The organism is Streptomyces sp. NPDC021012 (genome assembly GCF_044333355.1).
Lineage (GTDB): Bacteria > Actinomycetota > Actinomycetes > Streptomycetales > Streptomycetaceae > Streptomyces.
Map to the genome: position 1 here is coordinate 184083 of NZ_JBIRQU010000003.1, position 112623 is coordinate 296705.

At 72.1% G+C, this 112623-nt stretch carries 106 protein-coding genes and 2 pseudogenes (1 of these 108 cut by a window edge); 78 read left to right on the forward strand and 30 right to left on the reverse strand.

Features of this window, described 5'->3' with window-relative positions:
* Positions 1-322: 322 nt before the first annotated feature.
* Both kdpF (ACH4TP_RS10615) and ACH4TP_RS10620 read left to right on the forward strand, forming a co-directional pair.
* On the forward strand, positions 323-412 hold the full coding sequence (gene kdpF / locus ACH4TP_RS10615; RefSeq protein WP_398437054.1) for a K(+)-transporting ATPase subunit F: 90 nt from the start codon (positions 323-325) through the stop codon (positions 410-412).
* Positions 409-2940: an ATP-binding protein gene (locus tag ACH4TP_RS10620; protein WP_398437056.1), complete on the forward strand. Its 2532-nt coding sequence runs from the start codon at positions 409-411 to the stop codon at positions 2938-2940. The genes kdpF (ACH4TP_RS10615) and ACH4TP_RS10620 overlap by 4 nt, the downstream gene beginning before the upstream one ends.
* Before the next feature lie 33 nt (positions 2941-2973).
* On the opposite strand, the gene ACH4TP_RS10625 is transcribed toward ACH4TP_RS10620, so the two are convergent.
* Positions 2974-3705 carry a MerR family transcriptional regulator gene (locus ACH4TP_RS10625; protein WP_398437059.1) on the reverse strand — a complete coding sequence of 244 codons (732 nt, stop codon included), beginning with the start codon at positions 3703-3705 and terminating at the stop codon, positions 2974-2976.
* 54 nt (positions 3706-3759) lie between these two features.
* Here ACH4TP_RS10625 and ACH4TP_RS10630 point away from each other — a divergent pair, with 54 nt between their 5' ends.
* The 8 genes from ACH4TP_RS10630 to ACH4TP_RS10665 all read left to right on the forward strand — a co-directional run bounded on the left by ACH4TP_RS10630 (position 3760) and on the right by ACH4TP_RS10665 (position 14879).
* Complete coding sequence (locus ACH4TP_RS10630) at positions 3760-4047, forward strand: hypothetical protein (RefSeq protein ID WP_362648738.1); 288 nt, start codon at positions 3760-3762, stop codon at positions 4045-4047.
* 232 nt (positions 4048-4279) lie between these two features.
* Positions 4280-4369, forward strand: a complete 90-nt coding sequence (gene kdpF / locus ACH4TP_RS10635; RefSeq protein WP_398437061.1) for a K(+)-transporting ATPase subunit F — start codon at positions 4280-4282, stop codon at positions 4367-4369.
* 8 nt (positions 4370-4377) lie between these two features.
* Positions 4378-6042: a potassium-transporting ATPase subunit KdpA gene (gene kdpA / locus ACH4TP_RS10640; RefSeq protein WP_398437063.1), complete on the forward strand. Its 1665-nt coding sequence runs from the start codon at positions 4378-4380 to the stop codon at positions 6040-6042.
* Positions 6039-8150 carry a potassium-transporting ATPase subunit KdpB gene (gene kdpB, locus ACH4TP_RS10645; protein WP_398437065.1) on the forward strand — a complete coding sequence of 704 codons (2112 nt, stop codon included), beginning with the start codon at positions 6039-6041 and terminating at the stop codon, positions 8148-8150. The genes kdpA and kdpB overlap by 4 nt, the downstream gene beginning before the upstream one ends.
* 5 nt (positions 8151-8155) lie before the next feature.
* The gene (locus ACH4TP_RS10650) at positions 8156-8839 is read left to right on the forward strand and encodes a potassium-transporting ATPase subunit C (protein ID WP_398437067.1); all 684 of its coding nucleotides are present in this window, start codon (positions 8156-8158) and stop codon (positions 8837-8839) included.
* Between the two features lie 104 nt (positions 8840-8943).
* Entirely contained in the window at positions 8944-9645 is a 702-nt protein-coding gene (locus tag ACH4TP_RS10655) for a response regulator (protein WP_398437068.1), read from the forward strand.
* Between the two features lie 65 nt (positions 9646-9710).
* Positions 9711-12254 carry an ATP-binding protein gene (locus tag ACH4TP_RS10660; RefSeq protein WP_398437069.1) on the forward strand — a complete coding sequence of 848 codons (2544 nt, stop codon included), beginning with the start codon at positions 9711-9713 and terminating at the stop codon, positions 12252-12254.
* An 81-nt stretch (positions 12255-12335) separates the two neighbouring features.
* Complete coding sequence (locus tag ACH4TP_RS10665; RefSeq protein WP_398437071.1) at positions 12336-14879, forward strand: DUF4118 domain-containing protein; 2544 nt, start codon at positions 12336-12338, stop codon at positions 14877-14879.
* A 117-nt stretch (positions 14880-14996) separates the two neighbouring features.
* Here ACH4TP_RS10665 and ACH4TP_RS10670 read toward each other — a convergent pair whose 3' ends face one another.
* Positions 14997-15380, reverse strand: a complete 384-nt coding sequence (locus tag ACH4TP_RS10670) for a hypothetical protein (protein ID WP_362648720.1) — start codon at positions 15378-15380, stop codon at positions 14997-14999.
* A 229-nt stretch (positions 15381-15609) separates the two neighbouring features.
* On the opposite strand from ACH4TP_RS10670, the gene ACH4TP_RS10675 reads away from it, so the two are divergent.
* From ACH4TP_RS10675 to ACH4TP_RS10690, 4 genes are all read left to right on the forward strand, one after another.
* Positions 15610-15996, forward strand: a complete 387-nt coding sequence (locus ACH4TP_RS10675) for a hypothetical protein (RefSeq protein WP_398437072.1) — start codon at positions 15610-15612, stop codon at positions 15994-15996.
* A gap of 379 nt (positions 15997-16375) precedes the next feature.
* Positions 16376-17713 carry a hypothetical protein gene (locus ACH4TP_RS10680; protein WP_398437074.1) on the forward strand — a complete coding sequence of 446 codons (1338 nt, stop codon included), beginning with the start codon at positions 16376-16378 and terminating at the stop codon, positions 17711-17713.
* Positions 17714-17818: 105 nt separating this feature from the next.
* Positions 17819-19732, forward strand: coding sequence for an NAD-binding protein (locus tag ACH4TP_RS10685; RefSeq protein ID WP_398437076.1), 1914 nt, complete (start codon positions 17819-17821; stop codon positions 19730-19732).
* A gap of 267 nt (positions 19733-19999) precedes the next feature.
* Positions 20000-21118 carry a methyltransferase gene (locus ACH4TP_RS10690; protein WP_398437831.1) on the forward strand — a complete coding sequence of 373 codons (1119 nt, stop codon included), beginning with the start codon at positions 20000-20002 and terminating at the stop codon, positions 21116-21118.
* 28 nt (positions 21119-21146) lie between these two features.
* On the opposite strand, the pseudogene ACH4TP_RS10695 reads toward ACH4TP_RS10690, so the two are convergent.
* The 3 genes and pseudogenes from ACH4TP_RS10695 to ACH4TP_RS10705 all read right to left on the reverse strand — a co-directional run bounded on the left by ACH4TP_RS10695 (position 21147) and on the right by ACH4TP_RS10705 (position 23421).
* Positions 21147-21717: pseudogene (locus tag ACH4TP_RS10695) on the reverse strand (ABC transporter permease).
* A pseudogene (locus ACH4TP_RS10700) lies at positions 21714-21989 on the reverse strand (ABC transporter); the annotation flags it as partial. The pseudogenes ACH4TP_RS10695 and ACH4TP_RS10700, both read right to left, overlap by 4 nt.
* Positions 21990-22308: 319 nt before the next feature.
* A complete protein-coding gene (locus ACH4TP_RS10705; RefSeq protein ID WP_398437077.1) occupies positions 22309-23421 on the reverse strand; it encodes a magnesium and cobalt transport protein CorA in 1113 nt (370 codons plus the stop codon).
* A 151-nt stretch (positions 23422-23572) separates the two neighbouring features.
* Here ACH4TP_RS10705 and ACH4TP_RS10710 point away from each other — a divergent pair, with 151 nt between their 5' ends.
* Entirely contained in the window at positions 23573-24685 is a 1113-nt protein-coding gene (locus tag ACH4TP_RS10710; RefSeq protein WP_389232806.1) for a winged helix DNA-binding domain-containing protein, read from the forward strand.
* Between the two features lie 15 nt (positions 24686-24700).
* Here the strand turns inward: ACH4TP_RS10710 and ACH4TP_RS10715 are convergent, their stop codons facing one another.
* Complete coding sequence (locus ACH4TP_RS10715; RefSeq protein WP_398437079.1) at positions 24701-25525, reverse strand: response regulator transcription factor; 825 nt, start codon at positions 25523-25525, stop codon at positions 24701-24703.
* A gap of 91 nt (positions 25526-25616) precedes the next feature.
* On the opposite strand from ACH4TP_RS10715, the gene ACH4TP_RS10720 reads away from it, so the two are divergent.
* Both ACH4TP_RS10720 and ACH4TP_RS10725 read left to right on the forward strand, forming a co-directional pair.
* Complete coding sequence (locus ACH4TP_RS10720; protein WP_398185379.1) at positions 25617-27302, forward strand: AMP-binding protein; 1686 nt, start codon at positions 25617-25619, stop codon at positions 27300-27302.
* Between the two features lie 37 nt (positions 27303-27339).
* Positions 27340-28935, forward strand: a complete 1596-nt coding sequence (locus ACH4TP_RS10725) for an AMP-binding protein (RefSeq protein WP_398437081.1) — start codon at positions 27340-27342, stop codon at positions 28933-28935.
* A 13-nt stretch (positions 28936-28948) separates the two neighbouring features.
* Here ACH4TP_RS10725 and ACH4TP_RS10730 read toward each other — a convergent pair whose 3' ends face one another.
* From ACH4TP_RS10730 to ACH4TP_RS10740, 3 genes are all read right to left on the reverse strand, one after another.
* Positions 28949-29464 (reverse strand): GNAT family N-acetyltransferase, encoded by a 516-nt coding sequence (locus ACH4TP_RS10730; protein WP_389232818.1) that lies wholly within the window; start codon positions 29462-29464, stop codon positions 28949-28951.
* A gap of 19 nt (positions 29465-29483) precedes the next feature.
* Complete coding sequence (locus ACH4TP_RS10735) at positions 29484-30305, reverse strand: TIGR04222 domain-containing membrane protein (protein ID WP_389232820.1); 822 nt, start codon at positions 30303-30305, stop codon at positions 29484-29486.
* A 133-nt stretch (positions 30306-30438) separates the two neighbouring features.
* Positions 30439-31398: a hypothetical protein gene (locus tag ACH4TP_RS10740; RefSeq protein WP_398437083.1), complete on the reverse strand. Its 960-nt coding sequence runs from the start codon at positions 31396-31398 to the stop codon at positions 30439-30441.
* A gap of 233 nt (positions 31399-31631) precedes the next feature.
* Between ACH4TP_RS10740 and gcl the strand changes: the two genes are divergently transcribed.
* Positions 31632-33419, forward strand: coding sequence for a glyoxylate carboligase (gene gcl / locus ACH4TP_RS10745; RefSeq protein ID WP_398185368.1), 1788 nt, complete (start codon positions 31632-31634; stop codon positions 33417-33419).
* 75 nt (positions 33420-33494) lie between these two features.
* On the opposite strand, the gene ACH4TP_RS10750 is transcribed toward gcl, so the two are convergent.
* Entirely contained in the window at positions 33495-34514 is a 1020-nt protein-coding gene (locus ACH4TP_RS10750) for an ArsR family transcriptional regulator (protein ID WP_398437084.1), read from the reverse strand.
* 58 nt (positions 34515-34572) lie between these two features.
* Here ACH4TP_RS10750 and ACH4TP_RS10755 point away from each other — a divergent pair, with 58 nt between their 5' ends.
* Positions 34573-35781, forward strand: coding sequence for an MFS transporter (locus tag ACH4TP_RS10755; protein WP_398185364.1), 1209 nt, complete (start codon positions 34573-34575; stop codon positions 35779-35781).
* Positions 35782-36199: 418 nt separating this feature from the next.
* Here the strand turns inward: ACH4TP_RS10755 and ACH4TP_RS10760 are convergent, their stop codons facing one another.
* The 3 genes from ACH4TP_RS10760 to ACH4TP_RS10770 all read right to left on the reverse strand — a co-directional run bounded on the left by ACH4TP_RS10760 (position 36200) and on the right by ACH4TP_RS10770 (position 39641).
* Complete coding sequence (locus ACH4TP_RS10760) at positions 36200-37654, reverse strand: catalase (protein WP_398437085.1); 1455 nt, start codon at positions 37652-37654, stop codon at positions 36200-36202.
* Between the two features lie 212 nt (positions 37655-37866).
* Complete coding sequence (locus tag ACH4TP_RS10765) at positions 37867-38760, reverse strand: 2-hydroxy-3-oxopropionate reductase (protein ID WP_389232837.1); 894 nt, start codon at positions 38758-38760, stop codon at positions 37867-37869.
* A 47-nt stretch (positions 38761-38807) separates the two neighbouring features.
* A complete protein-coding gene (locus tag ACH4TP_RS10770; protein WP_398185358.1) occupies positions 38808-39641 on the reverse strand; it encodes a TIM barrel protein in 834 nt (277 codons plus the stop codon).
* Positions 39642-39778: 137 nt separating this feature from the next.
* On the opposite strand from ACH4TP_RS10770, the gene ACH4TP_RS10775 reads away from it, so the two are divergent.
* The 9 genes from ACH4TP_RS10775 (at position 39779) to ACH4TP_RS10815 (ending at position 47991) form a co-directional block, all read left to right on the forward strand.
* Positions 39779-40033, forward strand: coding sequence for a hypothetical protein (locus ACH4TP_RS10775; protein ID WP_383791335.1), 255 nt, complete (start codon positions 39779-39781; stop codon positions 40031-40033).
* Between the two features lie 44 nt (positions 40034-40077).
* Positions 40078-40416: a helix-turn-helix domain-containing protein gene (locus tag ACH4TP_RS10780; protein WP_398437833.1), complete on the forward strand. Its 339-nt coding sequence runs from the start codon at positions 40078-40080 to the stop codon at positions 40414-40416.
* A gap of 156 nt (positions 40417-40572) precedes the next feature.
* Complete coding sequence (gene uraD / locus ACH4TP_RS10785) at positions 40573-41124, forward strand: 2-oxo-4-hydroxy-4-carboxy-5-ureidoimidazoline decarboxylase (RefSeq protein ID WP_389232844.1); 552 nt, start codon at positions 40573-40575, stop codon at positions 41122-41124.
* The gene (gene uraH, locus ACH4TP_RS10790) at positions 41121-41510 is read left to right on the forward strand and encodes a hydroxyisourate hydrolase (protein WP_389232848.1); all 390 of its coding nucleotides are present in this window, start codon (positions 41121-41123) and stop codon (positions 41508-41510) included. The genes uraD and uraH overlap by 4 nt, the downstream gene beginning before the upstream one ends.
* A 5-nt stretch (positions 41511-41515) precedes the next feature.
* On the forward strand, positions 41516-42439 hold the full coding sequence (pucL, locus tag ACH4TP_RS10795; protein WP_389232851.1) for a factor-independent urate hydroxylase: 924 nt from the start codon (positions 41516-41518) through the stop codon (positions 42437-42439).
* Positions 42440-42512: 73 nt separating this feature from the next.
* Positions 42513-43928, forward strand: coding sequence for a nucleobase:cation symporter-2 family protein (locus tag ACH4TP_RS10800; protein ID WP_398437088.1), 1416 nt, complete (start codon positions 42513-42515; stop codon positions 43926-43928).
* A 48-nt stretch (positions 43929-43976) separates the two neighbouring features.
* Complete coding sequence (locus ACH4TP_RS10805) at positions 43977-45365, forward strand: 8-oxoguanine deaminase (RefSeq protein WP_389232857.1); 1389 nt, start codon at positions 43977-43979, stop codon at positions 45363-45365.
* A gap of 296 nt (positions 45366-45661) precedes the next feature.
* Positions 45662-47110: a nucleobase:cation symporter-2 family protein gene (locus ACH4TP_RS10810; protein WP_389232860.1), complete on the forward strand. Its 1449-nt coding sequence runs from the start codon at positions 45662-45664 to the stop codon at positions 47108-47110.
* Positions 47111-47169: 59 nt separating this feature from the next.
* Complete coding sequence (locus tag ACH4TP_RS10815) at positions 47170-47991, forward strand: aspartate/glutamate racemase family protein (protein WP_398437091.1); 822 nt, start codon at positions 47170-47172, stop codon at positions 47989-47991.
* 16 nt (positions 47992-48007) lie between these two features.
* Here the strand turns inward: ACH4TP_RS10815 and ACH4TP_RS10820 are convergent, their stop codons facing one another.
* Entirely contained in the window at positions 48008-48586 is a 579-nt protein-coding gene (locus ACH4TP_RS10820; RefSeq protein WP_398437093.1) for a hypothetical protein, read from the reverse strand.
* A gap of 131 nt (positions 48587-48717) precedes the next feature.
* Here ACH4TP_RS10820 and ACH4TP_RS10825 point away from each other — a divergent pair, with 131 nt between their 5' ends.
* The 3 genes from ACH4TP_RS10825 (at position 48718) to ACH4TP_RS10835 (ending at position 52681) form a co-directional block, all read left to right on the forward strand.
* Positions 48718-49677, forward strand: a complete 960-nt coding sequence (locus ACH4TP_RS10825; protein ID WP_398437094.1) for a fibronectin type III domain-containing protein — start codon at positions 48718-48720, stop codon at positions 49675-49677.
* Between the two features lie 97 nt (positions 49678-49774).
* Entirely contained in the window at positions 49775-50842 is a 1068-nt protein-coding gene (locus ACH4TP_RS10830) for a hypothetical protein (RefSeq protein ID WP_398437096.1), read from the forward strand.
* Positions 50843-50893: 51 nt separating this feature from the next.
* On the forward strand, positions 50894-52681 hold the full coding sequence (locus tag ACH4TP_RS10835; RefSeq protein ID WP_398437098.1) for a hypothetical protein: 1788 nt from the start codon (positions 50894-50896) through the stop codon (positions 52679-52681).
* Positions 52682-52690: 9 nt separating this feature from the next.
* On the opposite strand, the gene ACH4TP_RS10840 is transcribed toward ACH4TP_RS10835, so the two are convergent.
* The 3 genes from ACH4TP_RS10840 to ACH4TP_RS10850 all read right to left on the reverse strand — a co-directional run bounded on the left by ACH4TP_RS10840 (position 52691) and on the right by ACH4TP_RS10850 (position 56550).
* Positions 52691-53836, reverse strand: a complete 1146-nt coding sequence (locus ACH4TP_RS10840) for a GDSL-type esterase/lipase family protein (RefSeq protein ID WP_398437099.1) — start codon at positions 53834-53836, stop codon at positions 52691-52693.
* A gap of 251 nt (positions 53837-54087) precedes the next feature.
* The gene (gene aceB / locus ACH4TP_RS10845) at positions 54088-55710 is read right to left on the reverse strand and encodes a malate synthase A (protein ID WP_398437101.1); all 1623 of its coding nucleotides are present in this window, start codon (positions 55708-55710) and stop codon (positions 54088-54090) included.
* A gap of 225 nt (positions 55711-55935) precedes the next feature.
* A complete protein-coding gene (locus ACH4TP_RS10850; RefSeq protein ID WP_398185290.1) occupies positions 55936-56550 on the reverse strand; it encodes an NTP transferase domain-containing protein in 615 nt (204 codons plus the stop codon).
* 196 nt (positions 56551-56746) lie between these two features.
* Between ACH4TP_RS10850 and ACH4TP_RS10855 the strand changes: the two genes are divergently transcribed.
* The 8 genes from ACH4TP_RS10855 to ACH4TP_RS10890 all read left to right on the forward strand — a co-directional run bounded on the left by ACH4TP_RS10855 (position 56747) and on the right by ACH4TP_RS10890 (position 63851).
* Entirely contained in the window at positions 56747-57064 is a 318-nt protein-coding gene (locus tag ACH4TP_RS10855; RefSeq protein ID WP_389232887.1) for a DUF5955 family protein, read from the forward strand.
* Between the two features lie 160 nt (positions 57065-57224).
* Positions 57225-59903, forward strand: coding sequence for a LuxR C-terminal-related transcriptional regulator (locus ACH4TP_RS10860; protein ID WP_398437102.1), 2679 nt, complete (start codon positions 57225-57227; stop codon positions 59901-59903).
* Between the two features lie 159 nt (positions 59904-60062).
* Positions 60063-61790: an MFS transporter gene (locus ACH4TP_RS10865; RefSeq protein WP_398437104.1), complete on the forward strand. Its 1728-nt coding sequence runs from the start codon at positions 60063-60065 to the stop codon at positions 61788-61790.
* Positions 61791-61893: 103 nt separating this feature from the next.
* Positions 61894-62091: a hypothetical protein gene (locus ACH4TP_RS10870; RefSeq protein ID WP_389232893.1), complete on the forward strand. Its 198-nt coding sequence runs from the start codon at positions 61894-61896 to the stop codon at positions 62089-62091.
* A 58-nt stretch (positions 62092-62149) separates the two neighbouring features.
* Complete coding sequence (locus tag ACH4TP_RS10875) at positions 62150-62611, forward strand: SHOCT domain-containing protein (RefSeq protein WP_362648057.1); 462 nt, start codon at positions 62150-62152, stop codon at positions 62609-62611.
* A gap of 28 nt (positions 62612-62639) precedes the next feature.
* Complete coding sequence (locus ACH4TP_RS10880) at positions 62640-63083, forward strand: hypothetical protein (RefSeq protein WP_389232899.1); 444 nt, start codon at positions 62640-62642, stop codon at positions 63081-63083.
* The gene (locus tag ACH4TP_RS10885; protein ID WP_398437106.1) at positions 63080-63511 is read left to right on the forward strand and encodes an amphi-Trp domain-containing protein; all 432 of its coding nucleotides are present in this window, start codon (positions 63080-63082) and stop codon (positions 63509-63511) included. The genes ACH4TP_RS10880 and ACH4TP_RS10885 overlap by 4 nt, the downstream gene beginning before the upstream one ends.
* A gap of 115 nt (positions 63512-63626) precedes the next feature.
* Positions 63627-63851: a hypothetical protein gene (locus ACH4TP_RS10890; protein WP_389232905.1), complete on the forward strand. Its 225-nt coding sequence runs from the start codon at positions 63627-63629 to the stop codon at positions 63849-63851.
* On the opposite strand, the gene ACH4TP_RS10895 is transcribed toward ACH4TP_RS10890, so the two are convergent.
* Both ACH4TP_RS10895 and ACH4TP_RS10900 read right to left on the reverse strand, forming a co-directional pair.
* Positions 63841-64467 carry a response regulator gene (locus tag ACH4TP_RS10895; RefSeq protein WP_389232908.1) on the reverse strand — a complete coding sequence of 209 codons (627 nt, stop codon included), beginning with the start codon at positions 64465-64467 and terminating at the stop codon, positions 63841-63843. The two genes, ACH4TP_RS10890 and ACH4TP_RS10895, sit on opposite strands and share 11 nt — an antisense overlap.
* Before the next feature lie 3 nt (positions 64468-64470).
* Complete coding sequence (locus ACH4TP_RS10900) at positions 64471-65631, reverse strand: histidine kinase (protein ID WP_389232911.1); 1161 nt, start codon at positions 65629-65631, stop codon at positions 64471-64473.
* A 112-nt stretch (positions 65632-65743) separates the two neighbouring features.
* Between ACH4TP_RS10900 and ACH4TP_RS10905 the strand changes: the two genes are divergently transcribed.
* A complete protein-coding gene (locus ACH4TP_RS10905) occupies positions 65744-66820 on the forward strand; it encodes an ABC transporter permease (RefSeq protein WP_398437108.1) in 1077 nt (358 codons plus the stop codon).
* On the forward strand, positions 66817-67497 hold the full coding sequence (locus ACH4TP_RS10910) for an ABC transporter ATP-binding protein (protein ID WP_398185269.1): 681 nt from the start codon (positions 66817-66819) through the stop codon (positions 67495-67497). The genes ACH4TP_RS10905 and ACH4TP_RS10910 overlap by 4 nt, the downstream gene beginning before the upstream one ends.
* A 103-nt stretch (positions 67498-67600) precedes the next feature.
* Here the strand turns inward: ACH4TP_RS10910 and ACH4TP_RS10915 are convergent, their stop codons facing one another.
* Positions 67601-68407, reverse strand: coding sequence for an IclR family transcriptional regulator (locus ACH4TP_RS10915; protein ID WP_389232919.1), 807 nt, complete (start codon positions 68405-68407; stop codon positions 67601-67603).
* A 328-nt stretch (positions 68408-68735) separates the two neighbouring features.
* Between ACH4TP_RS10915 and allB the strand changes: the two genes are divergently transcribed.
* Both allB and alc read left to right on the forward strand, forming a co-directional pair.
* A complete protein-coding gene (gene allB / locus ACH4TP_RS10920) occupies positions 68736-70070 on the forward strand; it encodes an allantoinase AllB (RefSeq protein ID WP_398191431.1) in 1335 nt (444 codons plus the stop codon).
* Between the two features lies 1 nt (position 70071).
* Positions 70072-71187 carry an allantoicase gene (gene alc, locus ACH4TP_RS10925; protein WP_389232924.1) on the forward strand — a complete coding sequence of 372 codons (1116 nt, stop codon included), beginning with the start codon at positions 70072-70074 and terminating at the stop codon, positions 71185-71187.
* 102 nt (positions 71188-71289) lie between these two features.
* On the opposite strand, the gene ACH4TP_RS10930 is transcribed toward alc, so the two are convergent.
* A complete protein-coding gene (locus ACH4TP_RS10930) occupies positions 71290-72030 on the reverse strand; it encodes an SDR family NAD(P)-dependent oxidoreductase (protein WP_398191425.1) in 741 nt (246 codons plus the stop codon).
* Between the two features lie 195 nt (positions 72031-72225).
* On the opposite strand from ACH4TP_RS10930, the gene ACH4TP_RS10935 reads away from it, so the two are divergent.
* Together ACH4TP_RS10935 and ACH4TP_RS10940 are read left to right on the forward strand one after the other, a co-directional pair.
* The gene (locus ACH4TP_RS10935; protein WP_389232928.1) at positions 72226-72834 is read left to right on the forward strand and encodes a dihydrofolate reductase family protein; all 609 of its coding nucleotides are present in this window, start codon (positions 72226-72228) and stop codon (positions 72832-72834) included.
* Positions 72835-72949: 115 nt separating this feature from the next.
* A complete protein-coding gene (locus tag ACH4TP_RS10940; protein WP_398437112.1) occupies positions 72950-73882 on the forward strand; it encodes a DMT family transporter in 933 nt (310 codons plus the stop codon).
* Between the two features lie 232 nt (positions 73883-74114).
* Here ACH4TP_RS10940 and ACH4TP_RS10945 read toward each other — a convergent pair whose 3' ends face one another.
* A complete protein-coding gene (locus tag ACH4TP_RS10945; RefSeq protein ID WP_398191419.1) occupies positions 74115-74336 on the reverse strand; it encodes a hypothetical protein in 222 nt (73 codons plus the stop codon).
* A gap of 146 nt (positions 74337-74482) precedes the next feature.
* Here ACH4TP_RS10945 and ACH4TP_RS10950 point away from each other — a divergent pair, with 146 nt between their 5' ends.
* The 4 genes from ACH4TP_RS10950 to ACH4TP_RS10965 all read left to right on the forward strand — a co-directional run bounded on the left by ACH4TP_RS10950 (position 74483) and on the right by ACH4TP_RS10965 (position 78092).
* Positions 74483-75694 (forward strand): sensor histidine kinase, encoded by a 1212-nt coding sequence (locus ACH4TP_RS10950; RefSeq protein WP_398437113.1) that lies wholly within the window; start codon positions 74483-74485, stop codon positions 75692-75694.
* A gap of 91 nt (positions 75695-75785) precedes the next feature.
* Positions 75786-76460, forward strand: a complete 675-nt coding sequence (locus ACH4TP_RS10955; protein ID WP_389232940.1) for a response regulator — start codon at positions 75786-75788, stop codon at positions 76458-76460.
* 17 nt (positions 76461-76477) lie between these two features.
* Positions 76478-77656 (forward strand): cytochrome P450, encoded by a 1179-nt coding sequence (locus tag ACH4TP_RS10960; RefSeq protein ID WP_398191413.1) that lies wholly within the window; start codon positions 76478-76480, stop codon positions 77654-77656.
* A gap of 4 nt (positions 77657-77660) precedes the next feature.
* On the forward strand, positions 77661-78092 hold the full coding sequence (locus tag ACH4TP_RS10965; RefSeq protein WP_398437114.1) for a PaaI family thioesterase: 432 nt from the start codon (positions 77661-77663) through the stop codon (positions 78090-78092).
* A 66-nt stretch (positions 78093-78158) separates the two neighbouring features.
* Here ACH4TP_RS10965 and ACH4TP_RS10970 read toward each other — a convergent pair whose 3' ends face one another.
* Complete coding sequence (locus ACH4TP_RS10970; protein ID WP_398191407.1) at positions 78159-79151, reverse strand: Gfo/Idh/MocA family oxidoreductase; 993 nt, start codon at positions 79149-79151, stop codon at positions 78159-78161.
* Between the two features lie 154 nt (positions 79152-79305).
* Between ACH4TP_RS10970 and ACH4TP_RS10975 the strand changes: the two genes are divergently transcribed.
* From ACH4TP_RS10975 to ACH4TP_RS11060, 18 genes are all read left to right on the forward strand, one after another.
* Positions 79306-80025, forward strand: coding sequence for a GntR family transcriptional regulator (locus ACH4TP_RS10975; RefSeq protein WP_398191436.1), 720 nt, complete (start codon positions 79306-79308; stop codon positions 80023-80025).
* Between the two features lie 88 nt (positions 80026-80113).
* Positions 80114-81133: a sugar ABC transporter substrate-binding protein gene (locus ACH4TP_RS10980; RefSeq protein ID WP_389232952.1), complete on the forward strand. Its 1020-nt coding sequence runs from the start codon at positions 80114-80116 to the stop codon at positions 81131-81133.
* A complete protein-coding gene (locus ACH4TP_RS10985) occupies positions 81130-82185 on the forward strand; it encodes an ABC transporter permease (protein ID WP_389232955.1) in 1056 nt (351 codons plus the stop codon). Before ACH4TP_RS10980 ends, ACH4TP_RS10985 begins: the two co-directional genes overlap by 4 nt.
* A complete protein-coding gene (locus ACH4TP_RS10990) occupies positions 82182-82976 on the forward strand; it encodes an ATP-binding cassette domain-containing protein (RefSeq protein WP_389232958.1) in 795 nt (264 codons plus the stop codon). Before ACH4TP_RS10985 ends, ACH4TP_RS10990 begins: the two co-directional genes overlap by 4 nt.
* A gap of 37 nt (positions 82977-83013) precedes the next feature.
* Positions 83014-84189: an ROK family glucokinase gene (locus ACH4TP_RS10995; RefSeq protein ID WP_389232961.1), complete on the forward strand. Its 1176-nt coding sequence runs from the start codon at positions 83014-83016 to the stop codon at positions 84187-84189.
* On the forward strand, positions 84186-84764 hold the full coding sequence (locus ACH4TP_RS11000) for a hypothetical protein (protein WP_398437116.1): 579 nt from the start codon (positions 84186-84188) through the stop codon (positions 84762-84764). Before ACH4TP_RS10995 ends, ACH4TP_RS11000 begins: the two co-directional genes overlap by 4 nt.
* A 237-nt stretch (positions 84765-85001) precedes the next feature.
* Positions 85002-85838 carry an SAM hydroxide adenosyltransferase gene (locus ACH4TP_RS11005; RefSeq protein ID WP_389232967.1) on the forward strand — a complete coding sequence of 279 codons (837 nt, stop codon included), beginning with the start codon at positions 85002-85004 and terminating at the stop codon, positions 85836-85838.
* 49 nt (positions 85839-85887) lie between these two features.
* Positions 85888-86769, forward strand: a complete 882-nt coding sequence (locus tag ACH4TP_RS11010) for an ABC transporter substrate-binding protein (RefSeq protein WP_398191395.1) — start codon at positions 85888-85890, stop codon at positions 86767-86769.
* 10 nt (positions 86770-86779) lie between these two features.
* Positions 86780-87670 carry an amino acid ABC transporter permease gene (locus ACH4TP_RS11015; RefSeq protein ID WP_398437119.1) on the forward strand — a complete coding sequence of 297 codons (891 nt, stop codon included), beginning with the start codon at positions 86780-86782 and terminating at the stop codon, positions 87668-87670.
* Entirely contained in the window at positions 87667-88413 is a 747-nt protein-coding gene (locus ACH4TP_RS11020) for an amino acid ABC transporter ATP-binding protein (protein ID WP_389232975.1), read from the forward strand. The genes ACH4TP_RS11015 and ACH4TP_RS11020 overlap by 4 nt, the downstream gene beginning before the upstream one ends.
* A 91-nt stretch (positions 88414-88504) precedes the next feature.
* Entirely contained in the window at positions 88505-89761 is a 1257-nt protein-coding gene (locus ACH4TP_RS11025; RefSeq protein ID WP_398437121.1) for an alpha/beta fold hydrolase, read from the forward strand.
* Between the two features lie 9 nt (positions 89762-89770).
* Positions 89771-90403 (forward strand): MBL fold metallo-hydrolase, encoded by a 633-nt coding sequence (locus tag ACH4TP_RS11030; protein WP_398191385.1) that lies wholly within the window; start codon positions 89771-89773, stop codon positions 90401-90403.
* Positions 90404-90442: 39 nt separating this feature from the next.
* The gene (locus tag ACH4TP_RS11035; RefSeq protein ID WP_398437123.1) at positions 90443-91222 is read left to right on the forward strand and encodes an exodeoxyribonuclease III; all 780 of its coding nucleotides are present in this window, start codon (positions 90443-90445) and stop codon (positions 91220-91222) included.
* A 68-nt stretch (positions 91223-91290) separates the two neighbouring features.
* Positions 91291-91734: a DUF6278 family protein gene (locus tag ACH4TP_RS11040; protein WP_389232987.1), complete on the forward strand. Its 444-nt coding sequence runs from the start codon at positions 91291-91293 to the stop codon at positions 91732-91734.
* Between the two features lie 151 nt (positions 91735-91885).
* Positions 91886-92632 carry an amino acid ABC transporter ATP-binding protein gene (locus ACH4TP_RS11045; protein WP_389232990.1) on the forward strand — a complete coding sequence of 249 codons (747 nt, stop codon included), beginning with the start codon at positions 91886-91888 and terminating at the stop codon, positions 92630-92632.
* 14 nt (positions 92633-92646) lie between these two features.
* A complete protein-coding gene (locus ACH4TP_RS11050) occupies positions 92647-93564 on the forward strand; it encodes a glutamate ABC transporter substrate-binding protein (RefSeq protein ID WP_398437125.1) in 918 nt (305 codons plus the stop codon).
* Between the two features lie 17 nt (positions 93565-93581).
* On the forward strand, positions 93582-94226 hold the full coding sequence (locus ACH4TP_RS11055) for an amino acid ABC transporter permease (protein WP_398191375.1): 645 nt from the start codon (positions 93582-93584) through the stop codon (positions 94224-94226).
* A complete protein-coding gene (locus ACH4TP_RS11060) occupies positions 94223-95080 on the forward strand; it encodes an amino acid ABC transporter permease (protein ID WP_398437128.1) in 858 nt (285 codons plus the stop codon). The genes ACH4TP_RS11055 and ACH4TP_RS11060 overlap by 4 nt, the downstream gene beginning before the upstream one ends.
* 46 nt (positions 95081-95126) lie before the next feature.
* On the opposite strand, the gene ACH4TP_RS11065 is transcribed toward ACH4TP_RS11060, so the two are convergent.
* A complete protein-coding gene (locus ACH4TP_RS11065; RefSeq protein WP_398437130.1) occupies positions 95127-96674 on the reverse strand; it encodes an alpha/beta fold hydrolase in 1548 nt (515 codons plus the stop codon).
* Between the two features lie 95 nt (positions 96675-96769).
* The gene (locus ACH4TP_RS11070; protein WP_398437131.1) at positions 96770-97978 is read right to left on the reverse strand and encodes a hypothetical protein; all 1209 of its coding nucleotides are present in this window, start codon (positions 97976-97978) and stop codon (positions 96770-96772) included.
* 160 nt (positions 97979-98138) lie between these two features.
* On the opposite strand from ACH4TP_RS11070, the gene ACH4TP_RS11075 reads away from it, so the two are divergent.
* Positions 98139-99395, forward strand: a complete 1257-nt coding sequence (locus ACH4TP_RS11075; RefSeq protein ID WP_398437133.1) for a cytochrome P450 — start codon at positions 98139-98141, stop codon at positions 99393-99395.
* Here ACH4TP_RS11075 and ACH4TP_RS11080 read toward each other — a convergent pair.
* Positions 99346-100077: a hypothetical protein gene (locus ACH4TP_RS11080; RefSeq protein ID WP_389233010.1), complete on the reverse strand. Its 732-nt coding sequence runs from the start codon at positions 100075-100077 to the stop codon at positions 99346-99348. The two genes, ACH4TP_RS11075 and ACH4TP_RS11080, sit on opposite strands and share 50 nt — an antisense overlap.
* 104 nt (positions 100078-100181) lie before the next feature.
* Between ACH4TP_RS11080 and ggt the strand changes: the two genes are divergently transcribed.
* On the forward strand, positions 100182-101978 hold the full coding sequence (ggt, locus tag ACH4TP_RS11085; protein WP_389233013.1) for a gamma-glutamyltransferase: 1797 nt from the start codon (positions 100182-100184) through the stop codon (positions 101976-101978).
* 4 nt (positions 101979-101982) lie between these two features.
* On the opposite strand, the gene map is transcribed toward ggt, so the two are convergent.
* The gene (map, locus tag ACH4TP_RS11090; protein ID WP_398437136.1) at positions 101983-102750 is read right to left on the reverse strand and encodes a type I methionyl aminopeptidase; all 768 of its coding nucleotides are present in this window, start codon (positions 102748-102750) and stop codon (positions 101983-101985) included.
* 52 nt (positions 102751-102802) lie between these two features.
* Between map and ACH4TP_RS11095 the strand changes: the two genes are divergently transcribed.
* A complete protein-coding gene (locus ACH4TP_RS11095; protein ID WP_389233019.1) occupies positions 102803-103057 on the forward strand; it encodes a helix-turn-helix domain-containing protein in 255 nt (84 codons plus the stop codon).
* A gap of 3 nt (positions 103058-103060) precedes the next feature.
* Here ACH4TP_RS11095 and ACH4TP_RS11100 read toward each other — a convergent pair whose 3' ends face one another.
* Positions 103061-103720, reverse strand: coding sequence for an NAD(P)-dependent oxidoreductase (locus tag ACH4TP_RS11100; protein ID WP_398437138.1), 660 nt, complete (start codon positions 103718-103720; stop codon positions 103061-103063).
* Positions 103721-103781: 61 nt separating this feature from the next.
* On the opposite strand from ACH4TP_RS11100, the gene ACH4TP_RS11105 reads away from it, so the two are divergent.
* From ACH4TP_RS11105 to ACH4TP_RS11140, 8 genes are all read left to right on the forward strand, one after another.
* Positions 103782-104171 (forward strand): winged helix-turn-helix transcriptional regulator, encoded by a 390-nt coding sequence (locus tag ACH4TP_RS11105; protein WP_398437140.1) that lies wholly within the window; start codon positions 103782-103784, stop codon positions 104169-104171.
* 9 nt (positions 104172-104180) lie between these two features.
* On the forward strand, positions 104181-104561 hold the full coding sequence (locus ACH4TP_RS11110; protein WP_398191348.1) for a PPOX class F420-dependent oxidoreductase: 381 nt from the start codon (positions 104181-104183) through the stop codon (positions 104559-104561).
* Positions 104562-104672: 111 nt separating this feature from the next.
* Positions 104673-106157: a UL36 very large tegument protein gene (locus tag ACH4TP_RS11115; protein WP_398437142.1), complete on the forward strand. Its 1485-nt coding sequence runs from the start codon at positions 104673-104675 to the stop codon at positions 106155-106157.
* 100 nt (positions 106158-106257) lie between these two features.
* On the forward strand, positions 106258-106494 hold the full coding sequence (locus ACH4TP_RS11120; RefSeq protein ID WP_398437144.1) for a hypothetical protein: 237 nt from the start codon (positions 106258-106260) through the stop codon (positions 106492-106494).
* A 228-nt stretch (positions 106495-106722) separates the two neighbouring features.
* Positions 106723-107565 carry a nitrilase-related carbon-nitrogen hydrolase gene (locus tag ACH4TP_RS11125; RefSeq protein ID WP_398191339.1) on the forward strand — a complete coding sequence of 281 codons (843 nt, stop codon included), beginning with the start codon at positions 106723-106725 and terminating at the stop codon, positions 107563-107565.
* Positions 107562-108842 carry an aspartate aminotransferase family protein gene (locus ACH4TP_RS11130; protein ID WP_389233040.1) on the forward strand — a complete coding sequence of 427 codons (1281 nt, stop codon included), beginning with the start codon at positions 107562-107564 and terminating at the stop codon, positions 108840-108842. The genes ACH4TP_RS11125 and ACH4TP_RS11130 overlap by 4 nt, the downstream gene beginning before the upstream one ends.
* 47 nt (positions 108843-108889) lie before the next feature.
* The gene (hydA, locus tag ACH4TP_RS11135; RefSeq protein WP_398437146.1) at positions 108890-110281 is read left to right on the forward strand and encodes a dihydropyrimidinase; all 1392 of its coding nucleotides are present in this window, start codon (positions 108890-108892) and stop codon (positions 110279-110281) included.
* A 10-nt stretch (positions 110282-110291) separates the two neighbouring features.
* On the forward strand, positions 110292-111320 hold the full coding sequence (locus ACH4TP_RS11140) for a TIGR03842 family LLM class F420-dependent oxidoreductase (RefSeq protein WP_398437148.1): 1029 nt from the start codon (positions 110292-110294) through the stop codon (positions 111318-111320).
* A 9-nt stretch (positions 111321-111329) separates the two neighbouring features.
* Here the strand turns inward: ACH4TP_RS11140 and ACH4TP_RS11145 are convergent, their stop codons facing one another.
* Together ACH4TP_RS11145 and ACH4TP_RS11150 are read right to left on the reverse strand one after the other, a co-directional pair.
* Positions 111330-112145, reverse strand: a complete 816-nt coding sequence (locus ACH4TP_RS11145) for an alpha/beta hydrolase (RefSeq protein WP_398437149.1) — start codon at positions 112143-112145, stop codon at positions 111330-111332.
* A gap of 94 nt (positions 112146-112239) precedes the next feature.
* On the reverse strand, positions 112240-112623 hold the final stretch of the coding sequence (locus tag ACH4TP_RS11150; protein ID WP_398437151.1) for an RNA polymerase sigma-70 factor. It continues 495 nt past the right edge of the window; only the last 384 of its 879 coding nucleotides appear in the window; the start codon falls outside the window, past its right edge; the stop codon is at positions 112240-112242.

Genomic DNA, 112623 nt, shown 5'->3' on the forward strand with positions numbered 1-112623 from the left:
GGCGGGGGCCCCCCCCCGCCGGCCCCGGGGGGGGGGGGGGGGGGGGGCCCGCCCGGGGGCGGGGGGGGGGGGCGGGGGGCCCCCCCCCCCCCCCCCCCCCCCCCACCCCGGCCCGTTCTCGTTTCCTTCGCCTCGTCGTGCCGGGCCGTGTACGACGCCCGTACGGATCGCGTCAAGGGCCTGTCAGCATCGCCGCCCGGCGTGCCAGAGAGCCGTCAAAGTGGCTGCGCGGGACCCGGCGGGAGGCGTCTCCTCCGAGAGTGCGCGCCACACGCGTACAACTCCCGGGAAACGCAGGGCAGTCGAAGGGGAAGTCTGGAACATGAGCGTCGAGAACGTCGTCGGTCTGATCATCGCGGTCGCACTGGTCGGCTACCTGGTGGCCGCCTTCGTCAAACCCGAGAAGTTTTGAACGCCCACCACCCCGCAGGGGCGCCCCGTGGTCGCCACGGCAGGCTCAAGGTCTACCTCGGGGCCGCCCGGGGAGCGGGCAAGACCTGCCGGATGCTCGACGAGGGCCGCCGCAGGGCGGCGCGGGGTACGGACGTGGTCGCCGGGCTCGTGGAGTGCCACGGGCGGCCGTACACCGAGACCATGCTCGACGGTCTCGAACGGATCCCGCCCCAGGGCCGGGAGCTCGACCTGGACGCGGTGCTGCGCCGCCGCCCCGAGGTCGTCCTCGTCGACGACCTCGCCCACGCCAACGCCCCCGGCTGCCGCAACGAACGGCGCTGGCAGGACGTGGCCGAACTCCTCGCGGCCGGCATGGACGTCGTCACCACACTGGACATCCAGCACCTGGAATCGCTCAGCGACGTCGTCGAGCGGATCACGGAAGTCCCCGGCGGCGAGACCGTCCCCGACACGGTCGTGCGCGGCGCGGACCAGATCGAGCTCGTCGACATGGCGCCCGAGGCGCTGCGCCGCCGGATGGCCCACGGCGACATCCTCCCGCCCGGCGAGGTCGACGCGGCGCTCGCCCGCTACTACCGCATCGGTAACCTCACCGCTCTGCGTGAACTCGCCCTGCTGTGGCTGGCCGACCGCGTGGACGACGCCTTGCTCGCCTACCGGTCGGAACACCGCATCGGCGGAGTCTGGGAGACCCGCGAGCGGGTCGTCGTGGCGCTCACCGGCGGCCCCGAGGGGGAGACCCTGATCCGCCGGGCCGCCCGGATCGCCGCCCGAGCCGCCCACGGCGAACTCCTCGCCGTGTACGTGGCGCGCAGCGACGCCCTCACCTCGGGCTCCTCGCCCGCCGCCCTCGGCCGCCAGCGCCGGCTCGTCGAAGACCTGGGCGGCAGCTACCACACGGTCGTCGGCGAGGACGTGCCCACGGCCCTGATCGACTTCGCCCGAGCGGAGAACGCCACCCAGCTCGTCGTCGGCACCAGCCGGCGCGGGCGGCTGGAACGATTCCTCACCGGGCGCGGCATCGGCGAGACGACCGTGGCGCTCTCCGGAGACATCGACGTCCACATGGTCACTCACGAACGGGCCGGGCGGGGCCGTCTGCTGCCTTCCCGGCGGAGCACGCTGCCGACGTCCCGGCTCGTCGCCGGGCCGGTCGCCGGCCTGGTCCTCCCCGTCCTGCTGACCCTGTTCCTCGACCGCGCCCGCGGCACGCTCAACCTCACCAGCGAGGCGCTGCTCTTCCTCCTCACCGTGGTCGGCGTCGCGTGCATCGGCGGTGTCGCCTCCGCGCTCGTCGCCGCCCTCACGGCCTCCCTGCTGCTCAACTACTGGTTCATACCGCCCGTCGGCCAGTTCAGCTTCCAGGACCCCGACAACGTCCTCGCCCTCGTCGTCTTCGCCGTCGTCGCGGGTGTCGTCGCCGCGGCCGTCGACCGATCCCTACGGCTTTCCCGCAGGGCCGCCCGCGCCACCGCTGAGGCCGAGACCCTGTCCTCGCTCGCGGGCTCCATCGTCCGGGGTGAGGAAGCCCTCTCGGCCCTGCTCGGCCGCGCCAAGGAGGCCTTCGGGATGGCGTCGGCCGAGCTCATGGACTCGGCCGAACTCGCCGCCGCCCGGGAGGCGGGACCGGAGGACGGCATGGACACCACCGGCGTCGCCGTAGGAGACGACCTGCACCTCGTCCTGCGCGGCCGGCCCCTGTCGTCCTCCGACCGGCGCGTCCTCGCCGCCTTCGCCGCCCACGTCATCGCCGCCACCGAACGCGACCGGCTCGCCGAAGTCGCCGCCGAGGTGGAACCCGTACGGGCCGCGGACCGCATGCGCACCGCGCTCCTCGCCGCCGTCAGCCACGACCTGCGGACGCCGCTCGCCAGCGGCTGGGCCGCCGTCGCCTCCCTGCGCAGCCCTGACGTCGACTTCACCGCGGACGAACGGCGGGAACTCCTCGACACCGCCGACACCTCCATGGCCCGACTGGCCCACCTCATCGACAACCTCCTCGACATGAGCCGCCTCCAGGCGGGCGCCCTCTCCCTCTCCCTACGGCCCACCGCCCTGGAGGAGGTCATCCCCCCGGCGCTCGATACTCTGCCGCCCGGCTCCCGGCCCCCGACGGTCGGCAGCCTGGAGGACACCCCCGAGGTCCTCACCGACCCGCCCCTCCTCGAACGGGTCCTCGCCAACCTGGTCGCCAACGCCACCCGCTTCGCCCCGCCCGAGCACCCCGCCCTGATCACCGCCAGCACCCTGGCGGGCCGGGTGGAACTCCGCATCGTCGACCGCGGTCCCGGCCTCCCCGCAGACGCCCATGAACGGGCCTTCGAGCCCTTCCAACGCCTCGGCGACACCGACAACACCACCGGCCTCGGCCTCGGCCTCGCGCTCTCCCGGGGCCTGACGGAGGCCATGGGTGGCATCCTCACCCCCGAGGACACCCCGGGCGGCGGCCTGACCATGGTCCTCAGCCTGCCCTGCGCACACGTGGCGCCGACTGGCGCCGAGGGAGCCACGAAGGCGGCCAGGTGAGCGAGCCGCCCCGGGTGGTTCCGTCCCGCCGGTTCATTCGTTCAGGCGGGTGCGGATCAGTGTGTCGAGACGCCGCCACGCCGGCGACTCGGCGTTGACCGTGCCCTGGATGAGGGCGGGGATCTCGGAGGCCGTGTCCAGATCGGGCAACGCGTCGCGTCCGTAGCGTGCCCGGGTCTCCTCGACGATCCGACGGGCGAGATCGACGAGGCGGGGATCGTCGGGATCGAGGTCGTGCGCATGGTCGTAGTCGAGGAAGAGCTGCCGCCGCGCGGGGCCGGACACGATCTCGTTCTGGTCCTCGAAGAGCGTCATCGCCTGGTCCGGGTGGGTGGCGAACACAAGGATCCACAGGTCTCGTTGCAGGTCCACCCAGCGGGAGGTGAATCCCCAGCTGGTCAGCCGCTCCAGAAAGGCGACGACCTCGGTGGGCAAGGGTGACAGTTCCCCGGCCGCGAGCCGTCGCAAGCGCACCTGATTCGCCCGCAGGTCACGGATGCGGGCGGTGAGCTCGTCGTCGATCTCACGCAGCGCCTGCCGGAAGTCCTCATCTGCCGCCGCTCTGAGGTCCCGGATACGGGCCAAGGGGACTCCGCCTTCCGCGAGCGCGCGGATCTTGATCAGCTCGATGGCGTCCGCAGCGCTGTACCGTCGGTAACCGGACGCGTCGCGGCCGGGCTCGGGGAGCAGCCCTTTGTCGTGATAGACGCGAATCGTCTTCGTCGACACTCCGACGTACCTGGCCAGCTGCCCGATGGTGATCACGCAGCCATCGTCCCATTTGACCTTTCCCCAGGGGCAAGGTTGGACCCTGGCGTCATGACGAACACGAACATCGATCGGGAAACCCTGCGGGCGCTGGCCGACGAGGGCAACGAGACGGCTCTGGACCGGCTCGCCGACCTCGCCGATGCCGACGGCGACCTGGAGGAGCTGAGCGAGCTGCTGGACGAGGGATCCATGCGGGCCGGGCGACTGCTCACACGACGCGCGGCCGCGGCGGGCGATCTGCGCGAGCTGCAACGGATCTCGGACGCCGGGTACGACGGTGCCGGGGACGAGCTGAACCTTCTGCTGAAGGACCCGGCCGGCGAGGCGGCGGACTGATTCAGGCGGGGGCGCGTACGGGATGTGTAAAGACGGCCGCCTTACACGTTAGGAGGACGTCAACGGCGACCGGGTCGTGGCTGAAATGCGCTTTCCTCACTCACGGGTCCGACGGACCGCTCATCTCATCCACACACATTCGGGAGCTCACGATGGCCGACCTGGCCTTCGTCGTCACCACGGTCGCGGTCTTCGCGCTGGTGGCTTTCGTCGCCAAGGGGGTGGCGAAGCTGTGACTGTCGAGAACATCGTCGGTCTGGTGGTCGCCACCGGCCTGCTGGCCTATCTCGTCCTCGCCCTCGTCAAGCCTGAGAGGTTCTGAGTACGGATATGAGTCCCGTCCTGGCTGGAATCCTCCAGCTCCTCGCCCTCGTCGTCGCTCTCGGTCTCTCGTACCGGCCCCTGGGCGACTACATGGCCAAGGTGTACTCCTCGGAGAAGCACCTGCGGCCCGAGAAGTGGATCTACAAGGCGATCGGCGCGAACCCGAACGTCGAGATGCGCTGGCCCGCCTACCTGCGCGGCGTCCTCGCCTTCTCCGCCGTGAGCGTCCTCTTCCTCTATCTGCTGCAGCGCCTCCAGGGCTCCCTGCCCGGCTCCCTCGGCTTCGTGTCGATCGACCCGGACCAGGCCTTCAACACGGCGGCGTCGTTTGTCGCCAACACGAACTGGCAGTCGTACTACGGCGAGCAGGCCATGGGCCACGTCGTGCAGACCGGCGGCCTGGCCGTGCAGAACTTCGTCTCGGCCGCCGTCGGCATCGCCGTCGCGGTGGCCCTCGTCCGCGGCTTCGCCCGCTCCCGTACCGGTGAGCTGGGCAACTTCTGGGCCGACCTGGTCCGCGGCACCGTGCGCATCCTGCTGCCGATCTCCGTGATCGGCGCCCTGGTCCTGGTCGCCACCGGCGCGATCCAGAACTTCTCCGGCATCCACGAGGTCGGCCAGTTCACCGGCGGCTCCCAGCAGTGGAACGGCGGCGCGGTCGCCTCGCAGGAGGTCATCAAGGAGCTGGGCACGAACGGCGGCGGCTACTTCAACGCCAACTCCGCCCACCCCTTCGAGAACCCCAACGGCCTCTCCAACCTCTTCGAGATCTACCTGATCCTCGTCATCCCCTTCGCGCTGACCCGCACCTTCGGCCGCATGGTCGGCTCGATCAGGCAGGGCTACGCGATCCTGGCGACGATGGCCACCATCTGGCTCGTTTTCACGGGCCTGATGATGTGGACCGAGTTCGCGGGCAAGGGCCCGGCCTTCGAGATCGCCGGCGGTGCGATGGAGGGCAAGGAGACCCGGTTCGGCATCGGCGCGTCGGCGATCTTCTCGGTCGCCACCACGCTGACCTCGACGGGCGCGGTGAACTCCTTCCACTCGTCGAACACCGGCTTCGGTGGCGGCATCAACCTGCTCGGCATGCAGCTCGGCGAGATCGCGCCCGGCGGTGTCGGCTCCGGCCTCTACGGCATGCTGATCATGGCGATCATCGCCGTGTTCATCGCCGGTCTGATGGTCGGGCGCACCCCCGAGTACCTGGGCAAGAAGATCGGCACCCGCGAGATCAAGTTCGCCGCGCTCTACATCCTGATCACCCCGGCGCTCGTGCTCTGCTTCACCGCGGCCTCGTTCGTCCTGGACACCCCGTCGCACTCGATGACCAACTCCGGCGCGCACGGCTTCTCCGAGATCCTCTACGCCTACACCTCCGGCGCCAACAACAACGGCTCCGCGTTCGCCGGCCTGAACGCCGACACTCAGTGGTTCAACACGACGATCGGCATCGCGATGCTGCTCGGCCGGTTCCTCCCGATGGTGTTCGTCCTGGCCCTGGCAGGCTCGCTCGCCGAGCAGAAGCCCGTACCGGAGACCGCGGGCACCCTGCGTACCGAGAAGCCGCTGTTCACCGGTCTCCTGGTCGGCACGATCCTGATCGTCACCGGTCTCACCTACTTCCCGGCCCTGGCCCTTGGCCCGCTCGCCGAAGGACTCGCAGCATGAGCACCCTCACTCCCACCCGGGCACCCCACCCGGACGTACCTACGGGGCACAAGCCCGAGACCGGACGTGTCGGCAGCGGCCTTTTCGATCCGAAGCAGCTGGTCAAGTCGTTCCCGGACGCGGTCCGCAAGCTCGACCCGCGGGTGATGGTCAAGTCGCCGGTCATGTTCGTGGTCCTGGTCGGCTCGGTGGTCACCACCGCGCTCGCGATCAAGAACCCGGGCGACTGGTTCGGCTGGGCGATCACCGCCTGGCTGTGGCTGACCACGATCTTCGCCAACCTGGCGGAGGCCGTCGCCGAGGGCCGGGGCAAGGCGCAGGCCGACACCCTGCGCAAGGCCAAGACCGACACCGTCGCCCGCCGTCTCCTCCAGGACGGCAAGGGCGAGGAGGAGGTCCCCGGCACCGAGCTCAAGATCGGTGACCTGGTGGTCTGCGAGGCCGGGGACGTCATCCCCGGCGACGGTGACGTCGTCGAGGGTGTCGCGAGCGTCGATGAGTCGGCTATCACCGGCGAGTCCGCCCCCGTCATCCGCGAGTCCGGAGGCGACCGCTGCGCGGTCACCGGCGGCACCAAGGTGCTCTCCGACCGGGTCGTCATCAAGATCACGACGAAGCCCGGCGAGACGTTCATCGACCGGATGATCAACCTGGTCGAGGGCGCCGCCCGGCAGAAGACCCCCAACGAGATCGCCCTCAACATCCTGCTGGCGTCCCTCACCATCGTCTTCCTGCTCGCCGTCGTCACCCTCAAGCCGTTCGCGATCTATGCCGGCGCCGACAAGCAGACCTCGATGATCGTGCTGACGGCCCTGCTGGTGTGTCTGATCCCGACGACGATCGGCGCACTGCTCTCCGCGATCGGCATCGCCGGCATGGACCGGCTCGTCCAGCGCAACGTCCTGGCGATGTCCGGGCGGGCGGTCGAGGCCGCCGGTGACGTGTCCACGCTGCTGCTGGACAAGACCGGCACGATCACGCTGGGCAACCGGCAGGCGTCGGAGTTCGTGCCCGTGAAGGGGACGACCGAGGCCGAGGTCGCCGACGCCGCCCAGCTGTCTTCGCTCGCCGACGAAACGCCCGAGGGTCGCTCGATCGTCGTCCTCGCCAAGGAGAGGTACGGGCTGCGCGAGCGCCACCAGGGCGAGCTCGCCGACGCCACGTGGATCGAGTTCACCGCCCAGACCCGCATGTCGGGTGTCGACGTCGACGGGCGCAAGGTCCGCAAGGGCGCGACCGGTTCGGTCGTGGCCTGGGTGAAGGAACGCGGTGGCGAGGTCGCGAAGGATGCACAGGAACTCACCGACGCCATTTCCCAGGCTGGTGGCACGCCGCTGCTCGTGGCTGTGGAGGACGACAAGGGCGCGCGCGTTCTCGGTGTCATCCACCTGAAGGACGTCGTCAAGGAGGGCATGCGCGAGCGCTTCGACGAGCTGCGCCGCATGGGCATCAAGACGGTCATGATCACCGGCGACAACCCGCTGACCGCCAAGGCCATCGCCGAGGAGGCCGGGGTCGACGACTTCCTCGCCGAGGCCACCCCCGAGGACAAGATGGCCCTCATCAAACGCGAGCAGGCCGGCGGCAAGCTGGTCGCGATGACCGGCGACGGCACCAACGACGCCCCCGCCCTGGCCCAGGCCGATGTCGGCGTGGCGATGAACACCGGCACGTCGGCCGCGAAGGAGGCCGGCAACATGGTCGACCTCGACTCCAACCCGACCAAGCTCATCGAGATCGTCGAGATCGGCAAGCAGCTCCTCATCACCCGGGGCGCGTTGACGACCTTCTCGATCGCCAACGACGTGGCCAAGTACTTCGCGATCATCCCCGCGATGTTCGCCGTCGCCTACCCGTCGCTCGACAAGCTGAACATCATGGGCCTGGCCTCCCCCGAGTCCGCGATCCTGTCCGCCGTCATCTTCAACGCGCTGATCATCGTCGCCCTGGTCCCGCTCGCCCTCAAGGGCGTGCGCTACCGGCCCTCCAGCGCCGACTCGATGCTCCGCCGCAACCTCGGCCTCTACGGCCTGGGCGGCCTGATCGCCCCGTTCATCGGCATCAAGATCATCGACCTGCTCATCTCCCTCATCCCCGGAATCGGCTGACGACCATGAACAACTCCGTAGGAAACGCAGGACGGTTGCTCTGGGCCGGACTCCGCGCCCTTCTCGTCCTCACGGTCGTGTGCGGTGTGCTCTACCCGCTCGCAGTCACCGGCATCGCCCAGGTGGTCTTCCCCGGCAAGGCGAACGGTTCCGAGATCAAGGACGCCGGCGGCAAGGTCGTCGGCTCCGAACTCATCGGCCAGGCCTACAACCTGCCCAAGAAGAACCCGGACGACGCGGAGGAGGCGGTGGTCCCGGACCTGAAGTGGTTCCAGCCCCGTCCCTCCAACGGCCTGGGAAGCAACAGCGTCAACACCCAGTACTCGATCATCCTGTCCGGCGCCACCAACCGCTCCGGCGACAACGCGGACCTGATCAAGTGGGTCACCGATGCCAAGGCCGCTGTCGTCAAGGACAACTCCACCGCCGACTACACGGTGAAGCCGTCCGACGTGCCGGCCGACGCGGTCACGTCCTCCGGCTCCGGCCTGGACCCGCACATCTCGCCCGAGTACGCGAAGCTCCAGGTCCACCGGGTCGCCGAGAAGAACGGCCTGGAAGTCAAGCAGGTCGAGAAGCTCGTCGCCGACCACACCGACGACCGCATCCTCGGCTTCATCGGCGAGCCCCGCGTCAACGTCCTCCAGCTCAACATCGCGCTGAAGAGCCTCGTGGCGGCCAAGGGCTGATGGCCTTACGCCCGACGCATGGGAGCCGGCAGTCCGGGAACGTCCCGGCTGCCGGCTCCCGACGCGCATCCGATGCCATGCTCACGACGAAAGGCAGTACGCCGATGACCCGGGTCCTGGTCGTCGAGGACGACGCGCAGCTCGCGCGTGCACTGACGATCAACCTCAAAGCGCGCAAATACGACGTGGACGCGGCCTACGACGCCGCCACCGCGCTCCGGCTCGCCGCCGCCGAGCAACCGGACGTGATCATTCTGGACCTCGGGCTGCCGGACATGGACGGCGTCGACGTCATCCGGGCGCTGCGCGGCTGGAACCGGGCTCCGGTGCTCGTCCTCTCCGCTCGCAGTGGATCCGAGGACAAGATCCGCGCGCTGGACGCGGGCGCGGACGACTACATGACCAAGCCGTTCAGTATGGATGAACTCCTCGCACGGCTGAGGGCGGCCACCCGCCGGATCGAGGAGTCGCCCGCGCACGCGCGGCCGAGTACTGGAGCGGCGGCCGCCGTGGTCACGACCGACGATTTCACGGTCGATCTCGTGGGGAAGAAGGTCCGGCGCGGCGATCGCGACGTCCGGCTCACCCCGACCGAGTGGCACCTGTTGGAAATCCTCATCTGCAACCCCGGGGTCCTCGTCAGCCAGCAGCGCCTCCTCAAGGAGGTGTGGGGGCCGAGTTACAGCACCAAGACCAACTACCTGAGGGTCTACATGGCGCAGCTACGCCGCAAACTGGAGGCGGATCCGTCACACCCCCGCTATCTGATCACCGAGCCCGGTATGGGTTACCGCTTCGAGGCGTGACGCCTCGCCCGCACACGTGTACACGCACTGCCCGACATCGACGAGAAACGACACCAGACGACACCATGGGACGCGGAAAGCTTCGTATCTACCTCGGCGCGGCACCGGGCGTCGGCAAGACGTACTCGATGCTCTCGGAGGCCCACCGGCGGGTGGAGCGTGGTACCGACTGCGTCGTCGCCTTCGTCGAGCACCACAGCCGGCCGCGTACGGAGGTGATGCTGCACGGCCTGGAGATGATGCCGCGTGCGGAGATCGCGTACCGGGACACGGTGTTCACCGAGATGGACGTGGACGCGGTCCTTGCCCGGAAGCCCGCCGTCGCGCTCGTGGACGAACTGGCCCACACCAACATCCCCGGGTCGCGGAACGCCAAGCGGTGGCAGGACGTCGAGGAACTGCTCGCGGCCGGCATCGACGTCGTCTCCACGGTCAACATCCAGCACCTGGAGTCGCTCGGCGACGTCGTCGAGTCGATCACGGGGGTGCGGCAGCGGGAGACGGTCCCGGACGAGGTGGTGCGCCGCGCGGACCAGATAGAGCTGGTCGACATGTCGCCGCAGGCGCTGCGGCGACGCATGGCGCACGGCAACGTCTACAAGCCGGACAAGGTCGACGCGGCCCTGTCCAACTACTTCCGGCCGGGCAACCTCACCGCCCTGCGGGAGCTGGCGCTGCTGTGGACGGCCGACCGGGTCGACGAGTACCTCCAGGAGTACCGCACCGAACACCGGGTCTCGAAGATCTGGGGCTCCCGGGAGCGGATCGTCGTGGGCCTCACCGGCGGCCCCGAAGGACGCACCCTGATAAGGCGCGCCGTCCGGCTCGCGGAGAAGGGTGCGGGCGGCGAGGTCCTCGCCGTCTACATTTCCCGCAGCGACGGGCTCACTGCCGCCTCGCCGAAGGAACTCGCCGTCCAGCGCACCCTCGTCGAAGACCTGGGCGGCACCTTCCACCACATCGTCGGCGATGACATCCCGGCCGGGCTCCTGGAGTTCGCCCGCGGGGTCAACGCCACCCAGATCGTCCTCGGAGTCAGCCGCCGCCGCTCGTGGCAGTACGCCTTCAGCCCCGGTGTCAGCGCCACGGTCGCGCGCGAGTCGGGGCCCGACCTCGACGTCCACATCGTCACCCACGACGAGGCGGCCAAGGGCCGCGGACTGCCCGCACCGCGCCGCGCGAAACTGGGCCGTTCCCGCACCATCTGGGGCTGGCTCGTCGGCCTCGCCGGACCGGTGCTGCTCACCCTGCTGCTCAGTGGCGCCCTCCCTGACGTGGGCCTCGCGAACGACGTCCTGCTCTTCCTCACCCTCACCGTGGCCGCCGCGCTGCTCGGCGGGCTGCGCCCCGCCCTCGCCTCCGCCGCCTTCGGATCGCTGCTGCTCAACTACTACTTCACTCCTCCGATCCACGAACTCACGATCGCGGACCCGAAGAACGTGGTGGCGCTGGTGATCTTCGTGGGTGTGGCGATATCCGTCGCCTCCGTGGTCGACCTGGCCGCCCGCCGTACCCACCAGGCCGCCCGCCTGCGGGCGGAGGCGGAGACGCTCTCCTTCCTCGCGGGCAGTGTGCTGCGCGGCGAGACCGGCCTGGAGGCCCTGCTCGAACGGCTCCGGGAGACCTTCGCCATGGAGTCGGTCGTACTCCTGGAGCGGCACGAGGACACCGAGCCGTGGACGTGCGTCGCCGCCGTCGGCCCCGGCCGTCCGGTCGGCCGTCCCGAGGACGCCGATGTCGACATGCCGGTCGGCGACCACCTGGCGCTCGCCCTGACCGGTCGCGTCCTGCCCGGCGAGGACCGGCGGGTGCTCGGCGCGTTCGCCGCCCAGGCGGCGGTCGTGCTCGACCGGCAGCGTCTCGTCGACGAGGCGGAGGAGGCCCGCAGGATCGCCGAGGGCAACAAGATCCGCACGTCCCTGCTCGCCGCCGTCAGTCACGACCTGCGCACCCCGCTGGCAGGCATCAAGGCCTCCGTCTCCTCCCTCCGTTCGGACGACGTGGAGTGGTCGGAGGAGGACCGTGCCGTACTGCTCGAAGGCATCGAGGAGGGCGCCGACCGCCTGGACCACCTCGTCGGCAACCTCCTGGACGTCTCGCGCCTGGAGACCGGAACCGTGACCGCCGTACTCCGGCAGACCGACCTCGACGAGGTCGTCCCGATGGCGCTCGTGGGCGTGCCCGACGACGGCGTCGAGCTCGACATCCCCGAGACGCTGCCCATGGTCGTCGTCGACCGCGGCCTGCTGGAGCGGGCCGTCGCCAACATCGTCGAGAACGCGGTGAAGTACAGCCCCGCCGGCACTCCGGTCCTCGTCGCCGCCAGCGCGATCGCCGACCGCGTCGAACTCCGCGTCGTGGACCGTGGACCGGGCGTTCCCGACGAGGCCAAGGACCGCATCTTCGGCGCCTTCCAGCGTTACGGCGACGCCCCGCGCGGTGCGGGCGTCGGTCTGGGCCTCGCGGTGGCCCGAGGCTTCGTCGAGGCCATGGGCGGCACGGTCACGGCGGAGGACACACCCGGCGGCGGCCTCACCATGACCATCAGCCTCCGCATGGAGGACGGCGCCCCGCCCTTCCATCCCGACGCGACGACCGAGACGACATGACCGTGTGCCGGAGCGCGACTGGGGCCGGGCGCGCATGATGGAGGGAGGGCGCGTGGGCGCGGCGTACCGGTAGGAGCCCCGATGGCGCGAGGACGGTTGCGGATCTACCTCGGGGCGGCCCCAGGGGTCGGCAAGACCTACGCCATGCTCGAAGAAGGTCAGCGGCTGCGCGCCGGCGGCGCGGATGTCGTCGCCGGATTCGTCGAGCCGCACGGGCGACGGCCCACTGCCGCGATGGCCGAGGGTCTTGAGACGATTCCCCGGCGCACCATGATCCACCGTGGGGCGGCCTTCACCGAGATGGATCTGGACGCGGTGCTCGCCCGGCGCCCGCAGGTCGCCCTGGTCGACGAGCTGGCGCACACGAACGTACCGGGCTCGCGACACACCAAGCGCTGGCAGGACGTCGAGGAACTGCTGGAGGCAGGGACGGACGTCGTCACCACCCTCAACGTCCAGCACCTGGAATCCCTGGGCGATGTGGTCCGGCAGATCACCGGCGTCCCGCAGCGCGAGACCCTGCCCGACGAGGTCGCGCGCCGCGCTGACCAGATCGAGCTGGTCGACCTACCGCCAGAGCTCCTGCGCCGCCGGATGCTGCACGGCGAGATCTATCCCTCCGACCGCGTCGAGGCTGCCCTGACCCACTACTTCCGGGTCGGCAACCTCACGGCCCTGCGGGAACTCGCCCTGCTGTGGCTCGCCGACCGCGTGGAGGAAGGACTGCAGCGCTACCGCGCCGAGCACGGCATCACCGCTCCCTGGGAGACCCGCGAACGCATCATGGTGGCCCTGACCGGCGGCCCGGAGGGCGAGACCCTGATCCGTCGCGCGGCCCGGGTCACCGCCCGTACACCTGGTAGTGAGCTGCTGGCCCTGCACGTCGTGCCGAGCGACGGACTCGTCCATGCCGATCCGGCCGCTCTCGCCGCCCAGCGTGCCCTGGTGGAGTCATTGGGCGGCAGCTACCACCAGACGACCGGCGACGACCTCCCGGAGACTCTGCTGCAGTTCGCGGAGGCCGAGAACGTCACCCAGATCGTGCTGGGCGCCAGCCGGCGCGGACGGCTCTCCACCTTCCTGTACGGAAGCGTGGGACACCGGACGATCCGGCGCTCAGGCCCGATCGACGTGCTCGTCGTCACCCACGAGGAGGCCGCCGGGCCGTCCTCGCCCCTGCGGTTGCCGCACCCGACGCGCGCCACCGGACCACGGCGCTTCTGGGGCGCGATGCTGCTCGCCGCGATCGTGCTGCCGGCACTCACCGCGTCGCTGGCCGCTCTGCGCGGCCAGGTGGACCTCGCCTTCGTCCTCGTGCTCTACCTCCTGACCGTCGTCGTGATCGCCCTCATCGGTGGGCTGGTACCCGCCCTGCTCTCCGCACTGGCCGCGGGGCTGCTCGCCGACTACTACTTCACCGCGCCCCTGCACTCGCTGGACGTGCACCGCACCTCCGACGTCCTCGCCCTGCTGGTCTTCGTCGTCACGGCCCTCGTGGTCGGTTCGGCCTCGGGAACGGCCGCGCACCGCACGTACGAGGCGGTCCGTGCGAGATCCGAGGCACGCGCTCTGAGCAGGCTGGCCACCGCCCTCATGCGCGGTGAGGACCTGCCGGCTCTTCTCGAACAGGTCAGGGAGGACTTCGGCCTGGATGCGGTCAGCCTGCTGAAGGAGGACACCGAGCACCCGGCCGAGCCGCGCTGGTCCGTCGTAGCCGCCGCCGGAGAGAACCCGCCGGAACGCCCGTACGACGCGGATGTCGAAGCGCCCGTCGACAGCCCCGCCTCGGACGGACTGACGCTGGCGGCGCGCGGTCGCACCCTGAGCAGCGACGACCAACTCGTACTCCGCGCATGCGCCGCGCAGTTGGTCATGGCATACGCGCACGGCCGGCTGGCCGCCGCGGCGGCCGAGACCGGCCTTCGCGCCGAAGCCGAACACACGCGGGCCTCGCTGCTCCTTGCCGCGAGCAGGGATCTGCGGGCCCCGTTGCGTGCCGCGGAAGAGGCGTTGCAGCGTCTCTCCGCTCATCCCGCGACATCGAACGCGCCACCGAACGCCCGGCAGCCGGCCGAGAAGGACGGCCGACTGCTGGAAACCGCCCGAGTATCGGTGCGTCGTGCCGCCCAGCTCGTCACAGATCTCGACGACCTCAGCCGCCTGCGCGCCGAGTCCCTCGACCTCTACCTGCGCCCGGTCGACCTCGACGAGGTGCTGACCGCGGTCCTGGACACCCTCGGCCCCGGCAGCGAGAGGATCCGCTGCACCGTGCCGGAACACATGCCGGACGCCCTCGCCGACGCGGCAGTGCTCACCCGTGTACTCTCCGCGCTGACGGCGGAAGCTCTGCGCCGGACTCCGCCCGAAGAGCCCGCCCACCTGACAGCCGAGGTTCGGCCCGGCCGGCTGGCGATCCGCGTCGGGGACGGGATCGCCGGCGGGGCCGGCGGCGCGGCGCCGGGGACGACCGCTGTCCGCCCCGAGGACAGCGTGATCCTGCGGCTGTCCCGCGACGTGACCGAGGCCATGGGCGGCACCCTCGATTCCGTGGCGTCAGGGCCTGGATTCGCGATGATGCTCACGCTCCCGACGGCGCCTCCCCGCACGGTGCGGCCGTTGGCGTAGTTGCTCGTCGGAGCGTGATCGCGGGCCGAGCCCGGGGAGGTGGGCGGGCGTCCGGCGGTAGGGCCTGAGGGTGCGGTGGCGAGTGGATCGGCTCGGCCGGGTGTGCCGCCCGAGCGGTCACGAAGGTGTGTCACCCGCGTCCGACGGATCAGCCGTACCGCCCGCTTCGGGGCCGCGCCGGCGGGAGGGCTGAGCCGTGTCGCCTTGCAGGGTGAGCCACAGTCCAAGGGGCACCGCGCCCAGCAGAACCGTCGCACCGACAGCTGTGGCCACGACCGGGTACCTGTTGTTCCAGTCCTCGGCCTTCTCCTCGTACGTGTAACGCACCGCCTCGGAGCCCGCGCGCATCACGCAGCTGTCACCTGGGCCCATCTTGCGGTCCATGCAGTGGACGCTGGTGCCGTCGCGCAGGTCGATCACGCCTTTCCAGAGCGTGACCGCCCCGAAAAGGAGCACGAGGAGTGTCAGTCCGCAGCCCAGGTCGCGAGTGGATTTGTCCATGGGAGAAGCCTGAACACCGGCGGGAGCCGCCCGCTCCGATCCGGCGGAATCCTGCCGCCGCCCTGACGTCAGGACAGGACGGTGGTGGCCTTCACATCCCTGTGCTCGTCAGGGAGCCGTCAATTCCGCGGGACCCGGGCGAATCGGCAGCTCCGCGCTCCTAGATTCCTTCTTGACCATCGGCGGACCGAGGCAGCGACGATCGGGTTGCCCGGCGAGAGGATTGCGCATGAGCGGCGTAGCCAACACGGGGGCCGGAGACACCGGTGGACTCCCGAGGCTGTCGATCTTTGGCGGTCGCCATGAACTGGCGGTGCGCGGGTTGACCGTCCGGCCGGATTCCTTCACCATCCGATACACGATCACGCCGCCCCTGCCGAGCGGCGAGGCGCCGTCCGTCCTGCTGGTGTTCGAGGCGAAAGACGACCTCGGTCAGGAATACGTCGACTGGGGCGGTGCCTATGGGCCCGGTGAGGACGGCACCTACACCGACGGAAGCGTTACCGGGCAGCCGGCCCTCGCCGCCGGAGTGCGCGCCCTGCACGCACGGATCACGTTTCTGCGTGACGGCGAAGAGTACCCGTACGACCTGGTCCTGCCCGTCCCACTCGCTTGACGGCCTGGCCATCCCGGCCGTCAACAACGCGTGAAAACAGACGCGATGAGCGTCAGGGCCACGTCAATGAAGCCGGTCCATATCCGAAAACGATCGGACACTGATCGGCACGGGGGACGGGCGACCGTCCGTGGCGTGGGTTGGAGGGTGCGTGGCCATCACCACCGGACAGACGCGAACTTCGGGCGTGGGGGCCCGGACAGGCGTGGAGCACGCGCCGCGGGCGGTCGTTCCCCGAGGGGGACCGCCCGGGCCGGGCGAGGGGCCGGGGCCCGGCGGTCCCCACCGTCTGTGGCGGCGGACCGTCGCCGCGGCGGAATCGTTCCGGCGCCGATACTGGGACACTCTGCCCGCGCGGTTACGTCTCCTGCGCACGACGGTGCTCCTGCTCACCGCAGCCTGCGCCACCCTGCTCGTGGTCGCCGCGCTCGCCGCATCCCGCACCTGGGACAGCGCGGCCGAGCGCCACGCCCCGCAGACGGTGAGTGCCGCCGGGCTCAACCTCGCCCTCAACGACATGGACGCGCAGGCCGCCAACATCCTGCTGTCCAGCGGGGAAGCGGGCAGAGGACGCATGGGTGTTCCGTACGCGAAGGCCACCGAGTTCTACGGGCAGGCACGGCACACCATCAGCGGGGAACTGCGCACGCTCGCCGTCGCGGCAGAAGGTGACACGAAGGACGAGCGGGCCGTGGAGACCCTCACCGAGGACTTCGCCCGCTACCAGGAGCTCCTTGGCCGTGCGTTGGAGAACGGCGGCCGTGCCGGCGGCAAAGTGGACGCGCTCGCCGACTACCGTGCCGCGACCGATCTCCTCGCCGCACGCCTGCTGCCGGAGGCCCGTGGACTGGTCGAGGCCAACGACCACGCCTTCGACGCCACGTACGCCGCCGAACGCTCCGACCTGGCCACCCAGTCCACGGTCCTCGCGGCTCTCGGCCTGGCAGTGTCGGCCGTGCTCGTGCTGCTGCAGTGGTACCTCGCCCGGCGCTTCCGCCGCCTCCTGAATCCGGCCCTGCTGGCCGCAACGATCTGTGGCCTCACCGCCGTCGTCCTCGGCCTGCAGCTGCTCACCGCCTCCGCTGAGCAGTTCAGGGTCGCCCGGCGGGACGCCTTCGACTCGGTCGTCGCCCTTTCCCGTGCCCGCGCCCTCGCCTACGACGCGAACGCCGACGAAAGCCGTTACCTCCTCGACCCGTCCCGGCGCCCCGCCTACGAGCGGAGCTTCCTCGCCAAGTCGCAGCAGTTGTACGGAGTCGAGGGTGCGACTCTCTCCTCGTACGACGCGAAGCTCGGTGAGACCTGGGCGCGTTACCGCGCCGACCACGAGGACCGGGTCTTCACCGGCGAGTTCCGCCGCGAGCTGGACAACATCACCTTCACGGGCGAGCGGGAGGCTGCCGAGCGGACGGTCGAGGCCTATGCCGTCTACCAGCGCGACGACCGTACGATCCGGTCCCTGCTGGCCCAGGGCAAGGAGCGCGAGGCGATGGCCTTCTGCATCAGCTGGGAACCGGAGAAGTCCAACGCCCACTTCGGCGTCTGGATGAAGGCGCTGGACGACGTGACCGACATCAACCGGGCCGCGTTCGACAGTGCGGTACGGGACGGACGGGACACGGCCACTGGCCTGTTGCCCTGGGGGATGGGGGCGCTCCTGGCCGCGGGCGTCCTCACCGTTCTCGGCCTGCGCCCCCGCCTGGCCGAGTTCAGCTGACCGGACGCCCGCCCGAACCCACATTCGTGATCCATACGAAACCTTGACGCCGAACTCACGTACGACAGGGAACTCGGCGCACCGCGTTCGGCAATCTTGGTTCGTGTGACGTCAACCATCCATCTGCGCCTGCCACTTGGGCAGCGTTCCCAGCACATGGTGATCTGCGGGGACGACGGTCTGGCCCACCGTCTCGCCGTCGAGCTCGACGCGGTCTGCGGCGAGACGGTGACCGTGGTCCTGCCCTCGCGGCGCGGCGCGTACGGGGCGGAGATCGCCGACCTGCACCGCGACCCCCGCTCGCCGGTCGAGCTGCTGGTATCGGCGAGGCCGGACGAGCAGACCCTGCGTGCGGCCGGGGTCGAGCGGGCAGCCGCCCTCGCGCTGACGTACGGCGACGACCAGGTCAACATGACCGCCGCGCTCCTCGCGCGCAGCCTGAATCCGTCCATACGCCTGGTCATCCGCATGTACAACCGCGAGCGCGGGCGGCATCTGGAACGGCTCCTCGACCGGGCCGCCGAGGTCGGAGGGCAGGCGGACGATGCCACTCTGGACGCCTCCACCACCGTGCTCTCCGACACCGACACCGCTGTTCCGGAGCTCGTCTCGGCCGCGGCCGTCGGACAGGGCCACACGCTCCAGGTCGAGGGCAAGGTCTTCCGAGGCGTCGTACGACCGGCGGGGGCTCCTGGCAGGCCGACCGATCTGGCGACCCTGGCCGTGCTGTCCGGGGCGCATCAGGACGACCCGGCGAGCGAGGACAGCGCGGAGACGCCGGGAGAGGAGGGCACCCAGCTGCTGCCGGACACCCGCACCGCGTACCACCGCCAGTTCACGCACGGCCGGCTCATGCTCGAAGAGGTCACCCACCACCACGATCCCGAGACCCCGAGGACCTCCCGCGGCTACCGGGACCTGCTGCTCGGCCATCTGACCCATCTGCCGTGGAAGGTCTTCGTCTCGAAGCAGGTGACCGCGGTCTTCGGAGCGCTGGCCGCCATCGTCGTCCTCCTCTCCGTCGCGACCGCGCTCGTCCTGGACGGTCCGCTGTGGAAGGCCGTGTACCTGCCGCTGCTCGACATCTTCACCATGGGGGACCCGGCGACCGACGAGGAGCCGGCCCGACGGGTCCTCCAGCTCGTCGCTGGTTTCGTCGGCCTCGCGATTCTTCCGCTGGTCGTGGCCGCCACCATGAACGCCACCGAGGCCTTCCGTACCGGCTCCGCGAACCACCCGCCGTCCCGGGATCTGAGCGACCACATCGTGCTGGTCGGACTCGGCAAGATCGGTACGAGGGTCCTGGCCCGGCTCGGCACCACCGACCACAAGATCGTGGCCATCGAGCGGGATCCGCACGCCCGTGGCGTCCAGCTCGCCCGCGAGCTCGGGATACCGCTCCTCCTTGAGGACGCCACCGCGCCCGGAGTGCTCGACCAGGCCCGCGTCGGGCAGAGCAAGTCCCTGCTCGTCCTCACCCGGGAGGACGGCGAGAACCTGGACATCGTCATGGCCGCCCGGGAGATCAACCCAGGTGTCAGGGTGGTGATGCGGCTGTACGACGACGACTTCGCGGCCACCGTCTCGCGGACCATGCGCGCCTCGTACCCGAACGCCCTGACCCGCAGCCGTAGTGTCTCCGCGCTGGCCGCAGCCTCCTTCGCCGCGGCGATGATGGGGCGGCACGTCCTGGGGGTGATGCCGGTCGAGCGCGGCTCGCTGCTCTTCACGGTGGTCGACGTCGCCGGCCACCCGGAGCTGGAAGGCCGCTCGATCCACGACGCGTTCCGCGAGAACGAATGGCGCGTCCTGGCCGTCGGCGCCGCGGGCGCCAGGTTCTCCCCGTCCTCGATGGACACACTGGCGGGGCTGCGGCTCGACCGGCAGGGCCTCGACTGGCGCCCGCCGCACGGACGCGTCCTGCGCGCGGGGGACCGGGTGGTCCTCGCGACGACCCGACGGGGGCTGGACTTCCTGATGACGGGAGTGCAGCCGCACCCTCCGGGGCGAAGACCCTGAGCGTCGTGGGCGGGGGGACCGGCAGGTCGGCGGTTCCCCTCGGCGGCAGCAGGATCAGGAACAGGGGGAGGGGTAGAACCGTCCACAGGCCGGAGCAGGTGCCGCCCAGCGCATCCCATGCTCGCGCCTGCCGCCGTATGCAGGGCGTAAGGCAGTGGCCGACGGGTGTCAGGAAGGCGTGAATGTTCCCTTCCGAAACGCTCAGAGCGCTCGGTCGTGTCGAAGATCGTTCCTCATGAGAAATGAGGTTCGGTGACGGCACAGGTCATGGCGTGGACGATGGAGGGTCGCCTGGAGAGCACGGCCCACTGGTACTCGGCCAACGGCACCCCGCCCCCGCAGCAGATCGTCAGCGTCGCCGACAGCATCAGTGTCGCCGCGGCGCACCGCCTGATGGCCGAGGGCACTGCCCTGCTCTGGACCGGTGACTACCCGTCCGCGCGCCGGCTCCTGGCAGCCGTCGGCCGTCGTGCCGAGCGCGCGTCCTCGCCCCGGGCTCAGAGCCCGGCCGAGGCCTTCCGCCTCCACCGCCGCGAACAAGCCCGCCGCGCACGACTGCTGGGCATGCTGCTCATCCCGTACGACGACGGCTGGACGGTCGCCCTGCGCCGAGCGCCCCGGGTGCAGGAGGCGTGCCTCCACGCGCACGGTCCGAGCGCGGGGGCCGGCATGGGCTCGTTGCGGGAGCTGCTCGGAGTGATCGGCGCGCACGAGTGGCGTACGAAGGGCGTCGAGATCCCCGCGCTGCGAGGCGACCGCATCCACCCGCACTACGGGGTCTTCTCGCCCGTGCGGGGCGAGTACGTCGACCTGGTGGCCGAGGCCGAACTCCCGAAGGGATACACGGCTTTCGACATCGGCACCGGAACGGGCGTGCTCGCCGCTGTTCTCGCCCGCCGGGGCATGCGCCATGTCGTCGCCACCGACCAGGACGTACGCGCCGTGCACTGCGCCCGCGACAACGTCGCCCGCCTCGGCCTGGCGACCAGGATCGCCGTGCGTCATGCGGACCTCTTCCCGGCGGGCCGAGCGCACCTGATCGTCTGCAACCCGCCGTGGCTCCCGGCGCACCCCCGCACGCCCCTCGACCAGGCGGTGTACGACCCCGACGGCCGGATGCTGAACCGCTTTCTGACCGGACTGCCGAACCACCTGGAGCCGGGCGGTGAAGGCTGGCTGATCCTGTCGGACCTGGCCGAACGGCTCGGACTGCGAGGCCGGACCGAACTCGAGGACGCCATCGCGGCCGCCGGACTGCGTGTCCTGTCCCGCACGGTCACGAAGCCGCGCCACCCCCGCGCGACGGACCCGTCGGACCCGCTGTACCGAGCCCGCTCGGCCGAGACCACCTCACTGTGGCGCCTCGGGACGGCTGGGACGCGTTGAGGGAGAGAGGCCGGCGTGGTCGCCTCGGTTACTTCGGGTCGCGGTTGAACTGCGCCGTCGACCAGCGGTAGCCGAGCGCGACGAGAGCCACGCACCAGGCGATCGCGATCCAGCCGTTGTTGCCGATCTCGGTGCCGAGGAGGAGGCCTCGAAGGGTTTCGACGGCGGGGGTGAAGGGCTGGTACTCGGCGATCGGCTGGAACCAGCCGGGCATGGTCTCGGCAGGGATGAGGGCGCTGGAGATGAGGGGGGAGGAGGATGAGCGGCATGGCCATGTTGCTGGCCGCCTCGGGGTTCGGGCCGGCCGGGCCCATACCGACCGCGATCCAGGTCAGCGCCAGGGCGAAGAGCGCGATGAGCCCGAATGCCGCCAGCCATTCGAGGACGGTTGCGTCCGCGGAGCGGAAACCGATGGCCACGCCGACGGCGCCGCCGATGCCCGCGCTCATCACGTCGCCGAAGACGTAGACGAAGAGCAGCAGCATCATGATCGGCGTGAGCAGCAGGTTGAGGGTGCCTGACGGGTAGCGTCGCGCGTGAAGCAGGTTGCGGCGCAGCATCGTGTTCGAGTCGCGTACGGCGAGGGAGAGGGAGCTCATCGGGCGGTCTCCTTGTGCTGGCTGGGGGCGTTGTCCGAGCCGGTCAGGGCGAAGAACACGTCGTCGAGGTCGGGGGTGCGGACGGTCAGTTCGTCCGCCTCGATGCCGGCGGAGTCGAGCCAGTCGAGAATGGAGCGAAGTTCGCGCTGACTGCCGTCGCTGGGCAGCTGCAGGGCCAGGGTCTCGTCGCGGGCCGCGCCGGTGAGGGCGGCGGCAGTGCGGTAGGCGCCGGGGTCGGTGAAGCGCAGCCGCACGTGGCCGCCAGGGATCAGGGGGTGCGGCAGGCGCCGTCCGCTGTTACTCGCTGTGACGTGGGGCGATATCGGCGAGTCGTGTCGAGGCCGGTCGACTGGACGGCGGGCGGCCTGACGGCGCTGATGTGAGGTGCGGTTGGCGGCTCCGGTTCTCCCCAGATTCTCCCCAGCGTCTTTCGAGCCTCGAAAGGCCAGGTCAGAGGCCCTTTGAGAAGTGGGGCGAGGAGATCACCCGCATCACTTCTCCCCAGGGACTCCCCAGTGCCCCATATGGCCGTTTCGTGCGGCAGATGCAGGAGCAAACCGTGCGCGCTGAGTGTGCGGGGCCGGCCGCTTTCTATAGCCAGTCCCGCCGCTTGAAGACCACGTACAAACTGACACATACCGCCCCCATCAGGCCGATGGCGAAGGGGTATCCGAAGCGCCAGCTCAACTCGGGCATGAAGTCGAAGTTCATGCCATAGATGGTTCCCACGAGTGTGGGAGCAAAGAGGATGGCGGCCCAGGAAGAGATCCGCTTGATCTCCTCGTTCTGTTCGAAACCCGCTTCCGCCAGGGCGCGCATCTCGGCGTTCTGTTGTTGGGTGACCAGGGTCGCGTTGACCGTGAGGATCTCGGTCAGGGCCTGGCGGAAGCCGTCGACGCGTTCGCTGGTGTGGGTGACGTGGTCGGCGACGTCGCGGAGGTAGCGCTGGAGTTCCTCGTCGGTGCCGTATTTGGCGAAGCCGGCCATGAGGGCGTGGAGCATGCCGACCAGGGGGCGGGTGGCGCGCTGGAACTCGACCATTTCGCGGGAGAGTTCGTAGATGCGGCGGGAGACGGCGGGGTCGCCGCCGAAGACTTCGGTCTCGATCTCGTCGATGTCGTTCTGGACGCCCGCGACCACGGGGGCGTAGCCGTCGACGACCGCGTCGAGGATCGCGTACAGGACGGCTTCGGGGCCGAGGGCCAGGAGGTCCGGGTTCTCCTCCATGCGGCGGCGGACGGCGGAGAGGTCGGGGGCGGCGCCGTGCCGGACCGTGATGAGGAAGTCCGGGCCGACGAAGACGTGGAGCTCGCCGAAGTCGACCTCCTCCGGGGCGTCCAGGTAGCGGGCGGCCCGCAGGACGACGAAGAGGGTGTCGCCGTACCGTTCCAGCTTGGGGCGCTGGTGGGCCTCCATCGCGTCCTCGACGGCCAGCTCGTGCAGGTCGAACTCGGCGGCCAGGGAGTGGAGTTCCTCCTCGGTGGGCCGCTGGAGGCCGATCCATGCCATGCCGTCGGGGTGTTCGCGCAGCTGCCGGAAGGTGTCCGCGAGGGTGGTGGGGGAGGAGACCCGGAGGCCGTCGCGGTAGAGCGCCGAGTGCACCACGCTCGGCTCCGGGGCGGGCTGCCGCGAGGAGGGGGACGAGGGCGTGGGCGGTTGGTCGGGGCGGCGGCGCCAGGCCGCGTGGGGGCGGCGGTCGGACATCGTCGTGCGCCTCCTTCGTCGGGCTCCACGGGCTCCTCGGCTGTGGGACCAGAGCAGGATATATGGGGTGAATCGCTGCCGTCCGAATCCCGATGCCGTCGGGTTCGCCTTGCGGACCGTAGCTGTCCGCAAGGCTCGGTAGCGTGCGGTCATGGCCCTCAAGACGACCCACCCCGTGCTCGGCCCCCGCGCCCTGAACCGCGCCACCCTCGACCGGCAGCTGCTCCTGCGTCCCGCCCCGCTCGGCGTCGAGGAGGCCGTCGCGCACCTCGTCGGCCTCCAGGCCCAGAACACCAAGCCCCCGTACTACGCGCTCGCCGCCCGCCTCGACGGGTTCCGGCCCGAGCGGCTGTCCGCGCTCATGGAGTCCCGCGCCGTCGCCCGGATCGTCTCGCTCCGGTCCACCGTCCACACCCACACCGCCCGCGACGCCGTCGGCCTGCGCAGGCTCGTCCAGGCCGGGGCCGTCGACCGGGAGCTGAAGATGTTCCGCAAGGGGCTCGACGGCGTCGACCTCGACCGGCTCACCGACCTGGCCACCGCGTACGTCGAGGAGCGGCCCCGCACCCCCAAGGAGCTGCGGGAGCACCTGCTCCGGGAGTGGCCCGACGCCGACCCGCAGGCGCTCACCATCGCCGCCCGCTGCCTGCTGCTGATGGTGCAGGTCACCCCGCGCGGCCTGTGGGGGCGCAGCGGGCAGGTCGCGCTCACGACCGTCCGTACGTGGTTCGACGGGGTCGAGGACCGGGCCGCCGACCTCGACGAGACCGTGCGGCGCTACCTCGGCGCCTTCGGGCCCGCCTCCGTCAAGGACATGCAGCTCTGGTGCGGTCTCACCCGCCTCCGCCCGGCCTTCGAGCGGCTGCGGCCGGAGCTCCTCGTCTTCCGGGACGAGCAGGGCACCGAGCTCTTCGACCTCCCCGACGCGCCCCGCCCCGAGGAGGACACCCCCGCGCCGCCCCGCTTCCTCCCCGAGTTCGACAACCTGCTGCTCTCGCATGCCGACCGCACCCGCGTCGTCCCCGCCGAGTACCGCTCCCGCACCTGGACCGGCAACCAGGCGCACCGCGTCTTCCTCCTCGACGGCTTCCTCGCCGGCCTCTGGCGCCTCGACGAGGCCAAGGACCGCACCACCCTCACCATCGAGCCCTTCGCGCACGTCACGCGGGCGGACCGGGCCGCGCTCACGGCCGAGGCGGAGCGCACCCTCCGGCTCATGACGCCTTCCGGCACCCCGTACGACATCGTGCACGCGGACTCCTGATCCGAAGGGAAGGCCCTACGGCAGCACCCCCGCCCTCCGGGCCGTCACCACCGCCTCCAGGCGGGTGTGGGCGCCCAGCTTGCGCATCGCCGAGCGGAGGTAGCCCTTCACGGTCTCGGGGCGCAGGCCGAGGCGGTCGGCGGCCGTCGCGTTCGTCGCGCCGGAGGCGACCGCCGCGAGGACGTCCGTCTCGCGCGGGGTGAGGGAGACGCCGAGGACGGCGGGCCCGGCGCCGGAGGCCGATTCGAGGCGGCCGCAGACGGTGAGGAGGCGCTCCCGGAGCTCGGGGTCGAGGACCTTCGGGGCCAGTTCGCGCAGCTCCCCGTAGGCCTGCCGCACCTCCTCCCAGGACGGGCCGGGCGGCGGGGGAGCGAGCAGCTGCCGCACCTCGTCCCGTACCGCGAGGGCCTGCTCGACGTCACGGGCCGCCGCCATCGCCGCGTCGAAGACCCGCTCGCCGATCGGGAGGGACTCCCGCAGCGCCCCGTACAGCACCCCGCGCACCTTGCGCCGTACGACGACGGGGACGGCGATCACCGCGCGCAGGCCCTCCGCCGAGACCGGCACGTCGTACTCGTGGGTGATGTGCCGCGACGCCAGGTAGTCCGTCGCCGCGCACGGCCGCGCCAGCGCCAGGCACTTCCCGCCCAGGCCCGAGCCCGCCGAGATCGCCAGCCCGCGCAGCGCGGGCGTCACGGCCCCGCTCAGCTCCGCGATCCGCATCGTGCGGCCCGCGGCCCCCTCCTGGAGCAGTCCGCCGAAGACGACGGGCAGCCCGCTGGCGCGCCTCAGCCGCAGCAGCGCCGTACGCAGCTCCACCGCTTCCACCATCTCGGGCACGGGACCACTCCTTCACCCCCGAACGGGGGTAGTGAGACCTGGGTCACCGATTACACGATGTCCGGGACAGGTCCCGCAACGAGGAGGACACATGACGGCCACGAGCGCGACCGGCGCGACGGAGAGGTTCCGGGCCGCCCGGGACTTCCTGCTGGAGCACCGGGAGGACTACGGGACGGCCTACGAGGGCTTCTCCTGGCCCCGCCCCGACCGTTTCAACTGGGCGCTCGAATGGTTCGACGTCATCGCGGAGGGCAACGACCGGACCGCGCTCCACATCGTCGAGGAGGACGGCTCCGAGACGCGGGTGAGCTTCGCCGAGATGTCCGCCCGCTCCAACAGGGTGGCGAACTGGCTCCGCGCCCAGGGCGTCCGCGCCGGCGACCGGATCATCCTGATGCTCGGCAACCAGGTCGAACTGTGGGAGACCGTGCTGGCCGCGATGAAGCTGCGCGCCGTCCTCATCCCCGCCACCCCGCTCCTCGGCCCCGCCGACCTGCGCGACCGCGTCGACCGGGGCCGCGCCCGGCACGTCATCGTGCGCGCCGAGGACACCGCCAAGTTCGACGACGTCCCCGGGGAGTACACCCGGATCTCGGTCGGCGGCGACGGCGTCGACTGGCTGGGGTACGAGCTCGCCGACCAGGAGTCGGACGTCTTCGAGCCCGACGGCGTCACCCTCGCCGACGACACCCTGATGCTGTACTTCACCTCCGGTACCACCGCCCGCCCCAAGCTCGTCGAGCACACCCACACCTCGTACCCCGTCGGCCACCTCTCGACGATGTACTGGATCGGCCTCAAGCCCGGCGACGTCCACCTCAACATCTCCTCGCCCGGCTGGGCCAAGCACGCCTGGTCCAACCTCTTCGCCCCGTGGAACGCCGAGGCGACCGTCTTCATCCACAACTACACCCGCTTCGACCCCGCCCGCCTCATGGACGAGATGCAGCGCAACGGCGTCACCAGCTTCTGCGCCCCGCCGACCGTCTGGCGGATGCTGATCCAGGCCGACCTCGGCCAGCTGAAGACCCCGCCGCGCGAGGTCGTCGCCGCCGGCGAACCGCTCAACCCCGAGGTCATCGAGTCCGTGCGGCGCGCCTGGGGCGTCACCATCCGGGACGGCTTCGGCCAGACCGAGACCGCCGTCCAGGTCTCCAACAGCCCCGGCCAGCGGCTCAAGGAAGGCTCCATGGGCCGCCCCAGCCCCGGCTTCAAGGTCACCCTCGTCGACCCGGTCAGCGGCACGCCGGACGTCGAGGAGGGCGAGATCTGCCTCGACCTCTCCGCCCACCCGGTGGGCCTGATGACCGGCTACCACGGCGACCCCGAGCGCACGGCGGAGGCGATGGCCGACGGCTACTACCGCACCGGCGACATCGGCTCCCGCGACGCGGACGGCTACATCACGTACATCGGGCGCGCCGACGACGTCTTCAAGGCGAGCGACTACAAGATCAGCCCCTTCGAGCTGGAGAGCGCCCTCCTGGAGCACGAGGCCGTCGCCGAGGCGGCCGTCGTCCCCGCCCCCGACCCGCTGCGCCTCGCCGTCCCCAAGGCGTACATCGTCCTGGCCGCGGGCTGGGAGCCGACCGCGGAGACCGCGAAGGCCCTCTTCGCCCACTCGCGCGCGGTCCTCGCCCCGTACAAGCGCGTCCGCCGCATCGAGTTCGCCGACCTGCCCAAGACCGTCTCCGGCAAGATCCGGCGCGTCGAGCTGCGCCGGCTGACGGCGGAGGGCGGCGGCAAGGAGTACGCGGAAGGGGACCTCGCGTGACCGCCGTGAATCTCCCGTACGCGGAAGGGGACCTCGCATGAGCACGGTGAACCTGGCCTATGCGCACGGCGTCTCGGAGACGCCGCTCCTCGGCGACACCATCGCCGACAACCTCGACCGGGCCGTCGCCGCCTGGCCCGAACGCGAGGCCCTCGTCGACGTCCCCACCGGACGCCGGTGGACGTACGCGGAGTTCGGCGCGGACGTCGACCGGCTGGCCGGCTCCCTGCTCGGCAGCGGGGTCCGCAAGGGCGACCGGGTCGGCGTCTGGGCGGTGAACTGCGCCGAGTGGGTGCTCGTCCAGTACGCCACCGCCCGCATCGGCGCGATCATGGTGAACATCAACCCGGCGTACCGCGCGCACGAGTTGGAGTACGTCCTCAAGCAGGCCGGCATCTCGCTCCTGTTCGCCTCGCTCACGCACAAGACGAGCGACTACCGGGCCATGGTCGAGCAAGTCCGCGCCGGATGCCCGGAGTTGCGCGAGGCCGTCTACTTCGGCGACCCGAGCTGGGACGAGCTGCTGGCCCGGACGCCCGGGGAGCTGCGCCCGGAGCCGCTGTCCTGCGACGAGCCCGTCAACATCCAGTACACCTCGGGGACGACGGGCTTCCCGAAGGGCGCCACGCTCTCCCACCACAACATCCTCAACAACGGTTATTTCGTGGGCGAGATGATCGCCTACAGCGAGCAGGACCGCATCTGTGTCCCGGTGCCCTTCTACCACTGCTTCGGCATGGTCATGGGCAACCTCGCGGCCACCTCGCACGGCGCCTGCATGGTCATCCCGGCCGCCTCCTTCGACCCGGCGGCCACCCTCCGGGCGGTCCAGGAGGAGCGCTGCACCTCGCTGTACGGGGTGCCGACGATGTTCATCGCCGAGCTGAACCTCCCCGACTTCGCCGCGTACGACCTCTCCACGCTCCGCACCGGGATCATGGCGGGCTCGCCCTGCCCGGTCGAGGTGATGAAGCGGGTCGTCGCCGAGATGAACATGGCGGAGGTGTCGATCTGCTACGGCATGACCGAGACCTCGCCCGTCTCCACCCAGACCCGCCGCGACGACGACCTGGAGCGCCGCACCGGCACGGTCGGCCGGGTCATGCCGCACGTCGAGGTGAAGGTCGTCGACCCGGCGACCGGTCTGACGGTCGAGCGCGGGGAGGCGGGGGAGCTGTGCACGCGCGGCTACGGCGTGATGCTCGGCTACTGGGACGAGCCGGAGAAGACCGCCGAGGCGATCGACCCCGGCCGCTGGATGCACACCGGGGACCTCGCGGTCATGCGGGACGACGGTTACGTGCAGATCGTCGGCCGCATCAAGGACATGATCATCCGGGGCGGGGAGAACGTGTACCCGCGCGAGATCGAGGAGTTCCTCTACGGGCACCCCAAGATCGCGGACGTGCAGGTCGTCGGCGTGCCCGACGAGCGGTACGGCGAGGAGATCCTGGCCTGCGTGATCCCGCGCGACCCCGCCGCCCCGCCCACCCTGGACGAGATCACGGCCTTCTGCCGGGACCGGCTGGCCCACTACAAGATCCCGCGCAGGGTGGAGATCCTCACCGAGTTCCCTATGACGGTGAGCGGCAAGGTGCGGAAGGTGGAGCTGCGGCAGACGTACGGCTCCTAGACGGCCTCCGCTCCTAGACCACCTCCCGGCGCATGCAGACGCGGGGCCAGGCCGACAGGCCGTGGGCCGCCTCGGCGCGGCTGATCTCGCGCAGCCCCTCGGTGAGCGCCGGGTCGGAGTCGGCGAGCGGCCGGAAGCCGAGCCGCGTGTAGTACGGCGCGTTCCACGGCACCTCGGTGAAGGTCGTCAGCGTCAGGGCCGCCAGGCCCTGCTCCCTGGCGGCCGCCTCCAGGTGCTCGATCAGCGCCCGGCCGACGCCCCGGCGGGCGGCGTCCGGGTGCACCGACACCTGCTCGATGTGGGCGGCGCCGTCGACGGTGTCCATCAGCAGGTACGCGACCGGGCGGTCGGCGGCGTCCACCGCCACCCACGCCCGACCCGCGCTGCGGTAGGTCTCCAGGACGTCCAGGGGCAGCGGGTCGTCGTCGGCGATCGCCGCCATGCCGAGAGAACGGAACGGCTCGCCCGCCGCCCGTTCGATGTCCTGGAGCAGCGGGAGTTCGGCCGGAGCGGCCGCTCTGATGCGCATACGACAGTATGGCGCGGCCTCAGCACGGGGCGCCGTCCGGACCGGGACCGGCCTCCGGCGGCGGCCGGTTCCGGCCGTCGTCGCAGTCGCTCCGCCGGGGGTCCTCGTCCTCGCGGGGGCGGTCGAACAGCCCGCCCTCCTGCGAGAAACGGGGCAGGAACAGGGCCAGGGCGGGATCGCCGTACAGCGCCACGTACAGCTGGACGAGCCACCCGTCCGTCACCTCGCGCCGGTGGGCCGGCAGCGGGTACCGCTCCCGCAGGGCGGACAGCAGCCGCCGCGCCGCCCTCGTCGTGTCCGGCAGCCGCAGCAGCGCCACCGCGAGGAGGACCGGCGGCAGCCCGGCCGCGAGCGCCCCGGCGAGGCCCGACCCGGAAGCCCCGGTCGCGAGCGGCCCCGCCGCCACGGTCGGCGGCACGCACCCGAGGAGCACCCGGGCCGCCCACAGCCGCGCGACCGGCCGGAGCAGTCCGGCCCCGCGCAGCTCGCCGCGCAGCGCGTCCACCGCCCGCCGCGCCTCGGGACGCAGGGCCAGGGTCCGCAGCGCGAGCGCCCGGTGCAGCGCCCCGTGCACGCCGAGCTGTACGGGGTCACGCGTGCGGCCCGGTCCGCCATTGGCCCGAATCGTATGTTTGCGGCCCGCCGCGACCGCCCCGCGCTGGTGCAGCGCCACCAGGGCCACGGTGACCGCCGCCCGCCGCCCGCCGCGCAGCAGCGCGAGGGCCTGAGGCGGGGGCACGGCCTCGGTCCGGCTCCTCCCGCTGCGGGTTCTCAGGAGGGCGGCGGCGAGCAGCAGCTCTCCCCAGGCCGCTCCGATGAACCACCACGTCCCCGTCGGCATGACGCCCACCCCCCGAGGGTGTTGTGCCCGGGGGAGCGTGATCGTCACGCGTGAATGGCCGATTTCGGATGCCGAGGAGTTGTGTGCGGCCGCCGGTCGGCTTGCCGGTGCGGCTCCTGGTCGGCCTCCGGGGTCAGGCGCCGCCCGCCGCCAGGTCGTCCGCCGCGCCGTTGACCGGCTGCGGGGTGCCCGTCAGGTCGAGGACGAAGAGCGGCAGGCCGACCTCGGCGGCACGCGAGCGGGCCTCCGGGGTGTAGCCGGCGAGCGAGAAGAACACGCTCGCGCCGGAGGCGTTCAGCCCGTTGAGCCAGAGGCACTCGACGGCCCGCAGCCCGGTGGGCCGGGTGCTCGGGTCGACCTGGGCGACCAGACCGGGCGCCCGCAGGTCCACGCCCGACGAAGGGAGCTCCTCGGGCTGCACGACGTCCCTGAAGCCGAGCCACCGCAGATACCCGGCCGCCGCCGCGACCGCGTCCCGCGCGGTCCGGATCGTCACGGGCCGGAAGGCCCCGCGCAGCGGCTCCGGACGCGGGGCCTCGGGCGGCGGCGGGACGCGCGCGGGGTACCGCTCGGCGAAGGTGCGGGGACCCGCCGCGCCGGGCTCCTCGGCCCCGCGCCCGGCCGCACCTGCCCCGCCCCGCGCCCTCGGGCTCGGCCCGAACCACGGGGAACCGGACTCGACGGGTCGGGGGACGGGGGACGGGGACGGCGGGGTCGGCGGAAGCGGCCGGCTCGGCGGAAGCGGGGACGGCGGGAGCGGCGACGGCGCCTCGGCTTCCCGCGCCGGTACGGAGTCTCCACCGCCTCCGGACGCCGGTCCCGGCTCCGTCCCCTCCGCTCGTACGGGTACCCGCAGCACCGTCCCGCACGGGCAGCCCAGCTCCGGGTGGGGCCAGTCGGTGTCGCGGTCGCAGGCCCCGCAGCGGACGGTGACCCATGAGTCGGCCCAGTTGCGGCGTCTGATCGGCTCCGCGACCGAGTCCGCCACGACCGCCGGCGCGACCGGGTTTCCGCAGACGCAGGGGAAGGCGGGCGGCGCGTACGCCTGCGTGCGCAGGCATTCCGGACAGCTCACCGGTACCGACTCAGCCACAGCCCAACCCCCTGTCGTTCCGGCCCATCGTCCCCCCATCCGAGGGCCCGGGGGAGGGGGTTCGGCCAGTTCCGTGATCCCGGCGGGCGGACTTCTCTTGACGGCTCTCCGGAGCCCGACCTACATTGCTTCCGTATAGCAGAACAGCATTTCCGCATTACGGAAACAGGTGGTCGGGCCTCCCGAGACGAGGCGCCCGCCTGGATCCGCCCGGCCGAAGCAGGAGCACTCCCATGCCTCGTATGACCGCCGCCGCAGCGGCCGTTGAGATCCTCAAGCGCGAAGGCGTCACCCAGGCGTTCGGCGTCCCCGGCGCGGCGATCAACCCCTTCTACCGCGAGCTCAAGAACGTCGGCGGCGTCAACCACACGCTCGCCCGCCACGTCGAGGGCGCGTCCCACATGGCCGAGGGCTACACCCGTGCCCAGGCCGGGAACATCGGCGTCTGCATCGGTACGTCCGGCCCCGCCGGCACCGACATGATCACCGGCCTGTACTCGGCCATCGCGGACTCCATCCCGATCCTCTGCATCACCGGCCAGGCCCCGGTCTCGAAGCTCCACAAGGAGGACTTCCAGGCCGTCGACATCGCCACGATCGCCAAGCCGGTCACCAAGGCCGCGACGACCGTCCTGGAGGCCGCGCAGGTCCCCGGCGTCTTCCAGCAGGCCTTCCACCTGATGCGCTCCGGCCGTCCCGGCCCGGTCCTCATCGACCTGCCGATCGACGTCCAGCTGACCGAGATCGAGTTCGACCCGGAGACCTACGAGCCGCTGCCGGTCTACAAGCCGTCCGCGACCCGCGCCCAGGCCGAGAAGGCCCTGAGCTTCCTCCTGGAGGCCGAGCGCCCGCTGATCGTCGCCGGCGGCGGCATCATCAACGCCGACGCCTCCGACCTCCTCGTCGAGTTCGCCGAGCTGACCAGCATCCCGGTCATCTCCACCCTCATGGGCTGGGGCACCATCCCGGACGACCACGAGCTCGCCGCCGGCATGGTCGGCGTCCAGACCGCGCACCGCTACGGCAACGCGACCTTCCTGGAGTCCGACACGGTCATCGGCATCGGCAACCGCTGGGCCAACCGCCACACGGGCTACAACCTGGAGGCGTACACCAAGGGCCGGAAGTTCGTCCACGTCGACATCGAGCCCACCCAGCTCGGCAAGATCTTCGCCCCCGACTACGGCGTCGCCTCCGACGCCAAGGTCGCCCTGGAGCTCTTCGTCGAGATCGCCAAGGAGTGGAAGGCCGCGGGCAAGCTCCCGGACTTCTCCGCCTGGGCCGCCTCCGCGCAGGAGCGCAAGGCCACCCTCCAGCGCCGCACGCACTTCGACAACATCCCGATGAAGCCGCAGCGCGTCTACGAGGAGATGAACAAGGCCTTCGGCCCGGAGACCCGCTACGTCACCACCATCGGTCTCTCCCAGATCGCGGCCGCGCAGTTCCTGCACGTCTACAAGCCGCGCCACTGGATCAACTGCGGCCAGGCCGGCCCGCTCGGCTGGACCATCCCGGCCGCCATCGGCGCCGCCACCGCGCAGCCGGACGTCCCGGTCGTCGCGCTCTCCGGCGACTACGACTTCCAGTTCATGATCGAGGAGCTGGCGGTCGCCGCCCAGCACAAGGTCCCCTACGTCCACGTCCTCGTGAACAACGCCTACCTCGGTCTGATCCGCCAGGCGCAGGGCGGCCTCGGCATCAACTTCGAGGTCAACCTCGAGTTCGAGAACATCAACACCCCGGAGATCGGCGTCTACGGTGTCGACCACGTCAAGGTCGCCGAGGGCCTGGGCGTCAAGGCGATCCGCGTCACCGACCCGGACAAGCTCGGCGAGGCGCTGGAGGAGGCCAAGAAGCTGGCCGTCGAGTTCCAGGTCCCGGTCGTCGTCGAGGCCATCCTGGAGCGCATCACCAACATCGCCATGAGCAAGACGGTCGACATGAGCGACGTCACCGAGTTCGAGGACCTGGCCACCGAGCCCGGCCACGCGCCGACCGCGATCAAGGCCCTGAAGGTCTGATCCCTGAGGGTCTGATCCCTGAAGGTCGGACCTCTGAAGGTCTGACCCCTGAAGGTCTGACCCCTGAAGGTCCGATCACGGAGCCGTGAGAAGGCCCCCGCCCCGAGGAGCACCGGGGCGGGGGCCTTCCTGCGCCGCCACGAGCACCGCGCCCGCCTCCGTCCACTCGTACAGCACCGAGCGCCCCGCCCGGCCCCGCCGTACGAGCCCGGCGTCGAGCAGCACCTTCAGGTGCCGCCCCACCGAGCCGAGCCCCTGCCCGGTCAGGGCCACCAACTGGCTTGTGGACAAAGGCGATCCGAGTCGTACGAGCACCCCGGCGCGGGCCGTCCCGAGCAGCGCCCCCAAGGCCTCCGGCACCGCCGGACCGGCCGCGTCCGCCAGGGCTCCCGCGCAGGCGTAGACGATCGCGTACCGCTCGTCCCCCTCCCACGACACCCAGCCGGTCGCCGGCGTCACCGGCACGAACAGCAGCCGCCCCCGATCCACCGAACGCGGTGGATATTCACGGGTGTTGACCTGGAGCCGTCCGTCACCGAGCCAGCGCATCTTCCCCGGGCACAGCTCGTCGAGCGCCGCCGCCCAGCCGCCCCGGCTCAGCATCGCCGTCCGCGCCACCACGTCGGCCTCCAGGATCCGCCGCCGCCGCGCCCACTCCGGCAGCACGGTCTCCCGCCACACCCAGCCGAGCACGCCCGCGAGCCGCTCCGGCAGGTCCCGCGCCGAGCGCAGCGGCTCCGGCACCGGGCCGCCGACAGCCACCGCCAACTGCTCCACGGCGTCAGCGGGTTCGGTGGCCCGGACCGCATCGACCTCCTCCTCGAAACTCCGCTCGCGGTCGCCCAACGGGGTCGGGGTGAGGAAGTCCGCGTTCCAGGTGGGCCCGATCGCCGCCCGCACGAGCAGCGCGTCCAGCGGCTCGGCCGCGAGCCGCTCCCGGTAGGCGGGCAGGTGCCGGCCGAGCCAGGCCCGCTCGCCAGGGTGCGCCGCCTTCCCAGCGTGCAGCGTCTTGAGCGAGGCGACCGTCTCGGCGAGCGGCGAGAGCGCGAACGAGCTCCCCGCCAGGGTGTCCGTGCCGATCTGCCACCAGCCCATGTTTCGCCTCCCCGCGAAACAGTACCGGCGGCCCGCCGCGCACTCGGACACTCCCCGCATGTCCCGCTACCGCGCGCTCTTCCGCACCCCGGAGTTCACCCCGCTCTTCCTCACCGGGGCCGCCCACACCGCCGCCCAGACCGTCGCCGGGCTCGGTCTCGCCACGCTCGTCTTCCGCGTGACCGGGTCCCCGTTCCTCTCCGCCCTGGCCCTCTTCGGCCCCTCGCTCGCCCAGCTCCTCGGCGCGACCACGCTGCTCTCCGCCGCCGACCGGCTGCCGCCGCGCGCCGCGCTCTCCGGCATCGCCCTCTTCTTCGCGCTCGGCACCGCCGTCCTGGCGATCCCCGCCCTGCCGACCTGGGCGGTCTTCGTGATCCTCCTCGCCGAGGGGCTCGCGGCCTCGCTGGGCGGCGGGGTGCGGTACGGGCTCCTCAACGAGGTCCTCCCACGCGAGGAGTACCTCCTCGGCCGCTCCGTGACGAACATGGCCACCGGCGCCTGCCAGATCGGCGGCTTCGCCACCGGCGGCCTCCTCGTCGCCCTGCTCTCGCCCCGCGGCACGGTCCTCGCCGGCGCGGGCCTCTACCTCGCCGCCGCCCTGGTGGCCCGCCTCGGCCTCGGGGCGCGCCCGCCCCGCGCCGCCGGGCGGCCCTCGGTCGCCGAGACCTGGCGCACCAACGGACGCCTCCTGACCGTTCCCGCCCGCCGCCGCGCCTACCTCGCGCTCTGGGTACCGAACGGCCTGATCGTCGGCTGCGAGTCGCTCTTCGTGCCGTACGACCCCGAGCGCGCCGGGCTCCTCTTCGCCTGCGGCGCGCTGGGGATGCTGGCCGGGGACACCGCCATCGGCCGCTTCGTACCGGCACGGCTGCGCGAGCGGATCCGCTTCCCGCTCCAGGCGCTCCTCGCGGCCCCGTTCCTGCTCTTCGCCCTGGACCCGGTGCTTCCCCTGGCGCTCCTCCTCGTGACCGTGTCGGCCGTCGGCTACGGGGCGAGCCTGCTGCACCAGGAGAAGCTGATGACCCTGGTCCCGGAGGAGCTCAGCGGCCACGCCCTCGGCCTGCACACCTCGGGGATGCTCGCGCTCCAGGGCGTGAGCGCGGCCCTGGCCGGCACCCTCGCGCAGTACACCTCGCCGCGCACCGGCATGGCGCTGCTCGCCCTGGCCTCGCTCATGGTGACGTTCCTGCTGGCCCGTGCGGAAGCAAAAGAAGAAGAGCGCGGAACCAGGGACCGTAAACCTGGTTCCGCGCTCTCCCGCTTGTGACCGCCCGACGGCACGAGGCTGGCGCGACAGGACGTTCGCGCCGCCGGGCGGAGTCTTGGGATGTGCCCGCCTCCGGGGCCGGCGGACGGAGTCCGACGCAGCCGTCCGAAGCCTGCGAAGCAGTGCGAGGGCGGCGTCGAGAACGGGTCGTTCGCGCCGCCGGGATGAGTCTTGGGGATCCCCCTGACGAAGGGGGGGCGTTGGGACCGCGGCGGTGCCGACGGGCGCCGTGGCGGTTCCCCTTCCTTCAGGTCAAGAAGGGGGCCAGGCGTCCTTACCACCGCACTGGCTCGGAGCCGCCGCGGTCCTCACGCTTGTCCGGTTCGCCGACCACCCCTCATCCGGGCCGGCGATCCGGACCACGTACAGCACTGACCTCCCGTCAGGTGCCGTACGCAGTCTGGGTGTTGCCGCGCGATCAGTCGCGCAGGGCCTCGACGGCCTCGCGGACGCGCTTGCCGTAGTCGGCGTCGGCGGCGGCGAAGTGCGCGAGGTTCTTCTCGATGACGTCCTCGCGGGAGACCTGGGACAGACCGCCGGCGATGTTGGCGACCAGGCGCTTCTTCTCGTCCTCGGACATCAGGCGGTAGAGCTCGCCGGCCTGGAAGAAGTCGTCGTCCTTGGTGTGCGCGGGCGCCTCGTGGGTGCCGGTCCAGCCGTGGATGGCGAGCGGCGCGGAGAGCGCGGCGTCGGTCTGGGCCGGGCCCTGGTACGAGTTGGGCTCGTAGTTCTTGTCGTAACGCGAGCCGTTGCGGGTCGCCATGGCGCCGTCACGGCCGTAGTTCTCGGCCACGGTCGCCTTGGGGGCGTTCACCGGGAGCTGGGTGTGGTTGACGCCGAGGCGGTAGCGGTGGGCGTCCGCGTAGGCGAAGAGACGGCCCTGGAGCATCTTGTCCGGCGAAGGACCGATGCCCGGCACGAAGTTGTTCGGGGAGAACGCGGCCTGCTCGACCTCGGCGAAGACGTTGTCCGGGTTGCGGTCGAGGACCAGGCGGCCCACGCGCTGCAGCGGGTAGTCGCTGTGCGGCCACACCTTGGTGAGGTCGAACGGGTTGAAGCGGTAGTCGGCTGCCTCGGCGGCCGGCATGACCTGGACGTACAGGGTCCAGCTCGGGTTCACACCGCGCTCGATGGCCTGGAGCAGGTCGGTCTGGTGCGAGTTGGCGTCCTTGCCGACGAGCTCGGCGGCCTGCTCGGAGGAGAGGGAGCGGATGCCCTGGTTCGTCTTGAAGTGGTACTTGACGAAGAAGGCCTCGCCCGCCTCGTTGGTCCACTGGTAGGTGTGGGAGCCGTAGCCGTTCATGTGACGGTACGAGGCCGGGATGCCGCGGTCGCCCATGAGCCAGGTGATCTGGTGGGTGGCCTCGGGGGCGTGCGCCCAGAAGTCCCAGACGTTGTCCGGCTCCTGCTTGCCCGTGAAGGGGTCGCGCTTCTGCGAGTGGATGAAGTCGGGGAACTTGATCGGGTCCTTGATGAAGAACACCGGGGTGTTGTTGCCGACGAGGTCGTAGTTGCCCTCTTCGGTGTAGAACTTCAGGGCGAAGCCGCGGGGGTCGCGGACCGCGTCCGCGCCGCCGAGCGAGTCGGCCACGGTGGAGAAGCGGATGAAGGTCTCGGTCTTCTTGCCGACCTCACCGAGGAAGTTCGCCTTGGTGTACGCGGTGACGTCGTCGGTCACCTCGAAGTAGCCGTACGCGCCGGAACCGCGGGCGTGCACCACGCGCTCCGGGATCCGCTCACGGTTGAAGCGCGCGAGCTTCTCCAGCAGGTGCTGGTCCTGGAGGAGGAGAGGGCCACCGACGCCGGCGGTGGCGGAGTTCTGGTTGTCGGCGACGGGGGCGCCGGACTCGGTCGTAAGCACGCGCTTCGACATCGTGACCTTCCGTACGGGAGCTCTGCTGACGGTGCGAGGAGCGTAAATTCGGCTCGAACAGCACGTCAACAGTTTGTTGAAAATGAAGTGTGGTGTTCCGGTCGGCGGCGACGCCTGGGCGCGACAGGACAGGTTGTCAGCGCCGCCGCCGACCGGAAATCAGTGGCCCCGGGAAGGGGCTAGGGCCTGGCCCGGAAGACAGGCCCTAGTGGTCAGACCTGCTGGCCGGAGAGGCGCTCGACGGCGCGCAGCAGGGCCGAGTGGTCCAGGCCGCCGTCACCCTGCGCGCGCAGCGAGGCGACGAGCTGGGCGACGACCGCGCCGACCGGGAGGGCCGCACCGACGTTGCGGGCGGCGTCGGTGACGATGCCCATGTCCTTGTGGTGCAGGTCGATCCGGAAGCCGGGCTTGAAGTCCCGGTTCAGGAAGTTGTCCTTCTTGCGGGTCAGCACGGTCGAGCCGGCCAGACCGCCGTTGAGGACGTCGAGGGCGGCGTTGAGGTCCACGCCCGACTTCTCCAGGAAGACGACGGCCTCGGCGCAGGCCTGGATGTTGACCGCGACGATCAGCTGGTTGGCGGCCTTCACCGTCTGGCCGGAGCCGTGCGGGCCGCAGAGCACGATGGTCTTGCCGAGGGCCTCCAGGATCGGGAGGGCCTCGTCGAAGTCGGCCTGCTCACCGCCGACCATGATGGAGAGCACGGCCTCGATGGCGCCGGCCTCGCCGCCGGAGACGGGCGCGTCGATGACGCGGATGCCCTTCTCCTTGGCGTTCTTGGCGAGGTCGACCGAGGTCTGCGGGGTGATCGAGGACATGTCCACGATCAGCGCGCCCTGCTTGGCGTTCTCCAGGATGCCCTCGGGGCCGTAGGAGATGGCCTCGACCTGCGGGGAGGCGGGCACCATCGTGATGATGACGTCGGCGTCCTCGACGGCCTCGGCGATCGAGCCGGCCGCGGTGCCGCCGGCCTTGGCCAGGCGGTCCAGCTTGTCCTGCTCCAGGGTGAAGCCGGTGACCGAGTAGCCGGCCTTCAGGAGGTTCTCGGACATGGGGGAGCCCATGATGCCGAGGCCGATCCAAGCGATCTTGGGGAGGTTGCTGCTCATGGTGAGGGTGCCTCTCAAAACAAGGTGGTACGGGGAGGGGGCCTGCGTCAGCGGGCGGGGCGGGCCTCGGCCGGCAGCCATTCGAAGGAGGCGGCGGCGTCGGCGGCCTTGTACTCCAGGCCGACCCAGCCGTCGTAACCGGCCTTCTTCAGCTCGTCGAGCAGCTGCTCCAGGGGGAGCTCGCCGGTGCCCGGCGCGCCGCGGCCCGGCTTGTCCGCGATCTGGACGTGGCCGGTCTTGTCGGCGTACTGCGCGATGACCTGGCTGACGTCCTCGCCGTTCATGGCCAGGTGGTAGATGTCGAGGAGGAACTTGGCGTTGCCGAGGCCGGTGGCCGCGTTCACCTTGTCCACGACCTCGATCGCGGAGGGGGCGCTCACCAGCGGGTAGAGCGGCGACTCCGGCTTGTTGAGGGTCTCGACGAGGAGGATCGCGCCGATGCGGTCGGCCGCGCGGGCGGCCAGCACCAGGTTCTCCAGGGCGAGGGCGTCCTGGATCTGCGGGTCCACGCCCTCGACGCGGTTGCCGTAGAGCGCGTTGAGCGCCTTGCAGCCGACGGAGGCGGCGAAGTCGGCGGCCACCTCGATGTTGGCGCGGAAGCGGTCCGACTCCTCCCCGGGCACGGAGAGGGCTCCGCGGTCCGGGCCGGGGAGCTGCCCGGCGTAGAAGTTCAGGCCCACCAGCTGGGTGCCGGCGTCCTCAAGGGCCTTCTTGAGGGCGTCGAGCTCGCTCTGCTCGGGGGTGGCGGTGTCGATCCAGGGCCACCACAGCTCGACCGCGGTGAAGCCCGCCGCGGCGGCGGCCGCGGGGCGCTCCAGGAGCGGGAGTTCCGTGAAGAGGATCGACAGGTTCACATCGAAGCGCTGGTCCGTGTATCCCATGAGGGGCGGCGCTCCTTCCGTATTGCGGAAGTAAGTTTCTGTCTGACGGAATGTTGCAAGGCGGGCGACGCACTTGTCAAGAGGTCCCCGCAGGTCCGGGGCTCCCATGGGGCGGGATCGGGCCGTAGCGTGGGGCCATGGAGCGTTTGAGAGTGGAGTTCACGACCGAGCCGTTCGACCTCGACGAGGCGCCGGCGCACGCGGTCGTGGCCCGTGAGGTCATCCAGTCGGCCGAGCTGGACGCGGTCGACGTCGGCCCCTTCGGCAACACGGCGGAGGGTGGCGCCGACGCGGTGCTGACCGCCGTCGACGCCCTGCTGCGCAAGTCGCTCGCGGCCGGTGCCACGCGCGTCTCGCTCCAGGTCAATGTGATCGGGGAGGGCGGGAAGTGAGCGAGCACCCCTTGGTCGCGGCCGTGAAGCCCCTGGTGGACGCCATGGGCGCCGAGCTGCTGGTCCCCGCGCAGGCGGAGAGCGACGACGTCGTCCTGTCCTGGGAGGGCGAGGACGTGCTCGCCGTGCGCCTGCCGCAGCTCTCGGACTCCCTGGACCGCATCCTCGCGGCGATGGAGCGGCGGCACGGGATGCCGCTGGCCGAACTGGACCGCAAGGCGAAGCAGGAGGTGGTCCGGCTCCTGGAGGCGCGGGGTGCCTTCTCCGTGCGCCACGGAGTGGAGACGGTGGCGGGCGCCCTCGGCGTCAGCCGCTTCACCGTGTACAACTACCTGAACAGGGAGACCGCCCTGAACAGGGAAAAGGCCGCCAAGAGCGAGTAGTTGATCATGTGGTGCCCTCAAGCCGTCGTCCAGATGTCGGGACGACGGCTTTTGTGTGGCCGAGTTTTCAACAAAGTGTTGACGTTGTGTTGCGGAGGGCGTTAGCTATCCGCAGCCCGTTCGACGCACAGCGAAAAACAGCCACGGAGGCTTCCCGTGACTTCAGGTACGACACCGGGTCTGACCCGGTTCAACACCTCCTCGGACAGCGAGGCCGTCGCCGCGCTCCACGAGGTGTGTTCCAGTTCGGCGTGGGGGAGCAAGGTCCTCGCCCAGCGCCCGTTCTCCACCGCCGAAGCCCTCTTCCTCGCCAGTGACGCCGCCATGGCCGAGCTGGCCGCCGAGGACCTGGCCGAGGCGATGGCGGGGCACCCGCCGATCGGTCGACCGAAGGAAGGGGACCCGACCTCCTCCCGCGAACAGAGCGGGATGGCCGGCGCCTCCGCGGAGCTCAAGGCCGAGATGCTCGAACTCAACCTGGCCTACCAGGACAAGTTCGGCCATGTCTTCCTCATCTGCGCCACCGGCAGGACCGGCGAGCAGATGCGCGACGCGGTCCGGGAGCGGATCGGCAACTCGCCCGAGACGGAGCGGGAGATCGTCCGCACCGAACTGGGCAAGATCAACCGCATCCGGCTGAACCGTCTCGTGGAGACCCCCGAGTCCCCCGAGACCTCCGAGACCCCCGAGGAAGCGAGCTCCCGATGAGCACCGACACCACCGCCTCGGTGTCCACCCACATCCTGGACACCAGCATCGGCCGCCCGGCCGAGGGCGTGACCATCACGCTCGCGGCCCGCAGCGGCTCCGACGCGGAGTGGGTCGTGCTCGGCGGCTCCGCCACCGACGCGGACGGGCGCTGCAAGGACCTGCCGGCGCTGCCGGAAGAAACCACCCACGTGCGTCTCGACTTCGAGACCGAGACGTACTTCGCCAAGAAGCAAGCCGAGGCGCAGCAGGACGCCCCCCGCGTAAGGGACAGCGGTGCGTTCTTCCCGGAGGTGGCGATCACGTTCGCCGTCAAGCCGGGCGAGCACTACCACGTACCGCTGCTGCTCAACCCGTTCGGCTACTCCGTTTACCGAGGGAGCTAGCAGACATGCCCACGATTCTCGGCCAGAACCAGTACGGCAAAGCAGAGAACCGCGTCGTCAAGATCACGCGGGACGGCGCCACCCACCACATCAAGGACCTGAACGTCTCCGTCGCCCTCTCCGGCGACCTCGACGACGTCCACCTCACCGGCTCGAACGCCCACTGCCTCCCCACCGACACGACGAAGAACACCGTCTTCGCGTTCGCCAAGGAGTACGGCATCGAGTCCGCCGAGCAGTTCGGCATCCACCTCGCCCGCCACTTCGTGACGAGCCAGGAGCCGATCAAGCGGGCGCGCATCCGGATCGAGGAGTACGCCTGGGAGCGCATCGCCTCCTCCGACGCCAACTCCAAGTTCATCGGCGCCGACGAGGTCAACCACTCCTTCGCCCGCAAGGGCCAGGAGACCCGCGTCTCCCAGATCACCTACGACGGCGAGAAGTGGGAGGTCATCTCCGGCCTCAAGGACCTCGTCGTCATGAACTCCACCAACTCGGAGTTCTGGGGCTACATCAAGGACAAGTACACCACCCTCCAGGAGGCGTACGACCGCATCCTGGCCACCCAGGTGTCCGGCCGCTGGCGGTTCAACTGGACCGACGACGAGCAGCGCATGCCCAACTGGGAGCGGTCCTACGAGCAGACCAGGAAGCACATGCTCGAGGCCTTCTCGGAGACGTACTCGTACTCCCTGCAGCAGACGCTATACCAGATGGCCACGCGCATCATCAACCACCGCTCGGAGATCGACGAAGTCCGCTTCTCGCTCCCGAACAAGCACCACTTCCTGGTGGACCTCGAGCCCTTCGGCCTGAAGAACGACAACGAGGTCTACTACGCCGCCGACCGCATGTACGGCCTCATCGAGGCCACCGTCCTCCGCGACGGAGCCACGGCGCTCATCCCGGTCGACATGACCAACCTCTAAGCGGCATCCGCGTCACCGGCCCCGTCCGCCCGCAGTCGGGCGGGGCCGGTGGACCGGACCGGAGGGAACAACAATGGCTCAGCCTGCAAAGGGGCCGGCATCCGCCGAAGGCCCGTGTTCCACCCCGTCCACCACCACCTCGGCCACGGCCGAGTGCCACCCGGTGGACGAGAAACTCCCCGCCTCGCGGCTCGTCCCCGCGGCACTCCAGCACATCGCCGCCATGTACGCGGGCGTCGTCACCCCTCCGCTCATCATCGGCCAGGCCGTCGGTCTCGACGCCGCCGGAATGACCCGGCTCATCGCGGCCAGCCTGCTCATCGCCGGCTGCGCGACCCTCCTGCAGACCCTCGGCATCGGGCGCTTCGCCGGCAACCGGCTCCCGTTCGTCAACGCCGCCTCGTCCGCCGGCATCGCCCCGATGCTCGCCATCGCCGAGACCAGCGCCCCCGGACACCAACTCCCCGCCATCTACGGCGCGGTGATGGTCGCCGGAGTCTTCTGCCTCGCCGTCGGTCCCTTCTTCGGCAGGCTGCTGCGCTTCTTCCCGCCGCTCGTCACCGGCGTCGTGATCACCCTCATCGGTGTCACCCTGATGCCCGTGCCCGTCGGCTGGGCCCAGGGCGGCGACAAGACCGCCGCCGACTTCGGCTCCATGAAGTACCTGGCACTCGCCGCCTTCACCCTCGTCGTCATCCTGCTCTTCCAGCGCTTCGGCAAGGGCTTCGTCAAGCAGATCGCCCTGCTCCTCGGCCTGCTCCTCGGCACCCTCGCCGCGATCCCCCTCGGGATGGCCGACTTCAGCGCCCTGCGCGAGGCACCCGTCGCGGCCCTGCCCGCCCCCTTCGCCTTCGGCGCCCCCGAGTTCCAGCCCGCCGCGATCCTCTCCCTGTGCATCGTGATGCTGGTCCTCATGACCGAGTCCAGCGCCGGCATGCTCGCCCTCGGCGAGATCTGCGAGCGCCGCAGCGACGGGAAGACCATCACCCGCGGCCTGCGCACCGACGGCATCGCCACCCTGCTCGGCCCCGTCTTCGGCGGCTTCCCGACCTCCGCCTTCGCGCAGAACGTCGGCGTCGTCTCGCTGACCCGGGTCCGCTCCCGGTACGTGGTCGCCGCCGCCGGCGGAGCCCTGCTCGTCCTCGGCGCCTTCCCCGTCCTCGGCGCGGTCGTCTCCATGGTCCCGATGCCCGTCCTCGGCGGCGCCGGCATCGTCCTCTTCGGCTCGATCGCGGTCAGCGGCATCCGTACCCTCTCCGAGGCCGGACTCGACGACAGCTCCAACATCATCCTGGTGGCCGTCGCGCTCGGAGCGGGCATCATCCCGCTCGCCGCGCCCACCTTCTACGCCGGCTTCCCGGCCTGGGCCCAGACGGTGCTCGGCTCCGGCATCAGCGCGGGCGCGCTCGTCGCCGTCCTGCTGAACCTCTTCTTCCACCATCTCGGCACCCGGAGCCGTCACGCGGCTCCGGCACTCAAATCCTCCTAGGGTCCTGCCGTGCCCGAACCATCCCCGAGGAATGAAGGAAGCACCGCCATGGCAGCACCTTCGGCAACCCAGCGCATCGTCATCGAGAACGCGGCGATCGCGACCGTCGACGCGAACGACACCGAGTACGCCTCCGGGTACCTCGTCGTCGCCGACAACAGGATCGAGTCCCTCGGCGCCGGCAAGGCGCCCGAGGGCCTGGAGAACGTGGTCCGCAGGATCGACGCCACCGGTCACCTGGTGACGCCCGGCCTGATCAACACCCACCACCACTTCTACCAGTGGATCACCCGAGGTCTGGCCACCGACCACAACCTCTTCAACTGGCTGGTCGCGCTCTACCCGACGTGGTCGCGGATCGACGAGTCGATGGTCCGCGTCGCCGCCCAGGGCTCCCTGGCGATGATGGCCCGCGGCGGTGTCACCACGGCCATGGACCACCACTACGTGTACCCGCAGGGCTCCGGCGACCTCTCCGGCGCCATCATCGGCGCGGCCGCCGACATGGGCGTCCGCTTCACGCTGGCCCGCGGCTCCATGGACCGCAGCGAGAAGGACGGCGGCCTGCCGCCGGACTTCGCCGTCGAGACCACCGAGGGCGCGCTCGCCGCGACCGAGGAGACGGTCCGCAAGTACCACGACGCCTCCTTCGACGCGATGACCCAGGTCGCCGTCGCCCCCTGTTCGCCCTTCTCCATCTCCACCGAGCTGCTCCGCGAGGGCGCCGCGCTCGGCCGCCGCCTCGGCGTCCGCATGCACACCCACGGCTCGGAGACCGTGGAGGAGGAGAAGTTCTGCCACGAGCTCTTCGGCATGGGCCCGACGGACTACTTCGAGTCCACCGGCTTCCTCGGCGAGGACGTGTGGATGGCGCACTGCGTCCACATGAACGACTCCGACATCGAGGCCTTCGCCCGCACCAAGACCGGTGTCGCGCACTGCCCGTCCTCCAACGCGCGCCTCGCCGCCGGCATCGCCCGCGTACCGGACATGCTCAAGGCGGGCGTCCCCGTCGGCCTCGGCGTCGACGGCACCGCATCCAACGAGTCCGGCGAGCTCCACACCGAGCTGCGCAACGCGCTCCTCATCAACCGGCTCGGCGCCCACCGCGAGGCCGCGCTCAACGCCCGCCAGGCCCTGCGCCTCGGCACCTACGGCGGCGCCCAGGTCCTCGGCCGCGCCGACAACATCGGCTCCCTCGAGGCCGGCAAGCTCGCCGACTTCGTCCTCTGGAAGATCGACGGCCTCGGCCACTCCTCGATCGCCGACCCGGTCACCGCCATCGTCTTCGGCGCGGCGGCCCCGGTCACGGCCTCCTTCGTCAACGGCAAGCAGATCGTCGAGAACAACCGACTGCTGTTCGCCGACGAGGAGCAGATCGCGCGTGACGCGCGCGCGGAGGCGCAGCGCCTGGCCCGCATCACGGCCGGCAGCTGACCCTCCCCATGGAGTCCGACCGAGGGGGACGGCCCTCGGTCGGTCGCCGCGGACCCGAGCGGGGTCCGCGGCAGCCCGACCGGGTGGTGCCGTACGCAGAAGACGTACGGCACCACCCGGGACGGTGAACCCCGCCCGGCACCCCCACACCGGGCATCCGTTGCCCGCCCCGCGCCCCCTCCGCGCGGCCCCGCCCCACCCCGCACCGAGCCGCACCTCCTGCACTTCGCACCGCATCGCACCACCTCCCTGAACCCCTCGTCGCCGCCGACGTGTAACCGACCGGAGGAACCGCCGTGGCCGCCCAGCCCCAGGTTCGCAATGCAACCGACGCAGGCTCCGCTCCCGAAGACCTTGAGAAGCACCCGGTCGACGAGACGCTGCCCCCTCTCAAGATGCTCACCAGCGGCCTCCAGCACGTGGCCGCCATGTACGCGGGCGTCGTCGCCCCGCCCCTGATCGTCGGAGCGGCCGTCGGCCTCTCCGGTACCGAGCTCACCTTCCTCACCGGCGCGAGCCTCTTCACCGCCGGACTCGCCACCTTCCTCCAGACGCTCGGGATCTGGAAGATCGGCGCCAGGCTGCCGTTCGTCAACGGCGTCACCTTCGCCGGTGTCGCGCCGATGCTGGCGATCGTCAACACCACCGAGAACAAGGCGGACGCGCTGCCCGTGATCTTCGGCGCGATCATCGTCGCCGGACTCCTCGGCTTCGCCGCCGCCCCCTTCTTCTCCCGGCTCGTGCGGTTCTTCCCGCCGGTCGTCACCGGCTCCGTGATCACCCTCATCGGCGTCTCCCTCCTCCCGGTCGCGTTCGGTTGGGCCCAGGGGCCCAACCCCAAGGCCGAGGACTACGGTTCGACCACGTACCTCTCGCTCGCCGGCATCACGCTCGTCGTGGTCCTGCTGCTCCGCCGCTTCACCCGCGGCTTCCTCAAGCAGGTCGCGGTCCTGGTCGGCCTCGTCCTCGGCACGCTCATCGCCATACCGTTCGGGGTCACCGACTTCTCCCCGGTGAAGGAGGCCGACCTCGTCGGCTTCCCGACCCCCTTCCACTTCGGTGCCCCGCAGTTCGCCCTCGCCGCGATCGTCTCCATGTGCGTGGTCATGCTGGTCTCCATGACCGAGTCGACCGCCGACATGCTGGCGCTCGGCGAGATCGTCGAGCGGCCCGCCGACGCGAGGACCATCGCGGCCGGACTGCGCGCCGACACCCTCGGCTCCGCGCTCAGCCCGCTCTTCAACGGCTTCATGTGCAGCGCCTTCGCGCAGAACATCGGCCTGGTCGCCATGACCAGGATCCGCAGCCGCTTCGTCGTCGCCTGCGGCGGTGGCTTCCTGGTCCTCTTCGGCCTCTCGCCGGTCGCCGCCTCGCTCATCTCGGTCGTGCCCCGGCCGGTCCTCGGCGGCGCGGGCGTCGTCCTCTTCGGCTCGGTCGCCGCCAGCGGCATCCAGACCCTGGTCAAGGCCGGCCTGGAGAAGGACAACAACGTGCTGATCGTGGCCGTCTCGCTGGCCATCGGCATCATCCCGATCACCAAGCCGGAGTTCTACCACGCCTTCCCGGAGACGGCGAAGATCATCCTGGACTCCGGCATCTCCACCGGCTGCGTGGCCGCCGTCCTGCTCAACTTCGTCTTCAACCACCTGGGCCGGGGCCGCGACGCCGACGAGGTCACCGCGCCCATGGAGCCGGGCGGGGAGATCTCCGGCACCGCCGACGCGAAGGCGGCGCACGCCCACTGAACCCGCTCCCCGTCCCACCGCCCGCCCCGGTCCCCGCGCACGCCGCGGGGCCCGGGGCCGTGGCGCATGCCGACCGCGGGCGGCCGGGGGCCGTGGTGCTGATCAACCCCAACACCTCCACCGCCACGACCGCGATGATGACCGCCATCGCCCGCCGCGCCCTGGGTCCCGCCCTCCCCGTCCGCGGCGTGACCGCCGCCCACGGCCCGCTCATGCTCACCGACCCGGACGCCCTGCGCGCCGCCGCCCCCGAGGTCCTCACCGCCGGCCTCCACGCCATGGCCCAGGGCGACTGCGCCGCCCTCCTCGTCGCCGCCTTCGGCGACCCGGGCCTGACCGCACTGCGGGAGGCGACGGCCGCCACCAGTGCGACGAGCACGACGAGCGCGACCGACGCGACGGCAGCGCTCCGGGCGAGGAGAGCGGCCGGGGCGAGGAGAGCGGCCGAGGCGACGGCGGCCGCGGCGGCCGGGGCGGCGGAGACGCCTCCCGCGGCCGGCATTCCCGTCGTCGGCATCGGCGAGGCCGCGCTCCTGGAGGCGGCCGCCGACGGAACGCCCTTCGGCATCGCGACCACCACCCCGCTCCTCGCGGAGGCCATCGCCGAGCGCGTCACGGCCCTGGGCCTCGCGGACCGGTACACCGGCCTCCGGCTCACCGAGGGCGCCCCCGAACGCCTCTCCGCCGACCCGGCGCTCCTCCTCGACCAGCTGGAGCGCGCCGTCCGCGCCTGTGCCGAACGGGACGGGGCGCGCGCCGTCGTCATCGGCGGCGGCCCGCTCGGCGAGGCGGCCGAGGAACTCCAGGCCCGCTGCGCGGTCCGGGTCGTCGCCCCGATCCCGGCGGCCTGCCGCGCGATCGTCCGCCTGCTGACGGCCTGACGGTCGGCGGCGGTGCTCATCGCTCCACCGCGATCCGCCGCCGGCACTCCCGGGCCAGCGCGGGGTAGGCGGCGGCGATCGCCTCGTACATCCGCCGCCGCAGCAGCCGCTCGGCCTCGCCCCGGCCGGTCTCCCCGTACAGCCCGTCGAGCAGCGACTCGTACCGCGCGAGGGCGTGCCGCAGATAGCTCACCTGCCACCGCACCAGGGAGGCGGCGGGGTCCGGCCCGGGACTGCGGGCCCCCAGCAGGTGCCGGTGCCGCACCGCCCGCCGCTCCAGCTCGGGTCCGGGCAGCAGGGGCACCTCGATCGGCTCCGCGCGGATCGCGGTCAGGACGGCGGCCCGCCGCAGCTCGGCGTGCTCCCCGGGGGCCGCGGCCCGGGCCCGGCGGAGCGCGGCCGCCTCGCCGAACTCGGCCGTCCGCTCCACCGCCTCCACCCGCGCCAGGAGATAGAGCCGCACCGGCGCGAGGGACCAGCGGCGCGGATCGCGCCCCTGCACGTCGGGCATGCCGAGCAGGTCCCGCACCATCGCGTCGGTCCAGCCGCGCCGGCGCACCCCGGCGAGCGTCACATAGGTCGTACGGTCCGTCATGATTCCCCCAGGTTCGACTACGGAGCGTGACGATTCCAGTGAAGCGCACCCCACTGACAACGCCCCCTTGCCGGACCTCCGCCCCCTGTGCGATATAGGTCTGGACCTTTTCGACGGACGGAGGCCGGCCCGTGCAACGCACGCTCACCGCAAGCCTGTTGACCGCGCTCGCACTCACCCTCACCGCCTGCGCCGGCCCCGCCGCCCCCGCGCCGGAGGACACCCGCGCCCCCACCGCCCCCACCGGGGTCACCGCCACCGCGGGCAGCGCGAGCACCGTCCACGTCATGTGGAGCGCGGCCACCGACGACCGCGCCGTCACCGGATACGCCGTCTACCGCGAGGGGCGCGAGGTCAAGGACCTCCCCGCCACCACCCTGATGACCGACGTCGTCGGCCTCACCCCCGCGACCCGCCACCGCTTCACCGTCCGTGCCCGCGACGCCGCCGGCAACGTCTCGGCCCCCAGCGCCACCGTCACCGCGACCACCCTCCCCGCCGCCGCCGAGGACCGCACACCCCCCACCGCCCCGACCGCGCTGCGCGCCACCGCCGACGGCAACCGCGCCGCCACCCTCCACTGGTCCCCGGCCCGCGACGACACCCGCGTCACCGCGTACGACGTCTACCAGGCCGACACCCGCATCCACACCGTCCCCGGCACCGCCACCACCGCCCACCTCACCGGCCTGCGCCCCGGCACCGCCTACGCGTTCACCGTCCGCGCCCGCGACGCCGCCGAGAACTCCTCCCCGGACAGCACCCCGGCCGACCTCACCACCTCCCCGTCCCCCGGCGCCCCACCGAACACCGCCCCCACCGCCCTCACCGCCACGGCCACCCAGGGCGAGATCACCCTCACCTGGACCCCACCGAAGACGGGCGCCCCCGTCACCCACCACGAACTCCACCTCAACGGCCGCTTCGCCACCACCATCGTCTGGGGCACCACCCCACCCCCCGGCCGCGCCACCTACACCTTCGCCGTCCAGGACCCCCCTGGCACCCGCTACACCCTCACCCTCCGCGCCCAACTCCCGGACGGCACCTGGGGCGACTTCTCGGCACCGAGGACGGTGGTGGTCCGCTGAACCGCCCTCCGCGTGGCCGGAACCGCACCCTTTCGCCGGACGTGACGGTCCCTCACCCTGCGATCAGGGGATGCGACAGAGCGCTGGGGGGACGCCGATGTCCGAGCCGATCTACGTACCCGCACTGCCCGCCCGGTGGAGCGCGCTCACGGCGTACGGCCTGCTGACGCCGGACGTACGCACGCGCGTGGCGCCCCTCTGGACCGTCCCGCCCCGGGTCGGCGGCGAGCGGACCCCCGGCCGCCCACCGCTCCACCCCCTCGACCCCGACCCGGCCGCACTCGCCCGCCACACGTACGAGGCCTTCGGCCTGATCGCGCGGGTGCAGCGCGATCACCCCGCCTGGGTCGACACCTGCCATGTCGAGCGCGAGCCCGGATTCCCCGGCTCCGGCGCGGCCGGGCCGCCGCTGCGGCCCGTGACCGGCGTCGAGCGCGACCCCCGGCAGCAGGTGGCCTGCGCCGAGGCGGCCCGATCCGGTGGCACCGGTCTCGGCGTCCGGCTACGCCCGACCGGGCCCCCTGACGAGCGGTCGGCGGAAGCCCTCTGCCGTCTCCTCGAACGGATCGCCTTCGCACGGTGTCCGGTGGACCTCCTCGTCGACCTGGGCGAGGTCGACGAGGAACAGGACGCGCACCACACGGCGCTCCACACCCTGAACCTCCTCGGCCCCCTGCACCCCTGGCGCACCGTCGTCCTCCTCGCCGGCGCCTTCCCCCGCACCCACCCCGAGGCGTACGGAGCACCCCTGGCCGAGACGTACCGGACCGACCGTCACCTTCCCGACCTGCTCCGCCACGCCGGACACGGTCCGCGACCCGCCTACGGCGACTACGGGGCGCACGACGCGGCGAGCGCGGACCGCGTCTCCGACACGGGCGACGACCCGTTCCGCGGAGCCCTGCGCTACACCACCGCGCTCACCTTCCTCGTCGGCGAGGTACCGGCGGAGACCGACCACCACCTGACGGTCCGGGCGCTCGCCCGGGAGATCGTCGCCGCCCCCGACTTCAGGGGAGCGGAGTACAGCGAGGGAGACCGCTGGCTCCAGGTCTGCGCCGACGGCACGGGCCCGCCCGGCACCGGCCACCCCGATTCCTGGATCCTCGCCGGCCACGTCCAGCACCTGACCCACGTCGCCCGCGAACTGCGCCGACACTCCTGACCCGTCGCTCTTGCCCGCCGGAACCGGCCCCCCGGAATTACCCTGGGAAGCGTGGCCGGGACCGTTCTCACCAACACCGGGCTCGACAGCTTCCTCGACGGAGCGACCGAGCGTCGTGACCCCGCGTTCGCGCGGGCCGCGGAAGCGGTCCTGGGGCTGCTCGCGCTGCGCGGGGCGGACCGGGCGACGGGGCTGCCGGAGCCGACGCCGGGGCTCGTGCGGCAGCTGTTGGTCGAGGATCTGCCGACCTTCGTGTACGCGCCGCCGGGGGAGCTCGCCGCTTATCCGGCCGTGCTCGGGGAGCTCGCGGCGCGGTTCGACGGAGGGCGGCAGGAGCGGATCGCCGTGGTGGTCGCGGAGTCCGCGCCCGATTTCGAACGGGCCATGAACGACCCCGGCAACCTCACCTGGCACCGCTGGTACGCCTCGCTCCTGCGCACGGTCGGCGCCGACCTCGACGACCCCGAGGACGTACGGCGCAGGCTCGCCGCCCTCGACGGCGCACCGCTTCCCGACGGCGTGCACCGCGCCCACCTCATGGGCCGGACGGCACTCGCGGACGTCCTGCTCGCGGAGGCGCTCACGCACGCGTACGTACGGGACGCCGAGACGCCCCCCGCCTCGGGGCCGCTGCTCACCGACCACGCCGTCGCGACCGGCATCGGGCAGCTCGCCGCCGCCCTCCAGGACCGCTGGACCGCCGCCGGGCTCGCCGAGCAGCTCGCCGGACCGTACGCGCGGTTCGCGCCGGGACCCGAGGCCTTCCCGCACCTCGTCCTCGCCGACGCCCTCCTCGACGAGCACCTCGACTACTACGGGGACCCCGCCGCCCCCGCGCCCCCGCCGCCCGCGATCGAGACCGGGCCGGTCGAGGAGGACGCCGACGCCCTCATCGCCGCCGTCGAGGAGCTCGCGGAGGAGGAGTTCGAGCCCTACGGGGGCGAGGCGCCGCACCTGCTGTACGCGGTCTACCAGCGCGGCTGCTCCGCCGAGTCCGTCGCCCGCAAGGCCGCCGAGTACGAGGACTGGGCCGTCGACCCGGACCTGGAGGACCTGCCCGTACCCGTGCCGGACGCGGCACCCGACGCGTACGCCGTCCCGCCCGTGGCGGAGCTCGGGCGCCTCCTCGGCACGGCCGAGCCGACCGAGGAGGACCGGGACCGGCTCGAAGGACCGGCCCGCGACCTCGCCGCGGTCCTCGACCACCTCGCCGCCACCGGGCTGGTCTTCCGCGCCGGAGACGCCTTCGGACTCACCCCGCGCGGCGCGGGCGTCGTCCGCTACCTGCTCGGAGTGCGCGGGGTCGCCGCCCCCGACGCCGCCGAGGCCCTCGCCTGGACCGCGTCGGACGTGGTCGCCGCCGCCGGAGGCTGGTCGGCGTCCGTCGCCGCGCGCGTACTCGCCGACTGGCTCCACGCGCGCGCGGACACCGCCGACGCCTGGTCCCGGCTGCTCGCCGCCCTCGGCACCGTCCACGCCGGCACCGAAGAGGCGGCCGCCACCCGAGGCCTCTTCGCCGTCCTGGACACCGCCGGAGCGCCGCCCGAGGCCCTGCGCGGCGCCCTCCGCGACCCGGTCATCGGCGCGTACGCCCTCGACGCCCTGCGGGACAGGGGCGAGGAGGCGGACCCGATCCAGGTGCGGACCTCGGCCCGGGCCCTGCACGTCCTGGACGCGCTGCCCGCCAAGAAGGGGCCCCTGGAGTCCCGCCGCGCCGCCTTCGACACGGCGGCGGCCTCCTGGCCCGGCGGTTCCGCCGCCCTGGTCCGCGCGATGGCCGCCGCGGACCGGCACGAGACCGAGCGGGTCCTCCGCCCGCTCGGCATCGCCCTCCCGTGACCGTGACCGCTACCCCGCCGTGAGGTACATCCCCGACGGCCCCGCCCCCGCCGTGTTCCGGCAGCTCTGGTTCCCCGTCGGGCGGGCGTAGACCAGGGCCAGGCAGCGGCCGAAGCCCTGCTGGCCGTAGGCGTTGGGGTGCATCGACTCCTGGACGAGGCCCTGCGTGCTCTGGCTGTCGATCCAGCGCGCCCACTCGCTCGTCGTCGCCGACGGCGGCACGGTCGCCGTCACCTGCCTGCTGGCCTTCGCGCAGACCTCGCGGCCCTGGAGCGCGTCCCGCAGGTCCAGGAACTGCACGCCCTTGGCCGTGGCGACTGCCTTGAGGCGGTCGGCGATCTGCGGGACCAGGGAGTCGCGGGCCCAGTCGGAGTCGAGGTTCCAGAAGGGGCAGCCACCGGTGTTCGTACGGGCCCAGCCGCTCTCCGCGTACCGGTTCTCGGCGGCGCGCGGGATGGGGGAGGGGTACGACTGGAGCACGATCCGGTAGTCGGAGGCGGCGTACCCGGCGGTGGTCATGACCGCCCGGATCTCGTCCACGGACCGGCCGACGTCGGCCATCACGCCGTCGATCTTCGCGTCGACCTCGGCCTGCTGGTCGTCGTGGCAGTACGAGTACCAGACGATGTAGTCGGTCGCGCAGGTCGAGATGATGTCGGCGAAGCCGAGGTCGTTGCCGCCGATGGACAGCGCGATCAGCTTGACGTCGTTCGCGGCGGCCACCGCCGCCAGCTGGTCGGCCTGGGGCGCCTCGCCCTTGTAGGCCTCGCCGCCCTGGGAGGCGCGGAAGACGTTCTTCGTGGTCGCCCCGGAGCAGGCGAGGTTGATCAGGGAGGAGGCGATGGACCCGGCGCTCCTCACCTCGGAGACGTCCGAGCGGTGGCAGCCGCCCGCCGTGGTGCCGTACACCCGGGACGGGTCGTACGCACTGCCGGTCCAGGCCCGGTCGGTGCCGTTGCGGCTGCCGGAGTTGGTCAGGCTGTTGCCCTGCCAGCGGCCGGCCTCGCCGGAGATGTAGCTGTCGCCCATGGCGACGACGGCGGTGGGGCCGGAGCCGGGGGAGGCGTGGGCGACGGGGGCGGTGAGGGAGGCGAGCCCGGCGGCGGTACACAGTGCCAGGAGTGCGCGCAGCGCACGGTGGGGGGTCGAAGGCATGGCTGTGCTCCTGCGGTATGCGGTACGCAGTGACGTGGGGGACAGCCGCCGGCCGGTGGCATGGCGGAATCTCGCACGGCGTGGCTTATTACCGCTAGGTAGCTGCATATCTCGGTTCCGTCACGTCACCTGTGCGGCGATCGGGAACGGACAGGGCTCCGCCCCCGGCGCCGTGCGGCACCGGGGGCGGAGCCCTGGTCAGGTCGCTGTCGGCGGCTGTGCGGGCAGCCGAGTCAGCCGTACGGGTCGGGTCAGCCGACCAGCTGCTCGTAGGCGGGAAGCGTCAGGAAGTCCGCGTAGTCCGCATCGAGGGAGACGTGCAGGAGCAGGTCGTGGGCCTGCTGCCACTTGCCGGCCGCGAAGGCCTCCTCGCCGATCTCGGCGCGGATCGCGGCGAGCTCCTCGGCGGCGACCTTGCGGGCCAGCTCCGGAGTGGCCGTCTCGCCGTTCTCGAAGACGACGCCGGCGTTGATCCACTGCCAGATCTGCGAGCGCGAGATCTCGGCGGTGGCCGCGTCCTCCATCAGGTTGAAGATGGCGACGGCGCCGAGGCCGCGCAGCCACGCCTCGATGTAGCGGATGCCGACCTGGACGGCGTTGCGCAGGCCGTCGTACGTCGGCTTCGCGTCGAGCGAGTCGATGGCGATGAGGTCGCCGGGCGCGACGGAGACGTCCTCGCGGAGGCGGTCCTTCTGGTTCGGCTTGTCGCCGAGGACGGCGTCGAAGGAGGCCATCGCGATGGGGACCAGGTCGGGGTGGGCGACCCAGGAGCCGTCGAAGCCGTCGCCGGCCTCGCGGTCCTTGTCGGCCTTGACCTTCTCGAAGGCGACCTTGTTGACCTCGGCGTCCTTGCGGGACGGGATGAAGGCCGCCATGCCGCCGATCGCGTGCGCGCCGCGCTTGTGGCAGGTGCGGACGAGGAGTTCGGTGTACGCGCGCATGAACGGGGCCGTCATCGTGACCGCGTTGCGGTCCGGAAGGACGAACTTGGCCCCGCCGTCACGGAAGTTCTTGACGATGGAGAAGAGGTAGTCCCAGCGGCCCGCGTTCAGTCCTGCGGCGTGGTCGCGGAGCTCGTAGAGGATCTCCTCCATCTCGTACGCGGCCGTGATGGTCTCGATGAGGACCGTGGCGCGGACGGTGCCCTGCGGGATGCCGACGTAGTCCTGCGCGAAGACGAAGATGTCGTTCCAGAGGCGGGCCTCCAGGTGCGACTCCGTCTTCGGGAGGTAGAAGTACGGGCCCTTGCCGAGGTCGATCAGACGCTGGGCGTTGTGGAAGAAGTACAGGCCGAAGTCGACGAGCGCGCCGGGCACCGGGCGTCCGTCGAAGGTGAGGTGACGCTCCTCCAGGTGCCAGCCGCGCGGCCGCATGACGACGGTGGCGAGCTGGTCGGCCGGCTTCAGCGCGTACGACTTGCCCGACCTCGGGTCGGTGAAGTCGATGTTCCGGGTGTACGCGTCGATCAGGTTGACCTGGCCGAGGACGACGTTCTCCCAGGTCGGCGCGGAGGCGTCCTCGAAGTCCGCCAGCCAGACCTTCGCGCCGGAGTTGAGCGCGTTGATCGTCATCTTGCGGTCGGTCGGGCCGGTGATCTCGACACGGCGGTCGTTCAGGGCCGCCGGGGCCGGCGCGACCTTCCAGGAGTCGTCGGCGCGGATCGCGGCCGTCTCCGGCAGGAAGTCCAGGGTGGACGTGCGGGCGATCTCGGCGCGACGCTCCGCCCGACGGGCGAGGAGCTCGTCCCGGCGCGGGGTGAACCGCCGGTGCAGTTCGGCGACGAAGGCCAGGGCGGCCTCGGTGAGCACCTCCTCCTGACGCGGGAGGGGCTCGGCATCGACGACGGCCAGGGGCGACGGCGCTGGTGCGGACATGAACTGTCACTTCCTTCAGCGGACTTCACGGGCGGTGCGAGGCGGCCGCCGGGCGTCACGGGACGGCACGGAGTGCCGCAGGCGCCGAGATACGGCCGCTAGCGCCTCTGAACTAGCAGGGGCTTCTGAACAGTGGATACTAGTTTCCTCATAGTGGAAGTTCAATGGTTTGTTGATGTCGAGATTCTCCGGATCGACAGAACATGGCGCTCGGTGCCAGCCCGTTCACTCCAGGTGGGACAGGTCCGCCTCCGTGTCGATGTCGTAGGGCTCGGCCACATCCGAGCAGTCCACCAGCGTGATCGCATCCCGGTGTGCCGCCAGATAGTCCCGCGCGCCCCGGTCGCCCACCGCGCCCTCGGCGATCTCCGGCCAGCGGTCCGCGCCGAAGAGCACCGGGTGGCCGCGCTTGCCCTCGTACGAGGCTGCCGCCAGCGCGTTCCGGGAGTCGTACGCCGCGCGGACCCGGGACACGGCCTCCGGGCCGATGCCCGGCTGGTCGACGAGGAGGACGAGTGCCGCGTCCACACCGCGCGGGTCGGCGGCCAGCGAGGCGAGCCCGGCCCGGAGGGAGGAGCCCATGCCCTCCGCCCACTCCGGGTTGTCCACCAGGACGCACCCGGGCAGCTCCGCCCGCTCCCGTACGGCGTCGGCCGACGCCCCGAGCACCACGTGCACCACCTCGCACCCGGCGCCGCGCAGCACCCCCACCGCGTACTCGACCAGCGGCCGCCCCCGGTGCGGGAGGAGCGCCTTGGGGCGTCCCCCGAGCCGCCTGCCGCCCCCGGCGGCGAGGAGGAGTCCGGCGACGACGGGGCTTCGGTCATGTGTCGTTGTCATGGGGACTGCATACCTCATGGGGCGGAATCACACGGTCGCCTGAATTCCGTCCACCAAGGGTGGCGCGGTGGGGTGGCGAAGGAGTTAACTGGCCCGCGAATCACGGCGCCCGACCGCCGTCCGGGGGGCCGGCTCGGGGTGTCCGGAGTGTTCGTCGTACGGAGTTCTGCGCACGGTGTCGTGCGGGGGGAGAACCATGTTGCGAAGCGTGGGGCAGAGGCGAGTGACCGGCGAGGGCGTGGACCCCAGGGTGGCCGAACTGCGATCCGCCGTATCCCGGCTCCGGCGTGAACTGGCGGCGCACCGCGTCGAGTTCGCCGACCGGGAGATCGCCGAGGACGAGCTCGCCGCCCTCGACGCCATGGCGCTCAGCGGTGACCCCGAGGTACGGCGGCTGCGCCGCTCCCTGCTGCTCGTCGCGGGCTCCGTCGGCTCCGTCAGCGCCCTCGCCGAGGGACTCGCCGGGGTCCGGCGCGCGGTCGAACTCTTCGGTCCCCCGCGGCCCGGGCAGTAGACCGGCGGCCGGCCTCCGGCCGGTCCCCGGAGGCCCCTCCGGAGCGGGACCTTCGGGTACCCGGGAGGGGTTTACAGGGCTCTGTGCGATGGCCGAACCGGAGAGAAAGCTTCCATCCTGAAGGCAGGCCCGTTTCGGCGGGCCCGACCGGAAGGTGGTGGTGGACGTGGAGGCCACGGGCGACGATTTGCCGCGGGGCGCCCCGGTTCCCGGCGGTCCCGACCCGCTGGGAGACCCGTACCTGCGGACACGATTCGCCCTGCCGAGCCGCCCCGGCACGTTCCTGCGCCGCGACCGGCTGGTCGAGCACCTCGAACAGGCCCTGCTGACCCCGCTGACCGTGGTCAACGGCAGTGCGGGGGCCGGCAAGACCCTCCTGGTCGCCGACTGGGCCGCGAACCTGGGGCGGCCGGTCGCCTGGCTCGCGCTCGACGCGGCGGTCGAGGGTCCGGGGATGTTCTGGGCCCATCTGCTCCAGTCCCTGAACGCCGCCGGGGCACCGGTGCCCACCGCAGTCGGCTTCCCCATCGACGCGACACGAGCCCCCCACACGCTCCTGAGCCGACTCGCCTGGGGACTCGCCGGGCGCGACCGGCCCGTCACCGTGGTGATCGACGAGTTCGAGCGGATGACCGACCCCGAGGTCGGACGGCAGCTGGAGTTCGTCCTGCGGCACGCGGGGCAGGGACTGCGCCTCGTCCTCGTCAGCCGTACCGAGCCCCTCCTCCCGCTCCACCGCTACCGCCTCGCCGGCGAGATGACCGAGATCCGGGACGCCGAGCTGGCCTTCACCACCGAGGAGGCGGTCGACCTCCTCGAACTGCACGGCCTGTCACTGTCCGCCCCGGTGGCCCGGGCACTGGTGGAGCGCACCCGGGGATGGGCGGCCGGCCTCCGGCTGAGCGCCCTGGCCGCGCGGTCGACCCCGGATCCCGAGCGCTATCTGAAGGAGTTCGAGGCAGGGCGCAGCACGATCGCCGACTTCCTGCTGGCCGAGGTGCTGGAACGGCAGACACCGGAGACGCAGGACCTGCTGCTGCGGATCAGCGTGCTGGACCGCTTCTGCCCCGACCTGGCGGACGAGCTGACCCGGCGGCGTGACGCCGCGACGATCCTGGCCGCACTGCACCGCGCCAACGCCTTCGTCGAGGACTTCGGGCAGGGCTGGTACCGGCTCCACCCGTTGTTCCGGGAGATCCTCCGGACCCATCTGCGCCAACGCGCCCCCGGCGTCGAGCCGGAGCTGCACCGGCGTGCCGCGCACTGGCTGCGGCGCTTCGGCACGCTCCCCGAGATGCTGGCGCACGGCGCCGCCGCCCAGGACTGGACGTACATGGCCCGGGCCCTGGTCGAGGACCTGGCGATCGGACAGCTCTTCACCGGCCTCGGCTTCGCGGAGCCGGCGGACTGGTTCGCCGGGACGGAGGGAGAGGCGGCCGACCCGTCCCTGAACCTCGTCCGCGCCGCATGCGAACTGTCCCGCCCGGCTCTCGACGGCGGCCTGGCGCACCTGCGCCGCGCGGCGGAGCAGCTGGCGGCCGACGACCGGGGCTCCCCGGCGGCCCTGCTGAGCTGCGCCCTGCTCGAGGCGCTCGCCGGACGGCTGGCCGGCTCGGCGCACCAGGCGGAGCGCGCCGCCCGGACGGCCCAGCGGCTGATGCCGCAGCTGCCCTCCCGGCTGCTGGACGGGCACCCGGAACTCGCGGCCCTCCTGCTGACCCACGTGGGCTCCGCGCGGCTGTGGGCCGGACACCACGACGAGGCCCGGGCCGCCCTCACCGCGGTGACCCGCGGTCCCCGTACGGCGTCCACGCTCCTCCCGAGGATGGAGGCGCTGGAACACCTGGCGCTCGTCGACCACCTCGACGCCAGGCCGAGCGCGGCGGAGCGCAAGGTCTTCGCGATGACGGCCGAGGCCGAGCGGTACGGCCTCGCCCAGCCGTCGGGTTCCGGGCTCGGACAGCTGGTGCTCGCCGCGGTCGCCCTCGACCGGGACGAGCTGGACCGCGCCGAGGCCCTCCTCGCCCGGACGTCCGACCGGCCGCCGGTGGACCCGGTGACGGCCGCCGTCAGGCGGGCCGTGACGGCCGGCGTGCTCCTGGACCGGGGCCGTACGCGGGAGGCGCTGGCCGTCGCGGCCCGGCCCGTCCCCGCCGCCGAGGCATCGCCCTGGGCGCAGGGCCGTGCCGCCCTGGTCGCCTCGGAAGCCCATCTGGCCGAGGGCCGCCCGGACGCGGCCGTCGAAGTCCTCCGCCAGCTCGCCGGTGAGCTGCCGGAGTGCACCGTCGGCGCGGCGCGGGCCCACCTCGCCGCCGGCGACCCCGGCACGGCCCTCCGCCTGCTCGACGGCCTCGCGGCCCACGGGAGCGCCGGTCCGGGGGTGTCCGTACCGGCCGCGTTGGTACGGGCGCGGGCGTCGGTACTGGAGGGGGACACGGCCACCGCCCGCAGGATGGTCGCCCAGGCCCTCGCCGAGGGGCGCCGCGAGGGGCTCAGGCGCGCCTTCCGGGTCGCCGGACCCTGGATCGCTCCCTTCCTGGCCGAGCCCCCGCTGCGGGCGTCGGCCGCCGGATGGCTCGTACCCGGATCCGAGTCGTACGACGGGACGGAGCGGGGCGGACCCGGAACCGGGCCGGGCGCGCCGGTGGAGCAGCTCAGCGGACGGGAGCGCGAGGTCCTGGAGCGGCTCGCCCGGGCGATGTCGACCGAGGACATCGCCGCCGACCTGTTCGTGTCCGTGAACACGGTGAAGACCCACCTCAAGAGCGCCTACCGGAAGCTGTCGGTGCACCGGCGCAACGACGCCGTCCGCCGCGCCCGCGAGCTGCGGCTGCTGTGACCTGGCGCCGGGCACCGGAGGACGCACCCGTCCCGCGGCCCTTCCTCACCCGCCCCGGGTGAGGCGGCCGGTGACCGTTTCGGATGTGATGGCGGCGAGGGTGGGCTCGACCTTCCGCTGCCGCCGACACCGGCGGCCAGGCCCGGCGAGGTGGCGACCGTGAAGAAGTGGCGCGCTCTGATCGTGCTGGGGACGGCCCAGTTCCTGATGGTGCTCGATACCTCCGTCATGAACGTGTCCATCAGCCAGCTGGTCGAGGACTTCGACACCGAGGTGACCGCCATCCAGGCCGTCATCACCCTGTACGCCCTGGTCATGGCCGCCTTCATGATCATCGGAGGCAGAATCGGTGACATCCTGGGCCGTCGCCGCGTCTTCCTGATCGGCATGACCGTCTACGGCCTCGGATCGGCCCTGACCGCCGTGGCGCCCCGTCTGTGGGTCCTGGCCCTGGGGTGGTCGGTCATCGAGGGGCTCGGCGCCGCCCTGGTGCTCCCGTCCATGGCGGCCCTCGTCGCCGAGTCCTACCGGGGCCGCGACCGCTCCGTGGCGTACGGCGTCGTGGGCGGCCTGGCCGGTGCCGGCATCGCGGTCGGCCCGCTGCTCGGCGGCTGGGTGACGACGTACCTCACCTGGCGCCTGGTCTTCGCGGGCGAGGTCGTGGTGGTGCTTGCCGTCCTGCTCGCGCGGCGGGCGATCCCGGAACCGGCCCCGGTGAGCCGGCGTCCCGGCCTGGACGTCGTCGGCGCCGTCCTTTCGGCGGTCGGCCTGGGCCTCGGCGTGCTCGGCGTGCTGCAGAGCGGCACCTGGGGATGGGTGGAGCCGCGCAACCCGCCCTTCACCGTCTTCGGCTTCGCCCCCACGCTGTTCGTGGTCGGGGCCGGGGTGGTGGTCCTGTTCCTCTTCCGGGTCTGGGAGGAGCGGCGGGAGGCCGCCGGCGCCGACCCCCTGGTCCATCTGGCCCTGTTCCACAGGCCCACCCTGCGTTCGGGGCTGATGACCCTGCTGAGCCAGAACCTCATCCTGCTGGGGCTGTTCTTCACCATCCCGCTCTATCTGCAGGTGGTGCAGGGACTCGACGCCTTCGAGACGGGACTGCGGCTGCTGCCGGTCTCCGTCACCATGCTCGCGGCCTCCCTGGGCGCGGCGAAACTCGGACGCAAGCTGGGTCCGCGGCGGATCGTGCGGACGGCCCTCGTCCTGCTCCTCGCCGCCATCGCCTGGCTCCTCGGCACCATCGACCCCGTCATCGACGACGCCCAGTTCTTCTCGGCCATGGCCCTCCTCGGCCTGGGCATGGGGCTGCTCGCCTCGCAGCTCGGCAACGTCGTCCAGTCCAGCGTCGGGGAGCGGGAGCGCAGCGAGGTCGGCGGCCTGCAGTTCACCGCCCAGAACCTGGGGTCCGCGCTGGGCACGGCCCTCATCGGATCCCTGCTGATCGGGGCCCTGGCCCAGGCCTTCACCACCCAGGTGGAGGACGACCCGAGGCTCTCGGAGGAGGCGCTCCGGCAGACGAGCGTCGCCCTGGAGGCCGGGATCAGCTTCGTCCCCGCCGACGAGGTCCGTGCGGCGGCGGAGGACGCGGGACTTCCGCCCCAGGAGGTGGACGCCGTCACCGACTCGTACGCCTCGGCTCAGCTGGCCGGCCTCAAGGCGGCCATCCTCGCGACCGGGGGCATCACCCTGGCGAGCTTCCTGGTGACGCGCGGCCTCCCCGGTGCGGGCGGGGCCACCGGTGCGGAAGGGGCCACGGGCGCAAACGGGACCGCTGGTACGGGTGGGGACACCGGTACGGGCGGGGCCGCGGCGGACGGCCCCGCGGGTGCGGGCCGCCGCCGGGACACCGAGGGGCCCGCGCCGTCGGAGCCCGGTTCCGAGGGCCCCTGAGTCACCCGCGCAGGGTGAGGCAGCCGGAGACGCGAAGACGGACCATCGCATCAGGGCCCGACCGGCCCTGTGACAGCCACCCCCACCACGGGAGGGGCAGATCATGCAGTACGAGATCCGGATCGACGGCCTCATGTCGGAGGCCCTGATCGGATCCTTCCCCGAGCTGGAGCACGTGATGATCTCCGGCCAGACGGTGCTGTACGGCCCTCTCGTGGACGAGGCCCACCTCTACGGCCTGCTGGCCCGCTTCCAGTCCCTCGGACTGCACGTGGTGGAACTGCGGCGGCTGCCGGAATGACCGAGACGGACCCCGGCGGAAGCCCGGCGGGAGAAGGAACCGGAAACGGAGCCGAGACATGGACACACAGATGTACCTCGCCTACGACTATCCGCTGCTGAGCATGTTCTGGACCATGCTGTGGTTCTTCCTGTGGATCCTGTGGTTCATCCTGCTCTTCCGGATCATCGGCGACATCTTCCGCGACGACGCCCTGGGCGGCTGGGGCAAGGCCGGCTGGATGGCGTTCGTCATCCTGCTGCCGTTCCTCGGCGTGCTCGTCTACGTGATCGCCCGCGGCAAGAGCATGGGCCGCCGCGAGATCGACCACGCCCGCGAGAAGCAGCAGGCCTTCGACGCCTACGTCCGCGAGACCGCCGGCGGCGGCAGCAGGCCCAGCCGGGCCGAGGAACTCCATCGGCTCGCCGACCTCCGTACCCGGGGCGACATCAGCGAGGAGGAGTTCCAGCGGGCCAAGGCCCTCGTCCTGAACGACGACCGTCCGTCCACGTCCGCCGGCACCACCACGGCCCCTCGGTGAGACGGGCCGGGGAGAAGGAGAGACCGAGATGAACGCCACGCACACCGCTCACGCCTCGTCGGCGAAATACGCCTGGGCCGGGGGCCTGCGGGTCTTCGCCGCCGTCATGCTCTCCCTCGCGGGACTGTTCGGCATCTTCCGCGGGATCATGGCCATCGCCGAGGACGAGGTCTTCGTCACCACGCCCAACTACGTCTTCAAGTTCGACCTCACCGGTTGGGGCTGGGTCCATCTGGGCCTGGGCATCGTCGCCCTGCTGGTCAGCTTCGGACTCTTCACGGCGGCCGCTTGGGCGCGGTACACCGGCGTCGGCATCGCGGCGCTCGTGATCATCGCCAACTTCCTCTCACTGCCGTACTACCCGTGGTGGTCCGTCATCATGATCGTGATGTCCGGGGTCGTCATCTGGGCCCTGTGCGTCGACCGGGGTGAGGACGTCGTCGGCCGTCCCGCTGACGGGAGGCTGCCGTGAAGGACCTCAAGTTCGAGCAGAAGAGCTCCCTGACCCGTACCGAGGCCGCCGACCAGCTGGAGGCGCTCGCCGACGCGCTCAGGGCGGGTGAGGAGGCCGAGATCCCGCTGGGGCCCGGCGTACTGAGCCTGCGGGTGCCGGAAGAACTCCGCAGCGAGGTGGAGTTCGAGGTCGGCGACGGCGAGATCGAGCTGGAGATCGAGCTGAAGTGGCGGACGGGCCGCGGCTCGCGCGACACGACCGCCCCCGAGGGGAAGGCCGACGGGGCGGAGGCGCCCGAACCGGAGCCCGAGCCGAAGACCAGACCCGGGACGAAGAGGGCCGAGGCGAAGAAGACCGAGGCGGGGAAGAAGGCCGAGGCCCCCGTCCGGAGACGGAAGGCCACGCCACCGGCCAAGTCCAGACGCACCACCCCGAGGGCCGCGTGAGCCGGTCCCCGCTCGGGGTCGGGGTTCTCGTTTCACCCGCTTGACCTGGCTGCCGTGCCGGTGCGGCCGGGCACGAGTTGGGTGGGAACCCCGACTCCCGAGAACGGTGACCGCCATGTACGAGATGCACATCGCGCCCGACGACTCCAACGGACTCCTGGTCTGGCACGTGATCGCCAAACAGGCGGCCAACAGCCTCTGTGGTCAGGCCGTCGACCGTGGCGCGGACGGGATGCGGACGGACCGGCACTGTCTGTCGTGCATGCGGTCCTTCCAGGAGCTGATGGCCGCGCGGGCCGACTCGCCGGCCCAGGGCCGGCCCGACGGCCTCACCGTCTGATCAGCCGGCGGGCCGTCGCCGTCGCCACCGCCGCCGTGCGCGAGTCCACGCCCAGCTTCGCGAAGATGTGGACCAGGTGGGACTTCACCGTCGCCTGGCTGAGGAACAGCGCCTTGCTGATCTGCTGGTTCGACAGGCCCTCGCCCACCAGCTGGAGGACCTCCAGCTCGCGCTTGGTCAGGGCCTCCGCGGGGGTCCGCATCCGGTCCATCAGCCGGTGCGCCACCGCCGGGGCGAGCGCCGACTGCCCGGCCGCCGCCGTCCGGACCGCCGCCGCCAGCTCCTCCGGCGGTGCGTCCTTCAGGAGGTAGCCGGAGGCTCCCGCCTCCACCGCCGCCAGGATGTCCGCGTCCGTGTCGTACGTCGTCAGGACCAGCACCTTCGGCCCGCCCGGGGCCGCGGTGATCGCCGCCGTCGCCTCCGAGCCGTGCATCCCCGGGCCGAACTGCAGGTCCATCAGGACCACGTCGACGTCCCCGGCGGCGGCCAGCTCCACCGCGCGCTCGGCCGTGGCCGCCTCCGCGACCACGGCGAAGTCCGGCTCGGTGTCGAGGACCGCGCGCAGGCCCGCCCGTACCACCGGGTGGTCGTCGGCGAGGAGGAGTCGGATGGTCATGCTTCAGGCTCCAGTGGGGAGGGGGAGGGAGACGGCGACGGCGGTGCCCTGGCCGGGCGCCGCCTCGACGGTGAACGTGCCGCCCAGCGACTCCGCCCGCGAGCGCATCGCCGGAAGCCCGAAACCACCGTCGGAGGAGGGACGCACGGAGACGGGGTCGAAGCCCCGGCCGTCGTCGACCACGTCCAGGGTCACCGACGCGTCCATGAAGGAGAGGGTGATCTCGGCCCGCGAGGCCGAGGCGTGCCGCACCGTGTTCGCCAGCGCCGACTGCGCGATCCGCAGCAGCGCCACCTCGTACGGGGTCGGCAGCTCGACCGGCGTGCCGCTCACCGAGAAGCGGACCCGGGGCCCCGGCCCCCCGCCCGGCTCGCACAGGCGCTCCAGGGCCCCCGCGAGGGAGCCGTGCTCCAGGTCCGGCGGCGTGAGCGCCCGGACGAAGCGCCGGGCCTCCGCCAGGTTGTCCTGCGCCGCCTCGCGCGCCCGGCCGATGTGGCCCGCGGCGGGGGAGTCCGGCGGAAGCTGCCGCTCGGCCGCCCGCAGCAGCAGCTGGATCGAGGACAGGCCCTGCGCGAGCGTGTCGTGGATCTCCCGGGCGAGCCGCTCCCGCTCGGCGAGCGTCCCCGCATGCCGCTCCGCCGCCGCCAGCTCCGCCCGTGTCTCGATCAGCTCCTCGATGAGCCGGCGCCGCCGCTCGCTCTCCCGGTACAGGGCCTGGTAGCCGAGGACGGTCGCCACCGCGACCGCCGCGCCGAGCAGCGGCCCGATGAAGACCCCCGGGTTGAGCGGGGCGCCGTGTCCCACGTACGAGAGGATCGCCGCGCCCGCCGTGAGGGCCACGACCGGCAGCGACCAGCGGGTGGGCAGCAGGTGCAGCTGGAGGAAGTACAGGGGGAAGGCCAGCCAGAGCGCCTCCGGGGTGAGCCAGAGCAGCCCGAGCCAGGACGCTCCGAGGACCCCCAGCCACACCGCGGCGGCGCGCTGCGAGCTCCGCACGGACGGCAGGTACGAGCCCGCCGCGTAGACCGCGCCCATGACCACCGACATCACCGTCCCGGCGGTCGAGTCCGCCCGTACCGCCGCCAGGACGAGCAGGCCCGCCATGAGGAGGTGCAGGCAGAGGCGCAGGGCGCGCAGGGCGGGGGTGAGGGAACGCGGATCCATGGTGCCCCCAGCGTAGGCGGGACGAGACAATCCGGGCTCAACCAAAAGTTTGATAGCGGAGCAATCCGTGGCGCGATGCCCGCGGGGCACCTCGCGGACCACTCTGGTCAGCATGTTCGTGGCATGGAGAGACCTGAGATTCGCCAAGGGGCGTTTCACCCTCATGGGCACCGTGATCGTGCTGATCACCCTGCTCGTGGGACTGCTGTCCGGGCTGACCGCCGGACTCGCGCGAGAGAACATCTCCGCGATCACCGGTCTGCCCGCCGACCGGCTGGCCTTCGCGGCCCCGCCGTCGGGGCAGTCGGCCTCCTTCACCAATTCGACGGTGACGGAGGAGCAGTGGAGCGGGTGGGCGAAGCGGCCCGGTGTGACGGAGGCCGACCCGCTCGGCATCCGTACCCTCAACGCCGTCGCCGGGGAGCACACCGCCGCGGTCTCCGCCTTCGGTACGGAGCCGGGCGCGGGTCTCGCGCCCGGGAAGGTCGGCGCGGGGAAGGCCGTCCTGTCCGAGTCGGCCGCGGAGGAGCTGGCCGTGGGCGCCGGCGACACCGTCCGCCTCGGCCCGCTGGAGGTCACCGTCGCGGCGGTCTCCGGCGACGCCTCGTACAGCCACACCCCCGTGGTGTGGACCTCGCTCGACGACTGGCAGAAGGTCGGCCGCAACGGCACCGCCCCGGAGGAGGAGGCCACCGTCATCGCGCTGAGCGGCGACGGCGTCGACTGGGCGGCCGGCGACAAGGCCGCCGGCACCGAGGCCCGCACCCTCGACGGCGCGCTGACCGCCATAGGGTCCTACCAGTCCGAGAACGGCTCGCTCCAGCTGATGCGCGGCTTCCTCTTCGCCATCTCCGCGCTGGTCATAGGGGCCTTCTTCACCGTCTGGACCATCCAGCGCAGCGGTGACGTCGCCGTCCTCAAGGCGCTCGGCGCCTCCACGCCGTACCTCCTCAAGGACGCCCTCGGGCAGGCCGTCCTCATGCTCACCGCCGGCACCCTGCTCGGCACCGCGCTCGCGGTCGGCCTCGGCGCCCTCATCAGCGGCGGGAACGTGCCCTTCGTCCTCGAACCGCTCACGGTCCTCGGTCCGGCCGCCGTGATCGTCGTCCTCGGTGTCCTCGGCGCCGCCCTGTCCATCCGGCGGATCACCGCCGTCGACCCCCTCACCGCCCTCGGGAGCGCCCGATGAGCCTCGTCCTCGACGCCGTCACCCTGACCTACCCCGACGGCGACGGCCGGCTCACCGCCCTCGACGCCGTCTCCCTCACCGTCCCCGCCGGTACGCTCACGGCCGTCGTCGGCCCGTCCGGCTCCGGCAAGTCCAGCCTGCTCGCCGTCGCCGCGACCCTGGTGACCCCGGACGAGGGCCGGGTCGTCGTCGCCGGTACGGAGACGGGGAGCCTCACCGCCGCCGCCAAGGCGGAGCTGCGCCGCGAGCACATCGGGATCGTCTTCCAGCAGCCGAACCTGCTGCCCTCGCTGAGCGCGGTGGAGCAGCTCCAGGTGATGGCCCATCTGTCCGGGCGCGGGCCGAAGGAGGTCCAGGGCCGGGCCATGGAACTGCTCGGCGCGGTGGGCCTGGCGGACCAGGCGCACCGGCGGCCGCACCAGCTGTCGGGCGGTCAGCGGCAGCGGGTCAACATCGCGCGGGCGCTGATGAACGAGCCGTCCGTCCTCCTCGTCGACGAGCCGACGAGCGCCCTCGACCACGAGCGGGGCGCGGCGGTCATGGACCTCCTCGCCACGCTGACGGCCGAGCGGGGCACAGCGACGGTGCTCGTCACCCACGACCGCACCCACCTGGCCCGCACGGACCACACGGTGACGGTGCAGGACGGGCGTCTGACGGAGTCGGTCGACGCCTGAACCGCCCGGTGCGCCCGGTCCGTCGGACGGACCGGGCGCACCGGGAGCGGGTCCGCGGGGTCGGACCTCGACCACATGGCCGAGGTCCGACCCCGCGTCGGTCTCAGCCCTGGTTGTTGCCCGCCGTGTTCGCCAGGGCCGCCGACAGTTCGCGGGCCACTTCCTGGAGGATCGGGACGATCTTCTCCGTGGCGGCCTCGGTGACGCGGCCCGCCGGGCCCGAGATGGAGATGGCCGCGGCGGTGGGGGAGTCGGGGACGGAGACCGCGAGGCAGCGGACTCCTATCTCCTGCTCGTTGTCGTCGACGGCGTACCCGGTCTCGCGGACCGCGACGAGCGCGTCGAGGAAGCCGTCCGGGGTGGTGATGGTCTTCTCGGTCGCGGCCGGCATGCCGGTGCGGGCGAGCAGCGCGCGCACCTCCTCCGCCGGGGTGTGCGCGAGGAGTGCCTTGCCGACGCCGGTGGAGTGCGGCAGGACCCGGCGGCCGACCTCGGTGAACATGCGCATCGAGTGCTTGGACGGCACCTGGGCGACGTACACGATCTCGTCGCCGTCGAGCAGGGCCATGTTCGCCGTCTCGCCGGTCTCCTCGACGAGCCGCGCCAGGTAGGGGCGGGCCCAGGTGCCGAGGAGGCGGGAGGCGGACTCGCCGAGCCGGATGAGCCGGGGGCCGAGCGCGTACCGGCGGTTGGGCTGCTGGCGCACGTAGCCGCAGGCGACGAGGGTGCGCATCAGGCGGTGGATGGTGGGGAGCGGGAGTCCGCTGCTGGCGGAGAGCTCGCTCAGCCCGACCTCGCCCCCGGCGTCGGCCATCCGCTCCAGGAGGTCGAAGGCGCGCTCAAGGGACTGGACGCCCCCGCTCGCGGCGGGCTTGGCGGCGTCGGTGGTGCTGGCGCTGGACGTCGGCACGTCAACGGTCCTTTCGGGGCAGGCGGGCAAGGCAGCAGCCTACCGGGCCGTCGGCCGGGGCACACGGCCCCGGTCCTGGCGTCAGCGCCGGTCAGGGGGTGTTTGTCCGGTGTCGGTGACGGCCCGGAGCGGTCCGGGCCCGGCTCGCATGTGCGGAGCTACGTTCTACTGTACGGAATCGCGATTCCACTTTGTGGAAACCTCTAAGTCGGGTTCTCCGGCGGCCGATGCTGGAAGTCTGCCCTTGACGACCCGTCGCCGGGAAGTGAAGACTCCTTTTCAACAGTTCGTTGAAATTCCCGTTGAAGTGCTGGAAGAAGGGGTACGGGTGGACGTCAACCTGGTCCTGCGTTCGACACGCGTCATCACCCCCGAGGGGACGCGCCCGGCGTCGATCGCCGTCTCCGGTGGGACGATCGCGGCCGTGCTGCCGTACGACGCGGAGGTACCGGCCGGTGCCCGCCTGGAGGACGTCGGCGACGACGTCGTGCTGCCCGGCCTCGTCGACACCCACGTGCACGTGAACGACCCGGGCCGCACCGAGTGGGAGGGCTTCTGGACCGCCACCCGCGCGGCCGCCGCCGGCGGCATCACCACGCTGCTCGACATGCCGCTGAACTCGCTGCCGCCGACCACCACGGTGGACAACCTGCGGGTCAAGCAGGACGTCGCCCGCACCAAGGCGCACATCGACGTCGGCTTCTGGGGCGGCGCGCTGCCCGACAACGTCAAGGACCTGCGCCCCCTCCACGACGCCGGCGTCTACGGCTTCAAGTGCTTCCTGTCGCCCTCCGGAGTGGAGGAGTTCCCCGAGCTCGACCAGGAGCAGCTGGCGAACTCGCTCGCCGAGATCTCCGGCTTCGACGGCCTGATGATCGTGCACGCCGAGGACCCGCACCACCTCGCCGCCGCGCCCCAGCGCTCGGGCGGCGCCTACGCCGACTTCCTCGCCTCCCGCCCCCGGGACGCCGAGAACACGGCCATCGAGAACCTGGTCAACCAGGCCCGCCGGCTCAACGCCCGCGTCCACGTCCTGCACCTGTCCTCCTCGGACGCGCTGCCGCTGATCGCGGCCGCCAAAGCCGAGGGCGTGAAGATCACCGTCGAGTCCTGCCCGCACTTCCTCACCCTCACGGCCGAGGAGATCCCGGACGGCGCCACCGAGTTCAAGTGCTGCCCGCCCATCCGCGAGGCCTCGAACCAGGACGCGCTGTGGCAGGGGCTCGCGGACGGCACGATCGACTGCATCGTCTCCGACCACTCCCCGTCCACCGCCGACCTGAAGACCCCGGACTTCGCCTCCGCCTGGGGCGGCATCTCCTCCCTCCAGCTCGGCCTGCCCGCCATCTGGACCGAGGCCCGCCGCCGCGGCCACAGCCTGGAGGACGTGGTCCGCTGGATGTCCCAGGGCCCCGCCCGGCTGGCCGGACTCACCCGCAAGGGCGCCATCGAGGCCGGCCGCGACGCCGACTTCGCCGTCCTCGCCCCCGACGCCACCTTCACCGTCGACCCGGCCGAGCTCCAGCACCGCAACCGGATCACCGCCTACGCCGGCAAGACCCTCCACGGCGTCGTCACCGCCACCTGGCTGCGCGGCGAGAAGATCGCCGACCGCGGCACCCTCGCCGAGCCCTCCGGCCGCCTCCTCGAAAGGAACAACTGACGTGTCGTCCATACCCAGCTTCACCGGTGACGCCAGCCCCTACGGCGGCGGCGACCCGTACGCCGACTACCGGACGGCCGACTTCCCCTTCACCCAGTACGCGGACCTCGCCGACCGGCGCCTCGGCGCGGGCGTCGTCGCGGCCAACGACGAGTTCTTCGCCGAGCGCGAGAACCTGCTGAAGCCCGAGGCCGCCGAGTTCGACCCCGAGCACTTCGGCCACAAGGGCAAGATCATGGACGGCTGGGAGACCCGCCGCCGCCGCGGCGTCTCCGCCCAGCAGCCGCACCCCACCGAGGACGACCACGACTGGGCCCTCGTACGCCTCGGCGCGCCCGGCGTCGTCCGCGGCATCGTCGTCGACACCGCCCACTTCCGCGGCAACTACCCGCAGGCCGTCTCCGTCGAGGCGACCTCCGTGGCCGGCTCGCCCTCGCCCGAGGAGCTCCTCGCCGACGACGTGAAGTGGACGACGCTCGTCCCGCGCACCGCCGTCGGCGGCCACGCCGCCAACGGCTTCGCCGTCGACGTGGAGCAGCGCTTCACGCACCTGCGCGTCAACCAGCACCCCGACGGCGGCATCGCCCGCCTCCGCGTCTACGGCGAGGTCGCCCCCGACCCCGCGTGGCTCGGCGTCCTCGGCACCTTCGACCTCGCGGCCCTGGAGAACGGCGGCCAGGTCGAGGACGCCTCGGACCGCTTCTACTCCCCGGCCACCAACACCATCCAGCCGGGCCGCTCCCGCAAGATGGACGACGGCTGGGAGACCCGCCGCCGCCGCGACAAGGGCAACGACTGGATCCGCTACGCCCTGGTCGCCGAGTCCGAGATCCGCGCCGTCGAGATCGACACCGCCTACCTCAAGGGCAACAGCGCCGGCTGGGCCGCCCTCTCCGTCGCCGCCGAGGGCTCGGAGGACTGGACCGAGATCCTGCCCCGGACCCGCCTCCAGCCCGACACCAACCACCGGTTCGTCCTCGACACCCCGGCGGTCGGCTCCCGCGTCCGCATCGACATCTACCCGGACGGCGGCATCTCCCGCCTCCGCCTCTTCGGCTCCCTCACGGAGGCCGGTACGGCGCGGCTGACCGCCCGCCACCAGGAGCTCGGCGGCTGACCGGCTCCCCCTGAACTGGGCGGGTACGACACCCCGCCCGGCCCGCGAGGGCGCACCGACCCGACAGCACCGGTGCGCCCTCGCGCCTCCCTTTCTACTGGGTCACGCGGCGTGCCCGCCGTCCACCGAGAACTCGGCGCCCGTCACGTAGCGTCCGCCGGGGCCCGCGAGGAAGGCGACCATCGACGCCACCTCGTCCGGGGTGCCGAAGCGGCCGAGCGCCGTCATGGCGGCCTGCCCCGGGGCGTACGGCCCGTCCGCCGGGTTCATGTCGGTGTCGACGGGACCGGGGTGGACGATGTTCGCCGTGATGCCGCGCCCGCCCAGCTCCCGCGCGAGCGCCTTCGTCAGCCCGATCAGGGCCGCCTTGCTCATCGTGTAGAGCGTTCCGCCGGGGCCCGGCACCCGCTGGGTCATGCAGGTGCCGATCGTGACGATCCGCCCGCCCTCGGAGAAGCGCGCGGCGGCCGCCTGCGAGGCGAGGAAGGCCGCCCTGACGTTCACCGCGAGGACCCGGTCCACCTCCGCGAGGGAGAGCGACTCCAGCGGACCGAGGACGCCCGCGCCGACGTTGTTCACCAGGACGTCGAGGCGCCCGAGGGCGTCCGCCGCCCACTCCACGGCGCCCGCCGCGTCCCCGGCGTCGGCCGCGTCCGCCCGCAGGGGCAGCGCCTTGCGGCCGGCCGCCTCGATCCGCGCGGCGACCTCCTTGGCCCGCGCCTCGTCCTGGACCCAGGTGAAGGCCACGTCGGCGCCCTCCCGGGCCAGCCGCACCGCCGTCGCCGCGCCGATCCCCCGGCTGCCGCCCGTGACCAGGACCGCCGTGCCGTTCATCGTGGACATTCCGAAACCTCCGTGAGAAGCGTCAAGTGGTTGCGGGTTCAATGAAAGTCGGCGGGGCGCCCCGACGCTGGCGGCAATCGGACACCGACCCGATCACCGATCCACCGGTTCGCCGGTTCACCGATGAGTTCCGCCCGGCGGCGCGGTCAGAGCTTCCGAGACACGATGGTCCGGAGAGAAGAAAGGGCATCCGCCATGGCCACGCTCAGCCTCACCCAGTTCCTCACCCTCGACGGCGTCATCCAGGCGCCCGGCGGCCCCGAGGAGGACCCCAGCGAGGGCTTCGAGCACGGCGGCTGGTCCGCGCCGTACGACGACGAGGACTTCGGGCAGCGCGTCACCGAGATCTTCGCCCGCCCGACCGCCTTCCTCCTCGGCCGCCGCACCTACGACATCTTCGCGGGCTACTGGCCCCAGCACGACGCCCCCGACAACCCCGTCGCCTCCAAGCTCAACCACCTCCCCAAGTACGTCGCCACCACCACCCTCACCTCGGCGGACTGGGAGAACACCACCCTGCTCCGCGGTGACGTCGTCAAGGAGGTCACCGCCCTCAAGGAGCGCCTCGACGGCGAGATCCAGATGCACGGCAGCGCCGGCCTCGCCCGGACCCTCCTCGACCACGACCTCATCGACACCCTCCACCTCCAGGTCTTCCCCGTGGTCCTCGGCACCGGCCGCCGCCTCTTCTCCGACGGGGTCCGCCCCACCGCCTTCCGCCTCACCGACGCGCGCGTCACCAGCACGGGCGTCACCCTCCACACGTACGAACTGGCCGGCCGCCCCACGTACGGCAGCTTCTGAACCGGCGGCCGAGGAAAGGTGTAGCCGCCACGGGCCCGTCCCGGTACGGTGATCGCTCCGAGTGCGAGCCGTCGAAGTCTCCACCCCGCCCCTACCGTTGGAGAACCGGCCCGCGATGTCAGCCTCGTCGATCGCCGCACCCGTATCCCTCGGCGCCCCGCGCCGGGCCTGGCTCACCGACCTGCCCGTCCTGCTCGTCGCCGTCGTCTGGGGCGCCAGCTATCTCGCGGCCAAGGGCATCACCACCGGCCACACCGTCATCGCGGTCCTCGTGCTGCGGTTCGCCGTGGTCCTGCCCGTCCTCGTCGCCGCCGGGTGGCGCAGGCTCCGGGCCCTCGGCGCCGCCCAGTGGCGCGGTGCCGCGACCCTCGGGCTGATCCTCGGCGGGATCTTCCTCCTGGAGACGTACGGCGTCGTCCAGACCTCCGCCACCAACGCGGGCCTGATCATCAGCCTCACCATGATCTTCACCCCGCTCGCCGAGGCCGCCGTCACCCGCGTCGCCCCTCCCCGCGCCTTCCTCGCCGCCGCCGCGCTCTCCGTCGCCGGTGTCGTGCTGCTGACCCAGGGCGGCGGGTTCACCGCCCCCTCCCTCGGCGATCTGCTCATGCTGTTCGCCGCCCTCGCCCGTACCGTCCACGTCCTCGCCATGTCCCGGATCAAGGCGGTCCGGTCGGCCGACTCGCTCTCCCTCACCACCGTCCAGCTCGGCTCCGCCGTCGCCGTGTTCGCCGTCATCGCCGCCTTCCCCGGCACCGGCGCCACGCCCTGGGCCGCGGCCCTCGACTTCGGCCCGCGCGAGTGGGCCGGGCTGCTCTTCCTCTCCGTCTTCTGCACGCTCTTCGCCTTCTTCGTGCAGATGTGGGCCGTCCGCCGCACCTCGCCGTCCCGGGTCAGCCTCCTCCTCGGCACGGAGCCGCTCTGGGCCGCCGCCGCGGGCATCGCCCTCGCCGGCGACCGCCCCGGCACCCTCGGCATCGCGGGCGCCGCGCTGGTCCTCGCGGGGACGAGCTGGGGCCGCCGCGCCACGGACCGGGACGCCGGGTAGGGACGGGCCTCGGGAGGAACCGGGCCCGGGTAGGGGCGGTCTTGGAGGGACGGCCTCGGAGGGACGGGCTCCGGTAGGGACGGGCTCCGGTAGGGACGGGCCCTGGTAGGGACGGGCCCTGGTAGGGACGGGCCCTGGTAGGGACGGGCCCCGGTAGGAACGGGCCCCGGTAGGAACGGGCCCCGGTAGGCCCGTCCGGCAGGGACGTCCGGCAGGTCCTCGCCCCGCCACCTCAGTCCTGCGCTATTCGGCCGGCCCCGATCACGAGGACCAGTCCGAAGACCGCGACGACGATGTTCGCGAACAGCTCCCGGCCCTCCAGGAACCCCACGTTCTCCGTGAGGAACCGGGTCAGGCCCATGAAGGGGAACCAGCCGCCGGTCAGCTCGCGGATCACCCCGGCGACGCCGGCCACGAGCAGCAGTCCCCCGATGCCCTCAAGAATCTTCTTCATGAGCCGATCATGAACGGGCCGGCCGCCCCGTCGCGTCCGCCGCCCGTCCATGCCGGCCGATACCAAAGTATCGACCCGCGCGACTCCCGTAGCGCGACCGCCCGCACGGCCGCTGGACCGCCCCCGGCCTGCGTACATTTGCGGACATGACTCGTACGGACCGGCAGCGCTGGCTGTTCCCCTCCCACCTGGTCGCACCGGCCGGGAACGGGGCGGCCCGACCCCGCCGTACCGTCCGCGACTGGATCGTGGACACCTCGCTCTTCCTCCTCGCCGCCTTCGTGGGGCTCCTCGCCGCCGACGCCAGCGCGCAGTACACCAGCGGGACCGTCTCCCTCCTCGACCAGCTGGCCGGCGCCGCCGCCTGCTGCGCCCTCTGGCTGCGCCGGCGGTGGCCCGTGGGACTCGCCGTCGGCCTCTGCCTGGTGAGTGCCGTCGCCCCGGTCGCCGCGGGCGCCGTCCTCGCGAGCCTGTTCAGCGTCGCGGTTCGCCGTCCCTTCCGTGAGGTCGCCTGGATCGGGGCGCTCGCCCTCGCGGCCTCCGTCACCCAGGTCTTCGTCCGCCCCGACCCCACCATCAACGTCGGCCTCGCCCTCGCCATCGGCTTCGTCTTCATCCTCCTCGTCACCGCCTGGGGCATGCTCGTCCGCTCCCGGCGCCAGCTCGTCGAGGCCCTGAGGGAACGGGCCCGCCGCGCCGAGGCCGAGGCCGAACTGCGCGCCGCCCAGGCCCAGCGGCTCGCCCGCGAGGCCATCGCCCGCGAGATGCACGACGTCCTCGCCCACCGGCTCACCCTGCTCAGCGTGCACGCCGGAGCCCTGGAGTTCCGGCCGGACGCCCCGCCCGAGCAGATCGCCCGGGCGGCCGGAGTCATCCGCGACAGCGCCCACGAAGCCCTCCAGGACCTCCGCGAGATCATCGGCGTCCTGCGCGCGCCCGGCGAGAACGGCGACGGCGACCGGCCCCAGCCCACCCTCGTCACCCTCGACGCGCTCGTCGACGAGTCCCGCGAGGCCGGTGCGGACGTCGTCCTCGACTCCACCGTCGACGACCCGGCCGCCGTGCCCGCCGCCACCGGCCGCACCGTCTACCGCATCGCGCAGGAGGGCCTCACCAACGCCCGCAAGCACGCCCCCGGCACCACGGTCACCGTCACCGTCCGGGGCCGCCCCGGCGAAGGCCTCACCGTCGACATCCACAACCCGGCCCCCGCCGGACCCGTCCCGCACGTCCCCGGCTCCGGCCAGGGCCTCATCGGCCTCACCGAACGCGCCGCCCTCGCCGGCGGCCGGATGGAACACGGCCCGACCCCCGACGGCGGATTCGCCCTGCACGCCTGGCTGCCGTGGCCGGCATGACCGCCCGGCCGATCCCGCCATGCCCGCGTCCGCCCGTGGCCGACATGACCGCCCGGCCGGTCGTGTCGCATGCGCGGCTACCGTGGCCCCCATGACCATCCGGCTGCTGATCGTCGACGACGACCCCCTGGTCCGCGCGGGCCTCACCCTCATGCTCGGCGGTGCCGACGACCTGGAGATCGTCGGTGAGGGAGCCGACGGACGCGAGGTGCCCGAGCTCGTCGCCCGGCATGCCCCGGACGTCGTCCTCATGGACATCCGGATGCCCCAGGTGGACGGCCTCACGGCCACCGAGCGCCTCCGCGCCCTCCCCGGCGCCCCCGAGGTCGTCGTCCTGACCACCTTCCACGCCGATGAGCAGGTGCTGCGCGCCCTGCGGGCCGGTGCCGCCGGGTTCGTCCTCAAGGACACCCCGCCCGCCGAGATCGTCGCCGCCGTCCGCCGGGTCGCCGCGGGCGACCCCGTCCTCTCCCCGGCCGTCACCCGCCAGCTCATGACCCACGTCGTGGAGCGGCAGCCGGAGCAGCCGCGCCGGACGACGGCCGCCGCCCGCCTCGCCGAACTCGCCGACCGGGAGCGGGAGGTGGCCGTCGCCGTCGGTCACGGCCGGTCCAACGCCGAGATCGCCGCCGAGCTGTACATGGGCGTCCCCACGGTCAAGACCCACGTCTCCCGGATCCTCGCCAAGCTCGGCCTCAACAACCGTGTCCAGATCGCGCTGCTCGTCCATGACGCGGGCCTCGTCGACGCGGACGAGAACGACTAGTCGGATAGTCTGCTTCGATGTCCGTCATCGAACTGGGGGAGTACGGCGCGGACTTCACCGCGAACCCGTACCCCTACTACGCGAAACTCCGTGAAGCAGGTCCCGTCCACGAGGTGCGGCTGCCCGACGGCTTCCAGTTCTGGCTGGTCGTCGGCCACGAGGAGGCGCGAGCGGCGCTCGCCGATCCGCGGCTCGCCAAGTCCCCGTCCGTCATCGGCGTACGGCCGCCGGAGGAGGAGGTCATCGGCGTCCACCTCCTCTCGGCGGACGGCACCGACCACACCCGGCTCCGCCGCCTGGTCACGGCCGAGTTCACCGGCCGCCGGGTCGAGAGCCTGCGCCCCCGCATCGAGCGGCTCACCCACGAGCTCGCCGACGCCATGGAACCGGCCGGCCGCGCCGACCTCGTCGACGCCTACGCGTTCCCGCTGCCGATCACCGTCATCTGCGAGCTCCTCGGCGTCCCCGCCGAGGACCGCGACACCTTCCGCGGCTGGTCGAACGAGCTCGTCACCCCGACCGGCGAGCGGGGCATCCTCGACGCCCTGGAGGGCTTCGGCGGCTACCTCGACGGGCTCATCGAGGACAAGCGGGCCGCGGGACCCGCCGACGACCTGCTCTCCGGTCTGATCGCCGCCCGCGCCGAGGACGGCGACCGGCTCTCCGGGCCCGAACTCCGCGCCATGGCCTACCTGCTGCTCATCGCCGGCCACGAGACCACCGTCAACCTGATCTCCAACACCGTCCGCAACCTGCTCGCCCACCCCGAGCAGCTCGCCGCCCTGCGCGCGGACCCGGACCTCCTCGACGGGACGATCGAGGAGTCCCTGCGGTACGACGGTCCGGTGGAGACCGCCACCTTCCGCGTCACCCGGGAGGCCGTGACCATCGGCGACACCGTGATCCCGGCGGGGCAGAGCGTCATCGTGGGGATCGGCGCGTCCGACCGGGACCCGGTCCGCTTCCCCGGACCCGACCGCTTCGACATCCGCCGCGAGACCAAGGGCCACCTCGCCTTCGGCCACGGCATCCACTACTGCCTGGGCGCCCCGCTCGCCCGCCTGGAGGGAAGGATCGCCCTCCGGACGCTCCTGGACCGCTTCCCCGGCCTCGAACTCGACGCGGAGGCCGGTTCGTTGGAATGGCTGCCCGGCATGCTCATGCGCGGGACCCGTCGTCTCCCCGTCCGGTGGTGAACCCTTGAGCGACCAGACCCCCGCCCTCGACCTCGACCTCGACCTCGCCCGGAAGGTCCTCGACGCGCAGCCGTTCAGCCGGCTCGTCGGCGCCCGCCTCACCGAATTCGGCGCGGGCCGGGCGGTCCTGGAGGTGGACCACCGCGACGAGCTGAGACAGCAGAACGGCTTCCTGCACGGCGGCGTGCTCTCGTACGCGGCGGACAACGCGATCACCTTCGCCGCGGGCGCCGAGCTCGGCGCGGCCGTGCTGACGGCCGGGTTCTCCATCCAGTACGTCCGGCCCGCCACGGGCGGCGTGCTGCGCGCCCGGGCGGAGGTGGTCCACGCCGGGCGGCGTCAGGCGGTGGTCCGCTGCGACCTGTCGACCGTCGACGAGCAGGGCACCGAGACACTGTGCGCGGTCGCCCAGGGCACGGTGCTCTCAGCCGGCTGAACAGGGCACGGCGCCCTCAGCCGGCTGGACCGGCCCCGGTGAGCCGCACCGGCCGCCGCCCCGGCATCAGTGCGGGACCGGAACCGGCCGCCGCTCCCGTCGCGAGCGCTCGCAGGCCTCGGCGATGCGGAGCGCCGCGAGGGCCTCCCGGCCGTCGCAGGGGTTGGGGGTCTCGCCGCGGACCAGGCGTACGAAGGCGTCGAGCTCCGCCTCGTACGCGGGGGCGAACCGCTCCAGGAAGCCCGGCCAGGGCTTGCCCGGGGCGGGAGGGCCCTGGGGCTCCACCGAGGCGAGCGGGGAGCGGTCGTCCAGGCCCACCGCGATCTGGTCCCGCTCGCCCGCCAGCTCCATCCGGACGTCGTACCCGGCGCCGTTGCACCGGGTCGCGGTCGCCGTCACCAGCGTGCCGTCGTCCAGGGTGAGGAGCGCGGCGGCCGAGGACACGTCCCCCGCCTCCCGGAACATCACCGGGCCCGCGTCCGAGCCCGTCGCGTACACCTCGACGACCTCCCGCCCGGTCACCCAGCGGACGATGTCGAAGTCGTGCACGAGACAGTCGCGGAAGAGACCGCCGGAGAGCGGCAGGTACGCGGCGGGCGGCGGCTCCGGGTCGGAGGTCACGGCCCGCACGGTGTGCAGCCGACCGAGCCGCCCCGACCGCACCGCCTCGCGCGCCGCCCGGTAGCCCGCGTCGAAGCGGCGCATGAACCCCAGCTGGAGCACCGTGCCCGCCTCCTCCACCGCGTCGAGCGCGGCGAGGGTCCCCGGCACGTCCAGGGCGATCGGCTTCTCGCAGAAGGCCGGCAGCCCCGCCCCGGCGGCGCGGGCGATCAGCTCCGCGTGCGCGGCCGTCGCCGAGGCGATCACCACGGCGTCCAGGGCGTGCCCGAGCAGCGCGTCCACGTCCGGCGCCGCCTCCGCGCCGAGCGCCCCCGCGACCCCGGCCGCCCGAACCGGGTCCGCGTCCGCCACCACCAGCGACTCGACCTCCGGGTGCCGGGCCAGCACACCCGCGTGGAAGCTCCCGATCCGTCCCGTACCGATCAGTCCGATGCGCATGGCCCCACCGTGGAGGCGGGCGACCCGACTGTCAAGGATTTGTCAGGACATCCGGACGTCACGACTTCCCGTCATCAAGCTTCCTGTCCTCAGCACCCCGGGCTACGCTCCCCCCGTGCCCAAGCAGTCCGGCTCCCCCCTGCCCCCGCTCTCCGTGGACCGCACGAGTCCGGTCCCGCTCTACTTCCAGCTCGCCCAGCAGCTGGAGAGCGCCGTGGAGAACGGGACGCTCGCCCCGGGCACCCTCCTCGGCAACGAGATCGACCTCGCCACCCGTCTGGGCCTCTCCCGGCCCACCGTCCGCCAGGCCATCCAGACCCTCGTCGACAAGGGCCTCCTGGTCCGCCGCCGGGGCGTCGGCACCCAGGTCGTGCACCGCAGGGTCCGCCGCCCGATGGAGCTCAGCAGCCTGTACGACGACCTCGCCGCCGCCGGGCAGCGCCCCGCCACCCGCGTCCTCGTCAACCGCCTCGAACCCGCCGCGGGACCGGTCGCCGCCGCCCTCGGCGTACCGGAGGGCACCGAGGTGCGCTACCTCGAACGGCTCCGTACCGCGCACGGCGAACCCATGGCGTACCTGCGCAACCACCTGCCCACGGGGCTCGTCGCGCCCGACACCGGGCAGCTGGAGACCACCGGCCTCTACCGCGTGCTCCGCTCCGCCGGGCTCACCCTGCACAGCGCCCGGCAGGTCGTCGGCGCCCGCGCCGCGACCGCCGGGGAGGCCGCGCTGCTCGACGAACCGGAGGGCGCCCCGCTGCTCACCATGGAGCGCGTCACCTTCGACGACACCGGGCGCGCCGTCGAGTACGGCTCCCATCTCTACCGGGCCGCCCGCTACTCCTTCGAGTTCCAGCTGATGGTCCGTCCGTAGCCACTCCAGGGGCCCCCTCACCAGTGCCAAGACCCGCATGACCGATACTGCAATGCACGCAGAAGGACACAAAGGAGGGCACGGTCCCGTGACCAGGCTTCGGACAGGAGGGGCACGCGCCGCAGTCGGCGCCGTGCTCGCCCTCGCACTCACCGCGGCGCTCGCCGGGTGCAGCAGCACCGGCGGAAAGCGGGCGGAGGACGCCCGCAAGGCCGCCGAGGCCCAGGGCAGGGCGGCCGTCGACACCCCCCGGTGGACCTTCGCCATGGTGACCCACTCCGGTGACGGCGACACCTTCTGGGACATCGTCCAGAAGGGCGCCAAGCAGGCCGCCGCCAAGGACAACATCAACTTCCTGTACGCCCACAACGACGAGGCCCAGCAGCAGGCGCAGCTGATCGACTCGTACGTCGCCAAGGGCGTCGACGGACTCATCGTCACCCTCGCCAAGCCCGACGCCATGAAGGCCGCCGTCGAGAAGGCCGTCAAGGCCGGCATCCCGGTGATCACCGTGAACTCGGGCGCCGAGCAGTCCAAGGCCTACGGGGCGCTCACCCACATCGGCCAGGACGAGACCGTCGCCGGCGAGGCCGTCGGCGAGGAGCTCGACAAGCGCGGCAGGAAGAAGGCCCTCTGCGTCCTGCACGAGCAGGGCAACGTCGGCCACGAGCAGCGCTGCGCCGGAGTGAAGAAGACCTTCGACGGCGAGCTGGTGAACCTGTACGTCGACGGCACCAACATGCCCGACGTCAAGGCCTCCATCGAGGCCAAGCTCCAGTCCGACAAGGACGTCGACGCCGTCGTCACCCTCGGCGCCCCCTTCGCCGACACCGCCGTCCAGGCCGCGAAGAGCGCCGGCAGCAAGGCCGAGGTCGACACCTTCGACCTCAACGCCAAGGTCGCGACCGCCCTGGAGGCCGGCACCCTCGGCTTCGCCGTCGACCAGCAGCCCTACCTCCAGGGGTACGAGGCCGTCGACCTGCTCTGGCTCTACCGATACAACGCCGACGTCCTCGGCGGCGGCAAGCCGGTCCTGACCGGCCCCCAGATCATCACCAAGGACCAGGCCGCCGCGCTGAAGCAGTACGCGGATCGGGGCACCCGATGAGCTCCACCGCCCCGACCTCGGACGGCGTCGACCACGTCGACGAACGACTCCTGCGCACCACCCCGCTGAAGAAGCTGCTCGCCCGCCCCGAGCTCGGCTCGGTCGTCGGCGCGATCGCCGTCTTCGCCTTCTTCGCGGTGGTCGCCGACAGCTTCCTCAAGCCCTCCAGCCTCGGCACCGTCCTCTACGCGGCCTCCACCATCGGCATCATGGCCGTGCCCGTGGCCCTGCTGATGATCGGCGGCGAGTTCGACCTCTCCGCCGGCGTCCTGGTCACCAGCTCCGCGCTGGTCTCCTCGATGTTCAGCTACCAGATGACGGCGAACGTCTGGGTCGGCGTCGGCGTCTCGCTGCTCGTCACCCTGGCGATCGGCGCCTTCAACGGCTTCATGCTGACCCGCACCAAGCTGCCCAGCTTCATCATCACGCTCGGCACCTTCCTCATGCTGACCGGCCTGAACCTGGGCCTCACCAAGCTGATCAGCGGCACCGTCTCCACCAAGACCATCGCCGACATGGAGGGCTTCCCCTCCGCCCGGAAGCTCTTCGCCTCCGAGGCGACGATCGGCGGCGTCGAGTTCAAGGTCACCATCCTGTGGTGGTTCGCCCTCGTCGCCCTCGCCACCTGGATCCTGCTCCGCACCCGCTTCGGCAACTGGATCTTCGCGGTCGGCGGCGGAGCCGACGCGGCCCGCGCGGTCGGCGTGCCCGTCTACCGCACGAAGATCGGCCTCTACATGGGCGTGGCCTTCTGCGCCTGGATCTCCGGCCAGCACCTGCTGTTCTCCTTCGACGTCGTCCAGTCGGGCGAAGGCGTCGGCAACGAGCTGATCTACATCATCGCGGCCGTCATCGGCGGCTGCCTGATCACCGGCGGATACGGCTCGGCCATCGGCTCGGCGGTCGGCGCCCTCATCTTCGGCATGACCAGCAAGGGCATCGTGTACGCCGAGTGGAACCCCGACTGGTTCAAGTTCTTCCTGGGGGCGATGCTCCTCCTGGCGACCCTGCTGAACGCCTGGATCCGCAAGCGCGTGGAGGCGACCAAGTGACGACCGACACCGCTCCGCTGGTGGAGCTGACCGAGGTCAGCAAGTACTACGGCAACATCCGCGCCCTCGAAGGGGTCTCCCTGGAGGTCCGCGCGGGCGAGATCTCCTGCGTCCTCGGCGACAACGGCGCCGGCAAGTCCACCCTCATCAAGATCGTCGCCGGTCTCCACCGGCACGACGCCGGAACCTTCCGCATCGAGGGCGAGGAGGTCACCCTCGCCAACCCGCGCGACGCCCTCGACCGGGGCATCGCCACCGTCTACCAGGACCTCGCCGTCGTCCCCCTCATGCCGGTCTGGCGGAACTTCTTCCTCGGCTCCGAGCCCACGAAGGGCAAGGGCCCCTTCAAGCGCCTCGACGTCGAGCAGATGCGGACGACGACCAGGGAGGCCCTGCTCCGCATGGGCATCGACCTCCGGGACGTCGACCAGCCCATCGGCACCCTCTCCGGCGGCGAGCGCCAGTGCGTGGCCATCGCCCGCGCCGTCCACTTCGGCGCCAAGGTCCTCGTCCTCGACGAGCCGACCGCCGCGCTCGGCGTCAAGCAGTCCGGCGTCGTCCTGAAGTACGTCGCCGCCGCCCGTGACGAGGGCCTCGGCGTGGTCCTCATCACGCACAACCCGCACCACGCCTACCTCGTCGGCGACCGTTTCGTCCTCCTCAAGCGGGGCGCGATGGCGGCGAGCCACACCAAGGACTCCGTCACCCTCGACGAGTTGACCCGGCAGATGGCGGGCGGCAGCGAGCTGGAGGACCTGCGCCACGAGCTGGAGCGGCCGACCGGCGCATGACGGCCCCTTGACACCCCACCTGGCAGAATCGGAGCCGATGAGTACCTACCGTGACCTCGCACACCGGGGAGCCGCCCGCGGGACCGTGCTGCGGACCGTCGGGACCCGGGAGCGGCGCTCCCACCTGACGGCGCCCCGGGTGCCGACCGTCGGCATCGACATCGGCGGTACGAAGGTGATGGCCGGCGTCGTCGACGCCGACGGCAACATCCTGGAGAAGCTCCGCACGGAGACCCCGGACAAGTCCAAGAGCCCCAAGGTCGTCGAGGACACCATCGTCGAACTCGTCCTCGACCTCTCCGACCGGCACGACGTGCACGCCGTCGGCATCGGCGCGGCCGGCTGGGTCGACGCCGACCGGGCCCGGGTCCTCTTCGCCCCGCACCTCGCCTGGCGCAACGAACCCCTCCGCGACGCCCTCCAGGGCCGCCTCGCCGTCCCCGTCATGGTCGACAACGACGCCAACACCGCCGCCTGGGCCGAGTGGCGCTTCGGCGCCGGACGCGGCGAGGACCACCTCGTCATGATCACTCTCGGCACCGGCATCGGCGGCGCCATCCTGGAGGACGGCCAGGTCAAGCGGGGCAAGTTCGGCGTCGCCGGAGAGTTCGGCCACATGCAGGTCGTCCCCGGCGGCCACCGCTGCCCCTGCGGCAACCGCGGCTGCTGGGAGCAGTACAGTTCCGGGAACGCCCTGGTCCGCGAGGCCCGCGAGCTGGCCGCCGCCGACTCCCCGGTCGCGTACGAGATCATCGAACGGGTCAAGGGGAACGTCCCCGAGATCACCGGCCCCCTCATCACCGAGCTCGCCCGCGAGGGCGACGCCATGTGCGTGGAGCTGTTCCAGGACATCGGCCAGTGGCTCGGCGTCGGCATCGCCAACCTCGCCGCCGCCCTCGACCCCTCCTGCTTCGTCATCGGCGGCGGCGTCTCCGCCGCCGACGACCTGCTCATCGGCCCCGCGAGGGACGCCTTCCGCCGCCACCTCACCGGCCGCGGCTACCGCCCCGAGGCCCGCATCGTCCGCGCCCAGCTCGGCCCCGAGGCCGGCATGGTCGGCGCCGCCGACCTCGCCCGGCTCGTCGCCCGCCGCTTCCGCCGCGCCAACCGGCGCCGCGTCGAGCGCTACGAACGGTACGAGCGCTACGCCCAGGCCCTGCGCAACGGGACCACGGGCCGGACCGCACGTACCCCCGAGGACCCCCCTTCATGACCCTGCCCCACACGTCCGCCCCGCCCCGCACACCGCAGGACAAGCTGCCCGAGGACCGCCGGCACATGATCCGCCGCCGCTGGCTGACGGCCGTCATCATCGTGCTCCTCGTCGGCATCCCCGCCGGCTACCTCGTCATCTCCGCGGGCCAGAGCCGGGACAGCGGCCGCGACAAGGAACGCGAGTCCTCGGCGGCCGGCCTCCAGGACAACTGGCCCTCCCTGATGAAGCGCCGCGTCTTCGAGATCCCGATCCCCAGCGGTGCCTGGGACGTCGCCTACTACGAGACCAGCAACTGGAAGACCAGCCGGCTCTACGTCCAGTTCACGACCACCGCCGGCGGCCTCGACGCCTTCCTCGCCGAGTCCGGCACCGCCCGCTCCGCCCTCACCTCGGGCCGTATCACCGTCGGCGAGCGCGACGCCGACATCGCCGGCTGGACCTTCCCCGCCGACACGACCTGGGCCGGCACCGTCGTCACCCGCGAGGAACCACGCCCCCGCACCGACATCACCGTCGACCTCACCGACCCCGCCTTCCCCCGCGTGTACGCGGTCTCCACGACCAGCCCCTGAGTCGACCCGGGTGTTCACTCCGTGGACGGGTGGTGGCAGCGCTCCCGTTCGGTGCTATGGTCCCGTCCATGCAGCAGACCGCCACCCTCGCCATGATGCGAATGATGCCCCGAACTTCGGAGGCGCTTCGCTAGCGAAGCCGTGCGCGCACAGGATGCGACGGACCCTCCGGAAACGGAGGGTCCGTTTTTTGTTGCCCTCATTCGACAGAACTCCGACAGAAGGCGAAGAACCGCCATGACTTGTCCGCCGGTCGTCTCCCTCACCGACTGTGCCGATGCCAACGCGCTGGCCCGGCAGTCCACCCGTATCGCCACCCTGTTCGGTGCCACGCCGACCGTGCTGCCGCTGACCGGGCCGGACCCGGAGGGCGCCGCCGCCCTGACGCTGCTGGACCTGCTGCGTTCCACGGACCTGATCGGCGGTCCGACGCAGCCCGTGGTGGTGCTGGTCAACATCGCGCCCCGGGACGGGCACTGGCCCAACGGTGTGCCGTTCTGCTGGTTCCGGCACGGCCAGCACCTGGTCATCAGCACGCTGAACCACCGGGTCCTCGCCCCGCTGGCGGCCTACCTGGGCGTCACCGAGGTGCACGTGACCGATGTGCGTGAGGTGCTGGAGGCGGCGGCCGCGGGGTGGGCGGAGCTGGCGCCGGGCGAGGTGGAGGAGATGGTGCGGACCCAGTTCCGCAGCCTGTGGTACGTGCCGCTGCTGGCCCGCTGGCTGGCGGACGGCCGTGAGGTTCCCGCGCGGACGGAGGCCGTCCAGCCGCCCGCCGCGCGTGAGGTGCGGATCGCGGTGGTGGACAACTTCGGCAACTGCAAGCTGGATCTGCCGGCCGTCGAACTGCCCGGTTACGAGGACGCGAAGGGCCTGCTCGTGCACAACCGGCACGAGGGCCGCGATGTCGAGGTCCGCTGTTACGACCGGCTGCCCGACGTCCCCTACGGCGAGCCCGGGATCACGGTCGGAAGCTCCGGTGTGGGCTTCGCCGAACTGGTGGTCCGCGGCGGTTCCGCGGCCGAGGTGTTCGGTCTCAGGCAGGGCGACCAGATCTTCGATCTCACCAGCTGATATCTCTATCCCACATCCCTTTCCCGGACCTCTCCCGAAGGACCCCCCGATGTCCCGTACCCGCATAGCCGTCGCGGCCGCTGCCGCCGCCTCCCTCGCCGTGCTGGCGGCGGCCGGCTGCGCGCCCCAGCCGCAGAGCACCACCCCGAAGGCGTCCGGTTCCGCCAAGGCCGCCGACTGCACCACCGGCAGCCCGAGCCTGCACCAGCCCGGCCGGCTGACGATCGCGACCGACTCCCCGGCCTACGAGCCGTGGTTCAGCGGCAACACCCCCTCCAACGGCAAGGGCTTCGAGAGCGCGGTGGCCTACGCGGTGGCCGGCAAGCTGGGCTTCGCCAAGGACCAGGTCAAGTGGGTGGTCGAGCCGTTCGCGCACTCCTACGCCCCCGGTGCGAAGGCCTACGACTTCGACATCAACCAGATCTCCATCACCCCGCAGCGCGCCAAGGCCGTCGACTTCTCCCACAGCTACTACACCGCCAACCAGGCCGTGCTGACGCTGAAGGACTCGAAGTTCGCCGGCGCCACCTCGCTCAGCGCCTTCAAGGACGCCAGGATCGGCGTGCAGGTGGCGACGACCAGCTACCAGGCCGTGCTGGAACGGCTCAAGCCCTCGGGCAAGCCGAGCGTCTTCAACACCACCAAGGACGAGGTCACCGCGCTGACCAACGGGCAGATCGACGCGATCGTCACCGACACGCCCACCGTGTTCTACCTGGCCGGAGCCGAGCTGGACAACGGCAAGATCGTGGGCCAGTTCGGCTACGCGGGCGGCACCCCGGAGGAGTTCGGCCTGCTGCTGCCGAAGAACAGCGGCTACACCACCTGCGTGGACAAGGCCCTGGACGCCCTCAAGGCCGACGGCACGCTCGCCGGGCTCACCAAGCAGTGGCTGTCCGCGTCGGCGAACGTGCCCGAGCTGAAGCAGTAACGGGCCGGCCGTGGAACTCACCAAAACACCCGCGCCCCCGGCAGCGGACGACGACGCCTACCAGCCCAGCGACCACGAGCGGGAGCGGCGGCGCTTCCGCCGCTCCCGCAAGCGCCGGCAGACCTGGACCTCCGCCCTGTGCACCGTCCTGGCCCTGGTGGCGGTGGGGGCGGGGGCGGTCGCCTCGCCCGGCTGGGAGCGGGTCCGGAGCCTGTTCCTGGACGGCGCCGAGCTGCGCGCCGCGTTCCCCGAACTCCTCAAGGGCTTCTGGCTCAACATCCAGATGTTCCTGGTCGCCGAGGTCCTCATCCTCGTCCTGGGACTTCTGATCGCCCTGGTCCGGGTCACCCGCGCGCCCGGGCTGCAGCCGCTGCGGCTGGCCGCCACCGTGTACGTGGACGTCTTCCGCGGGGTGCCGACGCTGCTGCTGGTCTTCCTCGTCGGCTTCGGCCTGCCCGCCCTGCAACTGCAGGGCACCCCGACCCAGCCCTGGGTCCTGGGCGTGATCGCCCTGGTGCTGTCCTACACCGCCTACGTCGCCGAAGTCTTCCGCGCCGGACTGAACTCCGTCCACCCCGCGCAGCGCAACGCCGCCCGCGCCCTCGGCCTCAACCAGCGCCAGACCCTGCGCCACGTCGTACTGCCCCAGGCCGTCCGCAACGTCGTCCCCCCGCTGCTCAACGACTTCATCGCGCTGCAGAAGGACACCGCGCTCGTCGCCGTCCTGGGCCCGCTGGAAGCCCTGCGCGCCGCGCAGATCAAGGCCGACTACGACTTCAACTACACCCCCTACCTGGGAGCGGCCGTGCTGTTCATCGCGGTGACCATTCCGCTGACCCGCTTCGCCGACCGGCTCCAACAGCGGGCGGCGCAGCGCACCTGGGCGGAGACGGGCCGATGAGCCACCAGCCTTTGCTGCGCATCCGCGGCCTGCGCAAGCAGTACGGACCACGGCTGGTGCTGCGGTCGATCGACCTGGACGTGGCCGAGCACCAGGTGGTCTGCCTGATCGGCGGTTCGGGGTCGGGCAAGTCGACCCTGCTGCGCTGTGTGGACCTGCTGGAGGTCGTCGACGACGGCACCGTCCACCTGGGCGAGCGCGAACTGACCGACCCCCGCCTGGACCCCGACGTGGCCCGCCGGCGGATCGGGATCGTCTTCCAGGCCTACAACCTCTTCCCGCACCTGAACGTGCTGGACAACATCACCCTCGCCCCCCGCCAGGTCCACGGCGTCCCCCGCAAGCAGGCCGAGGCGAAGGCTCTGGAACTGCTGGACCGGCTCGGCCTGGCGGACAAGGCGAAGGAGCATCCCGACCGGTTGTCGGGCGGGCAGCAGCAGCGGGCCGCGATCGCCCGCGCCCTTGCCACCGAACCCGAACTGCTGCTGTTCGACGAGATCACCTCCGCCCTCGACCCCGAACTGGTCGGCGAGGTCCTGGACGTCGTCACCGACCTCAAACAACGCGGTCTGACCATCCTGATGGCCACCCACGAGATGGACTTCGCCCGGCACGCCGCCGACCAGGTCTGCTTCCTGGAGAACGGCGTGATCGTCGAGCAGGGCACCGCCGAGCAGGTCCTCACCGCACCCCGGGAAGCGGCCACCCGACGCTTCCTCGCCCGCGCACTCGACCGTTCCTAGGCCGGACCGTCAGGGGCGCCGGGAGTGGCGGGAAACCGCCAGGGACGACCCGGCGCCGTGCGGGAGGGCGGGAGATGAGAGGGTCTTGCGGGTGAGCGAGACACCGACGAACACCCTGCAATACCGTGTCGACGGGCGTGAGGACGCCCCGGTCCTGGTCCTGGGACCGTCCCTCGGTACGACCTTCCACATGTGGGACCGGCAGATCCCGGAGCTCGTCCGGGAGTGGCGGGTCGTCCGCTTCGACCTCCCGGGGCACGGAGGCGCGCCCGCGGAGCCCTTCACCTCCGTCGCCGAGCTCGGCGACCGGCTCCTCGCCACGCTCGACGCGCTCGGCGTCCAGCGCTTCGGCTACGCGGGCTGCTCCCTCGGCGGCGCCGTGGGCCTCGACCTGGCCCTCCGCGCCCCCCACCGGGTCGCCTCCCTCGCCCTGGTCGCCACCTCGCCCCGGTTCGGCACCGCCGACGAGTTCCGGCAGCGCGGTGTCATCGTCCGGACCAACGGTCTGGAGCCGATGGCCCGCGCAGCCCCCGAGCAGTGGTTCACGCCGTTCTTCGCCGGCGCGCAGCCCGCCATCGTCGACTGGGCCGTCCAGATGGTCCGTACGACCGACCCGGCCTGCTACATCGCCGCCTGCGAGGCCCTCGCCGTCTTCGACGTCCGGGGGGCCCTCGGCAGCATCGGCATCCCCGCCCTGGTCCTGGTGGGCTCCGAGGACCAGGTCACCGGCCCCGCCGAGGCCCGCACCCTGGTCGCCGGCATCGCCGACGCCCGGCTCGCCGTCGTCCCCGGCGCCTCGCACCTCGCCCCCGTCGAGCAGCCCGCCGCCGTCACCGACCTGCTCACCGAGCACTTCTCGGGCATCGTCCAGGAGACCGGCGGTCTGGTCGTGCCGCCGCCGCGCGTGCCGCCCGTCCCCGTCGCCGAGCCCGCCCAGGCCGCCCCGGAGGCCGAGCCCGCCGAGGCCGGCCGGCCCGACCCGTACGAGAAGGGGCTCGGGCTGCGTCGCGAGATCCTCGGCGACGCCCACGTCGACCAGGCCCTCGCCGACGACCCCGACGGGGCCTTCCAGGAGCTCGTCACCCGCTACGCCTGGGGCGAGGTGTGGAGCAGGGAGGGGCTCGACCGGCGCACCCGCAGCGTCGTCACCCTCACCGCCCTGATCGCCGGAGGCCATCGGGAGGCCCTCGCCGACCACACCCGCGCCGCCCTGCGCAACGGCCTCTCGCCCGAGGAGCTCCGCGAGATCGTCCTCCACGCGGGCGCGTACTGCGGCTTCCCCGCCGCCGAGACCGCGCTGCGGGTGATCACCCGGGTCGTCGCGGAGGAGACGACGCCCCCGGCGTAGCCTGGGCGCGTGAAGCTGACGAAGAAGTCCCATGCCTGCGTGCGGCTCGAGAAGGACGGCCGCACGCTCGTCCTCGACCCCGGCATGTTCACCGAGGAGGACGCCGTCCTCGGAGCCGACGCGCTGCTCGTCACCCACGAGCACGCCGACCACTTCGACGAGGGCCGGCTGCGGGCCGCCCTGGAGGCCAACCCGGCCGCCGAGATCTGGACGCTGCGCAGCGTCGCCGACCGGCTCTCGGCGGCCTTCCCGGGGCGGGTGCACACCGTCGGGCACGGTGACGCCTTCACGGCGGCCGGTTTCGACGTCCAGGTCCACGGCGAGCTGCACGCGGTGATCCACCCGGACATCCCGCGCATCACCAACGTGGGCTACCTCGTCGACGGCGCCGTCTTCCACCCCGGCGACGCGCTCACCGTGCCCGACCACCCCGTCGACACGCTGCTGCTGCCCGTCATGGCCCCCTGGAGCAAGATCTCCGAGGTCATCGACTACGTGCGCGAGGTGAAGCCGCGCCGGGCGTACGACATCCACGACGCCCTGCTCACCGACCTCGCCCGGCCCATCTACGACCGCCAGATCGGCGAGCTCGGCGGCACCGACCACCGGCGGCTGTCCTCCGGGACCTCCGCCGAGGTGTGATCGCGCCGACTGTCACACCCCGCCAGTAGGCTTGCGCACATGCGCATCGCCACCTGGAACGTCAATTCGATCACCGCCCGGCTGCCCCGGCTCCTGGCCTGGCTGGAGAGCAGCGGCACCGACGTGCTGTGCATCCAGGAGACCAAGTGCAGCGCCGAGCAGTTCCCCTTCGAGGAGCTGCGCGCCCTGGGCTACGAGGCGGCGGTGAACGCCACCGGCCGGTGGAACGGCGTGGCGCTGATCTCCCGGGTCGGCCTCGCGGACGTGGTCACCGGACTGCCCGGCGGCCCGCAGTACGAGGGCGTGGAGGAGCCCCGGGCGGTCTCCGCGACCTGCGGCCCGGTCCGCCTCTGGTCGGTGTACGTGCCGAACGGCCGCGAGGTGGCCCACGAGCACTACGCGTACAAGCTGCGCTGGCTGGAGGCGCTCAAGGCGGCCGTCGCCGAGGACGCGGCGGGGGAGCGCCCCTTCGCGGTCCTCGGCGACTACAACATCGCCCCGGCCGACGAGGACGTCTGGGACATCGCCGTCTTCGAGGGCGCCACGCACGTGACGGAGCCGGAGCGGGCCGCGCTCGCCGCGCTCCGCGAGGCCGGCCTCGCGGACGTGGTCCCCCGCCCCCTCAAGTACGACCACCCCTTCACGTACTGGGACTACCGCGCGCTCGGCTTCCCGAAGAACAAGGGCATGCGCATCGACCTGGTCTACGGCAACAAGCCCTTCGCCGAGGCGGTCTCCGACAGCTATGTGGACCGCGAGGAGCGCAAGGGCAAGGGCGCCTCGGACCACGCGCCGGTCGTCGTCGACCTCGACGTCTGAGGGCGAGAGGGGGATGATCACCGCGCGCCGGATGGCCGACCCGCGGGTGGCGGTGCGACGCTGTTCCGATGAACATCCCCTTTCTGGACAGCTGGCGAAAGCGGCATGAGCCCGAGCCCGCGGACTCCCCCCTGGCCGCGGCCTTCGACCGCGACCCGGAGGGGGTGGCCGAGCTCCTCTCCGAGTGCGAGCTGCTGCGTTCCCGCGTCGGGGAGGCGGGGGTGGTCCTGGACGACACGCCGCGCTCCCTCGCCGAGCTCGACCAGCTGCCGCCCCGCTGGCGAAACGATCCGGAAGAGCTGCCCTGGTTCGGGAACGACGCCGGTCTGTACCTCGGCACCGTGATCGTCCGGAACGTGCCGGGCGCCCGCTGGCAGGTGTGGCCCGGCGGCGGCCCCGTGGTGCGGCTCGCCTCCGGCCGGGAGATCCAGGTCGTCGAGGCCGGTCTGGACTGGGCGATGACCGGCGCGCCGGAGCTCTCCCAGGTGTACGCCGAGGCCTCCGAGTACTGAGAACCCACGGGCCTCGCTCCACTCTTCCGTGCACTCTTCTGCAGTAAATACGGCTTATTCCGTTTTCATGCGTGTCGGGCCTGAAGTCCCTTTTTCTCCTGAATAGTTTGCGCTGACCGCGACACCGCTGAGAAACGGGGCAGGGCAGCGCATGGCCGTCGTCGATCCGCTGATCGAACTGCGTGGCGTCAACAAGCACTACGGCACGCTGCACGTCCTCCAGTCCATCGACCTCGTGGTCGGACGCGGGGAGGTGGTCGTCGTCATCGGCCCCTCCGGATCCGGCAAGTCCACCCTCTGCCGCGCGATGAACCGGCTGGAGAGCGTCGAGTCGGGCGAGATCCGCATCGACGGCCGGCCCCTCCCCGAGGAGGGCAAGGCGCTCGCCCGGCTGCGCGCCGACGTCGGCATGGTCTTCCAGTCCTTCAACCTCTTCGCGCACAAGACCGTCCTCGCGAACGTCTCCCTCGCGCAGACCAAGGTCCGCAAGCGCAAGAAGGAGGAGGCCGACCGGCGTTCGCGCGAACTCCTCGACCGGGTCGGACTCGCCGCGCACGCCGACAAGTACCCGGCCCAGCTCTCCGGCGGCCAGCAGCAGCGCGTCGCCATCGCCCGCGCCCTCGCCATGGACCCCAAGGCCCTCCTCTTCGACGAGCCGACCTCCGCGCTCGACCCCGAGATGATCAACGAGGTCCTGGAGGTCATGCGCCAACTCGCCCACGAGGGAATGACGATGGTCGTCGTCACCCACGAGATGGGCTTCGCGCGCTCCGCCGCCCACCGGGTCGTCTTCATGGCCGACGGAAGGATCGTCGAGGACCGGGCGCCGGAGGAGTTCTTCACGGCCCCGCGCAGCGAGCGCGCCAAGGACTTCCTCTCCAAGATCCTCACGCACTGACCGGGGTGGCCACCATGCACCGCACGCACCGGACCCCGGCCGCGCTCGCCCTGCTGCTCGCCGTGACGGCGACGCTCGGCGGCTGCGGCAAGGAGGGCAGCCCGCCCGTCAAGGGCCCCCAGCCCGACCAACTGCCCGTCTACCAGGTCCAGTCGGGCTTCACCCTGCCCGACTCGGCCACCTGGAACCGGGCGAGGAAACGCGGCCGGCTCGTCGTCGGCGCCAAGGAGGACCAGCCCTACATGGGCGAGAAGGACCCGGCCACCGGCCGCTACTCCGGCTTCGACATCGAGATCGCCAGGATGATGGCCGCCTCCCTCGGCTTCGACCCCGCCCGCGTCGACTTCCGCACCATCGCCTCCGCCAACCGCGAGACGGCCCTCCAGAACGGCCAGATCGACTACTACGTCGGCACGTACACCATCAACGACAACCGCAAGAAGCTCGTCGGCTTCGCCGGCCCCTACTACCAGGCCGGCCAGTCCCTCCTGGTCCGCACCGACGAGAACGACATCGACGGACCCCGGGACCTGGACGGCAGGAGGGTCTGCTCGGCCGCCGGCTCCACCCCGTACCAGCGCATCGAGAAGGACTACCCGAAGGCCGAACTCGTCGCCTACGACACCTACTCCGTCTGCGTGGACAACCTGCTGACCTACCAGGTCGACGCCGTCACCACCGACGACACGATCCTCATGGGCTACGCCGCCAAGGTCCCCGACGAACTCGAGGTCGTCGGAAAGCCGTTCTCCAAGGAGCCCTACGGCATCGGCGTCCCGCACGGCGACACCGCGCTGCGCCTCGCCCTCGACGACGCCGTCGCCGCCCACGAGGGGAACGGCGACTGGAAGAAGGCCTACGACGCCACCCTCGGCCTCTCCGGGGTCCCCGCCCCGCAGCCGCCCGCCATCGACCGCTACCCGGCCAACTGAGGACCCCCACCGCTGACATGGACGTACTCACCGACAACTTCTCGCTCTACGCCGAGGGATTCCTCGGCACCGTCGAACTCACCGTCTACGCCTCGGCCCTCGCCCTCGTCCTGGGCTTCGTCATGGCCTCCTTCCGGGTCGCGCCCGTGGGCTCCTTCCGGGTCATCGGCACGGTCTGGGTCACCGTCCTGCGCAACACCCCGCTGACCCTGCTCTTCTTCGCGGTCATGCTGGGCCTGCCCCGCTTCGGACTCGTCCTGCCCTTCGAGGTGTTCGCCGTCCTCGCCCTCGGCTGCTACACCTCCGCCTTCATCTGCGAGGCGCTGCGCTCCGGCATCAACACCGTCCCGCTCGGCCAGGGCGAGGCCGCCCGCAGCCTGGGCATGACCTTCTCCCAGACCCTCTCCGCGATCGTCCTCCCGCAGGCCTTCCGCACGGTCATCCCGCCCATCGGCTCCACCCTCATCGCCCTCGCCAAGAACTCGGCGATCGCCGGGGCGTTCAGCGTCACCGAACTCCTCGGCACCTACAGGACGCTGAGCGAACTCGGCTACGACATCGTCTGGACCTTCGTCTGGATCGCCGTCGGCTACCTGATCATCACCCTCACCATCAGCGCCCTCTTCCACCTCCTGGAGAGGCACTGGGGAGTCGCCCGATGACAAGCGCCACCGCCCTGTACGACATCCCCGGGCCGAGCGCCCGGCGGCGCCACCTCCTCTACGGACTGGCATCCACCGCGCTGATCCTCGCGCTGGCCGGCTGGATCCTCCACCTCCTCCTCGACACCGGCCAGTTCACCGCCGCCAAATGGACGCCCTTCGAGTACAAGGGCATCCAGGAACTGCTGCTCAGGGGCCTCGGCAACACCCTCAAGGCCTTCGCCTACGCCTCGGTGCTCTCGCTCGCCCTCGGCACGGTCCTCGCCGCCGGGCGCCTCTCCGAGCACCGGGTGCCGCGCTGGGCCTCCACCCTGCTCGTCGAGTTCTTCCGCGCCATGCCCGTCCTCGTGATGATCTTCTTCATCTTCGTGGCGCTCAAGGTGCAGCCGCTGCCCGCGCTCGTCGCCGGACTGACCCTCTACAACGGCTCGGTGCTCGCCGAGGTCTTCCGCACCGGCGTCCACGCCGTCGCGCGCGGCCAGGGCGAGGCGGCGTACGCGCTCGGCATGCGCAAGACCCAGGTGATGACGTACGTCCTGGTGCCGCAGGCCGTCCGCGCCATGCTGCCCGCCATCATCAGCCAGCTCGTGGTCGCCCTCAAGGACACCTCGCTCGGCTTCCTCATCACCTACGAGGAGTTCCTGCACGCGGGCAAGCTGATCGCGTCCAACCTCGACTACGACCTGCCGTTCATCCCCGTCGTGCTCGTCATCTCGCCGATCTACATCGGGATGTGCATGCTGCTCTCCTGGTTCGCCGGCTGGGTGGCCCGCAGGGAGCGCCGAAGCCCGAAGACGAAGGCCGTGGACGTCGCCCCGGCCGAACCCGAGACGCTGCTGCCGGGACAGCAGTAGGGGCGGTCACGCCCCCGAGCCGCACCCGCCCGGCAGCAGCCGGAGATCACTCCGCCCGCAGCGGGACCGACACGTACGACGGGTCGCCCGTGGGGGAGGAGAAGGTCAGCTGCGCGCCGGTCGGGTTGTGCTCGATGTAGAGCGGGTCGACGGTGTCGACGACCAGCGCGAGCCGGTGCCCGGCCGGGACGTCGTAGGCCGTCGAGAAGAGGTCGAGATCGACGCCGAACGGCTTCCCGGGGGTCCGGTCGTGGAAGGTGTACGGGGCGTTGGTCACCAACTTGCCGACACCGAGGGGGCCCACGTCGTAGAGGTACGCGACGAGGGTGCCGCTCTCCTCGGTGGAGGTGACCGTGGTGTGCAGCCGCACCGTGCCGCGCACCCGCTGCGGGGCGTCGTACCGCTCCGACTGCCAGACACCGGCGAAGGCGCGGGGGAGGAGGGGGATCGAGGCGACGGGCGGGGCCTGGAAGAACTGGTCCAGGAGGTTGGAGAGCATGACGACCCCGCCGTTCGCGCCGGAGTCGACGTTCGCCCAGATCCGCTGCGTACCGCCGAGGTCGAACCTCCGCCGGTTCGCGTCGAGGGACTTCCAGTCCGGGTACCCCTCGTAGCCGGCGTCGGACCGCGGCTTGAGCTGGACGGGCTGCTCGCGGTCGATGCCGTTGTCGGCGCCCTTGAGGTAGCGGTCGAACCAGCGGCGGGCGCTGGTCCAGGTGTCGTTGGGCAGTCCGAGGAGTCCGGTGGCCTCGGCGGTGGCGTGGTCGCCCGGCCGGAACTCCAGCCGCTTGGGGCCGGTGAGCTTCTCGTAGAAGCTCGCGTACTGGTTGGGCGGGAAGATGGTGTCGCCCCAGGCGTTGCCGAGCATGATCGCGGCGCCGTTGGCGTTGATCCGGTCCAGGTAGGTGGTGGCGGACCGCTTGCGGCCCCAGGCGATCATGTCCTCCTCCTTGGCCAGGTTGGAGGAGAGGAAGTCGCCCAGGATCTCCTGGAGTTCGGGACCCGGCCGCCCGGTGAGGTACCCGGCGCCGCCGAGCAGGGCGGCGGCCTGGAGGTGCTGGGTCCGGCCGCTGTAGATGGAGTCGATGAGGTCGGCCCAGCCGCTGAGCGCCGCGACGGCCTTGATCCGCGGGTCGTTCGCCGCGGCGAGCAGACTGATCCCGGCGCCGTACGAGACCCCCGCCATGCCCACGTGGTCGGGGTCGGACGGGGTGTTGGCCAGGGCCCAGTCGATCACCTTGGAGGCGTCGGCGACGTCCTTCGGCCCCGCGGTCTCGATCTCCCCGCCGGACTGCCAGAAGCCGCGCGAGTTGTAACTCAGCACGACGTACCCGGAGTCGGCGAGCTTCTGGGCCTGTGCGAGGTACTCGACCTGCGGCACGCCCCAGCTGGTGGGCAGCACGACCAGGGGGAGGCGGGCGGCGGTTCCGGCTCCGGCGGGCGTGACGACGTTCGCCTTGAGGACGGTGCCACCGTCCCCGGCGATGTCGACGAAACGGATGGAGGTGTCGGCGGCCTGGGCCGCGGGTGCGAGCCCGAGCGCCGTCCCGGCCACGAGGGCGGCCGAGACGGCGAGGGTCAGGGATGTGCGCACGGGGCACTCCTCACTGGGGCACTGTTGGGGGGCAGTGAAGTGAAAGTGACCCGACGGTAACCGGGGTGCTTTACCTGTGGTAACCGCTCGGTAAGTTACGTGCGGGTAACGATTGGTGGGCTGCTCGGGAGGGCGAGGGCCTCCGCGAAGTCGGCGTGGGCCTCCCCGTACCGCTTGACGGCGAGGAGGAACATCGAACGGTCGGTGAGGGCGCGGGCGAGCGCGCCCGGGTCGGCGGTCGGGCGGCGGGCGAGGGCCACGCCCTCGTCGAAGGACGGCCGGAGCGACTCCTCGGCCCGGCGGCCGGACGTCTCCCAGCGGAGCGCCCGGCGGACGGTCAGGCGGCGCTGGGCGGCGATCAGTCCGGGGAGATCGCCCGACTCGCGCAGGGCGTCGGTCTGCCGTTCGAGGGCGGGGATCGAGGCGAAGCACTCCTCCCGCATGTCGGGAGACCATCCGTGGACCGGGTGGACCCCGAACGTCGGCAGCGGGGCGTCCGGAGTGGCGACCGGTTCGGCCGGCCGGCCCGACAGGGCGAGGAGGGTGACCCAGCAGGCATGGATGTTGCTCCAGCTCACCGGCTCGCCATCCCGTGCGAGACGGGCGAGCAGGGCCAGCGCCTCGTGCCGCGCGGCGGCCTCCTCGGCCCTGCGTCCGGCGGTCAGGAGCATCCCGGCGTACCGCTCCAGCTTCCACACCAGGGAGGCGAGCGGGCTGCGGTCCTCCACCGCCTTGCGCCGGTGGTCGTCCACGAGGCGCGCGAACACCCCCAGGGCTTCCTCGTGCTGCCCCGCCGCGTCGAGTTCGGCCGCCCACTCGATCCGGGTCCAGCGCGACGCGTCGTCCGCCTCCCGCGCCGCGACGTGCCGACCGTACAGCTCGGCCGCCTCCCCGTGCCGCCCCTCCTCGGCCAGCACGACCGCGAGGCGTCTCCATTCGCCCGCCTCCGCCAGCTCCTCGCAGACCGCACGCCCCTCGGCCCGTCGACCGGTGGCGAGCAGCCAGTGCTCGTAGCCACTCAGGGCGCGGCGCAGCCGCTCCTCCCCGTGCGGCACCTCCGCGTCGAACCGCCGCGCCGCGTCCGCCGCTTCGCCGTACAGGGCCCGGAGGATCTCCGGATCCGCGAAATCCCGGGCCCGCTCGATCAGCGCGTCCACCAGTTTCGGCAGGTACGCCCGCGGGCTCACCTCCGCCAGTACCCGATACGCGTCCAGCCGTTCCCGGAGGCTCGGCTCCTCCGACCCGAGCAGCAGGACCCGAGCCCGCAGCACCGCGTCCTGGCTGAACTTCTCCGTGTTCCCCATGCGCCCCCTGTTCTCCGTGTGGTGCGACGACGGAGATTCTGGGAGCCGGGGGACACCCCGGACAAGGCTCCCGAACTGTGCGTTCCGTCCTACGAAAACGCGCTCTGACCTGTCATGATGGTGACGTCTTCACCCCTGGATCACCCGGACGGGAGGGCCGGTGCAGAGCAGGAACGTCGCACCCGACGTCTTCGACCCGCGGATCTACGCCGCCGGCATCCCGCACGACCGCTTCCGCGCCCTCCGCGACCACGCCCCCGTCGCCCGGCAGGAGGAGCCCGAGATCCTCGGCTGGCCCGCGGGATCCGGTTTCTGGGCCGTCACCCGGCACGCCGACGTCGTCCGGGTGCTCAAGGACGCGGAGACGTACTCCTCGCACCTCGGCGCCACCCAGATCCGCGACCCCGACCCCGCCGATCTGCCGTTCATCCGGCGCATGATGCTCAATCAGGACCCGCCGGAACACGGCAGGTTGAGGCGGCTCGTCAGCCGGGCCTTCACCCCCGGACGGATCGAGCGCTTCACCGTCACCGCGCGCGACCGGGCCCGCGAGCTGCTCGCGGACGCGTTCGCGGACGGCGGCGAGGTGGACCTCGTCCGGGCCGTCACCGACGACTACGCGCTGCTCAACCTCACCGACCTGCTCGGGATCCCCGCGAGCGACCGGGGGCTGCTGCATGCCTGGACCGAGCGGGTCATCGCCTACCAGGACCCCGACGAGCCGCCGGTCCTCGACGCCGAGGGGCGGCCGGTCAATCCCCGCTCGCCCGCGATGCTCGCGGAGATGTTCGGCTACGCGCAGGAGCTCGCCGCGTACAAGCGGGCGCATCCGGCCGACGACGTCATGAGCGTGCTCGCGGTCTCCGAACTGGCCGACGCCGAACTGGAGATGTTCTTCTTCCTGCTGACCGTCGCCGGGAACGACACCGTCCGCAGTGCCGCTCCCGGAGGGATCCTCGCCCTTGCCGAACACCCGCAGGAACAGCGGAGGTTGTGGGGCGGGGAGGTCTCGCTCGACACGGCCGTCGACGAACTCCTGCGGGTGCACCCGCCCGTGCTCTCCTTCCGGCGCACGGCCGCCCGCGACACCGAGCTCGCCGGGCGGAAGATCCGGGCGGGCGACAAGGTCGTCGTCTTCCACGCCTCCGCCAACCACGACGAGCGCGTCTTCGCCGACCCGCACCGCCTGGACCTCGGCCGTAGCCCGAACCCGCACGTGTCCTTCGGGGACGGCCCGCACGTCTGCCTGGGCGCGCACTTCGCCCGGCTCCAGCTCCGGGTGTTCTACGAGGAGGTGCGGGCGGCCTGTGGCGGGCTGGAACTCGCCGGGCCGCCCCGGCGGCTCGTCTCGAACTTCGTCAACGGGATCAAGTCGCTGCCGGTGCGGCCGTCGGAGCCGTCCGCGCCGCGCTCGTGACGTCGGCCACCAGCTCCACCACATCGGGGCCGTACGCCTGCGAGTTGACCACCTTCAGGAGGAGGACGAAGGAGCCGTCGCGGTGGCGGCGGGCCAGCGACTCGTAGTGGCGGGCGAGATAGCGGGTCGCCGCCTGGTTGGTGATCGCCCGCTGCCCGCAGAAGAGGAACACCGGCCGGCAGTCCTCGCCCGCCATGAGCCGGGCCAGGATCACGTACTCCTCGGTGCCGGAGTCCATGCGGTAGCGCTCCGAGCCGATCAGGAACGAGCCCTGGTCCGGGCCCCGCTCCACGTCCGTGTTCACCGTGAGCCCGGGCAGCAGGGTCGCCAGGTGAGCGGCCATGCGGCGATTCGAGTACGGCCCGCCGACGCAGAACTCGGTCCGGTCGCCGAAGCCCTGGTGCGCCTGGTCGTGCTGCAATATGCGCGCGTGCGCCCCGCAGTCCTTGATGAGCGCGCAGAGTTCGAGCAGCGCGAACACGTCGTAGCGGTGCACCGAGCTGTCGCCGCCCGACTCCCTGTTCACCACGAGCAGGCACTCGGAACTCCCCGGAAGGCCGAAGAACGCCTGCTTGCGGCGGAGTCTGCGCCGCCATTGGTACGTGCGGCCCACCCAGCCGAAGGCGGCGCTGACCCCGGTCGCCAGGACCCCGAGCACGATGTTGCGGACGTCGTCGTTCATGGGCGCGCATGGTAGCGGCGATCCGGCCTTCTGTTCGAGGCGGTCCTGACGGGAGGCGGTGCGGGAAGTTACGCTGCGCGGACGGTCGTTGACTGGAGGTATGAATGCGTCGCTCCGCCGCTGGCAAGGTCTCCCTTCTCGCCGTCGCGGCGACGGTGCTCTCCCTGGGCGCCGCCGCGCCACCGGACACCGCCGCCCCACCGGTCAAGGAACCCGTCGCCGTCGGGTACGGCGGCGCCGTCGCCAGTGTCGACGCCGACGCCTCGGCCGCCGGCATCGAGGTGCTCCGCAAGGGCGGCAACGCGGTCGACGCCGCCGTCGCCGTCGCGGCCGCCCTCGGCGTCACCGAGCCGTACTCGGCGGGCATCGGGGGCGGCGGCTACTTCGTCTACTACGACGCGAAGAGCCGTACGGTACGCACCGTCGACGGACGCGAGACCGCCCCGCGCACCGCCGGCGCGGACCTCTTCGTCGAGAACGGCAAGCCCATCCCCTTTGAGGAGGGCCAGACCAGCGGCCTCGGCGTCGGCACCCCCGGCACCCCCGCCACCTGGAGGACCGCCCTCGACGCCTGGGGCAGCAAGCGGCTCTCCACCCTGCTCGAACCCGCCGAGCGGCTCGCCCGCGAAGGCTTCACCGTGGACCCCACCTTCCGCGCGCAGACCGCCGCCAACGAGGCCCGGTTCCGCGACTTCCCGGCCACCTCCGCGCTCTTCCTGCCCGGCGGGCAGCTGCCCGTGGTCGGCTCCACCTTCAAGAACCCCGACCTGGCCCGTACGTACGAGACGCTCGGCCGCGAAGGCGTCGGCGCCCTCTACCGGGGGCCGCTCGCCCGGGACATCGTGAACACCGTCCGCACGCCCCCGCTCCGCGAGGGCGCCACCCGGACCGTCCGCGCGGGTGACCTGACGGAAGCCGACCTCGCCGGGTACCGCACCGAGTCCCGCAGGCCCACGAAGGTCTCGTACCGGGGGCTCGACGTCTACGGCATGGCCCCGTCCTCCTCCGGCGGCACGAGCGTCGGCGAGGCGCTCAACATCCTGGAGGGCACCGACCTCTCGGCGGCCTCCCAGGCCCAGTACCTGCACCGCTACATCGAGGCCAGCCGCATCGCCTTCGCCGACCGGGGCCGCTGGGTCGGCGACCCGGCCTTCGAGTCCGTGCCGACGCGCGGCCTGCTCTCCCAGCGGTTCGCCGACTCCCGGGCCTGCCTGATCCGCGACGACGCCGCCCTCACCAGCCCGCTCGCCCCGGGGGACCCGAGCAGCCCGGTGCCGTGCGCGAACGGCGGCACCGCCGCCCCGACCACGTACGAGGGCGAGAACACCACCCACCTCACGGTGGCCGACAAGTGGGGCAACATCGTCGCCTACACCCTCACCATCGAGTCCACCGGCGGCAGCGGCATCACCGTGCCCGGCCGGGGCTTCCTGCTCAACAACGAGCTGACCGACTTCTCCTTCGCCCCGGCGAACCCGGCCGTCCACGACCCGAACCTGCCCGGCCCCGGCAAGCGGCCGCGCTCCTCGATCTCGCCGACGATCGTCCTCGACCCGCACGGCCGGCCGGTCCTCGCGCTCGGCTCCCCGGGCGGCGCGACCATCATCACCACGGTCCTGCAGACCCTCACCGGAGTCCTCGACCGGGGCCTGCCGCTCGTCGACGCGATCGCCGCGCCGCGCGCCAGCCAGCGCAACCAGGCCACGACGGAACTCGAACCCGCCCTGTGGAACAGCCCGTTGAAGGCGGAACTGGAGTCCATCGGGCACGGTTTCCGGCAGAACCCGGAGATCGGCGCGGCGACCGGTGTGCAGCGGCTCCCCGACGGCCGCTGGGTGGCGGCGGCGGAGACCGTCCGCCGGGGCGGCGGCTCGGCGATGGTGGTGCGGCCCGCTTCCTGACCCGCTAGAGAGCGGTGAGGACGCGCGGGCCGTCGTCCGTGATCGCCACCGTGTGCTCGGCGTGGGACGCGCGCGAGCCGTCGAGCGTACGGATCGTCCAGCCGTCCCGCGCCGTGTAGTGCTCGTCCGTGCCGCCGCCGATCAGCATCGGCTCGATCGCGAGCACCATCCCGTGCCGCAGTTTCATGCCCCGGCCCGGGCGTCCCTCGTTGGGGACGCCCGGGTCCTCGTGCATGGCACGGCCGATGCCGTGGCCGCCGAAGCCGTCCGGGACGCCGTACCCCGCGGCCCGGCAGACCCGGCCGATCGCGTGGGCGATGTCGCCGATGCGGTTGCCGACGACGGCCGCCGCGATGCCCGCCTCCAGGGCCTCCTCCGCCGCGGCGATGAGGCGCGTGTCCTCCGGGCGGGCGGGGCCGACCGTGAAGCTGACCGCCGCGTCGCCCGCCCAGCCGCCCAGCGTCGCCCCGCAGTCCACGGAGACCAGGTCGCCCGGGGCGAGGCGCGTCCCGTCCGGGATGCCGTGCACGATGGCGTCGTTCACGGAGACGCACACGACCGCCGGGAAGGGCACCGGGGCCCACTCCGGGTGGTAGTCGAGGAAGGGCGAGCCGGCGCCCGCCTCCGCGAGCACCTCGCGCGCGGCCCGGTCGAGCTCGGTGAGCGCGACGCCGGGCGCCGCCTTCTCCCGTACCGCCGCCAGGGCACGGGCCACCACCCGGCCGGACTCGCGCATGGCCGCCAGGGATTCGTTCGTCTTGATCGTCACCATGGCCAATTACTATACCGGTATAAGTATGGGGTGGCGGTATTAGCATGGGGGCATGGTGCGCACCCCCCTGACCCCCGAAGAGCGCGAGCGCGGCGAGCGCCTGGGCCTGCTCCTGCGCGAGGCGCGCGGCGAGCGGTCCATGGTCGAGATCGCCGCGGCCGCCGGACTCTCCGCGGAGACCCTCCGCAAGATCGAGACCGGCCGGGCCCCGACCCCGGCCTTCTTCACCGTCGCGGCGCTGGCCGGGGTCCTCGGCCTCTCCATGGACGAGCTCGTGGTGCACTGCGCCCTCGTCGGCGCCGCCTAGGCGTCAGGCGGACACCCCCAGCTGGATCCGGCTGTGGCGCGGGCGCTCGATCTCGTCGACGAGGGCGAGCGCCAGATCGGCGTGGGAGATGCGGCCTGGGCCGTCGATCACCGTGCCCACGGACGTCCGGTAGCCGCCCGTCCGCTCCGCCTCCGCGTTCAGGTCCATCCCCGGCACCACCATCAGCCAGTCGAGCCCGGGCCCGGCCTCCGCCGTGAGCAGCTCGAACTCGGCCACGTGCCCCTGGGAGAAGACCCGCCACGCCTCGGGGAAGTCGGGCGCGTCCATGATCCGCACCCCGGGGGAGGTCTCCAGGGTCGTGGCGATGCCCAGGGTGAGCAGCCGCCCGACCCCCGCCTCCGTGAGCCCGGCGACCATCGCCTTCGCCGCGGCCGTGAAGAAGTCGACCGAGGGGACGTCGAGCCGGACCGCCGCGTTCACCGCCGCGTCGTGGCCCGCCGCGAGCGCCGCCACCGAGGCCGCGTCCGTCGCGTCGCCCCGTACGAGCGTGACGCCCGCACCCTCCAGATCGCGGTACGCGTCCGGGTCGCGCACCACCGCCGTCACCCGGTGGCCCCGGGCCACCGCCTCCGCCACGGCCGCCCGGCCGACCCGCCCGCCGGCGCCGAAGACCACGATGTCCTTGCCGCTGTCGTTGTCCATGGCGGGACCGTAGAACGGGCACCCCTGGTTACTTCAACGGTACTGGGCTAGCGTCGGCGGCATGACCGAGCAGCCGTCCCCGCAGCCGCTGAGTCCCTCCCTCTTCCACGACTGCGACGGCGCCCCCGCCCAGCCCGTCCGGGTCGGCGGCAAGTGGACGGCGATGGTGCTGCGCTGCCTGGAGGACGGGACGCCCCGCCGCTTCTCCGAACTCCGCGTCCCGCTGCACCGGGTCACCCCCAAGGTCCTCACCGAGACCCTCCGCGCCATGGAGCGCGACGGCTTCCTCTCCCGTACGGTCCACGACGAGAACCCGCCCCGCGTCGAGTACGCCCTCACCGCCCTCGGCCGGTCCCTCCTTGTCCCGCTCGACACGGCCTGCGCCTGGGCGCGCACCCACGCCCCCGAGATCGCCGAGGCCCGCAGCGCGTACGAGCGGACCGCGTCCTAAGCTCCGGGCATGATGCCCGAAGAGCTGCGGCACGGCCGCTACGTCAGCCTGACCACCTTCCGGAAGAACGGCACGGGGGTCGCGACACCCGTCTGGTACGCGGTGGAGGGCTCCCAGCTGTACGTGTGGACCCGATCCGACTCCTGGAAGGTCAAGCGCCTCCGCAACGACCCCCGGGTCGAGGTCGCCGTCTGCGACGTGCGCGGCAACGTCGCCGAGGGCGCCGGGCGGTTCACCGGCACGGGACGGCTCGTGAAAGGGGAGGAGCTGGTCCGCATCCGGCGCCTGCTCTCGCGCAAGTACACCTGGCAGTACTGGCTGACCGATGTGCCCGCGATGATCGTCCGGCTCGGCAAGCGCCCGCACACCGGGATCGTCGTGACGTTCTGAAAACGGACCGTAGTCGCCCCGTAACACGACTGCGGTCCAATACCCGCGGACCGGAAGGTTCCAGTCGACGGCGGGGCAGGTGTGTGACGCGTGACGGTGTATCAACTCCCGGTGGAAGTCGCCACGTTCAGGGAATGGCTGACGGATCTCGTCGGCCGCGGCCGGCCGGACGGCGGCTGGTACGGGGTCTTCGCCGCGCGCGACCCGGAGGGCCTGCGCGCCTGCCTCGACGGGGCCGAGATCCCGCCCTGGGACGTCGTCGAGTCGCTCCTCCAGGACGCCGGGGAGACCACCGGCGGACCCTTCGCCGCCCACGGCCGGATCCTCCACGCGGCCGCCGCCGGCGCCCACGACCGCCGGCCCGGCGGAGCGGAGGCCCTCGCCGAGCGCCGGGACCTGATGGAGAGCGAACGCCGCCACGCCGAGACCCGGAGCCGCGAACTCACCGAGCGACTGCACACCGCTCCGGAGCCCGCGCAGGTCGCCCGCCTGGAACACGAACTCGCCTGGACCCGCGACGACCACGCCAGGGCGACGGCCCGCGTCAGGGAACTGACGGGGAGACTGGCCCGACTGGGAGCGGAGGCGTCGCGCGCGGCGGGCCGCGACTCGACGGCCGGGGCGGCTGGTCGGGTGGCGTCAGGTCCGGTCGCGGTCGGACCGCTGATCCGTGCCGCGGGTTCGCTGCGGGCCGGCACGCCGACTTCCGGTCCTGCGGCGTCCGCGCCGCCGATTCGCGCCGCTGGTCCGGTGGCGGCTGGTCCGGTGGCGTCCGGACTGCCGACCCGTATGGCCGGTCCTGTGGCGTCCGGGCCGCTGATCCGTACCGCCGGTCCGGTGGTGGCCGCGCCGCCGATCCCTGCCGCCGGGCCGCCCGCAGGCGCCGTCAAGTCGGCCAAGACCAGGCGGCGACCCCGAGGGGCCCGGTACGCCTGGCTGGACGAGGGGGCCGAGGAGGCGGGGGAGGTGGCGGTGCCCGTGCTCCCGGCCGGGGGAGCGGCGCCTCGGGGCGCCCGGTTCGGGGGTGCCGCCGAAGCCGTCGCCGCTGTCGAGGCCCCGCCCACGGACCCCGCCGAGGCCGTCCGCGCCGCCGCCAACGCGGTCTACGCGCTCCGGCGCCTCCGGGCGCAGGGCCGCAGCGGCGAGGCGCACGTCCTGCTCTGCGAGGCGCTCGGCGGGCCGCCCGCCCGGCTGCCGGCCCTCGCGGAGGAGCTGCACCGGGCCGGGCTCGGCGCCGACTGGTCCACGCTGCTCTGGGAGGCGGCCTCGCTGCCGCCCGGTAGGCTCGCCGCCGTCGCGGGCGTGCTCGCCGACGCGGGCCGGGCGGCCGACTGCGAGCGGCTGCTCCGGCAGGGAGTGGCCCGCCCGGTCGAGGAGCTCGCCGGGGCATGCGCCGCGCTGCGCGCCGAGGATCACCACCGCGAGGAGCACGCCCTGCTCACCGCCTTCGTCCGGGTCCGCACCGCCGAGGACGCCGCCCGGCTCGCGGGCGAGGACCCGCAGGGCCTCGTCCCCCGACTCCTCGCCGCCGCCCGCGAGGTGTCGGCGTCCCGGGAGCGCGACCTCCTCCACGCCCTGCGGGTGGCGGGGGTGTGAGGGGGAAGCGGGCCGCCCGGCCGTCCGGTACGCCGGGGCCGGTGCCCCGCGGACCGGGTCTCCGAAGGTCGCCGCGAAGAGGGCCGCGACATCGGCGGCGGTGAAGCTCCGGGCGGTGCCGCCGGCCGGGAGGACCGCCGCGCCGACGGCGCCGGCAAGGCTGCTGCCGACCACCCGTACCAGCGCGTTGACGCCTCCGGCCACCGCGGTCTTCGCCGGGCTCGACGGGGAGGAGTTCCCGCGCCTCGCGGAGGCGGGCGGCCGCTGGGAGGAGTTCACCGCGAGGGACACGTACGAGAAGGGACTGTGCGCCCTGGTGGCCGACTTCCTGCCCTGAGGCCGCCCTGGGGCGCCAGCGGCGGCCGGGTCCTCTCCGTACGAGTCCGTACTGGTCAGTACGTGTCGGTACGTGTCCGACGTGGACCACTCGGGTATGAAACATGATCGACCCGACCGCTTCACGGCGGCGGTCTTGCTCCGGGGTGTGACGGGGCTTACGTTCTCCTCCTACGCACCGCGTCTACGTGCGTAGAGGCTCTCTGACGCCGTGCCGAAGGAGCAGCTCATGACCGACGTCGTACGCGCCGCGCTCGTCCAGGCGACCTGGACCGGCGACACCGAATCCATGATCGCCAAACACGAGGAGCACGCCCGGGAGGCGGCCCGGCAGGGCGCCCGGGTGATCGGCTTCCAGGAGGTGTTCAACGCCCCCTACTTCTGCCAGGTCCAGGAGCCCGAGCACTACCGCTGGGCCGAGCCCGTCCCCGACGGGCCGACCGTCCGCCGGATGCGGGACCTCGCCCGCGAGACCGGCATGGTGATCGTCGTCCCCGTCTTCGAGGTCGAGAGCGAGGGCTTCTACTACAACACCGCCGCCGTGATCGACGCCGACGGCAGCTACCTCGGCAAGTACCGCAAGCACCACATCCCACAGGTCAAGGGCTTCTGGGAGAAGTACTACTTCCGCCCGGGCAACGCCGGCTGGCCGGTCTTCGACACCGCCGTCGGACGGATCGGCGTCTACATCTGCTACGACCGCCACTTCCCGGAAGGCTGGCGCCAACTCGGCCTCAACGGAGCGCAGTTGGTCTACAACCCGTCGGCCACCCACCGCGGCCTCTCCTCGTACCTCTGGCAGCTGGAGCAGCCCGCCGCCGCCGTCGCCAACGAGTACTTCGTCGCCGCCATCAACCGGGTCGGCATCGAGGAGTACGGCGACAACGACTTCTACGGCACCAGCTACTTCGTCGACCCGCGCGGCCAGTTCGTCGGCGAGGTCGCCTCCGACAAGGCGGAGGAACTCGTCGTCCGCGACCTCGACTTCGGCCTCATCGAGCAGGTCCGGCAGCAGTGGGCCTTCTACCGGGACCGCCGCCCCGACGCGTACGACGGGCTGGTGCGGCCGTGAGCAGCCTGTACGACCGGCACAAGGCCGTCATCCCCGACTGGGTCGCCCTCTACTACCGCGACCCCATCGAGATCACCCACGGCGAGGGCCGCCACGTCTGGGACGCCGAGGGGCGCAGGTACCTCGACTTCTTCGGCGGCATCCTCACCACCATGACCGCCCACGCCCTGCCCGAGGTCACCAAGGCCGTCAGCGAGCAGGCCGGGCGGATCATCCACTCCTCGACGCTCTACCTCAACCGCCCCATGGTGGAGCTCGCCGAGCGCGTCGCCGGCCTCTCCGGCATCCCCGACGCCCGGGTCTTCTTCACCACCTCCGGCACCGAGGCCAACGACACGGCCCTCCTCCTCGCCACCGCGTACCGCAGGTCGAACCAGATCCTGGCGATGCGCAACAGCTACCACGGCCGCTCCTTCTCCACCGTCGGGATCACCGGCAACCGCGTCTGGTCGCCCACCGGCCTCTCCCCGCTTCAGACCCTGTACGTGCACGGCGGCGTCCGCACCCGCGGCCCCTACGCCCAGTACACCGACGAGCGGTTCACCGAGGCCTGCGTCGCCGACCTCGAAGACCTCCTCGGCCACACCCGGGACGTCGCCGCCCTCATCGCCGAGCCGATCCAGGGCGTCGGCGGCTTCACCTCCCCGCCCGACGGCCTCTACGCCGCCTTCCGCCGCGTCCTCGACCGGCACGGCATCCTCTGGATCTCCGACGAGGTGCAGACCGGCTGGGGCCGCACAGGCGACCACTTCTGGGGCTGGCAGGCCCACGGCCAGGCCGGACCGCCCGACATCCTCACCTTCGCCAAGGGCATCGGCAACGGCATGTCCGTCGGCGGGGTCGTCGCCCGCGCCGAGGTCATGAACTGCCTCGACGCCAGCTCCATCTCCACCTTCGGCGGCTCCCCGATCACCATGGCCGCCGGCCTCGCCAACCTCTCCTACCTCCTGGAGCACGACCTCCAGGGCAACGCCCGCCGCGTCGGCGGCCTCCTCATCGAGCGCATCCGGGCCGCGGCGGCCGGGGTCCCGGAGGTGCGGGAGGTCCGCGGCCGCGGCCTCATGATCGGCATCGAGCTGACCGAACCCGGCACCGACCGGGCGAACCGGGAGGCGGCCGGCGCCGTCGCGGAGGCCGCCCGCGAGAACGGCCTGCTCATCGGCAAGGGCGGTGGCCACAACACCAGCACCCTGCGCATCGCCCCACCGCTCTCGCTCACCGTCTCCGAGGCCGAGGAAGGCGCCGCGATCCTCGAACAGGCCCTCAGGTCGCTCTAGTTCGGGACCGGCGTGGCCGGCGGCCGTCGTGAAGGGAATTCTGGGAAATGACTCGGACTCTGATTACCGGCGGTCTCGTGATCACGGCCGCCGACGAGGTGCACGCGGACGTGCTGATCGAGCACGGCCGGGTGGTGGCGCTGGCGGCGCCGGGAAGCCAGCCGTGGACGGCGGACCGGGTGATCGACGCGTCGCAGAAGTACGTGATCCCGGGCGGCGTCGACGCGCACACGCACATGGAGCTGCCCTTCGGCGGCACGTTCGCCTCGGACACGTTCGAGACGGGGACGCGGGCGGCCGCGTGGGGCGGGACGACGACGATCGTCGACTTCGCGGTGCAGTCGAGGGGCGAACCGCTCCGGGCCGGCCTGGACGCCTGGCACGAGAAGGCGGACGGGAAATGCGCGATCGACTACGCGTTCCACATGATCATGTCGGACGTGAACGAGTCCACGCTGAAGGAGATGCCGAAACTCGTTCAGCACGGCATCTCCTCGTTCAAACTGTTCATGGCCTATCCGGGGGTCTTCTATTCGGACGACGGCCAGATCCTGCGGGCGATGCAGGTCGCGGGCGACACCGGCGGGCTGATCATGATGCACGCGGAGAACGGCATCGCGATCGACGTCCTGGTGGAGCAGGCCCTCGCCCGCGGCGAGACCGACCCCCGCTACCACGGGGAGGTCCGCAAGGCCCTCCTTGAGGCGGAGGCCACCCACCGGGCGATCCAGCTGGCCCGGGTGGCCGGGGCACCGCTGTACGTGGTGCACGTGTCGGCTGAGGAAGCCGTCGCCGAGCTGGCTGTGGCCCGGGACAAGGGCCTTCCGGTCTTCGGCGAGACCTGCCCGCAGTACCTCTTCCTCTCCACGGACAACCTCGCGGAGCCGGACTTCGAGGGCGCCAAGTACGTGTGCTCGACCCCGCTGCGGCCGAAGGAGCACCAGGCCGCGCTCTGGCGCGGCCTGCGGACGAACGACCTCCAGGTGGTCTCCACCGACCACTGCCCCTTCTGCTTCGTGGGCCAGAAGGAGCTGGGCCGGGGCGACTTCTCGAAGATCCCCAACGGTCTGCCCGGCGTGGAGAACCGCATGGACCTGCTCCACCAGGCGGTGGTGGACGGGCACATCTCGCGCCGCCGGTGGATCGAGATCGCCTGCGCCACCCCGGCCCGGATGTTCGGCCTCTACCCGCAGAAGGGGACGATCGCGCCGGGCGCGGACGCGGACATCGTCATCTACGACCCGCACGCCACCCAGACCCTGTCGGCCGAGACGCACCACATGAACGTCGACTACTCGGCGTACGAGGGGAAGACGGTCACCGGCCAGGTCGAGACGGTCCTCTCCCGCGGCGAGCTCGTCATCGACCAGCACAAGTACGTGGGCCACGCCGGCCACGGCACGTTCGTGCCGCGTTCCACCTGCCAGTACCTGAACTAGGAGAACCGCGTTGGACTTCGGACTCGTCCTGCAGACCGACCCGCCCGCCTCACAGGTCGTCGGCCTGATGCGCCGGGCGGAGCGCAACGGTTTCCGCTACGGCTGGACCTTCGACTCCGCCGTGCTCTGGCAGGAACCCTTCGTCATCTACAGCCAGATCCTCGCCAACACCACCAAGCTCCACGTCGGCCCGATGGTGACGAACCCGGGGACGCGTACGTGGGAGGTGACCGCCTCCACCTTCGCCACCCTCAACGACATGTACGGCAACCGGACCGTCTGCGGCATCGGCCGCGGCGACTCCGCCATGCGCGTCGCCGGCCGCAGGCCCAACACCCTGGCCCGCCTCGGCGAGGCCATCGAGGTCATCCGCGACCTGGCCGAGGGCCGCGAGGCGACCGTGGACGGCAACGCCATCCGGATCCCCTGGATCAAGAACGGCAAGCTGCCGGTGTGGATGGCCGCGTACGGCCCCAAGGCGCTGGCCCTCGCCGGGCAGAAGGCCGACGGCTTCATCCTCCAGCTCGCCGACCCCTTCCTCACCGAGTGGATGGTCAAGGCCGTCCGCCAGGCCGCCGCCGACGCCGGCCGCGACCCCGACGCCCTCACCGTCTGCGTCGCCGCCCCGGCGTACGTGACGGCCGACGACTCCCCGGCGGCGCTGGCCCACGCCCGCGACCAGTGCCGCTGGTTCGGCGGCATGGTCGGCAACCACGTCGCCGACCTCGTCTCCAAGTACGGCGAGCACTCGTCGATGGTCCCGGAGGAGCTCACCGCGTACATCAAGGACCGGCAGGGCTACGACTACTCCCACCACGGCCGCGCCGACAACCCCGACACCGCCTTCGTCCCCGACGAGATCGTCGACCGCTTCTGCCTCCTCGGTTCCCCCGAGGCCCACATCGCCAAGCTCCGCCACCTCAAGGACCTCGGCGTCGACCAGTTCGCCGTCTACGACATGCACGACAACCGCGAGGGCACCATCGACGTGTACGGCTCCGACATCATCCCCGCCCTCACCGCATCGGCCACGGGCTGAGGCGCGGGGTCACCCGAGGGCCTCGACGAGGGCGCGCAGGGCCTGGACGACGGAGGGCCACGCGGGGGAGTCCGGGTCGATGACGTCGAAGTGGCTGCCGTGGGGCACCTCGGTGAGCGTGGTGCCGGTGGTACGGGCGTAGGCGCGGACCATGTCGACGGGCAGGGCCTCGTCGTCGGTGCCGTGGACGACGACGGTGCGGCCCGCAGGGGTGCCGAGCACGGCGGGGTCGGCGGCGGCGTACCGCTCGGGGACCTCGGTGGCGCCGCCGCCGAGGAAGTCGGCGACGGCGCCCCGGCCGCTGCCGAGCCGGTCGGCGTGCGCGAGGTCGGCGGTGGGGGCGAGGGCGAGGACGCCGCGGATCGGTGCGGGCGCGTCGGTGCGGCCGGGGGCGCCGGCGGGGAGCCGGTGGCGGACGGCCGCCCACAAGGCGAGGTGACCACCGGCGGAGTGCCCCGCGTAGACGACGCGGCCCGTGTCGATGCGCCCCGGCGCGGCCCGGGAGGCCAGTTCGGGAAGCCGATCGACGGCCCGCGCGGTGTCGGTCAGCGTCGTAGGCCAGCCGCCGCCCGCGCCGACGCGGCGGTACTCGACATTGGCCACGGCGCAGCCGCCGTCCCGGGCGAGCGCGTCCGCGAACGCCCCGGTGTGCCGCCGGTCGTGGGCGGCGCGCCAGAAGCCGCCGTGGAAGAACAGGACCAGCGGCAGGCGGTCCGCCCCCGGCCGGTCCGGGAGGTGCAGATCGGCGACCTGGTCGGGGTGGGGACCGTAGACCAGCGGGAGGGGCCGCTGCGGGTCCCCCGTCGGGTCGCTGTGGGATGGCACGGGACCTCCTTGGTTCGATGTGTTCCGCTTCTACGGGTTCTACGGGTTCTACGGGTTCTACGGGTTCTACGGGTTCTACGGGTGGGGCGCGGCGTCAGCGCAGACCGCTCAGCTTGTCCGGGTTGACCTGGAAGCGCAGGTTCTGGATGCGGCCGCCGTTCAGGTCGTAGGTCAGCGCGCCGACGGGGTGGCCGCCCATCGTGAACAGGACGCCTTCCTCGCCGTTGACGACCGCGGACTCCCAGGCCATGCCCAGGAGTTCGGGTTTGGCCAGGACTCCGAGCATCCAGCGGGCCACGGGATCGGTGCCGTGCAGCGGGCGGCGGGCCGCGGTGACCTTCCCGCCGCCGTCGGACCAGGCGGTCACGTCGGGGGCGAGGAGCTCCATCATCGCGTTCAGGTCGCCGCCCGTGCAGGCGGCGAGGAAACGTTCGGTGACCGCCTGCCGCTGCTCCTGGTCGGTGTCGAAGCGGGGGCG

Coding starts and splice junctions, on each gene's coding strand:
- kdpF (WP_398437054.1), top strand. CDS start 323: ATGAGCGTCGAGAACGTCGTCGGTCTGATCATCGCGGTCGCACTGGTC.
- ACH4TP_RS10630 (WP_362648738.1), top strand. CDS start 3,760: ATGACGAACACGAACATCGATCGGGAAACCCTGCGGGCGCTGGCCGAC.
- kdpA (WP_398437063.1), top strand. CDS start 4,378: ATGAGTCCCGTCCTGGCTGGAATCCTCCAGCTCCTCGCCCTCGTCGTC.
- kdpB (WP_398437065.1), top strand. CDS start 6,039: ATGAGCACCCTCACTCCCACCCGGGCACCCCACCCGGACGTACCTACG.
- ACH4TP_RS10650 (WP_398437067.1), top strand. CDS start 8,156: ATGAACAACTCCGTAGGAAACGCAGGACGGTTGCTCTGGGCCGGACTC.
- ACH4TP_RS10655 (WP_398437068.1), top strand. CDS start 8,944: ATGACCCGGGTCCTGGTCGTCGAGGACGACGCGCAGCTCGCGCGTGCA.
- ACH4TP_RS10660 (WP_398437069.1), top strand. CDS start 9,711: ATGGGACGCGGAAAGCTTCGTATCTACCTCGGCGCGGCACCGGGCGTC.
- ACH4TP_RS10665 (WP_398437071.1), top strand. CDS start 12,336: ATGGCGCGAGGACGGTTGCGGATCTACCTCGGGGCGGCCCCAGGGGTC.
- ACH4TP_RS10670 (WP_362648720.1), bottom strand. CDS start 15,380: ATGGACAAATCCACTCGCGACCTGGGCTGCGGACTGACACTCCTCGTG.
- ACH4TP_RS10675 (WP_398437072.1), top strand. CDS start 15,610: ATGAGCGGCGTAGCCAACACGGGGGCCGGAGACACCGGTGGACTCCCG.
- ACH4TP_RS10690 (WP_398437831.1), top strand. CDS start 20,000: ATGGCGTGGACGATGGAGGGTCGCCTGGAGAGCACGGCCCACTGGTAC.
- ACH4TP_RS10705 (WP_398437077.1), bottom strand. CDS start 23,421: ATGTCCGACCGCCGCCCCCACGCGGCCTGGCGCCGCCGCCCCGACCAA.
- ACH4TP_RS10710 (WP_389232806.1), top strand. CDS start 23,573: ATGGCCCTCAAGACGACCCACCCCGTGCTCGGCCCCCGCGCCCTGAAC.
- ACH4TP_RS10720 (WP_398185379.1), top strand. CDS start 25,617: ATGACGGCCACGAGCGCGACCGGCGCGACGGAGAGGTTCCGGGCCGCC.
- ACH4TP_RS10725 (WP_398437081.1), top strand. CDS start 27,340: ATGAGCACGGTGAACCTGGCCTATGCGCACGGCGTCTCGGAGACGCCG.
- ACH4TP_RS10730 (WP_389232818.1), bottom strand. CDS start 29,464: ATGCGCATCAGAGCGGCCGCTCCGGCCGAACTCCCGCTGCTCCAGGAC.
- ACH4TP_RS10735 (WP_389232820.1), bottom strand. CDS start 30,305: ATGCCGACGGGGACGTGGTGGTTCATCGGAGCGGCCTGGGGAGAGCTG.
- gcl (WP_398185368.1), top strand. CDS start 31,632: ATGCCTCGTATGACCGCCGCCGCAGCGGCCGTTGAGATCCTCAAGCGC.
- ACH4TP_RS10750 (WP_398437084.1), bottom strand. CDS start 34,514: ATGGGCTGGTGGCAGATCGGCACGGACACCCTGGCGGGGAGCTCGTTC.
- ACH4TP_RS10755 (WP_398185364.1), top strand. CDS start 34,573: ATGTCCCGCTACCGCGCGCTCTTCCGCACCCCGGAGTTCACCCCGCTC.
- ACH4TP_RS10760 (WP_398437085.1), bottom strand. CDS start 37,654: ATGTCGAAGCGCGTGCTTACGACCGAGTCCGGCGCCCCCGTCGCCGAC.
- ACH4TP_RS10765 (WP_389232837.1), bottom strand. CDS start 38,760: ATGAGCAGCAACCTCCCCAAGATCGCTTGGATCGGCCTCGGCATCATG.
- ACH4TP_RS10770 (WP_398185358.1), bottom strand. CDS start 39,641: ATGGGATACACGGACCAGCGCTTCGATGTGAACCTGTCGATCCTCTTC.
- ACH4TP_RS10775 (WP_383791335.1), top strand. CDS start 39,779: ATGGAGCGTTTGAGAGTGGAGTTCACGACCGAGCCGTTCGACCTCGAC.
- ACH4TP_RS10780 (WP_398437833.1), top strand. CDS start 40,078: ATGGGCGCCGAGCTGCTGGTCCCCGCGCAGGCGGAGAGCGACGACGTC.
- uraH (WP_389232848.1), top strand. CDS start 41,121: ATGAGCACCGACACCACCGCCTCGGTGTCCACCCACATCCTGGACACC.
- pucL (WP_389232851.1), top strand. CDS start 41,516: ATGCCCACGATTCTCGGCCAGAACCAGTACGGCAAAGCAGAGAACCGC.
- ACH4TP_RS10800 (WP_398437088.1), top strand. CDS start 42,513: ATGGCTCAGCCTGCAAAGGGGCCGGCATCCGCCGAAGGCCCGTGTTCC.
- ACH4TP_RS10805 (WP_389232857.1), top strand. CDS start 43,977: ATGGCAGCACCTTCGGCAACCCAGCGCATCGTCATCGAGAACGCGGCG.
- ACH4TP_RS10820 (WP_398437093.1), bottom strand. CDS start 48,586: ATGACGGACCGTACGACCTATGTGACGCTCGCCGGGGTGCGCCGGCGC.
- ACH4TP_RS10830 (WP_398437096.1), top strand. CDS start 49,775: ATGTCCGAGCCGATCTACGTACCCGCACTGCCCGCCCGGTGGAGCGCG.
- ACH4TP_RS10840 (WP_398437099.1), bottom strand. CDS start 53,836: ATGCCTTCGACCCCCCACCGTGCGCTGCGCGCACTCCTGGCACTGTGT.
- aceB (WP_398437101.1), bottom strand. CDS start 55,710: ATGTCCGCACCAGCGCCGTCGCCCCTGGCCGTCGTCGATGCCGAGCCC.
- ACH4TP_RS10850 (WP_398185290.1), bottom strand. CDS start 56,550: ATGACAACGACACATGACCGAAGCCCCGTCGTCGCCGGACTCCTCCTC.
- ACH4TP_RS10855 (WP_389232887.1), top strand. CDS start 56,747: ATGTTGCGAAGCGTGGGGCAGAGGCGAGTGACCGGCGAGGGCGTGGAC.
- ACH4TP_RS10870 (WP_389232893.1), top strand. CDS start 61,894: ATGCAGTACGAGATCCGGATCGACGGCCTCATGTCGGAGGCCCTGATC.
- ACH4TP_RS10875 (WP_362648057.1), top strand. CDS start 62,150: ATGGACACACAGATGTACCTCGCCTACGACTATCCGCTGCTGAGCATG.
- ACH4TP_RS10880 (WP_389232899.1), top strand. CDS start 62,640: ATGAACGCCACGCACACCGCTCACGCCTCGTCGGCGAAATACGCCTGG.
- ACH4TP_RS10890 (WP_389232905.1), top strand. CDS start 63,627: ATGTACGAGATGCACATCGCGCCCGACGACTCCAACGGACTCCTGGTC.
- ACH4TP_RS10895 (WP_389232908.1), bottom strand. CDS start 64,467: ATGACCATCCGACTCCTCCTCGCCGACGACCACCCGGTGGTACGGGCG.
- ACH4TP_RS10900 (WP_389232911.1), bottom strand. CDS start 65,631: ATGGATCCGCGTTCCCTCACCCCCGCCCTGCGCGCCCTGCGCCTCTGC.
- ACH4TP_RS10905 (WP_398437108.1), top strand. CDS start 65,744: ATGTTCGTGGCATGGAGAGACCTGAGATTCGCCAAGGGGCGTTTCACC.
- ACH4TP_RS10910 (WP_398185269.1), top strand. CDS start 66,817: ATGAGCCTCGTCCTCGACGCCGTCACCCTGACCTACCCCGACGGCGAC.
- ACH4TP_RS10930 (WP_398191425.1), bottom strand. CDS start 72,030: ATGTCCACGATGAACGGCACGGCGGTCCTGGTCACGGGCGGCAGCCGG.
- ACH4TP_RS10935 (WP_389232928.1), top strand. CDS start 72,226: ATGGCCACGCTCAGCCTCACCCAGTTCCTCACCCTCGACGGCGTCATC.
- ACH4TP_RS10940 (WP_398437112.1), top strand. CDS start 72,950: ATGTCAGCCTCGTCGATCGCCGCACCCGTATCCCTCGGCGCCCCGCGC.
- ACH4TP_RS10945 (WP_398191419.1), bottom strand. CDS start 74,336: ATGAAGAAGATTCTTGAGGGCATCGGGGGACTGCTGCTCGTGGCCGGC.
- ACH4TP_RS10950 (WP_398437113.1), top strand. CDS start 74,483: ATGACTCGTACGGACCGGCAGCGCTGGCTGTTCCCCTCCCACCTGGTC.
- ACH4TP_RS10955 (WP_389232940.1), top strand. CDS start 75,786: ATGACCATCCGGCTGCTGATCGTCGACGACGACCCCCTGGTCCGCGCG.
- ACH4TP_RS10960 (WP_398191413.1), top strand. CDS start 76,478: ATGTCCGTCATCGAACTGGGGGAGTACGGCGCGGACTTCACCGCGAAC.
- ACH4TP_RS10970 (WP_398191407.1), bottom strand. CDS start 79,151: ATGCGCATCGGACTGATCGGTACGGGACGGATCGGGAGCTTCCACGCG.
- ACH4TP_RS10985 (WP_389232955.1), top strand. CDS start 81,130: ATGAGCTCCACCGCCCCGACCTCGGACGGCGTCGACCACGTCGACGAA.
- ACH4TP_RS10995 (WP_389232961.1), top strand. CDS start 83,014: ATGAGTACCTACCGTGACCTCGCACACCGGGGAGCCGCCCGCGGGACC.
- ACH4TP_RS11000 (WP_398437116.1), top strand. CDS start 84,186: ATGACCCTGCCCCACACGTCCGCCCCGCCCCGCACACCGCAGGACAAG.
- ACH4TP_RS11005 (WP_389232967.1), top strand. CDS start 85,002: ATGACTTGTCCGCCGGTCGTCTCCCTCACCGACTGTGCCGATGCCAAC.
- ACH4TP_RS11010 (WP_398191395.1), top strand. CDS start 85,888: ATGTCCCGTACCCGCATAGCCGTCGCGGCCGCTGCCGCCGCCTCCCTC.
- ACH4TP_RS11020 (WP_389232975.1), top strand. CDS start 87,667: ATGAGCCACCAGCCTTTGCTGCGCATCCGCGGCCTGCGCAAGCAGTAC.
- ACH4TP_RS11035 (WP_398437123.1), top strand. CDS start 90,443: ATGCGCATCGCCACCTGGAACGTCAATTCGATCACCGCCCGGCTGCCC.
- ACH4TP_RS11040 (WP_389232987.1), top strand. CDS start 91,291: ATGAACATCCCCTTTCTGGACAGCTGGCGAAAGCGGCATGAGCCCGAG.
- ACH4TP_RS11045 (WP_389232990.1), top strand. CDS start 91,886: ATGGCCGTCGTCGATCCGCTGATCGAACTGCGTGGCGTCAACAAGCAC.
- ACH4TP_RS11050 (WP_398437125.1), top strand. CDS start 92,647: ATGCACCGCACGCACCGGACCCCGGCCGCGCTCGCCCTGCTGCTCGCC.
- ACH4TP_RS11055 (WP_398191375.1), top strand. CDS start 93,582: ATGGACGTACTCACCGACAACTTCTCGCTCTACGCCGAGGGATTCCTC.
- ACH4TP_RS11060 (WP_398437128.1), top strand. CDS start 94,223: ATGACAAGCGCCACCGCCCTGTACGACATCCCCGGGCCGAGCGCCCGG.
- ACH4TP_RS11070 (WP_398437131.1), bottom strand. CDS start 97,978: ATGGGGAACACGGAGAAGTTCAGCCAGGACGCGGTGCTGCGGGCTCGG.
- ACH4TP_RS11080 (WP_389233010.1), bottom strand. CDS start 100,077: ATGAACGACGACGTCCGCAACATCGTGCTCGGGGTCCTGGCGACCGGG.
- ggt (WP_389233013.1), top strand. CDS start 100,182: ATGCGTCGCTCCGCCGCTGGCAAGGTCTCCCTTCTCGCCGTCGCGGCG.
- map (WP_398437136.1), bottom strand. CDS start 102,750: ATGGTGACGATCAAGACGAACGAATCCCTGGCGGCCATGCGCGAGTCC.
- ACH4TP_RS11095 (WP_389233019.1), top strand. CDS start 102,803: ATGGTGCGCACCCCCCTGACCCCCGAAGAGCGCGAGCGCGGCGAGCGC.
- ACH4TP_RS11100 (WP_398437138.1), bottom strand. CDS start 103,720: ATGGACAACGACAGCGGCAAGGACATCGTGGTCTTCGGCGCCGGCGGG.
- ACH4TP_RS11105 (WP_398437140.1), top strand. CDS start 103,782: ATGACCGAGCAGCCGTCCCCGCAGCCGCTGAGTCCCTCCCTCTTCCAC.
- ACH4TP_RS11110 (WP_398191348.1), top strand. CDS start 104,181: ATGATGCCCGAAGAGCTGCGGCACGGCCGCTACGTCAGCCTGACCACC.
- ACH4TP_RS11125 (WP_398191339.1), top strand. CDS start 106,723: ATGACCGACGTCGTACGCGCCGCGCTCGTCCAGGCGACCTGGACCGGC.
- hydA (WP_398437146.1), top strand. CDS start 108,890: ATGACTCGGACTCTGATTACCGGCGGTCTCGTGATCACGGCCGCCGAC.